At 59.7% G+C, this 114,091-nt stretch carries 101 protein-coding genes and 11 pseudogenes (1 of these 112 cut by a window edge); 57 read left to right on the forward strand and 55 right to left on the reverse strand.

Annotated elements, in window-relative coordinates; translation table 11 throughout:
* Positions 1-711 (forward strand): annotated as a pseudogene (gene tnpC / locus AWB79_RS12970) (IS66 family transposase); the annotation flags it as partial.
* A 100-nt stretch (positions 712-811) separates the two neighbouring features.
* Here the strand turns inward: tnpC (AWB79_RS12970) and AWB79_RS38190 are convergent.
* From AWB79_RS38190 to AWB79_RS12980, 3 genes are read right to left on the reverse strand one after another with little or no spacing between them, the layout of a single operon-like run.
* On the reverse strand, positions 812-1,819 hold the full coding sequence (locus tag AWB79_RS38190; RefSeq protein ID WP_074169365.1) for a site-specific integrase: 1,008 nt from the start codon (positions 1,817-1,819) through the stop codon (positions 812-814).
* Positions 1,812-2,774, reverse strand: a complete 963-nt coding sequence (locus AWB79_RS12975) for a tyrosine-type recombinase/integrase (RefSeq protein WP_034473715.1) — start codon at positions 2,772-2,774, stop codon at positions 1,812-1,814. The genes AWB79_RS38190 and AWB79_RS12975 overlap by 8 nt, the downstream gene beginning before the upstream one ends.
* Positions 2,771-4,030, reverse strand: a complete 1,260-nt coding sequence (locus AWB79_RS12980) for a tyrosine-type recombinase/integrase (RefSeq protein ID WP_061167845.1) — start codon at positions 4,028-4,030, stop codon at positions 2,771-2,773. Before AWB79_RS12980 ends, AWB79_RS12975 begins: the two co-directional genes overlap by 4 nt.
* Positions 4,031-4,210: 180 nt before the next feature.
* Between AWB79_RS12980 and AWB79_RS38195 the strand changes: the two are divergent.
* Positions 4,211-4,435: pseudogene (locus tag AWB79_RS38195) on the forward strand (transposase domain-containing protein); the annotation flags it as partial.
* 64 nt (positions 4,436-4,499) lie between these two features.
* Here AWB79_RS38195 and AWB79_RS12985 read toward each other — a convergent pair.
* From AWB79_RS12985 to AWB79_RS40395, 4 genes are all read right to left on the reverse strand, one after another.
* Complete coding sequence (locus AWB79_RS12985; protein WP_061167846.1) at positions 4,500-5,135, reverse strand: hypothetical protein; 636 nt, start codon at positions 5,133-5,135, stop codon at positions 4,500-4,502.
* 205 nt (positions 5,136-5,340) lie between these two features.
* Complete coding sequence (locus AWB79_RS12990; protein WP_061167847.1) at positions 5,341-6,639, reverse strand: TAXI family TRAP transporter solute-binding subunit; 1,299 nt, start codon at positions 6,637-6,639, stop codon at positions 5,341-5,343.
* Positions 6,640-7,274: 635 nt separating this feature from the next.
* Positions 7,275-7,844 (reverse strand): BPSL1445 family SYLF domain-containing lipoprotein, encoded by a 570-nt coding sequence (locus tag AWB79_RS12995; protein WP_061168043.1) that lies wholly within the window; start codon positions 7,842-7,844, stop codon positions 7,275-7,277.
* A gap of 95 nt (positions 7,845-7,939) precedes the next feature.
* Entirely contained in the window at positions 7,940-8,287 is a 348-nt protein-coding gene (locus tag AWB79_RS40395) for a hypothetical protein (RefSeq protein ID WP_061167848.1), read from the reverse strand.
* A gap of 1,016 nt (positions 8,288-9,303) precedes the next feature.
* On the opposite strand from AWB79_RS40395, the gene AWB79_RS13005 reads away from it, so the two are divergent.
* From AWB79_RS13005 to AWB79_RS13015, 3 genes are read left to right on the forward strand one after another with little or no spacing between them, the layout of a single operon-like run.
* A complete protein-coding gene (locus AWB79_RS13005; protein ID WP_061167849.1) occupies positions 9,304-10,593 on the forward strand; it encodes an LssY C-terminal domain-containing protein in 1,290 nt (429 codons plus the stop codon).
* Positions 10,590-11,843, forward strand: coding sequence for an LssY C-terminal domain-containing protein (locus tag AWB79_RS13010; protein ID WP_061167850.1), 1,254 nt, complete (start codon positions 10,590-10,592; stop codon positions 11,841-11,843). The genes AWB79_RS13005 and AWB79_RS13010 overlap by 4 nt, the downstream gene beginning before the upstream one ends.
* Positions 11,844-11,880: 37 nt before the next feature.
* Positions 11,881-12,939 (forward strand): hypothetical protein, encoded by a 1,059-nt coding sequence (locus AWB79_RS13015; RefSeq protein WP_232470894.1) that lies wholly within the window; start codon positions 11,881-11,883, stop codon positions 12,937-12,939.
* 62 nt (positions 12,940-13,001) lie between these two features.
* Here the strand turns inward: AWB79_RS13015 and AWB79_RS13020 are convergent, their stop codons facing one another.
* The 3 genes from AWB79_RS13020 to AWB79_RS13030 form a co-directional block, all read right to left on the reverse strand.
* Positions 13,002-13,595 (reverse strand): hypothetical protein, encoded by a 594-nt coding sequence (locus AWB79_RS13020; RefSeq protein ID WP_061167852.1) that lies wholly within the window; start codon positions 13,593-13,595, stop codon positions 13,002-13,004.
* Positions 13,596-13,628: 33 nt separating this feature from the next.
* Positions 13,629-14,102, reverse strand: a complete 474-nt coding sequence (locus AWB79_RS13025) for a glycine zipper family protein (protein ID WP_061167853.1) — start codon at positions 14,100-14,102, stop codon at positions 13,629-13,631.
* A 349-nt stretch (positions 14,103-14,451) separates the two neighbouring features.
* Entirely contained in the window at positions 14,452-14,667 is a 216-nt protein-coding gene (locus AWB79_RS13030; protein WP_061167854.1) for a DUF2950 family protein, read from the reverse strand.
* Positions 14,668-15,228: 561 nt separating this feature from the next.
* Here AWB79_RS13030 and AWB79_RS40400 point away from each other — a divergent pair.
* The 4 genes and pseudogenes from AWB79_RS40400 to AWB79_RS13050 all read left to right on the forward strand — a co-directional run.
* Positions 15,229-15,345: pseudogene (locus tag AWB79_RS40400) on the forward strand (IS110 family transposase); the annotation flags it as partial.
* A gap of 452 nt (positions 15,346-15,797) precedes the next feature.
* Positions 15,798-16,361 carry a lipid-binding SYLF domain-containing protein gene (locus AWB79_RS13035; RefSeq protein WP_061167855.1) on the forward strand — a complete coding sequence of 188 codons (564 nt, stop codon included), beginning with the start codon at positions 15,798-15,800 and terminating at the stop codon, positions 16,359-16,361.
* Between the two features lie 545 nt (positions 16,362-16,906).
* Entirely contained in the window at positions 16,907-18,220 is a 1,314-nt protein-coding gene (locus tag AWB79_RS13045; RefSeq protein ID WP_061167857.1) for a DUF2254 domain-containing protein, read from the forward strand.
* A 17-nt stretch (positions 18,221-18,237) separates the two neighbouring features.
* Entirely contained in the window at positions 18,238-18,915 is a 678-nt protein-coding gene (locus AWB79_RS13050; RefSeq protein WP_061167858.1) for a carbonic anhydrase, read from the forward strand.
* A 313-nt stretch (positions 18,916-19,228) separates the two neighbouring features.
* On the opposite strand, the gene AWB79_RS13055 is transcribed toward AWB79_RS13050, so the two are convergent.
* Positions 19,229-20,407 carry a porin gene (locus tag AWB79_RS13055; RefSeq protein ID WP_061167859.1) on the reverse strand — a complete coding sequence of 393 codons (1,179 nt, stop codon included), beginning with the start codon at positions 20,405-20,407 and terminating at the stop codon, positions 19,229-19,231.
* Between the two features lie 510 nt (positions 20,408-20,917).
* Here AWB79_RS13055 and AWB79_RS13060 point away from each other — a divergent pair.
* Entirely contained in the window at positions 20,918-21,508 is a 591-nt protein-coding gene (locus tag AWB79_RS13060) for a BPSL1445 family SYLF domain-containing lipoprotein (protein WP_061167860.1), read from the forward strand.
* 330 nt (positions 21,509-21,838) lie between these two features.
* Complete coding sequence (locus tag AWB79_RS39470) at positions 21,839-22,063, forward strand: hypothetical protein (RefSeq protein ID WP_157695759.1); 225 nt, start codon at positions 21,839-21,841, stop codon at positions 22,061-22,063.
* A 782-nt stretch (positions 22,064-22,845) separates the two neighbouring features.
* Here AWB79_RS39470 and AWB79_RS13070 read toward each other — a convergent pair.
* From AWB79_RS13070 to AWB79_RS13085, 4 genes and pseudogenes are all read right to left on the reverse strand, one after another.
* Positions 22,846-23,313, reverse strand: coding sequence for an SgcJ/EcaC family oxidoreductase (locus AWB79_RS13070; RefSeq protein ID WP_061168044.1), 468 nt, complete (start codon positions 23,311-23,313; stop codon positions 22,846-22,848).
* Between the two features lie 1,452 nt (positions 23,314-24,765).
* Positions 24,766-25,354, reverse strand: a pseudogene (locus AWB79_RS38200) (mechanosensitive ion channel family protein); the annotation flags it as partial.
* 224 nt (positions 25,355-25,578) lie between these two features.
* Positions 25,579-26,613 (reverse strand): tyrosine-type recombinase/integrase, encoded by a 1,035-nt coding sequence (locus AWB79_RS13080; protein WP_082862353.1) that lies wholly within the window; start codon positions 26,611-26,613, stop codon positions 25,579-25,581.
* 47 nt (positions 26,614-26,660) lie between these two features.
* Positions 26,661-27,398, reverse strand: coding sequence for a nucleoside 2-deoxyribosyltransferase (locus AWB79_RS13085; RefSeq protein WP_061167863.1), 738 nt, complete (start codon positions 27,396-27,398; stop codon positions 26,661-26,663).
* Between the two features lie 267 nt (positions 27,399-27,665).
* On the opposite strand from AWB79_RS13085, the gene AWB79_RS13090 reads away from it, so the two are divergent.
* From AWB79_RS13090 to flgM, 3 genes are all read left to right on the forward strand, one after another.
* Positions 27,666-29,360 (forward strand): methyl-accepting chemotaxis protein, encoded by a 1,695-nt coding sequence (locus AWB79_RS13090; RefSeq protein ID WP_061167864.1) that lies wholly within the window; start codon positions 27,666-27,668, stop codon positions 29,358-29,360.
* A 151-nt stretch (positions 29,361-29,511) separates the two neighbouring features.
* Complete coding sequence (locus AWB79_RS13095) at positions 29,512-29,958, forward strand: response regulator (protein WP_063963490.1); 447 nt, start codon at positions 29,512-29,514, stop codon at positions 29,956-29,958.
* A gap of 298 nt (positions 29,959-30,256) precedes the next feature.
* Positions 30,257-30,433 (forward strand): flagellar biosynthesis anti-sigma factor FlgM, encoded by a 177-nt coding sequence (flgM, locus tag AWB79_RS40055; RefSeq protein ID WP_082862354.1) that lies wholly within the window; start codon positions 30,257-30,259, stop codon positions 30,431-30,433.
* Positions 30,434-30,501: 68 nt separating this feature from the next.
* Here flgM and AWB79_RS13100 read toward each other — a convergent pair whose 3' ends face one another.
* The 9 genes from AWB79_RS13100 to AWB79_RS13140 all read right to left on the reverse strand — a co-directional run bounded on the left by AWB79_RS13100 (position 30,502) and on the right by AWB79_RS13140 (position 34,584).
* Positions 30,502-30,804 carry a hypothetical protein gene (locus AWB79_RS13100; protein ID WP_157695760.1) on the reverse strand — a complete coding sequence of 101 codons (303 nt, stop codon included), beginning with the start codon at positions 30,802-30,804 and terminating at the stop codon, positions 30,502-30,504.
* A gap of 101 nt (positions 30,805-30,905) precedes the next feature.
* Positions 30,906-31,409: a hypothetical protein gene (locus AWB79_RS13105; RefSeq protein ID WP_061167866.1), complete on the reverse strand. Its 504-nt coding sequence runs from the start codon at positions 31,407-31,409 to the stop codon at positions 30,906-30,908.
* Positions 31,410-31,430: 21 nt separating this feature from the next.
* The gene (locus tag AWB79_RS13110; RefSeq protein ID WP_061167867.1) at positions 31,431-31,652 is read right to left on the reverse strand and encodes a DUF3717 domain-containing protein; all 222 of its coding nucleotides are present in this window, start codon (positions 31,650-31,652) and stop codon (positions 31,431-31,433) included.
* Positions 31,653-31,820: 168 nt separating this feature from the next.
* Positions 31,821-32,318, reverse strand: a complete 498-nt coding sequence (locus AWB79_RS13115; protein ID WP_061167868.1) for a hypothetical protein — start codon at positions 32,316-32,318, stop codon at positions 31,821-31,823.
* Between the two features lie 37 nt (positions 32,319-32,355).
* A complete protein-coding gene (locus tag AWB79_RS13120; RefSeq protein WP_061167869.1) occupies positions 32,356-32,748 on the reverse strand; it encodes a hypothetical protein in 393 nt (130 codons plus the stop codon).
* Between the two features lie 69 nt (positions 32,749-32,817).
* Positions 32,818-33,321 (reverse strand): hypothetical protein, encoded by a 504-nt coding sequence (locus AWB79_RS13125; RefSeq protein ID WP_061167870.1) that lies wholly within the window; start codon positions 33,319-33,321, stop codon positions 32,818-32,820.
* The gene (locus AWB79_RS13130; RefSeq protein ID WP_157695761.1) at positions 33,318-33,731 is read right to left on the reverse strand and encodes a hypothetical protein; all 414 of its coding nucleotides are present in this window, start codon (positions 33,729-33,731) and stop codon (positions 33,318-33,320) included. The genes AWB79_RS13125 and AWB79_RS13130 overlap by 4 nt, the downstream gene beginning before the upstream one ends.
* Positions 33,732-33,994: 263 nt before the next feature.
* A complete protein-coding gene (locus AWB79_RS13135; protein ID WP_061167872.1) occupies positions 33,995-34,318 on the reverse strand; it encodes a type II toxin-antitoxin system RelE/ParE family toxin in 324 nt (107 codons plus the stop codon).
* Positions 34,315-34,584, reverse strand: coding sequence for a CopG family ribbon-helix-helix protein (locus tag AWB79_RS13140; protein ID WP_061167873.1), 270 nt, complete (start codon positions 34,582-34,584; stop codon positions 34,315-34,317). Before AWB79_RS13140 ends, AWB79_RS13135 begins: the two co-directional genes overlap by 4 nt.
* Positions 34,585-34,763: 179 nt before the next feature.
* Between AWB79_RS13140 and AWB79_RS13145 the strand changes: the two genes are divergently transcribed.
* The 3 genes and pseudogenes from AWB79_RS13145 to tnpC (AWB79_RS13155) form a co-directional block, all read left to right on the forward strand.
* Positions 34,764-35,261, forward strand: coding sequence for a transposase (locus tag AWB79_RS13145; RefSeq protein WP_061168045.1), 498 nt, complete (start codon positions 34,764-34,766; stop codon positions 35,259-35,261).
* On the forward strand, positions 35,237-35,593 hold the full coding sequence (gene tnpB, locus AWB79_RS13150) for an IS66 family insertion sequence element accessory protein TnpB (protein ID WP_061167874.1): 357 nt from the start codon (positions 35,237-35,239) through the stop codon (positions 35,591-35,593). The genes AWB79_RS13145 and tnpB overlap by 25 nt, the downstream gene beginning before the upstream one ends.
* 30 nt (positions 35,594-35,623) lie before the next feature.
* A pseudogene (tnpC, locus tag AWB79_RS13155) lies at positions 35,624-36,985 on the forward strand (IS66 family transposase); the annotation flags it as partial.
* 106 nt (positions 36,986-37,091) lie between these two features.
* On the opposite strand, the gene AWB79_RS13160 reads toward tnpC (AWB79_RS13155), so the two are convergent.
* From AWB79_RS13160 to AWB79_RS13180, 5 genes are all read right to left on the reverse strand, one after another.
* Positions 37,092-38,087 carry a tyrosine-type recombinase/integrase gene (locus AWB79_RS13160; RefSeq protein WP_061167876.1) on the reverse strand — a complete coding sequence of 332 codons (996 nt, stop codon included), beginning with the start codon at positions 38,085-38,087 and terminating at the stop codon, positions 37,092-37,094.
* Positions 38,088-38,304: 217 nt separating this feature from the next.
* Positions 38,305-39,075: an IS21-like element helper ATPase IstB gene (istB, locus tag AWB79_RS13165; RefSeq protein ID WP_061167877.1), complete on the reverse strand. Its 771-nt coding sequence runs from the start codon at positions 39,073-39,075 to the stop codon at positions 38,305-38,307.
* On the reverse strand, positions 39,072-40,721 hold the full coding sequence (gene istA / locus AWB79_RS13170; protein ID WP_061167878.1) for an IS21 family transposase: 1,650 nt from the start codon (positions 40,719-40,721) through the stop codon (positions 39,072-39,074). The genes istB and istA overlap by 4 nt, the downstream gene beginning before the upstream one ends.
* A gap of 73 nt (positions 40,722-40,794) precedes the next feature.
* On the reverse strand, positions 40,795-41,676 hold the full coding sequence (locus tag AWB79_RS13175; RefSeq protein WP_232470895.1) for a tyrosine-type recombinase/integrase: 882 nt from the start codon (positions 41,674-41,676) through the stop codon (positions 40,795-40,797).
* Complete coding sequence (locus AWB79_RS13180) at positions 41,673-42,905, reverse strand: site-specific integrase (protein ID WP_061167879.1); 1,233 nt, start codon at positions 42,903-42,905, stop codon at positions 41,673-41,675. Before AWB79_RS13180 ends, AWB79_RS13175 begins: the two co-directional genes overlap by 4 nt.
* Positions 42,906-43,029: 124 nt before the next feature.
* Here AWB79_RS13180 and AWB79_RS38210 point away from each other — a divergent pair.
* A pseudogene (locus tag AWB79_RS38210) lies at positions 43,030-43,272 on the forward strand (transposase domain-containing protein); the annotation flags it as partial.
* A gap of 838 nt (positions 43,273-44,110) precedes the next feature.
* Here the strand turns inward: AWB79_RS38210 and AWB79_RS38215 are convergent.
* Positions 44,111-44,479 carry a BON domain-containing protein gene (locus AWB79_RS38215; RefSeq protein ID WP_074169366.1) on the reverse strand — a complete coding sequence of 123 codons (369 nt, stop codon included), beginning with the start codon at positions 44,477-44,479 and terminating at the stop codon, positions 44,111-44,113.
* 419 nt (positions 44,480-44,898) lie between these two features.
* Between AWB79_RS38215 and AWB79_RS40405 the strand changes: the two are divergent.
* A pseudogene (locus AWB79_RS40405) lies at positions 44,899-45,140 on the forward strand (transposase); the annotation flags it as partial.
* Positions 45,141-46,136: 996 nt separating this feature from the next.
* On the opposite strand, the gene AWB79_RS13185 reads toward AWB79_RS40405, so the two are convergent.
* The 8 genes and pseudogenes from AWB79_RS13185 to AWB79_RS13220 form a co-directional block, all read right to left on the reverse strand.
* Positions 46,137-47,426 carry a multidrug effflux MFS transporter gene (locus AWB79_RS13185; protein ID WP_082862356.1) on the reverse strand — a complete coding sequence of 430 codons (1,290 nt, stop codon included), beginning with the start codon at positions 47,424-47,426 and terminating at the stop codon, positions 46,137-46,139.
* Between the two features lie 51 nt (positions 47,427-47,477).
* Positions 47,478-47,655 (reverse strand): annotated as a pseudogene (locus tag AWB79_RS38225) (acetyl-CoA C-acyltransferase); the annotation flags it as partial.
* Between the two features lie 14 nt (positions 47,656-47,669).
* Entirely contained in the window at positions 47,670-49,331 is a 1,662-nt protein-coding gene (locus AWB79_RS13190; protein ID WP_061167881.1) for a 3-(methylthio)propionyl-CoA ligase, read from the reverse strand.
* A gap of 334 nt (positions 49,332-49,665) precedes the next feature.
* On the reverse strand, positions 49,666-50,142 hold the full coding sequence (locus tag AWB79_RS13195) for a 2,4'-dihydroxyacetophenone dioxygenase family protein (RefSeq protein ID WP_061167882.1): 477 nt from the start codon (positions 50,140-50,142) through the stop codon (positions 49,666-49,668).
* A 111-nt stretch (positions 50,143-50,253) separates the two neighbouring features.
* Positions 50,254-51,216, reverse strand: coding sequence for a TauD/TfdA dioxygenase family protein (locus tag AWB79_RS13200; protein ID WP_061167883.1), 963 nt, complete (start codon positions 51,214-51,216; stop codon positions 50,254-50,256).
* A 215-nt stretch (positions 51,217-51,431) separates the two neighbouring features.
* Entirely contained in the window at positions 51,432-52,394 is a 963-nt protein-coding gene (locus AWB79_RS13205) for a TauD/TfdA dioxygenase family protein (RefSeq protein ID WP_061167884.1), read from the reverse strand.
* A 323-nt stretch (positions 52,395-52,717) separates the two neighbouring features.
* Positions 52,718-53,752 (reverse strand): AraC family transcriptional regulator, encoded by a 1,035-nt coding sequence (locus AWB79_RS13210; RefSeq protein WP_061167885.1) that lies wholly within the window; start codon positions 53,750-53,752, stop codon positions 52,718-52,720.
* A 369-nt stretch (positions 53,753-54,121) separates the two neighbouring features.
* Entirely contained in the window at positions 54,122-55,156 is a 1,035-nt protein-coding gene (locus AWB79_RS13220; protein WP_061168046.1) for an AraC family transcriptional regulator, read from the reverse strand.
* A gap of 109 nt (positions 55,157-55,265) precedes the next feature.
* Between AWB79_RS13220 and AWB79_RS13225 the strand changes: the two genes are divergently transcribed.
* The 9 genes from AWB79_RS13225 (at position 55,266) to AWB79_RS41040 (ending at position 64,192) form a co-directional block, all read left to right on the forward strand.
* Complete coding sequence (locus tag AWB79_RS13225) at positions 55,266-56,306, forward strand: alpha/beta fold hydrolase (protein ID WP_232470896.1); 1,041 nt, start codon at positions 55,266-55,268, stop codon at positions 56,304-56,306.
* Positions 56,307-56,523: 217 nt separating this feature from the next.
* Positions 56,524-57,813 (forward strand): MFS transporter, encoded by a 1,290-nt coding sequence (locus AWB79_RS13230; protein ID WP_061168048.1) that lies wholly within the window; start codon positions 56,524-56,526, stop codon positions 57,811-57,813.
* Positions 57,797-58,288 (forward strand): acyl-CoA synthetase family protein, encoded by a 492-nt coding sequence (locus AWB79_RS13235; protein WP_061167887.1) that lies wholly within the window; start codon positions 57,797-57,799, stop codon positions 58,286-58,288. Before AWB79_RS13230 ends, AWB79_RS13235 begins: the two co-directional genes overlap by 17 nt.
* A 103-nt stretch (positions 58,289-58,391) precedes the next feature.
* Entirely contained in the window at positions 58,392-59,537 is a 1,146-nt protein-coding gene (locus AWB79_RS13240) for a porin (protein ID WP_061168049.1), read from the forward strand.
* A 355-nt stretch (positions 59,538-59,892) separates the two neighbouring features.
* Positions 59,893-60,270: a BON domain-containing protein gene (locus AWB79_RS13245; protein ID WP_061167888.1), complete on the forward strand. Its 378-nt coding sequence runs from the start codon at positions 59,893-59,895 to the stop codon at positions 60,268-60,270.
* A gap of 299 nt (positions 60,271-60,569) precedes the next feature.
* On the forward strand, positions 60,570-61,034 hold the full coding sequence (locus tag AWB79_RS13250; RefSeq protein ID WP_061168050.1) for a MaoC family dehydratase: 465 nt from the start codon (positions 60,570-60,572) through the stop codon (positions 61,032-61,034).
* A gap of 59 nt (positions 61,035-61,093) precedes the next feature.
* On the forward strand, positions 61,094-62,773 hold the full coding sequence (locus AWB79_RS13255; protein WP_061168051.1) for an alpha/beta fold hydrolase: 1,680 nt from the start codon (positions 61,094-61,096) through the stop codon (positions 62,771-62,773).
* Positions 62,774-62,856: 83 nt separating this feature from the next.
* Complete coding sequence (gene phaZ / locus AWB79_RS13260; RefSeq protein WP_061167889.1) at positions 62,857-63,687, forward strand: poly(3-hydroxyalkanoate) depolymerase; 831 nt, start codon at positions 62,857-62,859, stop codon at positions 63,685-63,687.
* Between the two features lie 190 nt (positions 63,688-63,877).
* Positions 63,878-64,192 carry a DsbA family oxidoreductase gene (locus tag AWB79_RS41040; protein ID WP_074169368.1) on the forward strand — a complete coding sequence of 105 codons (315 nt, stop codon included), beginning with the start codon at positions 63,878-63,880 and terminating at the stop codon, positions 64,190-64,192.
* A 198-nt stretch (positions 64,193-64,390) separates the two neighbouring features.
* Here the strand turns inward: AWB79_RS41040 and AWB79_RS13265 are convergent, their stop codons facing one another.
* The 3 genes from AWB79_RS13265 to AWB79_RS13275 all read right to left on the reverse strand — a co-directional run bounded on the left by AWB79_RS13265 (position 64,391) and on the right by AWB79_RS13275 (position 68,772).
* On the reverse strand, positions 64,391-65,644 hold the full coding sequence (locus tag AWB79_RS13265; protein WP_061168052.1) for an LssY C-terminal domain-containing protein: 1,254 nt from the start codon (positions 65,642-65,644) through the stop codon (positions 64,391-64,393).
* Positions 65,641-66,933, reverse strand: a complete 1,293-nt coding sequence (locus AWB79_RS13270; protein ID WP_061167890.1) for an LssY C-terminal domain-containing protein — start codon at positions 66,931-66,933, stop codon at positions 65,641-65,643. The genes AWB79_RS13265 and AWB79_RS13270 overlap by 4 nt, the downstream gene beginning before the upstream one ends.
* Positions 66,934-67,368: 435 nt before the next feature.
* Complete coding sequence (locus AWB79_RS13275) at positions 67,369-68,772, reverse strand: ISNCY family transposase (RefSeq protein WP_061167891.1); 1,404 nt, start codon at positions 68,770-68,772, stop codon at positions 67,369-67,371.
* An 877-nt stretch (positions 68,773-69,649) separates the two neighbouring features.
* Here AWB79_RS13275 and AWB79_RS13280 point away from each other — a divergent pair.
* The 9 genes from AWB79_RS13280 to AWB79_RS40420 all read left to right on the forward strand — a co-directional run bounded on the left by AWB79_RS13280 (position 69,650) and on the right by AWB79_RS40420 (position 79,299).
* Positions 69,650-70,684 carry a DUF4917 family protein gene (locus tag AWB79_RS13280; protein ID WP_061167892.1) on the forward strand — a complete coding sequence of 345 codons (1,035 nt, stop codon included), beginning with the start codon at positions 69,650-69,652 and terminating at the stop codon, positions 70,682-70,684.
* A 441-nt stretch (positions 70,685-71,125) separates the two neighbouring features.
* Complete coding sequence (locus AWB79_RS13285) at positions 71,126-72,358, forward strand: AAA family ATPase (RefSeq protein WP_232470897.1); 1,233 nt, start codon at positions 71,126-71,128, stop codon at positions 72,356-72,358.
* A complete protein-coding gene (locus AWB79_RS13290) occupies positions 72,355-74,574 on the forward strand; it encodes a S8 family peptidase (protein WP_061167893.1) in 2,220 nt (739 codons plus the stop codon). Before AWB79_RS13285 ends, AWB79_RS13290 begins: the two co-directional genes overlap by 4 nt.
* Before the next feature lie 41 nt (positions 74,575-74,615).
* Positions 74,616-75,407, forward strand: coding sequence for an RNA polymerase sigma factor (locus AWB79_RS13295; protein ID WP_061167894.1), 792 nt, complete (start codon positions 74,616-74,618; stop codon positions 75,405-75,407).
* Positions 75,404-75,997 (forward strand): hypothetical protein, encoded by a 594-nt coding sequence (locus tag AWB79_RS13300; RefSeq protein WP_061167895.1) that lies wholly within the window; start codon positions 75,404-75,406, stop codon positions 75,995-75,997. The genes AWB79_RS13295 and AWB79_RS13300 overlap by 4 nt, the downstream gene beginning before the upstream one ends.
* Positions 75,998-76,300: 303 nt before the next feature.
* Complete coding sequence (locus AWB79_RS40415; protein WP_232470898.1) at positions 76,301-76,519, forward strand: hypothetical protein; 219 nt, start codon at positions 76,301-76,303, stop codon at positions 76,517-76,519.
* A 103-nt stretch (positions 76,520-76,622) separates the two neighbouring features.
* The gene (locus AWB79_RS13305; protein ID WP_061167896.1) at positions 76,623-77,552 is read left to right on the forward strand and encodes a multiubiquitin domain-containing protein; all 930 of its coding nucleotides are present in this window, start codon (positions 76,623-76,625) and stop codon (positions 77,550-77,552) included.
* Positions 77,552-78,958 carry a ThiF family adenylyltransferase gene (locus AWB79_RS13310; protein ID WP_061167897.1) on the forward strand — a complete coding sequence of 469 codons (1,407 nt, stop codon included), beginning with the start codon at positions 77,552-77,554 and terminating at the stop codon, positions 78,956-78,958. Before AWB79_RS13305 ends, AWB79_RS13310 begins: the two co-directional genes overlap by 1 nt.
* Complete coding sequence (locus AWB79_RS40420; RefSeq protein WP_074169370.1) at positions 78,955-79,299, forward strand: ubiquitination-like system serine protease family protein; 345 nt, start codon at positions 78,955-78,957, stop codon at positions 79,297-79,299. Before AWB79_RS13310 ends, AWB79_RS40420 begins: the two co-directional genes overlap by 4 nt.
* Positions 79,300-79,381: 82 nt before the next feature.
* Here AWB79_RS40420 and AWB79_RS38255 read toward each other — a convergent pair.
* Positions 79,382-79,640: pseudogene (locus AWB79_RS38255) on the reverse strand (IS3 family transposase); the annotation flags it as partial.
* A gap of 291 nt (positions 79,641-79,931) precedes the next feature.
* Between AWB79_RS38255 and AWB79_RS13320 the strand changes: the two are divergent.
* Positions 79,932-80,216 carry an alpha/beta fold hydrolase gene (locus AWB79_RS13320; protein ID WP_061167899.1) on the forward strand — a complete coding sequence of 95 codons (285 nt, stop codon included), beginning with the start codon at positions 79,932-79,934 and terminating at the stop codon, positions 80,214-80,216.
* A 94-nt stretch (positions 80,217-80,310) separates the two neighbouring features.
* Here AWB79_RS13320 and AWB79_RS13325 read toward each other — a convergent pair whose 3' ends face one another.
* From AWB79_RS13325 to AWB79_RS13340, 4 genes are read right to left on the reverse strand one after another with little or no spacing between them, the layout of a single operon-like run.
* Positions 80,311-81,360, reverse strand: a complete 1,050-nt coding sequence (locus AWB79_RS13325) for a Gfo/Idh/MocA family protein (protein WP_061167900.1) — start codon at positions 81,358-81,360, stop codon at positions 80,311-80,313.
* Complete coding sequence (locus AWB79_RS13330) at positions 81,361-82,251, reverse strand: alpha/beta fold hydrolase (protein WP_061167901.1); 891 nt, start codon at positions 82,249-82,251, stop codon at positions 81,361-81,363.
* 12 nt (positions 82,252-82,263) lie between these two features.
* Complete coding sequence (locus tag AWB79_RS13335) at positions 82,264-83,178, reverse strand: shikimate dehydrogenase family protein (protein ID WP_232470899.1); 915 nt, start codon at positions 83,176-83,178, stop codon at positions 82,264-82,266.
* On the reverse strand, positions 83,175-84,605 hold the full coding sequence (locus AWB79_RS13340) for an MFS transporter (protein ID WP_061167902.1): 1,431 nt from the start codon (positions 84,603-84,605) through the stop codon (positions 83,175-83,177). The genes AWB79_RS13335 and AWB79_RS13340 overlap by 4 nt, the downstream gene beginning before the upstream one ends.
* 216 nt (positions 84,606-84,821) lie before the next feature.
* Between AWB79_RS13340 and AWB79_RS13345 the strand changes: the two genes are divergently transcribed.
* The 4 genes from AWB79_RS13345 to AWB79_RS13360 are packed head-to-tail and all read left to right on the forward strand — an operon-like array spanning position 84,822 to position 88,169.
* Positions 84,822-85,421, forward strand: a complete 600-nt coding sequence (locus AWB79_RS13345) for a nuclear transport factor 2 family protein (RefSeq protein ID WP_061167903.1) — start codon at positions 84,822-84,824, stop codon at positions 85,419-85,421.
* Complete coding sequence (locus AWB79_RS13350; protein ID WP_232470900.1) at positions 85,397-86,512, forward strand: maleylacetate reductase; 1,116 nt, start codon at positions 85,397-85,399, stop codon at positions 86,510-86,512. The genes AWB79_RS13345 and AWB79_RS13350 overlap by 25 nt, the downstream gene beginning before the upstream one ends.
* A gap of 3 nt (positions 86,513-86,515) precedes the next feature.
* Positions 86,516-87,364, forward strand: a complete 849-nt coding sequence (locus AWB79_RS13355; protein WP_061167905.1) for an intradiol ring-cleavage dioxygenase — start codon at positions 86,516-86,518, stop codon at positions 87,362-87,364.
* A gap of 4 nt (positions 87,365-87,368) precedes the next feature.
* Entirely contained in the window at positions 87,369-88,169 is an 801-nt protein-coding gene (locus AWB79_RS13360) for a sugar phosphate isomerase/epimerase family protein (protein ID WP_061167906.1), read from the forward strand.
* A 7-nt stretch (positions 88,170-88,176) separates the two neighbouring features.
* Here AWB79_RS13360 and AWB79_RS13365 read toward each other — a convergent pair whose 3' ends face one another.
* Both AWB79_RS13365 and AWB79_RS41045 read right to left on the reverse strand, forming a co-directional pair.
* Positions 88,177-88,956, reverse strand: coding sequence for an IclR family transcriptional regulator (locus AWB79_RS13365; RefSeq protein ID WP_061167907.1), 780 nt, complete (start codon positions 88,954-88,956; stop codon positions 88,177-88,179).
* Between the two features lie 331 nt (positions 88,957-89,287).
* Positions 89,288-89,719 (reverse strand): alpha/beta fold hydrolase, encoded by a 432-nt coding sequence (locus AWB79_RS41045; protein ID WP_061167909.1) that lies wholly within the window; start codon positions 89,717-89,719, stop codon positions 89,288-89,290.
* 138 nt (positions 89,720-89,857) lie between these two features.
* Between AWB79_RS41045 and AWB79_RS39475 the strand changes: the two genes are divergently transcribed.
* Entirely contained in the window at positions 89,858-90,151 is a 294-nt protein-coding gene (locus tag AWB79_RS39475; RefSeq protein ID WP_157695763.1) for a hypothetical protein, read from the forward strand.
* A gap of 1,084 nt (positions 90,152-91,235) precedes the next feature.
* On the opposite strand, the pseudogene AWB79_RS13385 reads toward AWB79_RS39475, so the two are convergent.
* Both AWB79_RS13385 and AWB79_RS13395 read right to left on the reverse strand, forming a co-directional pair.
* Positions 91,236-92,132 (reverse strand): annotated as a pseudogene (locus AWB79_RS13385) (hypothetical protein).
* Between the two features lie 552 nt (positions 92,133-92,684).
* Positions 92,685-93,335, reverse strand: a pseudogene (locus AWB79_RS13395) (TetR family transcriptional regulator).
* 228 nt (positions 93,336-93,563) lie between these two features.
* On the opposite strand from AWB79_RS13395, the gene AWB79_RS13400 reads away from it, so the two are divergent.
* The 3 genes from AWB79_RS13400 to AWB79_RS13410 all read left to right on the forward strand — a co-directional run bounded on the left by AWB79_RS13400 (position 93,564) and on the right by AWB79_RS13410 (position 96,286).
* Positions 93,564-95,381, forward strand: coding sequence for a site-specific integrase (locus AWB79_RS13400; RefSeq protein WP_061167912.1), 1,818 nt, complete (start codon positions 93,564-93,566; stop codon positions 95,379-95,381).
* 351 nt (positions 95,382-95,732) lie between these two features.
* On the forward strand, positions 95,733-95,990 hold the full coding sequence (locus AWB79_RS13405; protein WP_061167913.1) for a type II toxin-antitoxin system ParD family antitoxin: 258 nt from the start codon (positions 95,733-95,735) through the stop codon (positions 95,988-95,990).
* Positions 95,987-96,286: a type II toxin-antitoxin system RelE/ParE family toxin gene (locus AWB79_RS13410; protein ID WP_061167914.1), complete on the forward strand. Its 300-nt coding sequence runs from the start codon at positions 95,987-95,989 to the stop codon at positions 96,284-96,286. Before AWB79_RS13405 ends, AWB79_RS13410 begins: the two co-directional genes overlap by 4 nt.
* 154 nt (positions 96,287-96,440) lie before the next feature.
* On the opposite strand, the gene AWB79_RS13415 is transcribed toward AWB79_RS13410, so the two are convergent.
* The 5 genes from AWB79_RS13415 to AWB79_RS13440 form a co-directional block, all read right to left on the reverse strand.
* Complete coding sequence (locus tag AWB79_RS13415) at positions 96,441-96,740, reverse strand: DUF4148 domain-containing protein (protein ID WP_061167915.1); 300 nt, start codon at positions 96,738-96,740, stop codon at positions 96,441-96,443.
* 585 nt (positions 96,741-97,325) lie between these two features.
* A complete protein-coding gene (locus tag AWB79_RS39480; protein ID WP_157695764.1) occupies positions 97,326-98,213 on the reverse strand; it encodes a hypothetical protein in 888 nt (295 codons plus the stop codon).
* A gap of 212 nt (positions 98,214-98,425) precedes the next feature.
* Positions 98,426-99,415: a ParB/RepB/Spo0J family partition protein gene (locus AWB79_RS13430; RefSeq protein WP_061167918.1), complete on the reverse strand. Its 990-nt coding sequence runs from the start codon at positions 99,413-99,415 to the stop codon at positions 98,426-98,428.
* Entirely contained in the window at positions 99,408-100,100 is a 693-nt protein-coding gene (gene parA, locus AWB79_RS13435) for a ParA family partition ATPase (RefSeq protein ID WP_061167919.1), read from the reverse strand. The genes AWB79_RS13430 and parA overlap by 8 nt, the downstream gene beginning before the upstream one ends.
* 1,223 nt (positions 100,101-101,323) lie before the next feature.
* Entirely contained in the window at positions 101,324-102,853 is a 1,530-nt protein-coding gene (locus AWB79_RS13440; RefSeq protein WP_157695765.1) for a replication initiation protein, read from the reverse strand.
* Between the two features lie 1,719 nt (positions 102,854-104,572).
* Here AWB79_RS13440 and AWB79_RS13445 point away from each other — a divergent pair.
* The 11 genes in view from AWB79_RS13445 to AWB79_RS13495 are tightly spaced (at most 34 nt apart) and all read left to right on the forward strand, a layout consistent with a single transcriptional unit that may run on beyond the window.
* Positions 104,573-105,277, forward strand: a complete 705-nt coding sequence (locus AWB79_RS13445) for a VirB8 family type IV secretion system protein (protein WP_061167921.1) — start codon at positions 104,573-104,575, stop codon at positions 105,275-105,277.
* A 2-nt stretch (positions 105,278-105,279) separates the two neighbouring features.
* On the forward strand, positions 105,280-106,152 hold the full coding sequence (locus AWB79_RS13450; protein ID WP_061167922.1) for a TrbG/VirB9 family P-type conjugative transfer protein: 873 nt from the start codon (positions 105,280-105,282) through the stop codon (positions 106,150-106,152).
* Positions 106,153-106,154: 2 nt separating this feature from the next.
* A complete protein-coding gene (locus AWB79_RS13455) occupies positions 106,155-107,405 on the forward strand; it encodes a TraB/TrbI/VirB10 family type IV secretion system protein (protein ID WP_061167923.1) in 1,251 nt (416 codons plus the stop codon).
* Positions 107,398-108,198, forward strand: a complete 801-nt coding sequence (locus AWB79_RS13460) for a transglycosylase SLT domain-containing protein (protein WP_061167924.1) — start codon at positions 107,398-107,400, stop codon at positions 108,196-108,198. Before AWB79_RS13455 ends, AWB79_RS13460 begins: the two co-directional genes overlap by 8 nt.
* On the forward strand, positions 108,195-109,457 hold the full coding sequence (locus AWB79_RS13465; protein ID WP_061167925.1) for a TrbG/VirB9 family P-type conjugative transfer protein: 1,263 nt from the start codon (positions 108,195-108,197) through the stop codon (positions 109,455-109,457). The genes AWB79_RS13460 and AWB79_RS13465 overlap by 4 nt, the downstream gene beginning before the upstream one ends.
* Positions 109,454-109,876 (forward strand): lytic transglycosylase domain-containing protein, encoded by a 423-nt coding sequence (locus AWB79_RS13470; protein WP_061167926.1) that lies wholly within the window; start codon positions 109,454-109,456, stop codon positions 109,874-109,876. Before AWB79_RS13465 ends, AWB79_RS13470 begins: the two co-directional genes overlap by 4 nt.
* Positions 109,877-109,881: 5 nt before the next feature.
* Positions 109,882-110,532, forward strand: coding sequence for a toxin co-regulated pilus biosynthesis Q family protein (locus AWB79_RS13475; protein ID WP_061167927.1), 651 nt, complete (start codon positions 109,882-109,884; stop codon positions 110,530-110,532).
* Positions 110,533-110,537: 5 nt separating this feature from the next.
* Positions 110,538-112,169: a hypothetical protein gene (locus tag AWB79_RS13480; RefSeq protein ID WP_061167928.1), complete on the forward strand. Its 1,632-nt coding sequence runs from the start codon at positions 110,538-110,540 to the stop codon at positions 112,167-112,169.
* Positions 112,170-112,188: 19 nt separating this feature from the next.
* The gene (locus tag AWB79_RS13485; protein WP_061167929.1) at positions 112,189-113,469 is read left to right on the forward strand and encodes a type IV pilus inner membrane component PilO; all 1,281 of its coding nucleotides are present in this window, start codon (positions 112,189-112,191) and stop codon (positions 113,467-113,469) included.
* A gap of 34 nt (positions 113,470-113,503) precedes the next feature.
* Positions 113,504-114,067, forward strand: a complete 564-nt coding sequence (locus AWB79_RS13490; RefSeq protein WP_061167930.1) for a hypothetical protein — start codon at positions 113,504-113,506, stop codon at positions 114,065-114,067.
* 3 nt (positions 114,068-114,070) lie between these two features.
* Positions 114,071-114,091: the 5' end (the start) of a GspE/PulE family protein gene (locus tag AWB79_RS13495; protein WP_232470902.1), read on the forward strand. Its footprint extends 2,463 nt past the window's final position; only the first 21 of its 2,484 coding nucleotides appear in the window; it begins with the start codon at positions 114,071-114,073; its stop codon lies beyond the right edge, outside the window.

Raw genomic sequence — 114,091 nt, forward strand, 5'->3', positions numbered from 1 at the left:
GCCAGCATGGGCCGCTGGGTCGGCCAGATCGTTGAACTCTGCATGGTGCTGGTCGAGGCGATCCAGCGCTACGTGCTCGCTGCCGGCAAGCTCCATGGCGACGACACGACGGTTCCCGTCCTCACACCGGGCAATCAGAAGACGACAACCGGCCGATTCTGGGTCTATGTGCGCGACGACCGACGCTCGGGCTCGACGGAGCCTGCGGCAGTTTGGTTCACGTACTCGTCGGACCGCAAGGGTGTTCATCCACAAACACACCTCGCCAACTTCAAGGGAATCCTGCAGGCAGATGCCTACGCCGGCTTCGACCAGCTGTACGCAAGCGGCGACGTCTTCGAAGCGGCATGCTGGGATCACGCGAGGAGGTACATATTCGACGTTCACGAGCGTACGCCGACTCCGGATACCCAGAAACTGCTCGAGATGATCGGCGAGCTCTACAGCATCGAAGCTGACATTCGCGGCAAACCTCCCGATGAGCGGTTGCGTGTGCGGCAGGAGAAGAGCAAGCCTCTGCTCAACACGTTCGAATCGACGATCAGGGCCAAGCTTGGGACGCTGTCGAAGAAGTCTACGCTTACGGGCGCGATCAACTACTCGCTGAACCACTGGACGGCGCTCACGTTCTACTGTGAGGACGGACGCGCCGAGATCAGCAATGTGCTTGCAGAAAATGCCCTGCGTTGTGTAGCGTTGGGCAGGAATAATGCGCAGCTGCAAATTATGCGGAGTTACTCATTGTCGAAGAGTGCCATGCGAGTCGCTGACGCGATCCGCAGGGATTCGCGGTTCGGCGAGCTACGCATAATTACAGCGACTCAAGGAACTGGAGGATGCGGTCCGGTGGTCGATAGCGACGGTTCTTCACTTCCGGTGGCTGAATCCTGCTCAGCGCTCGCTGCTTCATCGTGAGATCGGCCTCCATATAGCAGTGTGTTGTCGATGGGCTTTCGTGTCCCAGCCACAAGGCGATGACCGAGAGGTCGACGCCTGATTGAAGTAGATGCATGGCAGTCGCGTGACGAACCAGATGCGGAGAAACACGCCGTTTGGCGAGTTGCGGACATTGGTCCTTCGCGCGCGTTACGGCAATTCTCATTCGATCGGCGACATTGGAGCGTGTCATCGCGTTTCCCGATCGATTTGGAAAGAGCCTCTGACTTGATGCATCCTGGATCTGCGGCAACCACCCCTTGATGAGCCTGGCCGTGGATCGCCATAAAGGCACCGTTCGTTCCTTGCGTCCTTTGCCAAGAATATGAACGAAGGGTGATGTACCCAGCACCACATCACTGACGCGTAGTGCCAACATCTCCGAGACGCGCGCCCCCGTGTTATACATCGTTGCCAGCAGAACCCTGTCGCGTTGACCCGACCAGGTGTCTGGGTCAGGCGCCGTCAACAGTTGCTGAATCTCTTCACGTGACAGGAATCCGACCATAGGTTTATCGCACCGCTTCATCGGCACGGAGAGTGCGCGCTGTATAACGGCCAACGACGCGACGTCACGGTGTGCCGCGTACTTCAAGAACGAGCGCAACGCTGCGAGTCGAACGTTGCGGGTCCGCGTGCTGTTGCGCCGCTCAACCTCGAGATGTCGCAGAAACGCCAAGATTAGCGGCGCATCCATGTCCGACAGCTTCAGATCAGTTGGGCACCTGCCAAGGCGATCCGATGCGAACTGAAGAAACAGACGAAACGAATCGCGGTAGCTCGATATCGTCTCCGGGCTCACCGCGCGTTGCTGCATCAACCGTTCGACGAAGAAGTCCTGCAGGAGCGTCGCGAAGGAAGGAACTAGGCAGGCTTTAGTCATGACGTACCCCTTCGGCAAAGCACGCAAATTTCCGGCTCACGATTTCCATGAGATCGGGAACCGCAGTCAGATACCAGTAGGTATCGCTCGGCTTCACGTGCCCCAGATATGTCGACAGCGCAATCATCCGGTTGTCGACGTTCACGCCGTCCCGATACCACTTGAGGATGCACCGGCACACGAACGTGTGGCGAAGATCATGGATTCGAGGCAACGCGTGGTCACCCCGAGAAGTCCACCCGAGTTGCTCGCGAAGGCGACCGAACACCCAGTGCACCGTTCGGGCCTGCAACTTCCTACCATCAAGATTCACAAAGAACGAATCGCACGGCTCTGCGGCGACGACCAGCGCACGGCGAGCAGCGTAACGCTTCATGGCCAGAGTTACGGTAGGATGCATCGGAATAAGGCGCGACTTGTGAAACTTCGTCTCGCGCACCGTGAGCGTGCCCTCAGCAAGATTCACGTCGTCTCGAGAGAGATTGATGGCTTCCGAGATACGCAAGCCGGTTGCCGCAATCAAACCAAACAGCGCTTCATATGTAAGCGGTCTGATCGAACCGACGGGTAACATCGCCGCCGACGCCGTGAGGAGTTCGCCGAGCTCCCGCTCCGTGTAGATGTGCGGCGCCAGACGACGATGGGCCCGCCCGCACAAGTCGCGTCGCGGAACAACCGTATCGGGGTAGAACTGCCTGAGGTACTTCGCGAAGGGGCGCACTACCTCGATCCGACGCGCCCAGGTGATGGACCTTTGACTCGGTGTCGAGTGTGCCCAGGCAAGGGCCATACTTTCGGTGATCGGACCGCGATCGTGCGCCGTATCCGCGAAGCGGGCGAAGTTCATCAGCACCTGCCCCGAGATCGCAAGGTCGAAGCCGAGACAGCGTCGCTCTGCGAGATACGTTTCCACCAGCGATACCATTGTGTGTGCCGATTTGACGGGACGTTTCATGATTTTCTCCCCGGCCAGGGAAGCGCCACGGCCTCCAGGCTTCGCAGGTCGATCTTCGTGTAGATCGCGGTGGTGTCAATGCTTTGATGGCGCAATACGTCAGCCACTTCCTTCAACGACGAGCCGGAACGAAGCAGCCGTCGGGCCACGCTGTGCCTCAGAAGATGGGTTCCAGATTGTTTAGTCCAGCCGCAGCGAACATATGCGGCATGCACGGCCTGATGGACGCGCCCGGTTCCCAACGGAACGTCGGCGGGTGCGTAATGCCGGACAAAGAGAGCACGGGAGGTCGTCGTCTTCCTTCGGGCTAACCGGATATAGTCGGCGATCGCACGACCTGTTGGCTCGGGCAACGGAATGACGTAGCCCCGTCGCGATTTGGTGCGACGGATTTGCAGCGTGCCTTCGCGCCAGTTTAAATCGTCGAGTTGGATTTGCACGACTTCCGCAGCCCGCAACCCAAGATCAGCCAGGCAGCGCGCCATTGCGTAATCACGTAAGCCGGACGCCGTCGCGAGATCGAAGGAGTTCAGGAACTGCTCAATCGCTGCATCCGAAAGCGTTTCAGGCAGCGCCGCCAACCTCCATCCAGCCACGTTCGGTACTGCCGCGATCAGCTCTTCGACCTGGTCGTTATATTGCATGGTCCTGAATCGCAGATAACTGCGCAACGTCACGCCCGCTACGTGAGCGGCTCCAGCATTGCACCCGTCAGGGTAGCGCGTAACGAAACGACGGATATCCCGAATCGTTAGCTGCTCCATGTCGATGTGTTTGCGACCAAAGCGCTGACGCAAGAAATCGCGAATGATTCGACCACGCTGATATCGCGTGCATTCGGCTAGACCGCAAACGTCCTTGAGGTGGTCAGTAAAGCCACACACCTCCTGTTGCACCGAATCCGGTTCTGCCTGCAGAAACCGAGGGACATTGCACGCGCCCAACACGACCAGCAAATGCCGAAGTGCAGCACTCACGTCTGTCCGACACCTCGGAATCGGATCTGGGCAGGTACATCGCCGCAAATGGTCGTTCACGAACCTGCAGACAAGTCGATCGTCGACACTTGCTACGGCTATACGGTGCGTTGTAAGCCAATACGCAAAGTGCGCGGCGCACCTCACGTAGCGGTTGACGGTGCCGGCCGCGTAGCCGGTATCAACGAGATATTCGCAGTAGCGCTCTGCGAAAGGAGAAAGGACGCTGCGCCACAACCACGCCTGAGGCTGCGGTCGAAGAGGAACCAAGCCGATCATGATGATTCTCCTGAATGTGTAACAACCCAAACAGGAAAGCATCTTTTTTATGTGCAGTTTGCTGCACGCCACAGATCCCTGCAAGGCGCGTCGCACTGGCGCGCGTGACGAGCCGTACGATGCAAACTCCGCATAATTTGCAGCTGCGCATTATTCCGACAATGCAATTATGTGCATTGTCGGAAAAACTATTTGTTCGTTGGCTCCGACAGCGGCGGTGAGCGCGCGGCGGCAATGTACAGTCTCATCGGCACGTGCAAACTCAACGAAATCAACCCACGTGCCTATCTCGAATACGTGCTCACACATATTGCTGACCACAAGGTCAACCGCATCAACGAACTGCTTCCCTGGAACGTGGCCGACAAACTGAAGCCGGCAGCTGCGCCCACGCCCACCGTTTGACTGGGTAGATCCAGACAGATCGTGTCCACGATCTCACGCGATCTACCAGGACCTCCCCATGCTCTCACATCATGCCCCACGCGCGCGCGGATCGGGGACCGGCCCTGACGAGCCGCTTACGGCTTGTCTCCGCCTGCTCATATTGCTGCGGGCTGGGCGTGTCGAGCGTGGTCCCGGTGTGCGCCGCGCGAAGCGCCGCCAGCAGCATGCGGAAGTATCCGTCGAAATCCGCATCGGACATCGCGTTCAGCGAGACTCGGTCACTTACCGCGTCCATCTTGTATAGGCCGAAGCAGTCGGGCGGAAGGAGAGTGTCGAATACCGTGGCGATCAGCGCGACGTACTGCAGACGCAGTGCGGGCGCCATGCGTCCGAGTCCGTCGGCCAACGCCTTGGCGAGCGCGCCCGGATTCAGCATGAGATTGCTCATGCGCTGGACGTTGCCGGCGACCGCCGGATCGCTGTTAATGTGCGCGATCCAAGCGAGAATCAGCTGCCCTTTTTCGGAAGCTGGATCGACGCCTTTCTCAACCAGCATTTGGTCATAGACAGACGGCCTAGGATCTGACGCGGATGCCCCGGACTGAGCCATCGACGGCGCGACATAGCCCCAGAATTCGTCGTACCGGAATGCGGCATTCGCCGCCGTTGTGGCGAATGCAATAAGGCAGGCGGCCAGACCGGCGACCTTCGCTTTCATGTCCCCCCGGTCTCGTTAAACGCGTCTGCGCGCATGTCTTTGTCAAGCTCTCACTATCACGATAGGTCAGCGCGCGCCATTGGCACAGCATTGTCGAAGGCGGCGGGCTCCGAACAGTCCCTTCTAGTTTCCGCCTGCTCCTAAGGACGCTGCTCAACAGCGCCATATCGATGGCGTCGAGCGATCGTGCGTGAGCGACGTGCTGCTAACCCTTCGCACTCTGCGCCACATGCGCTATCCGGTTTCGCACGACCCCGATCGCCTGTTTCAGAGCATAGACGTCCTGAAAATATCGATAGGGAATTCGTATCCGGCTCACGTTCGCGTCGATGCTCTCGATTTCGTCGCTCCATTGCGCAATTTGCGAGCGGGTCGGCGCGGTGCTGTTCCACACTTCATCTTCTAGTGCTTTGATCTCGCGATACCAGACCACGAGCCGCTTTCTCATCCGAGTCTCGACCATGCGCGGCAATGCCTGAAGCAGACCGATGAGGAGCGCCGCGAACGGCACGAGGATCAACAGCCGTCGTTCGATCAGACTCGCGAGCCAGAACGGCAGATTGCGGTACAGGAACGGCTGGCCGGATTTGAAGTAGCGAACGCTATCATCGGAGATCGGGAATTCTTCGGTGTTCGTGTTCGGAAACGTGCCAAGCGGCGTGAAGTAATGTTCATGACCATGGACGATGCGCGCCGCGTCGAGCAGCATATAGATGAGCGCCGGATGCATTGTGTCTTTCGATACGAGCAGCGCTGTTGCCCCGAGCAGCGTGACGTCGGTGCGCGGTAGGTCTTCGGCGACACTCGTTGATGCGCGCGGTAAGATGATTTTTGCAAGCGACGGGATTTTCTGAACCAGCGCATCGGCCTGCGAGAAACTCATCAATTTGAGACTGCTGTTCAGCAGCGTCTTCTGCATCTCGGCGTCCGGCCGCCCAATGAAGAAAGCAGCGTCGATCTGCCCGGTTTCGAGCCGCTGATAAGCCGCGGGCGCATCCATTTGCAGTAGTGTGGAATTCTGGCTCGTGACGCCGCTATAGCCGAGCAGCAACTGCGCGACGTTGAGCAGGCCACTGCCGGGAACGCCCAAGGAAATTCGTTTGCCGCGCAATTGCGAGAGCTGATCGACTGAAGTCTCGCCACGATAGAACACCCAGATCGGTTCATACGACACAGCGGCAATCGTCTGCAGTTTGTCGGTCTCTTTCGGACTCACGGTGCCCGACTGGATGAACCCGACATCGTAGATGCTCTTCGGCTCTCTCAATCGCTCGTAATTCTCCACCGAGCCGGAAGAACCGCGTATATCCAACTTGATGCCCGCACGCTTTAAGATGGGCGCGTAGCGATCCGCAAAGCCGCGATAAATGCCGTTGTCCGCGCCGCTGGTCATCACGATGGTGCGCTGGAAAGCGGGTTCGACCACGATCATCATCATCCAGCCGGAGGCTGCCGACAGAACGATCAGGCCGATGGTCAGCAGGCGCCGCCTCGCTGGTGTCATGGGGGTTTTCTGGCTGCGTTGCAGCGCTGGATTGTGCCTGGGCATCATTTGCCATCTTTTACGGTCATGTCTCACCGTGCGAGGCATGCATGAAAAACCCGCGCCCGCTCAGCCTCCGCTATCACCCGCTTCTTGATTACGGACCGGCCAGTCGACGCATACCCCGAAGCGACATTCACCAACTTCCTGCGGATGTAACCGTTCCCAGAGTGCAGCTGTCGTTCATCTCGTCGAGTCCCGTTAAATGCGGCGCGATGAAATCGTCCGCTTGGGCCCGGTCAGTTCCAAAAGGACCAAATGACGACGTGTTCAATCCATCCACGCCGCCCCCGGCAGGCGATGCTTTGATGCATCGGTAGCCCGTCGGCAACAAGTTCATTTTGGCGTCGGCAGCAACATACAACGTTCATCGACGCGCACCGTCGCGTTGCTACCCGCCTCATCCAATTTAGGCTTGAGCCCCGCGTTGAAGGCGCCACGCTCCATTGTCGTTAAAGCGCATGCAATCTGCCGCCGTAGAAGTGCACCACGAGAAATACATGCCGAGGGAGGGTGCGGTATGGCGCTTTCCTGCGTTCACCCCATCGCACCCGATCGTCACCGATGATTCGACGCACCGTATAGCCGTTCGGTTATCAGATATCGAGCTTGCTAACTTTTGTTCCTTCGAAGCTGAGATTGGCCATCAGGCCGGAGTTCGTCAGCACGAACCCAACAATCGGCGCATTCGTCGTTGCCGTGTCGAGCGCACCGTTCGCGCCGGTCTTGGCCACCGCTACCGAGCCATCCACGCCCGCTGTCCAACCCTTATCGCTCGTGCGGAATTTTTCGAGCGCGTCCTGGGTCATGAACATCATGATCACCGCCTTGGACTGGGCGCCAATCTGCAGGCCAAAGGAAGCGGTACTGGTCTTGTAGTAGCCGACGGACGTGCCTGCCTGACGGAGCGCGCCTTCGCCGTACTCGCCGCCGACCACCAGGCCTGCGGCAAGCACCGACGGAAAGACCAGGATACCCTTGGCCTTGGCGGCTTGCGCCTGCGCGCCCGGTGTCGAACTGTAGAGCTTGTTGAGGGCGCCATCGACGCCGGCATCGATTTCCTTGCGCTTGCTGGCTGCTTCGGTCGGCGTCGAGGTCGAGCCACAAGCGGCCAGCGAGCTGGCGAGGGCGATAGCAGTGAGCGAAAAGAAGGTGCGACGATTCATGAGACTCTCCTCGATCGAACTGTGCAAGATTGAGATTTGAAGCGTCTGGAGTTGCTGCTCATAGAGAAACGAAGACGCGTCGGCTGACGCACTGGCTAGAGGCAGCTGCCAACAGCGCCGCCGGCGTCGCCGCTACCTCCGGCACCCGGGCGAAAGCCCACCCACGTTTTGCTGTTGCCTGTCCAGGACGGCCGCACGAGCGCGGCTGCGCCATCCGGCGGCCGCTGGCCCGGAACATAGACGTCCATCGCCTGATTGTTCGCCACGATCACTTGCGATATCACTTGTTGCTGTGACTGATTCGCCCATCTCTGAGCGATGCATTGCGAGACTGCCGCGACCGACTGTTGACTTTCCCCGACCGATTGCGCGCTCGGAGGCATGGGTTGAGTTGCACAGGCTGACACTGCAATGGTTACGACGAGAAGCGGTAGCAATTTCATTTTTATCACCCTCCTGTTGAATTTCCATTTCCATCGCCTTATCGTAGGCTCTGGTTGACATGCGCAAAAGTTCGGAACGACGGCTGTTCGCACGCTTCTGGACAATGTGTTCGCATGATCGCCTGATGCGCGTTCACTGCGTTTTCCAGGAATGCGATCGGCCGTGAAGAAGCCGCTACCTGCTCCGTGGACATAGTGCTTTCTCGTTATTGCGCAACGTTGCACTTGAATAGCGCCCCCCTTTCTCGGCTAAGGCGACAACAAATCCGCGCAGATGTACGCGCGTTGCCTCATGGTCGCCCATCAGCATAAACGGGGCGATTCGAATTGAAGAACCAGCAGCACATATGGCTTGCCAATGAAAGCCGGCCGCTGATTTCGCGTTCGTAGCGCTCGTTTCGTTGTGTTGCAGCAGCGACCGCAGAAAGCAATTCCGTTCGCCGCCAGCGTCTACACGACAAAGCTCATAATCGGAACACCTGGTCCGAGTTCTCGCTCTCTTCGTTTTAATCAAGCCGGCGCGGGCTTTGAGCGAAACCGGAAGAAGCCGGTCGCACTCGGGCGGAGCCGTCTGTTTTACCAATGCAGTAGACCGTCACGCGATATGTCGACCAACCGAAAGCGTGGCTGCCGTCATCAACGTCCTTGAACAATCTGACTGTTGTAAGAGGTCAGACAGTCCCGCGGTGCACAGAGCTCGTGGCTTTTAGACGACTGCTGAATTCTTCCAGGTTGATGGTATGAAAACGGGGGCGGGCAGGCGCTGATCTTTTCATGCAATATAGGCGGTATGCGTTTGGTTTTCCACCAAAGGCGTGCGAATTGTGCCCTTGACAAGTCCACCCGGAGGTCGGTGACTCCGTTCATACGAAGCGCTGCTCCTGGCGCTCGTTAATAGTGACGCGGCCGGCCCGGACACTATAATCCATACGCATCACGAAGAACCTTGGCAGAGCGAATATCAATTCACACTAGCCCGCTGAGAGCCCCCCGACTCGCGGAAAAGAGGTGACGCGATGAACCGCATCGTGAATCGACTGCTGAGTGCCGTTGTTATCGCCTTGTTCCTGTGCAGTTGCGCCACTACACCGCAGAACGACAGCGCTCTGAACTATAAGAGCCGCGCCATGACCCGCGCGGAAGGCAATCTCAGGGTTTACGCTTCGGTGCTTTCGGCCGAAGACAGCGTTGGGGTCTATGGCGTGCCACTATCGCAAAAAGGGATTCAGCCCGTTTGGATCGAGGTGCAGAACGACGATCCGGTCAGCTATTTCCTGATGTCACCGGGCCTCGATCCAAACTTCTTCCCGGCCTCCGAAGCGGCCGAAGCATTTGCTGACAGCAAGGCACTCGTTACCAAGGACGAACTTGACCAGCGCTTTCGCCGTCTCGCCTTTCACAACCCGGTCCTGCCTGGGCGAACCGTATCCGGATTCGTGCTCACGAACCTCCGTGAAGGTGCGAAGCTCGTTCAGCTCGATCTCGTTGCGAGCGGTGGCGCAAAGACATTCTCGATCCTGATGGTCGTGCCCGGCTTCCATGCCGATTATCATGTCAGCGCCGTGTTTCGCCGCGAGATCTATCCGCCTGAAAGAATCGTCGATTACACGGACGATGACGCCTTCCGCTCGGCGCTCGAAGCACTACCCTGTTGCGCGACCAACGAGGACGGTTCGAAAAATGGCGATCCGCTCAATCTCGTCATCGTGGGTGGCCTCGATGATGCGTTTCCCGCACTCGTGCGGCGCGGCTGGACGCCGACCGAAGAGAAATGGTCGGGCGCAATCACGAAGACAGTAACGTCCGCGCTCTCCGGCGAGCGTTACATCAATGCGCCGGTCAGCGATCTGTATCTCTTCGGCCGAGCGCAGGATCTTGCGCTGCAAAAAGCACGCGACACGATTCACCAGCGCAATCACTTACGGCTCTGGCTAACCCCAATGCGCTACCGGGGGAAGCCTGTGTGGGTCGGACAGATCAGCCGGGACATCGGGGTGCGGCTTACGTGGCACTCGCCGACATTCACGACGCACAAGATCGACCCGGATGTCGACGAGGCGCGCACAGCGCTCACCGAGGACATGGCCTATTCGCAAAATCTGCAGAAGATCGGATTCGTCCGGGGCGTCGGTGCCGCCCCGCAAGGCACGACGCGTCAGAATCTTACGACGGATCCGTATTACACTGACGGCTATCGAGCGGTGCTCGTGTTCGACCGGCAGCCGACGTCGCTCTCCGAGATCGAATTCTTTCAGTGGGAAGCTGCCGCCCGGCTCAACGCCCTGCCCTCGGGAGCAAAGCGATGAGCGCGTCGGCGTGGCTGCGACAGGCGTTCAAGCGTGCCGCCGGCTGCGTTTTCCTCGCGTCGGCGCTCGCGGGCTGCGCGACATGGACGGCGGCAACCAGCATCGACGACGCGCCTCTGCGCGAGCGTGCCGTAAGCGCAACGAAGCAGGATGCGCATGTCAGCGTGGCCGTGCTGGGCGCCGACGACAGCAAGCGCATGTTCGGCGCCGATATCACCAAGGCCAATATCCAGCCGGTCTGGGTCGAAGTTGAGAACCGGACTTCGCAGAACTTGTGGTTGCTCCACTCCGGAACCGATCCGGATTACTTCTCGCCGCTCGAAGTAGCGTGGTCCATGCACGCGCTGCTCGGAAGTGCGACGAATGCAAGTATCGACGATCACCTGAACAAGCTGGGATTCAGAAATCCCATCCCCGCTGGCGAAACGCGTTCCGGGTTCCTGTTCACCAACCCGGACCGGCAAATCAAGTTGGTCAATATCGATCTGTTCGGCAGCAAAACGCTGATCCCTTTCTCCTTGTTCCTGCCGGTACCGAACGACGCCGGAGACGCGCGTTTTGCGCTGATACCGTTCCGGTACTCGGAGTCTGAAATCATCGATTATCACGATCTTGCTTCATTACGCACGGCGCTCGAACGAATGCCGTGTTGCGCCACCGATGCAAAAGGCACGACCGAAGCGGACCCGCTGAACGTGATTATCATTGGTACGCTGGGCGATATAGGCACTGCAATGGTTCGGCGCGGCTATCGTCGCGAATTGCGTGACACGGACCTTGCCCAAGCGCTGTTTGGACGCAGACCCGACGTCGTCCTGCGCAAGGAAGCGCAAGGGGGCGCGCCTTCCACTACGTTGCGCGCATGGCTCGCGCCAATCCGGTACAACGGCAGCTGGGTGTATCTGGCGCAATGTGGACGACCCATCGGCGGCCGCTTCGCGCATCACGATGCGGCAAGCCCCGCGTTGCATGGCGACGTCGACGAGGCGCGCAACTTTCTGATCCAGGACATGATGTATTCGGGTGGTCTGGAGCAGCTCGGCTTCGTGTACGGCGTAGGCGCGGCGCCGCCCGCAAACCCGCGAACAACGTTGAACGGCGCGTCGTATTACACCAATGGGCTGCGCGCCGTCATGTTCTTCGCCACCCGCCCGCTCAACTTCACCAACGTGCAGATTCTAGACTGGGTGCCTTACCTTGAGCAGCGCGAAACCGGTGCACGCGAGGAGCAGGGCGATGCCGGCGAATAGCTCCGTCATCAGGCCACGCAGAGGCGTTGCCCGTCTTATGGCCGCTCTTGCCTGCCTTGCGCTCGTGGCGTGCGCAACGAAGCCGCTCGTCCCCTACACGACGAATACGCCTCCGCTCGCGCTCGTTCCCGCATCTCAAGCGGGTGTGCTGGACAAGCGGTCACGCTTTCGCGAGACATTCTGCGCGGTGCTCGAAGCACACGGCAAGGCGCTTCCCGACTACCGTCCCTGTGAAGACGCACTGACACGCGTCGGTACCGAGCCCGCTGGCACTGGTGCGCCTGTGGATCTGGGTGAATCGAAGCGTCACCTCATCGCGGCAGTGGTTCCCGGCATCGGTTATGACTGTTTCAAGCCGTGGTTGAATTCGCAGAACGCCGTCGCGAAACATGTGCAGCAATTTGGATACGACGCCATCATGCTCAACGTCGACGGCCTGTCGAGTTCGAAGAACAACGCACGTCAGATCCGCGACGCCATTCTGGCGATGCAACTGTCCAGCGAGCCAGGTGTACTCGTGCTGGTCGGTTACTCAAAGGGCGCCGCCGACATCCTGGAGGCTGTCGTCGAGTATCCGGAGATCCGAAGCCGAGTGGCGGCCGTCGTGAGCGCGGCGGGCGCGGTTGGCGGATCGGCGCTCGCCAACGATGCAGAGCAGTATCAGGCCGACCTGCTGCGGTACTTTCCCAGCGCTACCTGTACCTCAGGCGACGGCGGCGCCGTAGAAAGCCTGCGTCCGGCGACACGCCAGGCCTGGATGGCGCAGCATCCCCTACCAAAAGAGCTACGCTATTTCTCGCTCGTCACGTTTCCCCAGCCGGAACGCATATCGTCGATACTCAAATCAAGCTACGACAAACTTTCGCAAATCGATGCGCGCAACGATAGCCAAGTTATCTTCTACGATCAAATCGTACCGGGAAGCGCGCTGCTCGCCTTTGTGAATGCCGACCATTGGGCACTGGCCGTGCCCATTGCCCGAACGCACAGCACAATCGCCGCGCTGTTCGTCACGCAGAATGCCTATCCTCGTGAGGCGCTGACTGAAGCAATTCTGCGCTTCATCGAGGAAGATCTCGCGACCTCCGGAAAGTGACGCTGCGCACCTGCGCAAAGCCGGGTCGACCCGGCGGTCTCAAAGCATCATGCTCACCGGTTCTACTTTGTCGTGGCCGGTTCGACGGATACGGCCAATGCTTCGGTGTAAACAGCTTTGATCTGATCGCCCTTCTTTACGCGCTTGAGACGCTCGGGGTCTTCCACACGAAGATCGATCGTGTCGCCCTTGGGGCCCTTGAGCATCACCATCTGCGTCTTGGCATTCACCGCGACGACGTCCGCGATAACCGTCACTTCGCGCCCGACTGTTCCTCCCGGCTTGGCGCCCGGAACCGAGCGTTCCGCGGACTGGCTCTCAGTCCGCGATGCCTCGCTCTTCTTGTCGAGCAGGCTCAGGCTCAGCGATTCGTGATAGGCGACCTTCACGGTATCGCCCACAGCCAGTTGGTCGAAATTGCGTACCTCGTCCGTGACCTCCAGCTCGATCACCTTGCCGGAACGCGTCTTGAGCGTGACGGTGCGCGTGGCGGCGTCGATGCCGACGATGGTAGCGGTCACCTTCGAGGTGCCCTGCACGGATGCTCCATTCTCGCTCTTTGTCACGTTCACGTTGGTCTCAGGCTCGGCGGTCCATGCTGTTCCGGATAGCACTAGACACGCTGCGACAAAAAGGCTCATGCTCATGCGCTTCATTATTGCTGCTCCTGAGTTAATGAATGGGCAATTTCACTTGATCGTATAGCCACGGCCCTGCATGCAGGCCGCATAAGCGCGGTAGTAGGTGTCCATCGCGCCCTGTGATTGCGCTTGCGTATTCGCCTGCTGCGCGCGACGGTTCTGTCGTGCGCGTGAACCACCCACCATCGTGCCGGCTGTCGCGCCGACCGCCGCGCCCTTTCCCGCATCGCCCGCAATGGCCCCGACTACTGCGCCGCCCGCCGCGCCGCGCGCGGCTCCCTGGACACGTTCTCCGCCGCCCACCGCCGGACCGCTCTGTGGCGGGGGCGCCGCAGAAGCCGTCGCGGGGTCAATGCCCGTGTTGCTCTTCGCCCAGCTGTAGCACGCACCGTCGTCCTTCTGTTGTTGCTGAGCGCTTTGGCCTTTCGCCGGATACGGTATCGGCTTGCTTTGCGCAATGGCATCCAGCGCGAGCAGCATCATCAGCGCGACACACAGCTGGTGAGTTTTCTTCGCATTCATGCCGACTCCTTTGACTCGTTTTTGAGCGTTCGACATGCGACATGTAGGGTCCAATGGGCTCGTCCTCTCGGCCAGGCGACGCATCGGGATCGCCGCGTTCCGTCGGTGCTCGGGATTTCCCGCTATCCTTCTGATAAACGCCGCTGTTGCTGCTCAGATGAACGTCGTCACTTCGCTCGTGCCGTATTACGCCGTGTAGGCGACCATCGCGAAGCCCGCGAGCAGCGACCGTTGATCACACAGCTGAAAGCACCGCCCGGTGCATTCTTGCCTTGCAGCTTCGGATGCGAAAGTGTAGCCGTGGCATGCGTCGCGGGAAGTGCGATGCGTATCGAATGGGCGCTCGAGGCTATCGGCGCAGCGAGCGGGTATTGCGGCACGCCGTCGCCCATCCGTCGCGCGAAGTGTACTCACGTTTCGCATCGAAATAGGCGCTCAACACCTTGATCGCTTCGCGCTCCTTCGCGCCGACGCGGGGATCTAATATGTAAGACTCGACGTGCATCCGAATCTTCACGATCTCATCATTACTGCCACTGTGCGCCGCAGTGATCCGTTTGTTCATATCGCTCTGCGGCCGCGCCCATCGCGAATGAGATCACCGCAACTTCAATCGCTGGACTCACACGTTTCACGGCAGTCCCGGCATCTTGAGCTGACACGGACTTCCTCTTGTGCTTTTGTCTCGTCGGCAAAAATAAAAGTGTCGAGCATCACTCCCGTAATTTAAGAACATATCCCGAGCAATACAAGCGGTTTTTAGTGAACGGAACCAACACATTTTCGACGTGGCTCGCGATTCACCAATCAGCCCGCGTTCCAATATGGAGGTCGCCCGCGACCAGTTCTCCCAAGCCGCTTAAGAAATAATTCATTTAAACGTCACCTAATTCGCGCGGCGTCGCTGGTAAGGGAACATTTGTGACACACTTATCAATTGGACCATGAGGAGTCGCTGTGCCAGTCAATGTCGAGGACAATTCAGCGCATCAAACTAAAACGCAACCAGGTCATCGAATTCTTTACTAGGCGCGAGCCTTCGTAGTTTGTGGTAAAAGCGAACGGCAGCCGCACGCTTCAGGGCTGGACAACTGAAGAACCTCGACCACGACTGAGGCTCATTGCCCCCCGCTCGGTGCGCGCCTTCGTTTCGGGTGACAAGACTGACGCCGCCGCGCGGGCGATCTGGACAGCTGATCAGCAGCCCGATGCGCGGTTTGTTGCCGTTAAAACAGAAGCACAGTAGGCAATTCTCGCGCTACAGCGGGCAACTGATGAAGACCATCTGGCAAGGCGTGCAGCAAGTGATGGATTTCGTCGCCGGCCTCAAATAGGCCCGCGGACCGGGCGGCGGACTTATGTTTGATTAAAAAGCTTACCAGTCTCGCGATCGGCGACGGAATATAACGCACCGGCGAGAAACGCAGCCTATACTGAAAGTCGGCGCGAATTCAGAGCACTGAGGCGCGTCGACCGCTCACGGACGACTTTCGTCTTTGCAACCGTGACTCGCGGCTTTCCGGGCCCGCTTCCGCGGGCCTTTTTGTGCGGACTGACTTCACACGAAGGTCCTCGGCGTCGTGCAGTTCCGATATTCAGACCGATTGTGTGAACGGGGACCAGGAGTCAAAAGCGCCGATTTGGTGGGTGTAGGTCGGCAGTGCGCCAATACGATCAATCCATGGAGAACACATCATGCTCAAACGTCTGATACTGACGCTCACAATCCTTTTGATGTTGCCTACTTCCGTTGCTCTTGCAGACGAATATACGGCCACCCTCAACCTGTTCAAAAATGCGGGAGAAAGCAGCAATCTTCTGCACAGTGCCTATGGCTACGCTGTGTTTCCGAAGATTGGCAAGGCCGGGGTCGGCATCGGCGGCGCCCACGGCAAGGGCCGCGTCTATGAGAAAGGGAAATATATCGGCGATACATCCATGACTCAGCTCACTGTCGGCTTGCAACTAGGCGGCCAAGTATACAGTGAACTCATCTTGTTCCAGGACGAACGATCCCTCAAAGAATTCATCAATGGCAACTTTGAATTCGGTGCAGATGTCAACGCGATCGCGATCACTGCCGCAGCTGGCGCACAGGCAGGCACGGCGGGCACGTCTGCTAATGTAAGCGGCGGTAAGAAAGATGCCAAAACTACGGGCGCCTATCGAAAAGGGATGGCGGTATTCACGGTGGCCAAGGGTGGGCTGATGTATGAGGCAAGCGTTGGCGGCCAGAAATTCTCCTACAAGCCTCGTTGATTTTCGCTTGATAAAAGGTATGCGCCGACAAGGCGCGAAATTATATGAACGGCGCCGCCAGCCTGGAAGGTGCGCATGCGGTGGATCCTCACGTCAGAGTGCCGACATGGGAAGACCACGAGGTCTTCACTGGTAACCAGAGGATCCAAAGTGAACGATACGACAGTGGCCGTAATTATGGCCGAAACCGTGCACAGGTCGAGCAGGCGGTCGGCGTGTCTCGAGCATTTGCGCACCGTGTCTCTAATCGGGATGGAAGCTTGCGGGAGCCCAGCGCCTGACCAGCGCGCTGTCCAAGATGGGGCACAGAGTCAAATTGATGCCCGCAAAGTTCATTAAGGCCTTCGACATCGGTAACAAGAACGATCCTGCAGATGCGCGGACGATCTGGATGGTGACAGATGCCGAGCAAGCCGTTACCGTCAAAACGAGGGCTAGCGAGCGGTCCTTGCCATGCATCGTACGCGCCAACAGATGTGCATGCGGCTTGCCAAACCGCGAAGACGCTGGTCTCTGCTGCAAATGGATCTTAGGGGAGAGCAAACATGGGCTGGAATCGCTGGTACAGCTTAAAGAGCTACCTAAGATCCTCGCTGTGGGCTGTGCCGCTCATGGCAGTCGCGATCTATGCCGTGGTCAAACCTCTGACCGAAATGCTAGGAAGATGGATGATCAGGCAAGCGATCCTGGATCCGAAAACCGGCTTTCTTGGGCTTTCTATGACTGGGGCGCGGTCGTTGCTCGGTGACATCGTTTCCGCAGACCTGGGGTTTCTGGTGTTCACGTTCGGTTCGTTGCTCGTCGCAATCCAGGTCGCTGGCGGGCAGTACACTCCCCGGATAATCGCGACCACACTGCTGCGCGATAACGTGATCCGTAGCATCTCCGGACTGTTCGTTTTCACGATGCTGTTCGCCGATAGAACACTGGGCTGGATGGGTGAAAACGAGGTACACCAACTTCAAGTGTTCATTGCAGCGATATTCGGATTCGCTTCGGTCGTCGCGTTCCTCTTTCTGATTGACTACGCCGCGAAATCTCTGCGTCCTGTAAGCCTCGTAGCACGCGTTGGGAAGCACGGGATGGCGGTCATAGAAAGCGTCTACCCCGCTCCGACTAGCGGTGCATCTATCCCGCTGGAAAGTGATAAAGAGCGAAGCGTACCTAATCGCATTGTCCTTCACCGCGGCGAATCTGGCATCGTTCTGGCCGTGAACTTAGAAAGGCTGGTGGCCAAGGCGCGGCGCACTGACTCAGTTATCGAATTTGTACCGCAAGTCGGTGATTTCGTCGCTGTGGGCGAACCCATGTTTCATTTGTACGGGAATTCTGGCGCAATCGATGAGAAAAGGCTACGCACACTGGTCGCTTTCGGGACGGAACGAACGATGGAGCAGGATCCTATGTTCGCGTTTCGCATCCTGGTCGATATTGCGCTCAAAGCGCTGTCGGCGGCGATCAACGATCCGACCACGGCCGTGCTTGCTATCGACCAGGTGCACCGACTATTGCGTGTGGTGGGCCAACGGTCGCTGCACATCGAGGAGATTGTGGATAGGTCAGGGCAGGTTCGGGTTATCCTACGGACGCCCAATTGGGAAGACTTCGTACATCTGTGTTTTTGCGAAATAAGACAATACGGCGGAGGCAGCATTCAAATCGCGCGTCGTTTGCGTGCTGCGATTGAGAATCTCGTCCAGTGCCTACCGGAACATCGTCACGACGCATTGCGCGTCGAGTTGGCACTGCTCGATCGCACGATCGTCTCGATGTTCTCGTTTCCCGAGGATCTGGCGTTGGCCCGTATCCCCGACTCGCAGGGGCTGGGAGGCTCCGCCACCTCGACAGCACATGACTAGCCCATTCGGAAAAAACCATGGAAAAACTTATAATGGGCATCGTTGAATTCCGCGAGAAACTGCTGCCGCAATACGCGGACCAGTTTACCAAACTGGCGCTCGCGCAGACACCTGATGCGCTCTTCATCACTTGCTCGGACAGTCGGGTTGTCCCGGACCTGCTTGCCTCGACCCATCCGGGCGATCTGTTCACGATGCGCAACGTTGGCAACCTGATACCGCCGGCGACTGCGGAAGGAGTCTCTACCGGCGACCTTTCCGAGGCAAGCGCGATTGAGTACGCAGTGCTGGTGTTGAAAGTCTCGAATATTGTTGTGTGCGGGCATTCCGAGTGCGGTGCGATGAAAGCCGTGTATACACGCAACGCCAAGCTGAAAGCGCCGAACTTAGATAAATGGCTGTATCACGCCAACAACGCAGCGTTTCGCCTCGAAAACGAAGGTCCGCTCGATGAAAGGCTGAAACCGCACGATCAATTGTCGCAACTCAACGTCCTTGTGCAGCTTGAGCATCTGATGACATACCCGATAGTCCACCAGCAAGTCGCCGCGGGCGCACTCGTGTTGAGCGGCTGGTGGTTCGATATTGCGAGTGGCGACATGTACGCGTATGAGCGCAGGACCCGCTCATTCGAAGTCATCGACCGCGCAATGGCTGATCGGATAATTGCGCGCCTTGCTGCGCGCGCGCGGTGAAGTGCACGAAGATCTTCTCCATAATTCCCATCCTGGGTCGGCGGGCTAGCCGCGGCGAGAATGGTCGTGCAATGAGGGCTAATTGGAAACGCGACTGAGATCTTTTGCGAACGAAGGACCGCTGTCTGTGGGGAGCCGACACTTGATTCACGGTGAAAGGGGGCGGACTGACGCCCGGAGATCGCCGAGACGCGTCTAACCGGGAAAGAGGGGCCCGTTCCGTGAGAGGTCGTCCCGGCTCTGGTCACGGATTCGAACTGAAATCAGCGGTTGCCGACTCATAACACGACCCACCCGGATGGAAGCTTACAACTTAGAAACGGTGACGTACGCCCACGGTAGCCTCAACTTGGTTCGACGTTGATGCGGGTGAACCGACACCGTTGATCCAGGCGACTCCCAGAGGGTTACCAGCCCTCGCGCTCACGCTTTGATAGGTGCTTTGGATATAGACGTCCGTGCGTTTCGAGAAAGCGTAGTTCGCGAGCGCGCTCACTTGATTCCAGTGCGGAGCACCCCCGGCGGCGTTGCCTCCGGCGCGCGAGTAGGTGTAGGCGGCCGCCAGCATAACGGCCGGTGTTAAAGCGAACCGAACGTTGCCCTCATAGTTCTGGAAGTGGGTGTTGAAGCCAGTCAGGAACAGTTCGGTCAGATTCGTTTGAGTGTAGACGAAACCCGCGACCAACGGACCGAACGCATAGTTGACGCCTCCGCCCCACGTCTGTTGCCTGCGTGCGAGTGCGCCCAACGGTACCGCCGTTGGAGTGAGGGTGCCCGATAACGAGGTTCCAAGCGTATCGGTGACTGCCCCGCCCGTATTGAGTTGTGCCGGAGTGGCGGCGGAGTTGTTCAGATGGAGGTACCCCGCGCCAAAGTTCAACGGTCCCCAACTGTACGACGCGCCGACACTGTACGCACGATTGTTCGCGAAACCACCGGCCTGGTTCGAGAAGCCATAGAGTGCGCCGACTTTGAAGCCGGCGAAATCCGGACTCGAATACTTGACCGAATTGTTGATCTGGAATGAGTCGTTCAGGTTGTCGACGTCGAACGGGTGCGCGAAGTGCGTCCCGCCGTACTGCGTTCCGGTCAACGAGAGCGGCCCGAGGAAGTCAACCATCCCATCGGTTTGTCGTCCCAACGTGAGCGACCCAAAGTCACGGCTGGCCACTCCTACGTATGCTAAGCGGTTGAAGATGCGGTTTGCCGACGACAGCTGGCCATTGTTGATATTGAAGCCGTTTTCCAGATTGAAGATTGCTTGCAATCCGCCGCCCAGATCTTCCGCTCCGCGCAGCCCCCAGCGGCTGTACTGCACACCCCCGCTTGTCATCTGCCAGTTGCTGTGCCCACCTGCTCCGGTGCCGGTGATCTGGCTGTTTGTGTAGGTGATGCCTGCATCGATCAGCCCGTACAACGTCACGTTGCTTTGTGCTTGCGCCGCGCCGGCCAACGTAGCCAGCGCCGCGCTGGCTATCAGGGTTCTCTTCATTCGTTACTCCAGGGTTTGAACAGTGTTTTCATTAAACGCTTCACGCCCCCGTGCCCACGACTCTCGTCTCCTCGGACGAGTCATTGTCGCCATAAGACAATACCGGCACTTCGCTGTCCGAATCTATAGCGTTGCGCGGCCTTGTCGCTTGAGCGCAACATGCGCTGCTGTTCACGCTTTAAATTCGGTGCTGCTATCGGGGCAAGATATTGTTTTCATTCGTTATCCTTCTAATTCGAACGGCCGTTTGGATTGCCGCAATTTATTCTTCGACTTGTTTTTTGCAGGTTTCCCGCTAACCTAAGGCTGCTCGGCTGAAACTTTAGCTGGGTAATCAAACTCCACAGATTCACCCGCTTCGGCGGGTGTTTTTTCTTCCGGCGCGTTCGCCGGGGTTTCGCCACCACCGACCGTAGTTGTGTCGATCGTCCTCGAGATGCTGCGTTATAAACTCCGCAAGCATCTCGTTTGGGCCTAAGGGGTTTTTCAATTCCACGTTGGAGAACATCGATGCAAAGACGGAGTTTCATGCGCGCGTCCGCTGCCGCCCTCGCACTCGTAGGCCTCGCAGTAGTGGGCTGCACGACCAACAGGAACGCTGGCAGCGAACAGGCCGCGGGTGCGGCTGACCTGCACCGGTCTATTGACGCCGACGTTGACAGCACGCTTCAGCGTCTCTACACGACGGTGGGTGGCTCCCGCGAACTGGTCGCTAAAGCCAGTGGCGTGCTCGTGTTCCCATCCGTCATTCAGGCCGGCTTCGTTGTCGGCGCCCAGTATGGCAAAGGGTCGCTTCGGGTGGGCGGTCATACTGTCGGGTACTACAGCACGACTTCTGGCTCGTTCGGCCTACAGGCAGGGGCGCAGTCGAAAGCGCTCATTTTCCTGTTCATGACCCAGGACGCGCTCAACAAATTCCGAAGCTCGAACGGCTGGTCGGCCGGCGCCGATGCATCCGTGGCGCTCGTCAGGATGGGCGCCAACGGAACCATCGACACCACGACCGCGAGCAAGCCAGTACAGGCTTTCGTATTGACAAACGCCGGCCTTATGGCTGAGGCCTCGCTGGAGGGTACCAAGCTGTCGCGATTGACCGAGTGAGCGGCGGTAACGTGGAGATCTTGAGCGGTCTGGGCGCGGCAGGCATGAGAATTAAAACCAATGTGTCTCCTCCTCGTCCCGCCTCTTGGATGTGGAACTAGCCCGCACTTTCGAGTCAGATACGCGGGCTTTTTTTCTTGCAGTTACTGGATAAGCACCTAAGCTATTACTGCGTTCTCTTGGCTTTGGGCGCGCTGTGTAGATCTCCTTATTTCGCCCGCTATCGTCTCGCCGCGATGCGGGCTTTTCTTCGTTAGGCTGGCGCGGTCCCGCCGCTTACGCGCAGATAACCTGCGCGCCAGCTTAGACGGCAACCGAGGCGCAAGGCCGATGATGGATTCTCTGTATGCGCAGTTGCGCGCCCTGCCGGTCGCAGCCGCGCTCGTGTTGCCGCTTGCCGTCACCGCGCAGGGTGCCGAGCACGGGATTGCATTGGTGGTCGACCATTACCCGGAAAGGCGCTATGCGATAGGCGAACATCTCTCTCGACCGCGCCCCGGTGAAGCGGTGCGTTATCTGCGCATCCAGCGGCTTCCCGATGAGCAACGATCATAGCCCGGGCCAGTCGGGGCTGGATGGTAACGCATTGCCATCGAGGACGGGCTTGCGAAGCGCGGCGCGCATGCGCTCAAGCATCATCTCGCCCGTCAAAGTGTCATCGCTTTCCCATGCTAGCGGCACGAAATTTTCCGTGCGCGCGGATGGGACGCCCGTCCCGGTCGAAGACTTCACAGATCACGCACCAAGTCTCTCCGTCGGTGCGAATTTCCACGAGCCGGTAATCCCACCCATCAGGTTCGAGCGTCTCGGGCATTTCTCTTCGGACGATGCGTGCGAACAGACGCTCCATGCATCATGGAGACGCATCAATCGACAGGCTTGACCACGAACGTGGGGTTATAAACAGGGAGCTTTGTCCGCGTGCGGCAGTCGACGTGCCCGGGACTGCAATATTTGTTCCGTTGCCCGGCACTGACGGCGCGGCGGCAAGGCTCGACTGTCATCGAAACAACGCAGCGCGTTTGGATCAGTGTGAGAATGGTGACAAGAGCCCTGCCACTGGTGGTCTCGCGCTCCGACGGGTCCCGAGCGACCAGCCCTCCCGTTGGCCAAGTTTGCCAAGGCCCGACGATGCTCCGCGGTGGTATCACGTCTATTCGACCGAGTCGCACGCCAACACGGCGATGGCTTTTGGGCAGCGAAAGCAACCCACGAGCAGCCGAACGGACGATGGCGGTCCGCGAGGTCGGGTTCCGACCTGTAAAGCGGTAGGCTGCGCATTTCCTCGGCGCCGGCCCTTTGGCGGTAGGCTGCGCATTTCCTCGGCGCCGGCCCTTTCACTCGGGTTCCGGCATCTTTGAGGAATGGTGGCTCGTGATCAGCCATTTATGGCCGTTCCACACGTAGGTGAACGTGTAACGTGCCTTGACGACAGAGCCGTCGCCGAACTTGAAGGTGTAGAGCCCCGCGTCGATCGCGGCGTTGCATTCCAGCATGATCTCGCGGAAGTCTATGGTGCCCACCGGCTTGCCTTCCAGGAAGTGTTTGAAATAGTCCAGTTTCTCGTCGGCAGTCAAACGGGGTTTGTTTGAAACAGTCGGCAGCAGGATCGAGCGGGGTGCGTAGTTGTCGACCACCTTCTGCGGATCGCCAGTCTTCAGCGAATCGTTCCAGCGATCGAAAAGAGCAGCAATCTGCTTGTCAGATGCAGGGTGGCAGACCTCGGTTTTAGCAGAGGCGCTGCCGTGGGCAGCCAAAACGACGACTGCGAGGACGGGAAACAAGGTTGGCAGGCTGTATTGCATCAGGACCTCCCTGAACATCGAACCCGCGTACGGCCAAGCGACCGGAACTCTTGCGCTGTAATTTTTATAGGCCAAAAAGGTAGCGACTTCCAACACCATCTGAACCGCTGCATATCCCTTCACATCCGGCACTGAGGCCGAGTCTGCCTCCGTTTGCAAACCAGGCCGAGCCAAGACCGAGGCCTACTGACATCCTCCCCTCCCTCAGCCTGACGGCGCCATACTGCACGCCTCTCCGGTTGAACGTTGTGTTGCCGCCGCTATTATCCTTTGGCCAGCGGCAGCGTCGCGAGCCGCTCGAGAATGACCTTCTTCATGCCCTATGGTCGGCAAATCGTCCAGCAACGTGGGCCACGTGTCCTGGGCGGCCGCGACCGCTGACTTTTTAGTTTCAGCCGCGCGCAGCTAATCGACAGCCTACCGGCGCCATTACGCGAAGACCAGGACGCGGTCGCAGGCGGCGTATCTAGGGGTACCTGACGCGCAAGGGGTGGCCTATGGTTCGCGCAGGTACGATGCGCGCCGCTGCATCATGTTGTTCAGGCAGCGAGTATCTGCCCACGCTTGCGTTCGCTGACGGCATCAGGAAAACTACGGTTGTACTTGCCACCTCAGTATCGGATGGGTGGCGTTTGGCGGTATCACCCAGGTCCCGCCAGTGCCGAAATCCCACGTCGGGCCGAAGCTGGCCGCCATGCTCATCTGCGCGGTCGTGAGGCCATTAGCGGCGCCTACGGGTGTCCCAGATCCGACTCCGAACGCTTGTCCCGTCTTATCGCGGTCCCAGAAAACGTCGGAGGCAATCTTGCCGCCGTTATAGTCTGCGATGCCGCCCCTGTCCGCGCCCCGCGAAGTGACCGACCGCGCGCTTTGCAAGCGCAAACGACCCGGATCAGTCGGTCGCTGCGTCCACGTACCTCGAGCGCAGCGCCGTCTCACAGCCCGGCCTGGGTATTGAAATTAGTCGCAGGCCCACTATCCTTAATTGGGGCATGCGCTTGGCGGCTTGCAACTGGTGAAGGCGCGGCCGCCCGACAGTTTTTGGCACGTCGAAACTTCTGACAGCATCAGCGCGTTGATGAGCGACGCGTTGAACGGCCGAAACGCGGCAGCCACTGTCAGTTGCCCAGTTTGGCCCGGGTTGATGGAAGTATCAAAAAGCCGCGTTTGCAGAAGTCATCCTTACGACGACTGTTAGAACCAACGGGTGCCGACCCTCGCTGCCACGACCCCGGACAGGAGCGAACGCCATGGAATTCGTTGTGTTGCTCGCGATTTTTCTCACCTCGAGTACCTATCTTTGGAAAGCTTCCGTGCCAGCAACGCCCCCGGCCGCAGCTGCGTCAGGACAGCCCGTGGCGGGCGTTTATGCAACCGGCTCCGCCACCGGAACCGAGAAGACAGGTCCTTAGCGATGCGCCGGTAAGCCATTGTGCGTAAGCCGTCGAGAGTTCACGGCGAATCCCTGAGCACGTGAACTGCGGACTGCGTTCGTGCCTCGTTGGGCGACGCATAAAGCTGCATCTGAGGCAGCAACATCTCGATGCCTGCGTCATCCATTTTGAGCTTGAGCCTCTCGTTGAACGCGCGAGCCACGCTCCATTGCTTGTAACGGCCGCGTCTTGATCTGCCCTTTCACGACGATGCAGTTCCCTTCGAAACGTTCGAGGCCCCACACCTCAACCGGCGCGAGGATCTCGTTGCGATATCGGAAATCATCGCTCAGATCGGCTCCGACCTCCGAGATCATGCGCCTCGCCTCATCAAGATTCGCGGTGAACGGCACGCGGACTTCGAATACCGCATTCGCGAAATCGCGCGAAAGGTTCTTCACGATCTTGATCTGCGAGAACGGAATGGTGTGGACCGCGCCTTGTCCATCACGCAGGCGCACAGTGCGAATCGTCAGGTCCATCACGGTCCCGGCGTGTCCGTCAACATCGATCCAGTCGCCAACTGAAATCGTGTCCTCGACAATGATGAAGAGCCCGGTGATTAGGTCAGTGACCAGCGAAAGCCTAACGTCCGTGATGGCGGTCCCCCTGCATGCGCCTGGATCCCCTGGTCTGCCGACCCGCGCGAGGCAAAGGATGCTTCCATCCAGAAGGTGGCTTTTGTTCCCGATGCCCAGTACAGAGCGCAGGCAAACGCTCAGCCCCGCCGAGTTCATTCAAGATATGCGCATGCGCTACCACGGACTCTTCTTTCGAAGGCCGGCGACTAGACGCCTAACTCAGTGCCACGCTTGTTATTGCTGGCGCCGACTTAACGGCTGCAGACGGATGTACATCGGTCGCTTGAATGACGAGTCATCGAGGGTACCGAGCGGCCGCAACTGGCCGAAGCCGGCCGCACGGCCGGCATTAAACAAACTTGTGCGTCCGACATCTCCTTTTCATCAACCGTTTGACGCAGACGCGTAGCGGTGCGGTGGCTCGACAAGCCCATCAGGTTGCTTACCTGCTCGTTGGTCTGGCCTTCAATGATCTCGCGACGCCCGAACGTATTGCGCAGCAAGCGGGGACTCTCGTCGGCAGCGGACAAGCCCGCGCGTCGTAGAGATGCTCGAACGCATTTCACCAACGTATCGGGCTGCATCGGTTTTCCCCCTGCGGTTGCAATGAACAGCCATTGCGTCGCGCACTGGATGCGCCGGCGCGCGTCCTGATAGCTGCGCAGAACATCGGCCGCGAAGGCGTCAATCGGCACGCGGCGGGCAATGCGCGGTCCATGTTTTTCGACGAAAACGGTAGGGCGCTCGCCGTTCATGTCGAGGTCGTCGACTCGCAGTTGCCTGAGTTCGGCCGCCGTGACTCCCGACGCGAGAAACAGCGCAACGATTGCCGTATTTCTCAGTTCCTTGAACGCCGCATCTTCCGTCGAGACGCATACCGCCTGTAATCGCGCATCGTCTTCCGACGACAGGTAGATTGGCCTCGGTTCGTCCTCTGGCCAGCTCTCGTTCACGAGCATCAGCGCGGCCGGATTGTCCGCACGTAGCTCGACGTTGACAAGGTGGCGCGTGAACCGGTCGATCAGCTTGAGGTAGCGCAGGCGGGTCGTTGTGCCCGGCGCGCAGTCCTGCGCGAGGTCGGTGAAGAAGCCGTCGAGGTGGTCCGCTCCGTAGTTCGCCACGGTCACACGGTGCGCGGTCAGATAGTCGTTGAACCGCGAAAACATCGATCGATGCTGAACGATCGACTGGTCGGCGAACGCGCGGCGATCGGCACCGGTAGCTTCCTCCCGTTGCCATTGCGCATAAGCGTCTTCCGGTGCGGTAAGCCAAAGATCGTCAGGCATAGAAATCGATATACTGAAGTTCGCTCAACCCAAACCCTACAGCGAAGCTAACGCTTCGCCAACCCCGAGCCACCAAAGCCGGGGGTGCCGTCGTCGACCAGGCTCCTAATGGCATCGAGGCAAGCAGCCGGCCCGCCTACGACAATCTGCGCGGAGCAAGCGAGCATCAGATTGACGCTCAGGCCGAAGTCCTCAATGAGATAGCCGCCGGCACAGAAAGCGCCTTCGTTTTCAGTCGCTGCTGCCTCAACGCGCTGAGCGAGCGTCGCTTCGGTTGACCGATACGCCCACACCGGTTTGCCGAGCGCGACAGCGAAGCCAACTTCGAACGCAGTGCCGCAGTCCGGCTCGCCCGCGCCCCGGAAGTCATCGAGATTCGCCATCACGATATCGGCCGAACGGATCAATTCGATGTTCGCGGCATATATCCATCGTGCAGCGTCTTGCCTTTGAAGCAAGGAGGGCACTTGCCCGTCGAGCGGATAGAGCCCGACGAAACCGCGATCGCGGCAGAGCTGCTTGAGGTGCTCGCCGTAATCCTTGGCGTTCCGGCGAAAGACGTCAAAGCCCGCGAGGTAGATGCGTGGCTCGCTCGCGGCGCGTTCGATCGGCAGAGGAGAGGGGTCGATCCTTCCTTCTCGGACTCGGCGTTTGATTCGGTTTAGTTGCTTCTTCACAGCCAAGACGCTCTTGCCGAGACTGTTCGCGATCTGCTCGACCGGTAAGCCCTGATCGAGCAACTCCATTACGGCGCGCTGCGACTTCGTCGGATTTCTTTTGGACATCGGTTCGTGGCGTCGCTCTGCGGCTATTGATTCCTATGAGCTTACCAACAACCCCGTCGAGTCAAGTCAGCCGCACGTTGCGACAAGCTCAGCGAAAAGGCAGGAGCGCATGCAGTCATAATTACCGACCCGTCATTAAATATCTTTTTTACTGCAGCTTGTGACGGTCGATGCCGATAGACATTGACCCTCTTCTAATCGAGAAGCGGCAGGCACCCGCCACTGCGCGATCGTGTTGCCTTACTTTGAGCGCTAGAACTAAGAACTATGAAGAACCTCACGATTCGGGCGCGGCTTGCGCTCACCATGGCTTTCCTCGGCTTTCTGCTGGCGCTCTCAGTCGGCTTTGGGTTGTACGGCATCACTGCTACCTATTCATCGGCCAAAGACATCGCTGATAATTCGCTGCCAGCGGTCAACGCTCTCGGCATATCGAACAACTACATCGCACGTGCGCGGCTCGCGCTCGACCGCTATGCGTTGAATCCGGCGGACAAAGACGCCGGCGGACTGGTTGCACGCGCCAATGGCTTTATGCGCAAATCAGACGAGTGGTACAGCAAGTACGAGTCTGCCCCACGCGGAGCCGACGAGAACGCATTGGCAAAGAGCGTTGCGGAAGCTCGCGCCGACATGCGACAGGTCGTCAACAAATTCAGCGCTGCGATCGAAGCGGGCGACAAAGAGGCGATAGACCGCATCGCGTTCCAGGATATGCCGACGTCCTACAACCGGTGTATCGAAGCCTTCGACAAGCTGCAGGATTTCCAACTCGCCGATGCGAAGCGTCAGACGGCCGAAAGCGACGCCCGCGTGTCGAAACTGCGTACCCTTGGAGTGTTGGCATTGCTCGTGGGTCTTGCTACCGCAGCGCTTGGCTGGTTCGTCCTGCGCCGGGCCATCATGACGCCACTTGCAGAGGCACTGAAGCACTTCGAGCACATTTCGAACGGCGACCTCACGCACGAGGTGTCGATTAAGACGCGCGACGAGATGGGGCAATTGCTTGCCGGCGTCGCGACCATGAAAGATAAGTTGGTCGCCACGGTCGGGACTGTTCGGCTGAGCAGTGAGGCGATTGCCAGCGCCAGCAAACAGATCGCTGCTGGCAATACGGACCTGTCATCGCGTACGGAGGAGCAAGCGGCTTCTCTTCAGGAAACCGCCGCGAGCATGGAAGAGCTTACCTCCACGGTCAAGCAGAATTCCGAGAACGCCATGCAGGCGAGCGGCCTGGCGGACAACGCCAACGTCGTAGCCAACGAGGGCAGTGCCATCGTCGGTCAGGTCGTCGACACGATGGCGGGCATCGAGGAGAGCTCCGCAAAGATCGCTGAGATCATCGCCATGATCGAAGGCATCGCCTTCCAAACGAACATCTTGGCGCTCAACGCGGCGGTCGAAGCGGCGCGCGCAGGCGAGCAAGGCCGTGGCTTTGCGGTAGTCGCGAGCGAGGTCCGAAGCCTCGCACAGCGTTCATCAGCCGCTGCGAAGGAGATCAAAAGTTTGATCGAAACCTCCGGCGACCGAGTGCAAGCGGGTACGGAACTCGTCGCGCGAGCAGGGGAGACCATGCAGCGCGTCGGCACCGCTATCCAGCGCGTCACCGACATCATGGGTGAGATCGCTTCGGCTTCGAACGAGCAAAGCCGCGGCATCGAGCAGGTGAATCAAGCCATCTCGCAGATGGACGAGGTCACGCAGCAAAACGCGGCGCTCGTTGAGGAAGCAGCAGCAGCGGCAGGTTCGATGGAGGACCAAGCGAAGCAATTGACCGCAGCCGTCGCCGTTTTCCGCACTGGCCAAACGCTCTCCGTCTCGTCAACGAGCAACTATGCGCCGCAGCCGACGCGGACAGCAACGCCCAAGAAATCGCCACCGGTGACGCGAGCGGCGAAGCCATCGCTTGCGGCCGCGCACCCAGTGCATACGGCGGCCGATGGCGATTGGGCGACGTTCTAAGCGTGGAAGACGACCTTGCCGCCGCTAATGCAGCAGCCGGGTCCGTCGGATGGGCGCGACCGCCGATCGCCTGCGCACATAGCCTGATAGCGCTGTGCGCCGGCAGGGTCCGCCGTCGTTCATAAAAGTGATGAAAGAGAAGGACTAACCGATGGCGAATGCCGATACACGCTTGTTGGTGGTCGATGACTTGGCCACCATGCGCAGTTTGATTCGAAAAATGCTCAAGTCGATCGGTTATACGATCGTCGACGAAGCAGATGATGGCGTTGCAGCGCTTGAAAAGCTCAAAGCACAGCGGTTCGATCTCGTTATCACCGATTGGAACATGCCCAATATGGACGGGCTGTCCCTGCTGCAGGAGATTCGTAGGTCGGAGGATCACGCCGACCTCCCGGTACTGATGGTGACCGCTGAGAAGAGGCGCGAAAATGTCATCGCCGCAATCGGCGCCGGTGCTAATGGCTACATCGTAGAGCCGTTCTCAGAGGCCGCACTGGCCGACAAGCTGGCTCAGATTGCACCGCCCGCAACAACCGCCGCCCCAATAGATCGCGGCTCGTCCGTGTTCGGCGCCATCTTCAACGCCGCGACGTAGTCCGCCCGCTCACACTTTGTTTCAATTTGTTTCAAATGGGCGGAGACCCCGCCCAGCAAGGCTCCCCGGCTAGCGATGAGGTGGTTGGGCACCCGCACGCCCCCTCGCATGGTAAAGATTTCAAAGCAGGCTCCGTTAGAAAACTAAAGCCAGCGAGAAACGAAACCATGAAGATCCAAACAAGCAGCGGCGCGGACACCTCACGCCAAATCGATATCCGGCGCGCGACGAACACTTTACAGACTACGCGACCGTCACCGCACAACAGTCGAACGCCGTCACGGCAGGCAGTTCGGCCGTGAAGTTGTCGTCGTCTTGCACGTTGCACGGATCGAGCGCGACTGATATCGATACAGACAAGGTGGCAGCCATCAAAGCCGCACTGCGTGACGGTACGTACAGCACCGATTCGGCCAGCATCGCGGACGGAATGCTGGGCTTGGCGCGTGACCTAGTGCAAACCACGCCGCGCTGACCGAAAACGTCGGCGAGAGCGCCCCCAGGGTGCGTTCGTCCCGTGGGGTGAGAGCTGTGCTCGACCGGTCACATGCGGGCCAACAGGACTTGTTCCGCCTCAGCAAGTAACGCTCGTGCGTACTCTGATGCGAAGACTTCGTCGTTGTGATCGGCGCGACCGAAAACCGTCGGATTCACATTTCGGGCCTCTTTGACAAACGCCGAGCGGACCGCGAGCGAAACGAATTCTACGTCAGCAACAATCCTTTCCGCGATATCGCTGATTTCGCCGATTCGAGTGCCGTCTTCCGACAAGATCGTCGCTCTCGCGTTGATACCGCGACGGGTCTTTGTGAAAGCTATAGACGAGGCGTCGATACAAAAAGGCATCCCCTTTCTCCGTCTGGTAACGGCCGAGTGACATACTCGGCTCATTTCCAAGATTAGTGACGCGAAGGAGTTGTCAAGGCGGGGCGAGTGGTCCCGAACGCCTAATGGGAGGTGATTTTGCCGTCTGCGATCGCCTTCGCAAGTTCGTCGGCAAGAGCAGCTTGCACCGACGCATGCTTTTCTCGCACGGCCTCGGCGTCCTTCGTCAGTTCGGGAAGATCATGGACCAGAGATGCGATCTCTGCATCCCGTTCGGCGGCCAACTCCGCCAGATTCTCAGGCCGCAATGCGCGTTGGAGGAGTCCTGCGTCAATGCCGAAATGCTTGCTGATAGCGTCGCAAGCATGTACGAGCGCGAACGACACTTGCTTTTCCTCGTCCAAGCCTTTGCTCTTGGGGCAGAAATAGCCGGCGAACAAAACGTCGCCGACTATCTCCGTTGCCACCCAGTCTATGAGGTCCTCTTCGAAAGCTCGCGTGTCGGTGCTGGCTGATGCAAACATGCGCAGCGCGTCCGCCTTCGATACCTCTCGCGAATAGATCTCGACGCGGCCACCGCCGGCCACAGCGTCGACCCAAACCAGGGCGCTACCGGCGTTCGACACGTTTGCCCCCTCTCGTCGGGATCAAAAAAGTTCCTTCTGGGCGAGCGCAAGACCTATCGCTTCATTTTGTTCCGCCGTCAAGTATCTGGCTTCGACCCGCTCTCGCTGATGATAGATCATCGTTCCGTACACGTCCGCCAGCATCCTTGCTCGCGGGCAGACAGCAAAGTCATCCGTCGCCGCCTGCCGCGATCGCCAGTAGTTGATGGCGTTCTCAATATCAGTGATCGAGTACTCGTTCATGCTGCTAGCTGCCGTTGCTCTGTCAGGTGACGGATGATATTACTCTTCGTCGCGTTTTGTCTGCTATGCGTCGACGAGCGCCATTTTTCTGACGAGTGGCGGCAACGGCTCGACGCCGGCAGCGTCGCCCAATGCTCACTAGGCCGTGAGCGTTGGGTGGGCAACGTGCTAGTGCTTTACTTCGCCTTCCAATTCGTGGGCCAGTTCCTCAGCCAACGCTGCCTGCACGGCGCGGTGCCGTTCACCAGCTGCTTCGGCGCTAGCCATGATCTCCGGATGGTCCTTGCAGAACGCGGCGAGTTCGGCCTCTTTCAGAGAGGTAAGCGCGGCTATGTTCGCGGGTTCCAACGCGCGCTCCAGCGTTTCGACTTCGATGCCAAAATGCTCGCTGATAGCAGCGACTGCATGCGAGATTGGAAATGCCACATCCTCGTGCGCGTCTTTATCGCCGTCAACGAAAAAATAGCCAGAGCAAAGCAGGTCGCCTTTGACCTCGGCTGCGAGACGCGAGGCAAGATCGTCCTCGATTGCTCGCCGGTCGTTGCTCGCGGAGTCGAACATCCGCAGCGCCTCTTCCTTCGTCGCTTCGCGCGAGTAAATTTCAATGCGGCCACCTCCGGCGCGTTCTAGCTCGACATAGACAGTTGCACCATCAAGTTTGGACATATGTTTTCCCTTTCGACGTTGGTGATTGAGTACCCGTTCATGCTGCTTGTCGGGTCTTGAGTAGATGTTTCAGTTGTTCACGGGTAAGGGTTGGATTCATTGCCTTCTCCAACACGATCCCGGTCAGTTCATCGTCCGAGTACGGCGCCAGAACCGCCAGTTCGCCTGCATTGAAAAGCGCCTCCACCTTGGCCCTATGCCGGGAGTCGACGAAGCGCTCATAGACTCGCACGTATTGCGCGGCCCTCGCCTTCGACACGCGCAGGTTCATTTCGGCATATCGGTAAAAGAAAGTTGCACCTTTCCGCTCAGCTACCGTCAAGCTCGAACCCTCAGACCTTGCTTTTTCGATGCAGGCATTGACGACTATCTGCTTAAGATCCACTAAGGCTTTGCCGGCGACAAAAACATCGACTGGCGGCTTCAACATGATTTCGCTTTCTCCTTTTTAATCGGCTTCTGTTCGCGAGAACAGGGAAGGTGGCTGGCAACGGGCCTTCTAGTGCAGAGGGCCGCGGATCAGCGCCATTTCCCGCTTGAATTCGTCCGGGGGGTTCTCTCTTATGTCGTCCATGGCTTCCACGAAGGCATCGTAGAACTCTGCAAGCTCGGGATAGTCATCTTGCAGCCGCGCCATGCCGCGTTCGCGCTCGTCGATCAATGCTGCGACATTGCCGGGATGAAGCGCTGCGCGGACTTCATCGGGCGAGAAGCCGAAATACTTCTCCGCCGCATCGATTGCATGCTCCCGGGCGAAAGCGACCGTCCCGTGAGGGCCCCGAAGCCCCGTGGTCGAGTAGCCCAACAGCAAGACATCGCCTTGAGTCTCGGTCGCAAGCAACGTTGCGACGTCCTCTTTGATCAATCGGGGGTCGCTGCTCGCCTTTGCGAACATTTGGAGCGCGTCAGCCTCCGTGACTTCCTTGCTCAGAAGCTCGACGCATCCGCCGTACACATCAATCTGTAGTTGGACGTAGATGGTCGTACCGTCGTCAATCGTCATTTGTTTTTCCGGATTTCTCTCGATCTAGGCGGCTGGTTTCGCAAGCGCGTCGTAATCGCTGCGCCTGTGAGATTCATATCGGCTCGCTTCATTTGAATGGCAGCCTTGACCGCTTCATCGGTCTCGGTGGCCAACAGCTGCAAGTCGGCGATACCGAACAGGCTCTCAAGCTCGGCGCGCATCTCGAACTCCCCGAACCGCTCATACATCTTGACGAGCTGCCTTGCATCGCCCGCGCGGACGTTAATAGATGCCGCTAATTTGCCAAGGATCGTCGCCGCTTTCCGCTGCACGGCGACGTGGGTCATCTGGGTGCCCCCTCTTGACTTGATGATCTCTTCGACGGCCCGCCTTTTCATGCTCGTGAGCACGCGCGCTCGTTCCATGTATGCGGCGGTTGTGTCCTGCATGTGTTGCGTCATTTGAATCTAGTCGGAAAAGCTTTAATCACAACGTTGCCGGTGGGCGGGGCCCGATGCCGACCCTACTGGTGCATAACGGCATTCCCGGGCTGGTTTTTAGTCCTTCTTGCACCATCGCCCTGACGCCAAAGCCTATCCAATGCCGCCCGAAGTTAAGCTCCCGTGCGAGATCGACGCGCAGGCCGTCTCAGAGCGGCACATTCGACGAGTCTTTGAATTGTGGTTGCGTCACTAGTTGGTCGAGCACGGTCTTACCGGTCTTGCCGGGTGTCCCAGACACGAAGGATCGCTATTGCAATCGGTTCGTCCGCGTAGGCCGGCAGGACTTCGTAGTGAAATTCGTAGCGTCCAGCGAGGCACACCCACCGATGCACTTCGCGCGCCGGGGGTCCATCGTAGCCGTCTAGTTCTTCCCCGATACGATGAAAACGGTCCTGCCCCAGGCGCTCTGCATCGTCGAGCAGCGCATTGACGACCTTGCGCGCGATGGCGGCGTCGTTGTATTTCTTCACATGCGCCGCGATCGCGCTCAAATCGGACATCGCTTTGCTGGTTAGGAGGACCTTGACGCTCACGCCTTCGGTACCGGCAGCTCATTGTCCGCGCCCAGGCTATCCGCCCAGGCCCGAGCTTCGTCCATCGAGATCAGACGGCCCTCGGTGACGTCATCCAGACCTTCCTGAATCAGGCGTCGCTTCTCGGCCTCGCGAGTAAGGAACTGGACCAGCGCCTTCTTGATGATCCACTGGCGGGGCCGCTCAAGACGCTCCGACAACGCATCTACTTCCTGAGCAAGTTCGACGGGCACCTGTGCCGTCAACGTCCTGGTCTCTGCCACCATGTTTCGTCTCCGTCGATTGTCCAATAGGAATTATTGTAGATCAATAAACGGCATGTGTTACGCATGCGGTTTTGGCGGGCGCCAAGCTCGTCGTATGCGGTCCAGAAACAACGTCCTTCCAATGAGCGGCTGAAGGTCTGAACCTATGTGTCCGCGTGGACACATGCACTCAGACCGCAATGAACGAGAATCGAGACCTTCGCAGCAGGCTCGTCGTTGGCCAGAAACGGGACGGCCGGCGCGAATTTGACGAGGATGCTGTACGGGAACTGGTCGCACTGTGCCTGAAGCCGGGTGTGTCGATCGCGCGTGCCGCCATGGATCACGACGTCAACCCGAACCAGTTGCGCCGATGGATCGCGCGGTATCAGCCGCAGATCCTGCACGATTCCCGAGAACCGGACCCTGTGGTAATCGATGGCGTTTCGATCGACATTGCTGCGCGGACCGTCAGAAGCCCCTGTAGTGCAAGCACCTTACCAGCGTTTGTTCCCGTCATCTCTGCCCCGGTGCCGCCGTCGACACCGTCCACTCCAGTTCCATCGATGACGCTCGCGTTGCATGTTCGGTTACCTAACGGTGTCGAACTCAACTTCGGCGAGGCTGGCGTCGAAGAGATCACGACGATCGTCCAGGTGCTTGGGAGGCTGCCGTGTTCCGGTTTGACGAAGGTCTGAACGTCTATCTGCACCGCGATCCCGTCGATTTCCGGTTCGGAATGAACAGCCTGTCGATTCTCGTGGAGCAGGCGATGGGACTGAACCCGATGGACGCGTCGCTCTATGTGTTCACGAACCGGCGATGTGATCGTATCAAGATCCTCGGTTGGGATCACAACGGGTTCTGGCTATTGTTCAAGCGACTCGAAGAAAAGGACCGCTTCGTCTGGCCCGACAGTAGTACAGAGGTCGTCACGCTGGACGTCGAGCGATTGCAGTGGCTACTCAAGGGTGCTGACATTGCCGCGCTTCGGCGCCATCCGAAACGACATTATGCTCGTGTGAGTTGAACACGACATTGGCGTGCCGGTCTAAGCGACATGCCGATCAACGTCACCCTCTCTGCCGACGAGCTCAAGGCACTCCTGGCGATGCGCGAGGAGCACGCTGCGCTTCAGCGAGAACATGATGAGCTGCGCAGCACGCTGCGACTCGTGACAGCGGAGCGTGACCTCGCGGAGGAGCGCTTACGGGCTTACCGACGCGAGCTGTTTGGCGCAAAGAGTGAAGCGCGAGATTCTGATCAATACGGCTTGTTCAACGAAGCTGAGGCGCTCGGCGCAAACTCCACGCCCGCGCAGGAAGACACACCGGAAACGAAGGTTGACGCGCACACTCGCAAGAAGCGTGGTCACCGCAAGCCGCTCGATCCCAGTCTTCCGCGCGATGTCGTGCGACACGAACTGCCCGAAGCCGATCGCTTCTGCGCCAACGACGGTCATGCGCTTGTGGAGATCGGAGTAGAAACCAGCGAACAGCTGGACGTGATCCCGGAGCAGCTTCGGGTCATCCAACACCAGCGCGTCAAGTATGCCTGCCCGTGCTGCGATCTTGGCATCAAGGTCACGCCAGCGCCGCCGCGCATCATCCCGCGCGGACTCTTGAGCGAATCGGCGCTCGCGTGGATCGCTGCCGGCAAGTATCAGTTCGGGATGCCCCTCTACCGTCAGGCCGGCCTACTGCGACGCTTCGGCGGCGACATCTCATCGAACACCATCGCCGCGAGCATCGTCCGTGTCGGGCTTGCGACGCAACCTGTGATCAACCTGATGCGCGATGCGTTGCTCGATGCCGATCTGATCTACTGCGACGAGACGACATTCCAGGTCCTGAAGGAGAAGGGGCGCAAGCCACAAACAAAGAGCTATCTCTGGTCGCAGATGACCGGCTCGGGCACGCCGATCTGCTGCTTCACCTACACGCCAGGACGAGGTGCAAAGCTGGCTGACAAGCTGTTCGTCGGCGTGCGTGAAGGTGCGGCCCTGATGACCGACGGATACGAGCCTTACAATGGCATTGCCCAGCGTTACCAGCTCGTGCACCTCGGATGCTGGGTTCATTGCCGGCGCTACTTCGTCAAGGCAGAGGACAATGTGCCCAAGGCAGCGCGCTCGCCCGATCTGCTCGCGACGCGCTTCATCAAGCTGATCGGAAAGTTGTTCGTTGCCGAGGCGCGTAGCGCGAAACGGAAAGCCGACAGGCGGCAGCGATTGCGACGACGGTATAGTGCACGTGTGCTCGACGCCATCCACAATCTGATGCTCGAGCAATCGCCCGGTGTCCTGCCCAATAGCTTGCTCGGCAAGGCGCTAACCTACGTGCGCGAACAGTGGCCGAAGCTGATCCGATACGTCGAGAACGGCGATTGGCCCATATCGAACAACCCTTGTCATGCCGCTATCGGCATGACAAGGGTTATGCCGACTCCCCGATTATGCCGCGTCATGAATCAACTTCCATAACGATTGGGCGGATCCCTGTTCCGCACTGGTCGGATTGTCGGCATTATCAGAGAGCCTCTAGGAAGGCGAGCAACGGGTCTGGGGGTTTGTAGCGTGTTGGCGCGATGCCACTCGCTGTTGCGTGCGAGAGCGCGCTTTCCTTGAGTTGCATGTCAGCGTGCAAATAGACCTGAGTCGTCTCGGACGATTCGTGACCGAGCCAGAGCGCGATTACGGACAGGTCTACGCCGTGATGCAACAAGCTCATCGCCGCTGCATGTCGAAGCGTATGGGGTGTAACGGATTTTTTCTTCAGCGAGGGACACGAGAGACGCGCGATTTCGACGTTGCGTGACACGAGTCGCTGAAGGGCATCGGCACTGAGATGACCACCGCGCGAACTAGGGAAGACTGGATCACCTGGTTCTCCCTGCTGATACAACAACCACCCTTTCAGGACGGCAACCACATCCGGTCGCAGCGGCGTGCATCTCATCTTTCTGCCTTTGCCAAGACAACGAACGTGAGCGCCTGTGCCAAGCATCACATCCTGACGCCGGAGCGCGGTCAATTCGCTGTTGCGCAGACCCGTTTGAACCGCTACAAGAAGCAGTGTTCGGTCGCGGTTGCCGATCCATGTTCGTACATCAGGCGCCTCCACCAGAGCGGTGGCCTCGCTCTCAGTAAGAAACTCAACAGGGCCGTGTTCGCAGCGTTTAGATGGAATAGCAAGAATGCGCTGGCATTGCAGAAACAACGCTGGCTCGCTGACTGCGACGAACCGGAAGAATGCATGCACCGCGGCAAGCCGCGTATTGCGTGTCCGCACCGAATTGCTTCTGCCGAGTTCGAGATGCTGTAGGAATTTATTGATCAACGACATGTCGAAGTCTTCGATTTGCAGCTTCGACGGCGCGCGCCCGATTTGCTTCGTGGCAAACGCTAGCAGGAGCCGGAACGTGTCACGGTAACTTGCCACCGTATGCGAACTCAGACCTTGCTGCTCGAGAAGGCGTTGGGTAAAAAACCTTTGAACGAGGGAGGGAAGACTGGCGGCGTTCACGGCCGTTCTCCCGGACAACTCTTGCTGAGATAGCCTGCAGCAAGTTCAAGCAACTCAGGAACCGCTTCGATGTACCAGTACGTAAGACCGACGTTGACGTGCCCGAGGTAGGTAGCAAGTTTCGGCAATTCCCGACTGACCCTTGGCGGGCAGTTCAAATTCCTCCACTTACGGGCACGTAAATTCCCCCACCCCGTGAAGCAGGACGAGATGGTTTTTAGCTCTCTTTCGTCTTTCGCGCAAGGGCCTCGGCAGCCTCCTTGAGCCGATAGCTGCGCCCGGCGAACTCCAGCAGGTGGCAATGATGCATGAGCCGGTCGAGGATCGTGGTGCTCATCGTGTTGTCGCCGAGATAGGTGCCCCAGTCCTGCACGACCCGGTTGGACGTCACGACCACACTGCGGCGCAGCTTGTAGCGTTGATGGACGAGCGTTTGCAGCAACGCGCCCGCCTCGTCGGGGATCGTGCGCGAGAGGAACAGATCGTCGAGCACAAGCAGATCGCTCTCGAGGATGGCCCGTAGCCTCGCCTCGCGCTGGGCCGGCGGGCTCAGCGCGTAGCGGTTAAAGAAGTCATCCGTCTCGATGTATTGCACCTTGTGGCCATGCTGGACGGCCTGATACGCGACGGCCTTCGCAACGTGGCTCTTGCCGGTTCCGGTCTTGCCGATGATCAGCGCGTTCTCGCCGGAGGCCATGAACTTCAGGGCATGCAGCTGGAAACAGGCCTGACGCGGCAGCTTCGGGTTGAAGGACCAGTCGATTTCGGCGAGCGTGACCTTCTCCTCGAGTCCGGACTGCTGGTAGCGCCGCTCGATGAGCCGCGACTGGCGCCGGTCGAGTTCGTCCTGCAGGATCAGCGCGAAGGTCTCGAGAAACGGCTGCTGGCTGCCCTGTGCCTGCAGCACGCGGGTCTCGAGCGTGTCGCGCACGCCCGACAGGCGTAGCAGCCTGAGTGCGCGTTCGATGTCGGGTAGTGTGTTGGTCATTCAGTTTCTCCTGTTGTGGAGGGTTGAGTTCCGGCGTTGTGCTGTGCGCCGGCGTTGAAGAGCTCGCCGTATTCGGCGGCGGGCCGGATCAGGGCATGCTCCTGGGTAAGCGGCAAGGCGAGCTGCGGCGCGCGATCCAGGCGCTCAAGCGCCTGCTCGAACAGCCTCTCGACGACGGCGCGCACCTGCCGGTAGCGATAGAGGTGGTGACGCAGGGCGTGGTCGCAGGCCTGTTCGACGAGCCAGGCGGGATACTTCTTCGCCAGCGCGACGATGCCCCACATGCCGCGATGGCCGACGCGACCTTCCGCGTCGAACAGGTGCTGGCAGAGAGCCTTCGCCCGCGGTCCGATGTCGCCGGCGCTCGCCAGCGCCAGGCTTGTCTGGCGCGACGGGTTGAACGGGCGCTCGCTCTCGGGAAGCTCGAGCGAGCCGGGCTCGGTGTGGCGCGGATGCGTGCGCAGCAGCTCCTGGGTTCGGCGGTCGCGGATCTCCAGGGTGGTGTCGTAGATGCGCACGCACACGAGGGAGCCGATGGGCGCGGGACGGGCGGCATAGTGGCTGCGGTCAATGCTGACGGTGGTGTCGTCCCAGACGGTGCGCACGACCTCGGTGAAGTAGCGGAACCCGGTGAGCGGCAGCGCCTGCAGATGCGGCTTCTCCTCCTGGAACATCGCCTGGACCTGCCGCCGCGCGCTGCCGTGGATGCGTCTGGCGGCCCAGTTCTCCTCCCAGTGCATCAGGAATTCGTTCTGGGCTTCGATGGACTCGAAGCGGCGACCCTTGAGGGCTGTGCTCTGTGTATGCTTGATAGCGCTTTCCACGGTACCCTTGCGATTCGGATCTCTTACGCGTGCTGGGTCGGCGACGACCCCGTAATGCTCGAGCATCGCGGCGTAGAGCCGGTTGATTTCCGGTTCGTACAGGTCCGGCGTGATGACGCCCTCACGCAGATTATCAAGGACTACGTATTGAGTTGAACCTCCAAAGTACCGGAAGGCCTCTTCGTGAAGCTGTGCCCAGACGTGCTTGCTGGACTTCCACACTACGCGCCGGAAGCTGCGTCGCGAGTAACGCAGGGTCATGACGAACAGGCGCGGTTTCCGGTACCGCCCCGTCTTCGGATCGCGCGTCGGGGCGCCTTCGCCGTAATCGACCTGTGATTCCTCGCCGCAAGCGAACGCAAGGCGGTCGAACTGCTCGGGGTCGACGTGACGCAGGGCGCGCACGAAGCGCTTGACGCTGTCGTAGCTCGCGGTGAAGCCGAACTGGTCAACCAGATCCTGATAGATGGCCTGGGCATTGCGCTGCAGGCGTACCTGCTGCTCGATCCACTCGCGGTGGGGCTCACTTGCCGAGCGGGCGAAATTGAAGGGTTTGACCGGTGCGGCCATGCCGGAAGCCGGTGGGCGCGGAGATGGGGGAGTTTGCGGTGGAGGAGTTTGCGCGCCCATCGACCCGTCCGAGCCGGTGGGCGCGTTGGTGGGGGAATTTGCGCCCGCCGCCCGCTGGGATTCGTACATCGCCTGGTAGCGACGGATCGTCTTGCGATCGACGCCGGTGAGCTCATGGATCTTATGCTGGCTCGCCCCGCGCTCGAGCAACGTGAATATCGTGCTTTGCAGATGCTGCTTCAAAACGTTCACTCCCTGTTCTCCTTCTTGTTCGAAGGAGAAGAAAATAGACGTCCTGCAGCATCGTTGCCGACGGCTCAGCAGCTCAGCCGGCGGTCATCGGGTGGGGGAATTTGAAGTGCCCATCCCTGGGGGAATTTGGGTGCCCGCCAGGGCGACTGACGTCCAAACCGGCTCGATACCACTCGACCAGTCTTCCAGTCGCGAAGCTATGCCGGAAGTCCTGGAGGCGCGGACCGTAACCATCGCGCCCATCCTCCGTCGCCGGTCGCAGGCCAACGGCGCGCGACATTCTGACGAACATGCTTCGCGCACTGCAGGCCTTCAGTCGATTGCCGCGCTCACTGACCAGAAACGCCTCGCTCAATCGTAAAGGACAGAGCTGATCGCGTTTCTGGGCATAATGTCCGAGCGCCGCCCGGGTCGACTCTGCTACAGGAACAAAGCGCGACTTGCCGAACTTCGATTCCCGGATAGAGAGTATCCCGCTAACGAGGTCAACGTCAGACCGGTCGAGTCGAAGCGCTTCGCCGGGCCTAAGGCCGGTTGCTACAAGCAGACCTATGAGCGTCGAATACGTCAGTGCTCGCATGCCGGTGCGGGAGCGCAATTGAGCGGCTTGAGTCATCAGTAAAACAATTTCATGCTCAGTGTAGATATGCGGGGCATTGCGCCGTCTGCGTGCGCTCAGGAGTCCTGCCGGTGGAATTTGGTTTCGACTATCAATGACGTTCATCCATCTAGCGAATCCTCTTACCTGCGAAAGGCGCCGCCCCCAAGTGGCACGTTCGACATTTACGGACGCGGTCGACCAGCGCAGAGCTAGATCGGTGGTAATGAACTCGGCGCCTTCGCGTTCCAGAAGATCAACGAAATGGCCGAGCGCCAAGGCGGGTTCATAGAACGACGCTCCGAGAGTACGGCGGGCCGCCACGTACCGCGCAAGAGAGTCTCGAATCGCAGTCATATCGCACCTCCAACCGTGGGCCACGAGCGTGCGATCTCGCGCAAGTCCTCGAAGGCGACCTTCGCATAGATCGCGGTACTGTCCGGTGAGCGGTGTCGCAAGACCTCGGCTATTTCTGCCATCGAGGCCCCGTGGCAAATCATTGTCGTCGCGAGACCGTGACGGAATAGATGTGCGGCACCCCGGCACGCAGGGCGGAAGCCGGCCCGTGCGAAGGCCTGACATACAATCTTGCCAATCGCCGCCGGCCCCGCCAATCCAACCCGAGGTGCCAATCTGCGAAGGAAGACGCGCCGCGATGCACTCGGTCCACGACCATCGCGAAGATAAGCTGCGATTGCTTCGCCGACTTCCCATGGCAGCGGCACGTGCTCGACCATCTTCCCCTTACCATGAACGACGAGTTCCCCCGAACGCCAGTGAATGTCGTCGAGCTCGATTGCGACGATCTCTCCGGCACGTAAGCCGAGTCGCGCCAACAACAGCAGGATTGCATAGTCACGACGCCCCGTCGGAGTCGACCGGTTTGCAGATGCAATGAGCGCCTCTTGCTGCTCGGGCGTAAGGAATGTCGGTACCGTCGATTGCCGCCACTTACGAACCGAGGGCACTGCCTCATACAGGTCGCGGGCCGTATCGCCGCGCAGAAAGAGGAAATGGCAGAACGAGCGAAGCGCAACTGCCATCAGTCGCGTGTACTCCGCTGATCGACCTTTGCTGCGGGCAAGAAGATGATTCCGGATCGTTACCGCGTCAAACGCATCGGGCAATTTACTTCCGTCGCCAGCCGCGTGGCTGTCGAGAAAGTCGCGAATGAAAGGCCCGTAGACAAGCAGCGAATTCTTCGCTAGTCCGCGATCCTGCCTTAGATAATCCAGGTATCCCCGATAGATGTTCTCAATCTCCGACTGGCCGTCTAACGTCGGCGGGCACACAATGGCTTCCGCGCGCAGGTAGGCGAGAAACTGCCGTAAGGTGGGACGCGCACGCTGGACACGGTCTTGTGATGCGTCGATCATGCGCTTTATAAAGCGCGCCGTGACAGACTCATCGAGATTAATCAGGTCGATGTCCCCGTTCCTCATCCACGTAGAGAACGTATATAGGACACTTCGTTTCTTGCGAAGCGTCACCTCGGAATAGTGTGCCGCGCGTAGACGGTCAAGAAATGCATCAATGTGACGGGCCGGCAGCCCGCCAGATTTGCTGGCTCTGCGTGTCACCTTCATGTGATCTCTCCTGGCCAGCAAGAAAGCCAGCCTGAGAAATCATACGGTTATGCCGACACGGCAATCACGAACGACCCTATCCACCGTCGCGCGCATTCATGACGCGGCATAATCGGGGAGTCGGCATAATCCCTGCGAAAACTCAATCCGTCCCTTCTGCGTCGGGCGCCGCGGGTGGCTGTTCTCGGACACCGTCGACGGTGCGAACGCAAGCGCCAATCTCTACGCATTGGTCGAAACTTGCAAGGCCAACGGCATCGACCCGTATCGTTACCTCACCTGGCTGTTCCAGCGGCTACCTCTGGCAAAGACCGTCGACGACTACGACGCACTGCTTCCCTGGAAAATCCCTGCGGACCTTCGCTAACCCAACGCCGCGTTTACACATGCTGCACGCCGCACATCCCCCTCTGAGGGGCGTCGGTGATGGATCGCATACAGCTCGTCCAAGGGCGTCCAGCCGAATCCTCAGATAGCGCGCCGGCGCGCACTCCGGAGTTCGGTGGCCGCCAACGCCGACTTTTCGCGATGCTCCATGCCTGATAATTCGTATTATTACCCTTTAGATTAGTTTTGTTGCGCGAACGTGGAGATTGGTCGCAGATTCTTTTTCGCGGCCATAGCTTCTGCGCAACGACGCGGGTGGGGCGGTAGCGAATCTTAAAGATCTACCACGTGGTAGCGCAATGTCAGCGACTGGGCAACGAACTAACAGTGCGATCGTGCTCGCCCACAGCGACAAGCACTCTTTTTCTTTCCTGCATGATCAATTTCCACCGGCGGCCCATAAGGGCCACATGACGGCGTTACATTACTGCCGCAGTGATCGATGCGTCTGCAAGCTTGAGCGGGGACGCGTCAACCCGCGCGCGGTAATGAAGCACATACCGAACGACGTTAGACATGGGAAGATTTTGGACCGAACCAGCGTTTGGCGGGCACGACACCGGGGAAGAAACCGGCCTACGACGCGAGAATTCACGAAGAGGTGCGAACGGCACTCGAAGAAGAAGGTGAAAACATTCCGACGAAGAAGCGGTGGCCTGAACGTGCGTGCGCAATGCGAGCGGCGCAATGACGAAGATTGTTCAAGGCACGCGCGTGCGGTGCGCAGGCCCGACAAGATCCACGACTGAAGAAAGAACGGCAGCTTGAGTGCCTGCCGCGTGCCAGCCGGGGCAACCCGGCCGACTGACGAAAAACCGTTACTGGCCCATCTCTTTAAGAGATAGTGCATTTTTCACCGACGTAACGCCCGGTACACTCTTCGCTACCTTGCTGGCTTTATCGATTTGCGTGGAGTCGGGGACGTGTCCGGCAAGCACAATCGCACCACCTTTAGCGGTTACGTTGATTCCGGATGTGTTGACACCTCCATTCGACAGTGCATGAAGCACCTTCTTGCTCAGACCGCGATTCGCCTGTTTGGTCGCTTTCGCACTTGGCTCACTTGCTGGTGCGATGCTGGACTGAGCAGGCGCGGCAGCGGGTTCGCTAGTCTGCGACCATGCAGCAACGGATGCCGCAGCCATCAATGCCCCGCCAACCAACCTGAGTGTTCTGATAACCTTCATTGCTCGCTCCCGTTGTCAAAAGTCATGTTAGATCCCGACAGGGATCCTGGTCCGCTACGACGGTACGACCGTTCGCGCTTGGCGATGGTCGTTTGCTACCCTCCTTGCTCATAACGAATCGACATCGAATACGATTGACCTAGCTTCATAAGCACCGGCGGGAGTGTGTACTGTCTTCAAACAACCGCCCTGATTTTTCTGGTCTGCGGTCCAAGAGATCTGCACAGCGATTCTATAGGACATTCAGAAAGTGGCAACACTTTCACGGTGCCGACGATCGGCAGTTGTCGTGAAACAGCGACCCGATGACACAAGGCTGCGGAAATTCGTTTGGACGACGTTCTCCGCGCAGGGACGCACGCCAATCAACAATACGGCGGCGGATGCGACGCTGGCGGGTGGCAACAGTTGCAAGCCGATCGCGCCTCGCGCTCGAACTGTTCTGGACGGAGTTCAACAACCGGCGCCAGGTGGGAGCCTGTACGGGGCTGGTGGCCTAGCCCTACAACAGCGGCGAGAGCCAGGTCGACCAGGGCATCAGCAGACGGGGCAACCGACGAGTGGGCGCGTTACTCACCGGATGGCATGGTGCTGGCTGCGCTACCAGCCTGACAGCGCACTGACACGCTGGTTCAACGGCGTCATCCCCAGTCGGTCTGCCAATACCCCGGTCACAACGGAACCTAGCGCTCGCCCAAGCAGGTTGAAGGCCAAGGGGGCCTTCCCCTGGCGAAGACCTTTGACGACTACGGCGCGCTGCGTCCCTGGACGATACCCACGATCCTCACGTGCTCTGACGCATTAGGGGCCTGGGGAGCAATGGAACAGGGAAGTCAGTTAAGCCCGGCGAGCTCGCCCAAGGTATTTCATAGTTCGTTCCCTCTGGTCAAAGGGCGCAGCTCTGCGCGCGCGACGGACTCCGGCACCGAGAACGAATAGCGCCCGTTCGTCGCCAACCGCTCTGATCGACCGTGGCATGGAATTGCCCCTTCGCCGTGTTTTCTAGTCTCCCTCGCGTCCCCTCGAAGACGTCGATTGCCGGCACCTGCGTCGAGCGCCGCAAGCCGCTGCGTGACTCATTCGCCTCTGCATGGTGGCGAGGGGCGGACTCCTGCGCGCGGCCTGCAAAGTTGGTTACGATCTTTATGATGGCCTCCGCAAATTTGATTCGCTTACTGAACGGTGATCGTCCCTGGCTTTGATCTTCCTTGTCGGGGGGCTGCATGCCGGGTCCGTTGCCGCGCCTGAATGAGCCGAACCGCTACGGAGGGCTTTCCAGCCGCCCCATTTCCAGCGAGCATCCGTGGAACAGCGTCAAATCGGATGCCGTTGAAAACTCCGCCAAGACATGCGATCAAAATTCGCTGGGGCGTCGCGCAACTGGTTGCGATGCTGATACTTTTGGCCTGCGTGTCTATAGTCTAAAGCACGTGACCTACCCGTTTTTGACGATGCCACTGTAGGCTGCCCAGGTAGCGGCATGGGCGCGGAGCTTTCTCAGCCATCGGAACAGGGCCCCTTTCCAGTCGTCGTCATCCTTCATCGTTGGGATGGCGTGGGACGCACTACCGCTAGTGGACCCGTTGAACGCCGTCAACAGCGAGGGAGCAGGCGGGCCGTGTCTTCAAGTGAAGAAGCGCAGAAGCCGGCCGCCGATTCAGGCCACGGGTAATCGATTTGCCTGACGAGTGGCTCGGCCTTGCCAAAGCAACAACATTGCGCCAACCAGCGTAAGCGCCGCACAGCCCACGGCCATGAGCCAGAAGGAGTTCCAAAGCAGCGGGGCCAGCACGCCGGCTATCAGGGCCATGCCTGTGTATTGCAAAAGCATCTGGGAGGATGCGGCTAAGCCCGCGTTCTCAGGAAATGGTTGCAGCGCATGCCCTATGAGCAGCGGCATGGACAGGGCCACCATAAAGGCATAAGCACCCAACGGCACCAGGTGAATTAGCCCGGGTGCCACCAGCAGGGCCAATGCCACATTAATAAGATTGACAACCAGAAAGCCGAGGTAGGCCACGCGCACAGTGCGCTGCGTGCCCCATCGCTGAAGCAGGAGTGGCAGACATACCAGGCCCGCAATCAGCCCCAGCACCATTGGCACATATGCCACGTAGACCTCGGTCGCAGGGCGCCCCAAAAGATGGATTACATACTGTGGAGCGGCTGCGACATATAGGAACATCGCCATCCAGTTACAGGCATGGGCCACGGTCAGGCGCATAAACCAGGCCGACCCTAGCACAATGCGGTAGGCGCGCCACAGAGTGTCGGCGCGCATAGGCTGACGGCGGATACGCGGCAGGGTTTCCGGCAACAGCCGACTGTAGACCATCAACATCAGCACCGCCATCACCGAAAGGAAGGCAAATACTGCGCGCCACCCCCATACGAACGTCAGCCATCCGCCTAGCATGGGTACCAAGGTGGGCCCCAGGCACTGGACCATGCTCGTACGCGCAATCATTTTTTGTGCGTCGGCGCCTGAATACATGTCGCGAATGATGGCACGGCACAGAATCGTTCCTATGCCGGCTGCCAGGCCTTGCACGGTTCGCAGCACCCAGAGTTCCTCAATGCGCGTCACTTTTAAACACAACAAGGAAGACAGCAGCAGCACCACTAATACGAAACGCAGAGGCCTTCGCCTTCCGTAGGCGTCTGAAATGACGCCATGCCACAAGCACATAAAGGCATTGGCTACAAAAAAGAGCGACACCGTTTGCTGCACGGAGGTAGCCGATATGTGCAGGTCCTGCTGAATCGCCGTGAGGGTAGGCAACAGAATGTCAGACCACAGGGATACCAGAATGCCCAGAACCCCTAGCAAAGGCAGTGCTTGCGCGGGGCTCAGTGGTGGCCTTCTGTCGGATGGGGATTGCATGAGTGATGGGGTAATGGGTGAGTGACGACGTCCTTCAGATGCGCATAACGCGCAGCCAGACATCGTTCATTGGACCCCGTGCCGATGGTGGCTGCCAAGCCTGTACTCAACCAATCAGGTGCGCTCGAAGACGGCCGCGATTCCCTGTCCGCCTCCAATGAACATCGTGACCAGCGCATACCGACGCTGGACGCGATGCAACTCGTGCACGGCCTTGACGGTAAATAGCGCGCCCGTGGCCCCCGATCGGATGACTCATCGAGGTGCCGGAGCCATCGGGTGTGGCGAGGGCCATGGCGCGCCGGGTCAGGCGACGCGTCGGCGTTCCGCTGGCTGCATCAGGAAATCGCCGTAGCGCTCTCGCAACTGATTTTTCAGAATTTTCCCTGTTGCACCCAGCGGGATCTCGTCGATGAAGACCACATCGTCCGGCGTCCACCATTTCGCGATCTTGCCTTCATAAAAGGCGAGCAGTTCTTCCCGCGTCAAATCCGCTTGCCGTTTCGTGACGACGATCAGCAATGGACGCTCGTCCCACTTCGCGTGTTTCGCGGCAATGCACGCTGCCTGAGAGACTGCCGGGTGCGCCATCGCGATATTCTCCAGGTCGATGGAGCCGATCCATTCGCCACCCGACTTGATGACGTCCTTGCTGCGATCGGTGATTTGCATGAAACCATCGGCATCAATGGTCGCAACATCGCCGGTCGGAAACCATGCTTGTCCTTCGCCGTCGAACTGCAGCGGACTTTCCCCTTCGTTCCTGAAGTAGTCGCACACCACCGATGGCCCACGCACCAGCAGGTCACCAGAAGTCGCGCCGTCCCAGGGCAACTCCATGCCGTCCTGGCCAACGATTTTTATGTCGACACCAAACACCACACGGCCCTGCTTAGACTGCACGGCATGACGCTCTTCCAGGGACATCTTAAGGTGCCTGGCCTTCATGGTGCAGATGGTTCCCATAGGGCTCAGTTCAGTCATCCCCCAGGCGTGCAATACCGCTACACCGTAGGTTTCCTGGAACTTGCATAACATGGCCGGGGTGCAGGCCGCGCCACCAATGATGGTGCGTCTCATGCTCGAGAATGACTGGCCTGTTTCCTCAACATGACTTAGCAGGCTTTGCCAGACGGTCGGAACGCCAGCGGAGAGCGTAACCTGCTCGGCATCGAGCAGTTCATACAGTGATCTTCCGTCCAGAGCCGGCCCCGGAAATACAAGTTTGGCCCCGACCATGCACGCGATGTACGGAAGTCCCCACGCATTGACATGAAACATCGGCACGACGGGCAGGATCACGTCGCGCGCCGAACAGTTCAGCGCATCAGGCAGCGCCGCCGCATAGGTGTGCAGCATCGATGAGCGATGGCTGTACAGGACGCCTTTCGGGTTGCCCGTCGTGCCAGAGGTGTAGCAGAGCGTACTGGCGGCGTCCTCGTCGAGAACCGGCCAGGAGTAGTCGGACGAACTCTGCTGGATCAGCTCTTCATAGCACAGCAGGTTGTCAATGCCGGCGTCTTTTGGCATGTGGACGTAATCGGTCATGGCGATGAACGCCTTGACGGTCTTGCAGCGCTCGGCGACGGCCTTGATCAACGGCAGGAAGGTCAGGTCGAAGAAGATGTACTGGTCTTCGGCGTGATTCGCGATATAAGCGACCTGGTCTTCATGCAGACGAGGGTTGATGGTATGCAGAATGGCACCCATGCCGGAGACGCCGTAGTACAACTCCAGGTGACGGTAGCCATTCCATGCCAGCGTGCCGATCCGGTCGGAGGGTTTGACACCCAGGCTCGTCAGCGCGTTGGCCATCTGGCGAGCGCGACGGTGGCAGTCACGGAAAGTGTAGCGATGGATATCGCCCTCCACCCGCCGGGACACGATCTCTGTATCGCCATGATGGCGATCGGCATGCACAATGAGTGAGGAGATCAACAACTTCTTTTGCATCATCAAGCCATTCATGGCGTCGTTCCGTTCGTAATGTCTGTGATCGGGGAGCGGGCAGATGGCCGTACTCCTCTGTCCGGTTCCGCTTCAAGGACGCGAACCGAGACCCCGTGTTTCCCTCTCCTGGGTTTTTTGCGCTAAGACAACGGCTCTGGCAGCGGGAGAGATCGCGATGCGACACGGGCTGCGTGTTCGGTGCACGCAGCCGTCTTTTCGCCGCCTATGATCTGCGATGACCGGCCTGGTGCCGGAGTGCTGATATGGCCGGACCGTCTATTGCGTCTTGCGGCCGAAGCACTGAGTGTCACGAGGACCCCGGGGGATATCGGGAGTCTCCATGGATTTCAGATCAGTTGAATGCCGTGAGATCTTTCGGCTTGATGTCATGGTGCTCGCAGTAGGCAAGATAGCGGTTCAGCGAGGTCTTCCAGTTTTCGAGCGCGACGATGTTGTCGTTCCCGTCGAGGAACAGGAGATCGCCGTTCACCTGAACCAGCGTGAGCACATCTCCGTTTTTGCCTGCCTCGACGACTTCAAACGTGTGGGTCGATGCAGCGGTTTCGTACACGACGCTGCCAGGACCGGCGACCCAGTCGTGCTCCTCGTATTTCCACTTGCCTTCGATCGTGTAGACCATGACCGTACCGGTGTGGTGGTGCTTGGGCAGTTGCACGCCCGGTGGTGCCTTCATCATTACGATCCATTCACCCCGGATCGGGTCAAGCTTGAAGTATTTCACCAGGATCTGTTCTGAATAGGGCGTCAACGGTACCCACGGCAGCGATTCGCCATCGATGACTGCGGTGTCGATTTGTTCGTAAAGCATATCTGTCTCCATTGGTGTGGATGTGGTCGAAAATCGGAAAAACGTGTCAGGGGTGGCCCGCCCATCAGACACAGGCGGGCAACCCTGGAATTGCGGAGGGAGCCGGTCGGCTCAGGCCAGCGGGGCGCCCGAGAGGGTGGCGCGCAGCATCTTTCTTGGCGCATTGCCGTAGTCCGCCACGGCGTAGTGCTGAACCAGCAGGTTGTCCCACATGGCAACCGTGTTGGTTCTCCACTTCAGGCGTACCTGGTATTCCGGAATTGCGGCCTGGGAGGTCAGATAGTTCAACAGGTGATGCGCCTCCGGCATGAAGTCCTGACCGTACCGGATGTCCTCGAAGTTGTAGAAGTTCGAGAAATGGGTCGTGAAGACGGTGTTGACGAACAAGACCTTCTCGCCCGTCTCAGGATGGATGAGCACCACCGGGTGCTCGGCGGCGGGGTTCTTCGCGGCCATCGCGTGACGTTCTGCGATCGGCATCTGGGCGCCAAAGGCGTGCTCGGCATCGTGCTTGGCGTACAGGCCATCGATCCGTTGCTTGACGGCCGCGGGCAGGTTTTCATAAGCCATCACCATGTTGGACCAGATGGTGTCGCCGCCGGTCTCCGGGCTCAGTTCGCAGCGCAACACCGCTCCGCGGGGCGGAGCCTTCCGGAAAGTGACATCGGCATGCCAGATGTTTTCACGGCTGGATTTTTCGACGAAGCCCTGGGGCTTGCCCGGGTCGAGATTGCGGTAGAACACCAGCAGCTTGTCCGCCTCCGGATGGCTCGCGGCAAAGGGATGGGCTTCCAGTTCGGCGAATTGCGCGGCGAAGTTCTGTTGCTCCATCGGCGTAATGACCTGATCGCGGAAGAACAGCACCTTATGCTTCAGCCACAGCGCCCGGATTTCGGCAATGGCATCCGGATCGAGGGCGGCATCAGCGAGGCTGATATTGCTGAGTTCGGCGCCGATGGCGGGCGTGCAAAGCTCGACCTTGATCGAATGCTGGCGCACCGATGGCCGGACAATGGCCGGTGCCATGGGCGTGGCTTGTGAAATGGTGTCTTGGGTTACAGCGCTTGATGTCATTGAAGTCTCCAGTCTGTGTTTATGCGGCGGTGAGCCATGTGTGCGTCCGGCAGATGTAGCTGGCCTCTGTCATCACGGCAGGGCATCGCTTCATCGGTGCCACGGAAGTCATATTAGGCAGTGCGGCCGCGATGCTATTGATTTGGCGGGACAATTTCTTTGCACATTGGGACAGCAGGCCGGTTGCCGTGGCTAGTCCGAGGAAACTGTTTGCCTTAGACCAGCGCGGTGCCCGTGAGGGTGGCGCGCAGCATCTTTCTTGGCGCATTGCCGTAGTCCGCCACGGCGTAGTGCTGAACCTGCAGGTTGTCCCACATGGCGACCGTGTTGGTGCTCCATTTCAGGCGTACCTGGTATTCCGGAATCGCGGCCTGAGAGGTCAGATAGTTCAGCAGGTGATGCGCCTCCGGCATGAAGTCCTGGCCGTACCGGATGTCTTCGAAGTTGTAGAAATTCGAGAAATGAGTCGTGAACGTTGAGTTGACGAACAACACCTTTTCGCCCGTCTCGGGATGGGTGAGCACCACCGGGTGCTCGGCGGCGGGGTTCTTCGCGGCCATCGCGTGACGTTCTGTGACCGGCAACTGGGCGCCAAAGATGTGCTCGGCATTGTGCTGTGCGTACAGGCCGTCGATCCGTTGTTTGATGGTGTTGGGCAGCTTTTCGTAGGCCATCACCATGTTGGACCAGATGGTGTCGCCGCCGGTCTCCGGACCCAGTTCGCAACGCAACACCGCTCCGCGGGGCGGCGCCTTCTTGAAGGTGACATCGGCATGCCAGAGGTTTTCGCGGCTGACCTTCTCGACGTAGCTCTTTGGCTTGCCCGGGTCGAGATTGCGGTACAGCATCAGCAGCTTGTCCGCCTCCGGATGGCTCGGGGCAAGGGGATGGGCTTCCAGTCTGGCGAATTGCGCGGCGAAATTCTGTTGCTCCATCGGCGTAATGTGCTGATCGCGGAAGAACAGGACTTTATGCTTCAGCCACAGGGCCCTTATCTCGGCGATCGCGTCAGGGTCCAGCGCGGCATCAGCAAGGTTAATGTTGCTGAGTTCGGCGCCGATGGCGGGCGTGCAGATCTCCACCTTGATCGAATGCTGGCGCACCGATGGCCGGACAATGGCCGGTGCCACGGGCGCGGCTTGTGAAGAAGTGTTTTGGGGTTCGGCGGTTGCTGTCATTGATGTCTCAAATCTTCGCTTGTGCGGCGGCGAGCCATGTGTGCGTCCGGCAGATGTAGCTGGCCTCTGTCATCACGGCAGGGGCATCGTTTCGCCGGTGCCACGAGAGTCATACTAGGCAGTGCGGCCGCGATGGTATTGATTTGGCTGGACAATTTCTTTGCACATTGGGACGCGAGGCCAGGGCTAAGGCCTGGAAGGCCGATAGCGATAGCGCTTCCGTGCAGTCCAGTCGGTAAAGCCGGCAATCGCGGTAGCAGGCGGAATCTATAACGTCAGCAACGCGTAGAAGGTGCGTCTGGTTCGGGCAGTGTGGTGCCTTCCTACGGATGCAAGATGGGTCTGGCTGCTGCCCGGCTCTCCCGATATTGGGCGGCCCAATCCGAAGGTGTCTCGCCAAACTGGCCGCGGAACCAACGCGAGAAGTCGCCGGCAGAAGAAAAGCCGAGAAATTCGGCGACTTCATACAACTTGGGTTTGCCGTTCGTTAGATACTCCTCGGCGAGTTCAGCACGTACCGCATTGATGATCGTGGTGACACTCTCACCCTCCGCCGCGAGGTGCCGGTTAAGAGTGCGTCGATGCATGCCAAGATGCTGAGCAACCTGCTCGACCGAACACAGTCCGCCTGGCAGCAGCATCCTGACGATCTGGCGCGCCCGCTGCGTTGGCTCGTCGCGCAGGCTAGCCAACTGCATGTCCAGCAATCGTTTCATCTCGCGATTCAGCGCCGGGTCTGCCGCAGGGATGGGCAGGTCCAGGTCGCGGCCTCGGCAAACGATGGCATTGCATTCCTGTGAAAACTCGATAGCCGTGCCTAGCACGCGGTGGTGCACTACAAGACTGGCAGGGCGCTCGGGAGTGAAGGTGACCCCGACCGGCCGGAAGGTATCGCGGGTGAGAATTCTGAACGTCCGCAGTACGATGCCGGTCGACATTTCGATAGCTTGACGCGAGACGCCGTCTCCCCGCATATCCATGCCCACATGCAGCAGGACTATCTCGTCTGCATCGTCAAGCCACAATCGCACGCCGGCGTTGTGCAGTTGCACATAGCGGATGGAAGATTGCATTGCTGAACGCAGCGTGGGCTCTTCCTGGTACAACAGCGCCAGCATGCCGAGATTGGCCAGGCTTCTCTTTTCCGCGAGCAACAATCCGAAGGCTTCCTGACCGGACAGGCGTGCTGACTCCTCCAGCAGCCATCCCACCGAATCGGCACTGATCATCAGAGTCGGATCGTCGAGGACCGTGACCGGCAGCTTGGCCTTCTGCAGCATACGAAGCGGGTCGAGCCCCACCGATCGGGCGACGTGTTCATAGTCGGTAAGGCTGGCACTTCGCGTCAGGGTATGCATGGGACTGTCTCAATTCAAAGCAGATCTAGGGCGCCAACAGCCAGGCTGACGTTGCTGGGTTCGGGGCCGATGGCGGGCGTGCAAATCCCCACCTTGATCTTCATCGGTGCCGCGGGAGTCATGATAGGCAGTGCGGCCGCGATGCTATTGATTTGGAATGACAATTTCTTTGCATATTGGGACGCAAGGCCAGGACCCATGGCTGGAAAGCCGATAGCGATTACGCTCCGCTACAGTCCGGGCGGTAAAGCCGCAATCGCGGAAGCAGGCGGGGATCTATAACGTCAGGAATGTGCAGGGTGCGGCCAGTTCAGGCCGTGTGGCTACTTGGGATGACGAAGGGACGCGTCAAACGTCCTCGACGCTTTCCTACTTACGCGAGATGGGTCCGGCGGTCGCCTTGCTCTCTCGGTAATGGGCGGCCCAATCCGAGGGTGTCTTACCAAACTGCCCGCGGAACCAGCGAGAAAGTTCACAGGCAGAGGAAAAGCCGAGAAGTTCGGCGACTTCATACAACTTGCGTTCGCGGTTGGCTAGATACTCCTCGGCGAGTTCAGCCCGTACCGCATTGATGATCGTGGTGACACTCTCGCCCTCCGCCGCGAGGTGCCGGTTAAGGGTGCGTCGATGCATGCCAAGATGCTGGGCAACCCGATCGACCGAAAACAGTCCGCTTGGCAGCAGCATCCTGACGATCTGGCGCGTCCGCTGCACCGGCTCGTCGCGCAGGCTAGCCAACTGCATGTCCAGCAATCGTTTCATCTCGCGATTCAACGCCGGGTCTGCCGCAGGGATGGGCCTGTCCAGGTCGCGGCTGCGGCAAACGATGGCATTGCATTCCTGTGAAAACTCGATCGCTGTTCCCAGCACGCGGCGGTGCACGTCAAGGCTGGCGGGCCGCTCGTGGGTGAAACTGATCTTTGCCGGCCGGAAGGCGTCGTGGGCCAGCACTCTCAACGTCCGCAAGACGATCCCGGTTGTCATTTCGACAGCCTGGCGCCAGACGCCATGACCCTGCGTATTCACGCCTATATGCAGCAGCGCGACGTCGCCCGCATCGTCAAGCCGCAATTGCACGCCGGCGTTGTGCAGGCGCATATAGCGGGCGAAAAATTGCACTGCTGCGCGCAGCGTGGGCTCTTCCCGGATCGCCAGCGCCAGCATGCCCAGATTGCCCAGGCTTCTCGTTTCCGCGAGCAACAGGCCGAAGGCCTCTTTGCCGGACAGGCGGGCCGACTCCTCCAGCAGCCACCCCACCGAATCGGCACTGATCATCAGATTCGGATCGATGAGGACCTTGGGCGGCAGCTTGGCCATCCGCAGCATCGCAAACGGATCGAGCCCCACTGAATGGGCAACGTGCTCATAGTCGGTAAGGCTGGCACTTCGCGTCAGGGTATGCACCGACGTCTCCTGTCCCAAATGCTCAAGCTTATGTCCTAGGAAGTATAGGACGGAACTCATGTCAGAGATACCTTAGAGGCCAGGAAATACAACAGCTTGGAGACAGACAATGGATACAAGTGCTGCACTGCGCATCGATCAGCCGCTCGCCACATTGGGGCAAGTGGATGCCGACGACCCCGCCGCATTCAACCACTGCTTTGCCGAAGTCAACGGCATTCGCATGCATTACATCGACGAGGGGCAGGGCCCGCTCGTTATTCTGCTGCATGGTTTTCCCTACCTCTGGTACATGTGGCGGCGCCAGATCGGAGCCTTGGCCGCGGCCGGCTTTCGGGTCGTCGTCCCCGATCAACGGGGATTTGGGCAAACCGATCGGCCGGATGCCATTGAAGCCTACGACATGAGCCAGGCAGTCGGCGACATAGTTGGCTTGATGGCGGCCCTGGGTGAAACGTCCGCGGTGATCGTCGGACACGACCTGGGCGCATGGGTCGCTCAGGCGGCCGCCATGCTGAGGCCCGATCTGTTCCGCGGCCTCGTGATGCTCAATACTCCGGTGCCACCGCGCGGAAAGATCAGACCGACCGTGGGCTTGCAAGAAATGGCGAAGGGCCGGGTGTTCCACCACCTGTACTTCCAGCAGATCGGCAAGCCGGATCGCGAGTTGGCCAGCGATCCGCGCAAGACATTGCGTAGCATTTTCTACTCTGTCTCCGGCAGCGCCGTCGGCGCCGAGCGTTGGCGCCTGTTCATCGAAGCCGGTGAGCCCATTCTTAACTCCTTCACTGAGCCGAAGGAGTTCCCGTCGTGGTTGAGCGCACGGGCGATCGACTACTACGTCGACGAATACACGCGCACGGGATTTACCGGCGCCATTAACTACTACCGCTGTCGCGACCGGAACTGGGAAATCACCTCGTTTCTGGATGGCGCGGTCGTTCGCCAGCCGAGCATGTTCATCGGTGGCGCTGCCGACCCTTCATTCGAACCGGTTGAGATTCGCAGTATCTACCACCGGCTCGACATCTATCAACCCGGACTGCAGAAAAAGGTGCTGCTACCCGGCGTGGGCCATGCTGCGGCGGAAGAAAGCGTTGATAAGGTTAACGAACTGCTCCTGGAATTTCTCGAGCAGTTCAAGCGCTAGCGTCCAGGTTGTCCGGCTGCGATGCCCAGATCGGGGGCGTCCAGCGACAGCTTGCGCACAGGGCAGGTTTCACTTTCCCTCAGAGCCGCCAGGATGAAAGAGCGGCCGTGGGAAAGCCTGGCACACGCCGCCGCAGACGCCAGAGCTGAAAAGAGAGAGCTGCGCACAGACGGCATTTGCAGCAGCAATAACAGGAGACAGAATTGTGGCAGTGATTATGCAAGAAATAGCGTCCTATGACGATGAGCGCCCGCAGCGCATTCGCGGCTATGCATGGGTCATTTTTGCGCTGACATTCGGACTGCTCTTGTCCGACTATATGTCGCGGCAGGTGCTCAGCGCGGTCTTTCCGCAAATAAAGGCGGACTGGGGACTGTCCGACGCTCAGCTCGGAGCGCTCAGTGGCATTGTCTCGCTGGCTGTTGGCATTCTGGCATTCCCCATCTCGCTTGCGGCCGACCGATGGGGTCGTGTACGCAGCGTGACGATCATGGCGGCGATCTGGAGCGTCGCGACCTTGCTTTGCGGCCTATCGCACAACTACTTTACGTTGCTGTCGGCGCGCTTTCTGGTCGGTGTCGGCGAAGCCGCTTACGCCAGCGTTGGCATGGCCATTCTCATCAGCATGTTTCCCGCACGGCATACCTCCACGGTAGCAGGCGCATTTTTCGCGGGCGGCATGATCGGGTCAGTAATGGGGATCGGGTTTGGCGGTTCGCTGGCGAGCCACTTTGGTTGGCGCAGTGCGTTCGTTGGCATGGCAGTCTTTGGCATCGCGCTCACCGTGCTTTATATGATGGTCGCCAGTCCGGCGCGGATCGAAGGGAAGAAAGGCCAATCAACCGGCATCAGGCAAGCTGAATCGCTGGCGCCCGTCCGCGTCAGGCAAGTGCTGAAAGATCTGTTCTCCTCGCCGGCATTGATCTGCGTCTACATCGGCAGCGGGCTGCAGCTCTTCATCAGCGGTGGCCTGCTTGCATGGCTGCCGAGCTTTCTGAATCGGGTCTATGACATGCCACTGAGCAAGGCGGGCGGCGTCGCAGCAATCTTCGTCCTTTGCGGTGCATGTGGAATGCCCCTGTGCGGCGCACTGTCAGATCGCCTGGGACGTGATTCGCCGCGACGGAAAGTGCTCCTGGCGGTCACCTTTAACCTGACCTGCGGAGCATTGCTGTTCGCGGCATTTCAGTTTCCCGCCGGTTCAGCCCAGCTCACTCTCATCGCATTGGCGATGTTCTTTAGCGCGGGCGTGATGGGCCCGGCCGGTACGATGGTCGCGAATCTGACGCCCAAGGCGATTCACAGTACAGCCATGGCCACGCTCGCCCTAGCCTTGAACATTCTTGGGCTGGCGCCGGGTTCCTTTGTGACGGGCGCATTGGCAGACCGACTGGGCCTGGCGCCCGCCTTGCAACTATTGCCGCTCGCCAGTGTCGCGTCCGCCATCGTCCTGTTGATTGGCGTGCGTTATCTGCGCGGCGCGCGAGGCTATGGTGCAAATAGCTGATGCGGCCAAGATGTTTCGTGTAATTAAGGATGTCTTAATACAACCGAATGGACACGACAGCGTTTCAGATGGATGGCGCACTGGTGTCCTTAAGCGCGAGAGCGCAGACAAGCAGAACATCGGTTTTCATTTCGCGCCCCCCCGGTGCGAGGCGGCATACCTATCCAGCGTGATCGTCTCCGACAGTGCTGGCTCAGTTCGGCCGACATCGAGAACGTCGCGTGCCAGCATCCCGACCGCGAGTGCGGTGTGCATTGCCGCGCGGCATCACGAACCGCCGCAGCAGCTGGTCGCGAGAAGGCCGGGCAGCGCGTTCACCGTGGACGAACTGCTCGTCTTCTTTCACGGCCAGGCGGCGAAGGGGTGTAAGCCCGACGCGGTGGCGTTCGTCGAGTCGGTCCCGCTCGGCGCGACCGGCAAGGTGTCCAAGCACAGGTTGCGGGAGCGGTACGCGGATTACGACCACTCGGCCTGACACGCCGACGAAGCGGCAACGCATTTTCATACAAGCAACGACCAATAAGCCGCCGGATTCACCCGGAGGCCCCACGACCGGAGGAGAAAAAATGAAATCAACGTTGAAGTTAAAATTGAGTAGTGCCGCGGCGCTGGCGATGTTCGCCACCGCCGCCCACGCCCAATCATCGGTTACGCTCTACGGCGTAGTCGACACCGGCCTGCTGTATCAAAGCACATCGGCGGCGACGTTCCAGGCAACCGCCCGCAACCTGGGACACGTCTATCAACTCAAGGACGGCGGCATCTATTCGAGCTACTGGGGACTGAAGGGAAGCGAAGACATCGGCGGCGGCTACAAGATCAACTTCAAGCTGCAGGGCGTATTCAACACCACGAACGGCAAGTTTGGACTGTCCGATACGCCGGGTACGGCCGCGATCTTCAGCCAGTTCGCGACGATTGGGGCATCCGGCCCGTTCGGCACGATCGACGCCGGCCGCCAGATCATTCCAATGATCTACGCGATGTCGGAAACCGACGTCCGCGGCGCACAGTATTTCGGCAGTATTCTGACTGCGTGGTTGGGCGTGAATCAGGCGGCCGGCTGGCCGGGCACCAGCACGAACGCCCCGATCGGCGCCCTGTATGACAGCAATGCGCTGGTCTACAATTCGCCGAAATTCTATGGCGCCTCGCTCGCGCTCGAGTACGCGCCGGGCGGTGTTGCTGGCCAGTTCCAGGGCGGCACGCGCGAGTCGGCGGTGCTCAAGTATTCGAACTACGGTCTGAATCTCGCCGCCGTGTACTACAACGGGCATGACACCAATCCGTTTCCGCTGACCTATCCGGCAGCGCCGGCTGTGCCTGCGACGGGTCTGGCCAACAATCGCTTTTACTATTTCGGTGCGATGTACACGATCAGCGGGTTCTCGATATCCGCCTCGTACGGCATCGGCAAGAACCCGGCGAATACCAACACCGCGGACTTCGAAATGGCATCGGGCGGCCTGGGCTACCAGTTCAGTCCGCGCTTCAAGGTCACGTCCGGCTTCTACTACCTTAAGGACCGGAACCATTCGGCGAATCATTCGAGCGAAGTCGCAGTGGGCGCCGAATACAACCTGTCGCAGCGGACCAAGGCGTACGCGCAAGTCGGCTATGTCAACAACGATGGGACCATGAACCAGACGGTCGTCTATGGGGCTCCCGTCGCACCGGGCAAGTCCACCACCGCGGCGATGGCCGGCATCCGCCATACCTTCTGATTCGGCCAACCTTCAACCCACGACTAATGACGTGCACAGGCAGGGCCTTGGCATCAAATAACCGGAACGATAAGTCATGAGTACAGCGAAAAACTCGTTGCGCGAGATTGTCGAGCACTGGCTGGCCCCGGATCCGGCGAACGGGCTTCGGGTGACTGAGTTCCGCAATAGACGATCCAAACGGGAATGCTATGTGTGCGTCGAAACATTAACGGCGGCCGGTTCGGTTGCGATGTTCTTTTTTCGACACCAAGACAGCACGTGGCGCATATTCCCACCGAGTCGGGAACGGCCAGCAATGCGTGCCACCTAAAACGAACTTTTAACTCAACACACTAGCGTCGGGGAGTATTCAATGAAGAGTATCAAGACATTCAGGCTGGCTGTCGGAGCCGTAATCGTTGCAACATCCATGACCGCATGGTCCCAGACCAGCGACACGGCCAGTGCACCGGGTGCATCCGCAATGGCGGCGTCGGGTTCAGCGGCACCGGCCACAGGAAGAAAGGCGAATCGTACCCTGCGTCGGCAGGTCTATAGCGCCATCGCGCAGCACAAGGAGATCAGTGCCGGCAATATCAGCGTCATCGCAAAAGACGGCGCTGTAACGCTCAATGGCTCAGTCACGGACGCGTCCCAAGTGGGCACGGTCGCGGAGATCGCGAAGGGCGTTCCCGGAGTCACTTCGGTCACCAACAAGCTGACCGTGCAAAAACCATTTGGCGGCATGTAAGCAACGAGGTCTCGACACAGAACATCGTGTGGGTGACACCCGAGGGCGGCGGTGATTCGCATTATCCAAATATGTAAGTCGATAAGCGAGACACCAAGAACTGAAGCATGTTAACAGCCGCTTCGCGCTGGATTCGCGCAGGCGATCTCGGAGAACGACATCAGAAATCACGTGCTCGCGTTCAGTCAGACGAGACAGATATCGAAGTACGCGTGCCGCAGGTCGACGAGCGTGGGCAAATTGAACAAGAAGCGGCTACGCGAACGGTTCGCGTGATCGCACAAACGGAAAGCATCACCATGGGCATTATTGGATACAGCATGGCGACGATCGACGAGTTCGTCGGTCAGGAACTGGGTGTGTCGGACTGGGTCGTCGTCGACCAGGCACGCATCGACGCCTTCGCGCAATGCACGGGCGACACGCAGTGGATTCACTTGAACGAAGAACGCGCGAAACGCGAAAGCCCTTTCGGCGGAACCATCGCGCACGGCTATCTGACACTTTCGTTGCTGGCGACGCTCGCGATCGAAGTAGGCCTCATTCCGTCCGATGCGTCAGCCGGCTTGAACTACGGGCTCGACAAAGTGCGCTTCATGACGCCGGTCAAAGCCGGCGCCCGGGTGCGAAGCCGCGTGGTGCTGGCTTCGGTCGAAAGGAAGGGCGGTGGCCGGATCGTCGTCAAGACGGACAACGAACTGCAGATCGAAGGCGAAGACAAGCCCGCACTGATTGCGCAGACACTTGTGATGCTCGTCGCGTGACGGTCGCGCAGTCAGAGAAGGCAAAAAACGAAGGAATGGAGATCGAAGTGGCAGCAAACATGAACAGAGAGAACAACGACATTACGGCTGGCGCGACCGACGGCATGCTCGGGCCCAACCCGTTCGTCGGGCTGCGCGCCATTGATATTTTCGCCGCCGTCCAGCAGATCGGCGCGCAGGCGATGCTACATCCCGCGCTCCTGCTCGATCAGACCGCGGCGCTCGCCCGCGATCTGACGTCGGTTGTGACCGGCAACGAAACATCCGTGCCGCAGCAAGGCGACAAACGCTTCGCCGATCCGGCATGGCGCGATCAGCCGCTGTACCGCACCACGCTGCGGGGCTATCAGGCGTGGCGTAATGCACTCGCCGGCTTCGTCGAGCGCTCGGCACTCGATGACGCGAGCAAGGAACGCGCGCAGTTCGTGATGTCGCTCATGACCGACGCCCTCGCGCCGACCAACACGCTGGCCGGAAATCCCGCGGCGCTCAGGAAGTTCGTGGATTCGGGCGGAACGAGTCTCGCTGCGGGCCTGAGGAACATGCTGGCCGATACGCTGAACAACAAGGGCATGCCCACCCAGGTCGACAAAACCGCGTTCGACGTGGGCAGGAATCTCGGCACGTCTCCCGGTGCAGTCGTGTTTCGTAACGAGGTCCTTGAACTCATTCAGTACGCGCCTGCGACTCCGAACCTCTACGCTCGCGCGCAACTGATCGTGCCGCCGCAGATCAACAAGTTCTACATCTTCGATCTGGCAGCGAACAAGAGCATCGTCGAGTATCTGGTGAAGAACGAGTTCCAGGTGTTCGCCGTGAGCTGGCGCAATCCCACCGAGGAGCACCGCGACTGGGACATGGACACGTATGTCGCCGCGCTCATTGAAGCGATCCAGGCGGTGCGCGACATCACCGGCAACGCGGATGTCAACCTGCATGGCGCATGCTCCGGTGCGATGACGATCTCCGCGCTGCTCGGCCATCTGGCAAGCCGCGGTCAGAAGACCGTCAATGCGGCCACGTTGATGGTGGCGGTGCTGGACAATACCGCCCGGTCTCAACTCGGGCTCTTTACCACGCCCGAGGCCGTTGAGATGGCCAAACAAAACAGCATCGCCAAGGGCGTGCTGGAAGGCGAGGAGATGGGTCGCGTGTTCGCCTGGATGAGACCCAACGATCTCGTCTGGAACTTCTGGGTCAACAACTATCTGCTCGGCAAGGCGCCGCCGGCCTTCGACATTCTCTACTGGAACAACGACACGACACGCCTTCCGGCGAAGCTGCACGGCCAGTTGCTCGACATCTTCAAGGACAACCTCTTCACCAAGCCCCGGGCACTGAACGTCCTTGGCACGCCGGTCGATTTGTCCGAGGTAACGTGCGACACGTACGTGATGGCTGGCATGACCGACCACATCACGCCCTGGCGAGGCGTCTACAACACGGCGCGCGCATTCGGCGGCAACACGCGTTACGTGCTGAGTTCGAGCGGGCATATCCAGAGCCTGATCAATCCGCCGGGCAATCCCAAAGCAAAGTTCTTCTGTAATGCAGACCTGCCCGAAGACGCCGACGCATGGCTCGCCGGGGCTCAACCTCATGCCGATTCGTGGTGGGACGACTGGCGCCAGTGGCTCGCCGAACGCTCGGGCGAACTGCGCGCCGCACCCAAGACGCTTGGCAACAGGCGGCACAAGCGACTGGCCGATGCGCCGGGAGCCTATGTCCTCGAGGCTTGATCCGAACGCGTGACCCGGCCTCGCGATGGGCAATGCTGGCGCGCTCGCGCGGCGAACCGTTGAATTTCATAAGGAAAAGAATGATGGAAAGTGTGCGCACCATGGAGATCCAGAGCGTCGTTCTGGAAGGTCAATTGCTGCGGGTCGGCATCTGGCGAGGCAGCGATGCTTCGCCGCCGCTCGTGATCTTTAATGGCATCGGCGCCAATCTCGAACTGGTCCAGCCGTTCGTCGATGCGCTCGGTGATGTGGAAGTCGTGATGTTCGATATTCCGGGCGTGGGTGGGTCGCCGGCGCCGCTTGCGCCGTATCGCTTCTCCACGCTGTCCGCTCTCACCGACAAGCTGCTCGTGAAGCTCGGCTACAGCGGGCCGGTGGATGTGCTCGGCGTGTCCTGGGGGGGAGCGCTTGCGCAGCAGTTCGCGTATCAGTATCCGTCGCGTTGCCGGCGGCTGGTGCTTGCTTCCACCTCGCCGGGCGTCATTATGGTGCCCGGACGGATTTCCGTGCTTTCCAAGCTGATCGGGTCCCGCCGCTATAAGGACCCGGAGTTTCTGCAGGAGGTCGGCGCGGAGATCTATGGCGGTGCATACCGGAGCGATCCCGAGTTGCTGAAGGAACACGGACGTCATATTCAGGCGCCGGGCGGGCGTGGCTACGTGTACCAACTGCTTGCCGTATGGGGCTGGAGCAGCCTGCTATGGCTCGGGCGTCTGCGGCAGCCGACGCTCGTCATGCACGGTGACGACGACCCCCTCGTGCCGCTCGTCAACGCGAAGATTCTCGCTTCCCGTATCCGTCAGGCGACGCTTCATGTCGTCGAGGACGGTCACCTCTTTCTCGTCACGCGGACGAGCGAAGTGGCTCCCCTCGTGCGCGACTTCCTGTTTGCAGGAATAGCCCACACAGTCTGACCGGCAGTGGCGATGACCTGCCGCATCGAATACGGGGATCAACAGGCATTCAACATATCGAGCCTCGCCTCGCATGGCGCTTGCTGGCGGGGCCGGCGAGCAGCCGCTGACCAATGAGGACTGTCCATGACGGCTGTCAACGCAATCCAGGCGTCCGCGGTGCGCTGCTCTGGTTGCGCCCGCGCCCATTTTGCGGATCGACGTATTCTTCGATTTCATTTGCCCGTGGTGCCTGATTTGCAGTCGCCATCTGAGCGCCGCCCTGGCCCGATTCGCCGAATTGCACGCGGACGAGAATCTCAGCGTGACGTGGCGCTTGCAGCAACTTCTACCCGATAGACCTCCTCGGCGGCCTGGCGTACCAGGCGTTCTTCTATCTCGCACGCCTGCAGCGCGGAAAGCGTTGCCGCGCGGCGACAGCAGGTACGGGATACGGGCCGAGCTGCGGGCATCGACTTCCGGTTCGGCTTGCGACGGTCCGATGGAGAACATATTGGCTCGGTGACCGGACGCTCGCAAACGGCCAAAATTCTGACGTTATTCGAGGTGCAACACGGACGGTTGAGTGTTGACTTTGCTTCAATAAGTGGCCCGTCGATTTGAGGCGGCGTATCTTTCGTCGGACATGAGATTGGCGGCCCGAAATCGGTTGCACTGCAGGACTTGTCACCGTGCTTCGTGATCGCGTTCGTAGGAACCCTGGCTACTTGCCGGTATTGCCGTTCTGCTTATCCGCGGCGGACTCACGCTGCTGCAGGTAAGGCACCCAGTCGAGAATTTGCACGTTCGTGAAACTGAGCGGGCGCGTCGCGAAGAACATCACGGCGCGCAGCCCGTCTGTGTAATAAGTCATCCCATTCAACGTCGCCCGCGGGTGTGCCTGCGGTGCCGGACCGACTCCATTTACGAATCCGAGCTTATCCAGGCCGCCGGAATACATCATGTCTTGGACCAGAAAGTTTCGCGCCTCGTCCACATCCCCATGTAGCGCGTCACCTGCCATATCGTGTTGCTGGAAGCGGCGACCGACGGGCCGTCCGACCTGCGCCAGATACACGCGGCTACCGTTGAAGCGGATTGGCGCGAGCCATGCACGCAATGCAGTGGACGGCGCGCCCGCTTGTGCTTCCTTGCGCAGGACGACGTCGGGTCTGCGTCCAAATACCCACTGTGTGCGGTCGCTTTCGCGCAAGTCGCGACGATAGCCACGCCGCACCATTGCGGCACCGATGTCCTCAAGCATACCGATAACAATTAGGTTCAACGGATCGGTTTTCGATGTCGCGTGCTCATCCGTGGCACAACACGGTAACCGCTCGAGCGCTGCGCGCAATGACCCAAGGTCCTGGTAGTCAGTGAATGCAGTCTCGGGATACACGAACGGTGTCAGCGCGAAACGCGAGTCAGCGCCATCGTCCGGTACGGGCAGGAACAGCGAGAAGGGGATTAACGTCCTGCTTCCGAACATATCAATATTGACGAGTTTGATTTGCTGGTCGGGATTGGTGAAAAGAAACCCCGCGCGCGTGTCTCCGGGGGGCACGGGATTCTTGAATCCGAGCTTGATCAGGTGACTGTCGATGCTCGCATTCGTCCCTCCGCCGAGCAGCACGTGCATGGACCAGGCCACTTCGAGCGGCGAGAAGTAATCCGGATCGGTGCCCGAATGCAGCAGCCATAAAGGTTGTGAAGTCCGGTTCCGAACTTCGACCCATACCGGCTGTACGTTGGTCTTGTTGATGTCGGCCCCGAAGATGCGTTTGCTGTCGTCGGATCCGAGCACGGCCGCGCTCACCTGGACGTCCTGCCTCGCCGCAGTGACAGCACGCTCGCGCAGCGGCGCATCGTCGACGTTCGTTGGGGCTGTCCATGTCGCGCAGCCGGCGAAAACCAGAAGGAGGACGATGCTGCCGACCGCATATCTGAGTGCACGAGGGCACAATGGCAGCGCACTCATTGTCTCGCCCCTGGCGGCGGATTGCTGCCGGGCCTGGCGCTCACCTTCCACGAAAAGAACTCGATCTCCGACAGCGAGGTGGGATGGCGGTCGAATACGAGGACCGCGCGGTACCCGTCGGTGTAGTACGGATCGGTGGTAAGGTTCTCGCTCGGTGCGGTTTGCGTGGCAGCGCCTACTCCCTTCACCAGGCCGATCCTCGTGAGGTTCTGCGAATAGGCCATGTCCTCGGCGAGCGCTAGGCGGGCCTCGTCTACGTCTGGGTCGATCTTGTGCGTGGTGAACGTCGGTGAGTGAAACGTCATACGCGTGCCTATATCCCGGCTGATCTGGCCCATCCATACGGGCTTACCCCGATAGCGCATGGGGCTCAGCCAAAGCCGCAGATGATTACGCTGGTGAATATTGTCACGCGCTTTCTGCAACGCTAGGTCCTGCGCTCGCCCAAACAGATAAAGATCACTGACCGGCGCATTGACATACCGGTCGCCGGAGAGCGCGGAAGTCACCATCCTCATGATCGCGCCCGACCACTTTTGCTCGGTCGGGCTCCAGCCGCGGCGCACCAGCGCGGGAAAGGCGTCGTCGAGGCCTCCCACGACGACCAGATTGAGCGGATCGCCGTTCTTCGTGCCGTCCTTGTTCGTTGCGCAGCAAGGAAGGGCTTCGAGAGCGACGCGAAACGCCTCGTCATCCGTATAGTTCACGATTTTTTCGGGCGGATAGATCTCGCGCCGAAAGACTTCGCTCACATGGTAATCGGCATAGAAGCCCGGCACGACCGTGAGGATCGAGAACGTCCTGGCGTGCGCGCTTGCGACAAGGTCCAACTGGACGAGCTTCGCGCCCTCGTTAAGATTGGTCAGCACGAATCCCGACCTGGTCTGCCCCGGCACGATCGGATTCTGGAACGCGAGGTCGCGGAAGCGCCGGTCGAGTTCGTCCTTTCCGGCCGACGGATCGCTGTTAATGAACGCCTCGGCGGCTTCCGAAGCCGGGAAGAAATTTGGATCAAGACCGGGCGACATCAGGAAATAGCTGAGGGTCTCGTTGTTCGAGACTTCTATCCAGACTGGTTGCATTCCCTTCTTTGCGAGCGGGACGCCATAGACGGCCGCACTTTCTTCTGCAGAAAGCACCACTGCGGATACCCGCAGTCCGCCTTCAGTGCGCGTTACGGCGCGGCTCCTGTAGGTGAGCTCGCTGGTGGTAGAGGGCGCCATGGCGCAACCCGACAGGAACAAGGCTACGACGGCTGCGCCCAGAAGTCGATTCACTATTCCGTTCATCGCGTAACCCCGGTGCCGTTAGGGCAAGTACCAGCGATTCTTGTGATCAGTTCTTCACCGCTATCCGGCAAATTATAGTGGGTGAGTTTGGGGCATCGAACAACCGTATTGATGGAATAGTTGGAGACTGCCGCGAATTCGAGGATGGCAGTTTCTACTTCGATAGCTGTCGTTCGCGCGGGAAACCTGTAGCAGCCGCTTCGGGTCGATGAGGCGCCGTCAGGCTCCGCACCCCCGGCCGAGAACATCGCAGCAATTGCCTGGCATGTGACGTAAATAACAACAGATCTCGCTCGAAGCGGTGTAGTTTGGCCGCCGGTCGTACGTACAAACGTCAATTAGGATACCAAATCATGTCGAGGCTATTTTGAAATGTCGGGGTTTGAGCTTTTTAGAAATGTCGGGTTTTTAGGTTGTAAATCTCACTGTAAAAGCTCATTTCTCCACCGCGGCTGCCCGTTCTCGCGCGGTACTCAAGACCGCCGCATTGAACTGCTCGCGCGTCAACTCGCGCTGCGTGCGGGTACCGACCTTGCGTTCTTTTGGCCGCGGCGCCTGACCTTGATTCGTGCGCGAGGGTGAGCCCGACGCGCGCCGGTTATCCCGCTCGGCCTGCAGCACCTGCGCGACCTGCAACGCGTGACCCAGGCGCTTATTGTCGAGCACTGCACCTTGATCGATTTCGGAAAGCCGGTCGTATTGGCGATAGGCGAGGGCCGCGCCGTTCACACGAATCTCGATGCGCCCATCCGGATACTCGAATACGTCCAGATACTGGTGAATCAGCGCACGGTTCTCCGGCGTATCGTCCAACATATAAATCACTCGGTCGTACTGCACCGTCAACACCTTGGTCACGCGGCGCGCCACCCGCGAACTCAGGACCAGGTCGAGATCTTCGTCATCACGCAATGGCCGATGCGCATTAAATGTCCCCTTCGGCACCTTGCCAAAGCGGCCATTGAAGTCGGCGATGAAGTGGGGCGCATAGGCATTGGCCGCTTCCTTGGTATCGATGCCGCGCAGTCGCAACTCTTTCACCAACCTATCCTGCAAGGTCAGATTGGCCCGCTCAACGCGTCCCTTTGCCTGGCTGCTATTGGCACACCAGGTATCGATGTTGAGCTCGTACAAGGCCCGCCCGAACTGCGTAACACCTTTGCCAGCGGCCTCGGCATGGCCGTTGCAATGGAACACGGCCGCTTTGTCGCTATAGAGCGCCGCCGGCTTGCCGTGCTGCTCAAGATACTTGCGGGTGGCCTCGAAGTAGCTGAAGGTCGACTCGGTCGCAGTAAAGTGCAAGGTCATCAGGCGGCTGGTGGCATCGTCGATGAACACCAAGAGCGTGCAGGCCGGCGCGCGTTCCTCGAACCAGCGATGATCGCAGCCATCGATCTGGATCAGCTCGCCCAGACACGAGCGCCGGTTTCTCGGCTGATGCAGTTTCGGTGGCCGCTGCTTGCGCGGGATCCACAGACCCGCATCGCGCATCCAGCGCCGTACGGTTTCCTTCGCCAACGCAACGCCGTGACATTCGCGCAGCTTCTCGCAGGCGAGCGTCGGACCAAAATCGGCGTACCGCTCGCGCACCAGCGCCATCGAGCGGGCTCGCAGGGCGACCGGCAACTCACGGTTGCTAGGCTGACCGCGCTTGCCCGAGATCAGTCCGGCCGGACCGCTCGATGCGTAACGCCGCGCGAGGCGGCTGATCTGACGCTCGCACAGTCCAAGCCGCTCAGCGGCAAGTACCATCGTCAACCGATGTTCACACACCGCCTCGATGATCTTGATGCGCTCGAGTTCATGCATAGTCGCCGTGATGAAACCACGCTCGTTCATGGCAAGCCCCTTGAAGACGCTTGCCACCAGCGTGCGCCTCAGGAGCAAAACCGGACATTTCTAATGAGCCCAAACCGGACATTACTAAAAAGCCCTGACAAATCAAAAAGCGATAATTGTCTTTATGTCAAATTAGCCGGTCGTCTGACTGCTTTGAGATGTCCGTATCGGCACCTGTCGACGCGGTCTACTCGTGATCAAGCGCCGCCGTTTCTCATAGTCTTGGCCGCAGTGGGAGACGCCCACGATCGAGGCTATCTCGGTCTCGCGCGTATAGGCGACGATCGCGTGCTCGCGGGATTGACTGGTGCTAAGCCCGTACAGCAAGTCGTCATTTTCGGATTCCACCAGCGGTAACTGCTGTCGTTATGCTTACAGGCTTCCAGGAACCCTCACGCCGGGCGTTCGCGCATGAAATTGAGCGGCGTGCCGAACGCGCTCCCGTGCGACTGATCGTCTTTGGAAACACCCGTCCCGTGTGATTTCCACAAGATAGTTCGCCAGCAGGTTTGCACTGGCCGTCAGCGTTCGGTCCTTCATCTTGACAAGCGCCCATTCTCCAAAGCGGTTGCTGTTCATCCGCACGTTGAGCGGCAGAATGGCATCACGCGCATTGCCAAAAAAATCGCCAAATAGCGATTGTCGCCGCGCACATGGCCTTTCCGGCTTAGTCGGCTCGGGGTATCAAGAAGTGTCACGCTCTGCGCGGCAGGGATAGCTTGGAGGGCCCTTCTTCGGAGGCAAGCGAAGCGCGCGGCGCCACAGGCCAATAGTATGGGGCACGAGCGACCTGTCATCAGCATGAACGGATTGCCTATGCCCACGAAAATTCCCTCAAAGCATCATCGTATAAGAAAACCACAAGGAGGAGTCCGAGATGCCTCACACCATCGCGCAGTGGACGCAGATTGCCCCCCACTACCATCGAGGCACGATTCTTCTGGGCAATGGAGCCAGCATGGCTGTCTCGCCCAGCTTCGGCTACGGCTCGCTGCTGGAGCACGCCCAGCGAAATGGCTTGCTCGCAGACGATGTAAATCGCCTCTTTCACTCTTTCGGAACATCCGATTTTGAGCTGATCCTTCGACTAGTCTGGCAGGCATCCAACGTCAACAAGTCACTGGAGATACCCGACCGTCGCACGCACCAGGCCTACCTGAATGTCCGAGAGTGTTTGATCCAAGCCGTGCGCGATGTGCATCCTGAGTACGACCAGGTGAACGGTCAGTTGCCCAGCATGTACGAGTTCCTTCGGGGATTCGATACTGTCATTTCGCTAAACTATGATTTGCTGGTCTACTGGACGATGACCTACGGGCTGAACATCCAAGATGGTCATCTATTCAAGGATTGCTTCCTCGGGAACGGCGTACACGGCGCATTCAATGACGCGTGGCAAAGATTCCGTGCACCCTACAGGGAGCAGACCAACACGTTGGTGTTCTATCCCCACGGAAACTTGGCGCTGTGCCGCAATGCTGTGGAACAGGAGCTCAAGATCCACAACGCTGGAGCAGGCTTACTTGAGGCAATCCTTCAAGCGTGGCGCAGCGAGCAATTCGTGCCGCTGTTCGTCAGCGAAGGAACGATGCAGCAGAAGGTGACCTCAATCCAGAATAGCTACTACTTAGCTACTGTGTACAGAGAGGTGCTCACATCGCAGCGATTCGCGTTGACCCTGTTCGGTTGGGGACTGGGGGAGCATGACCGGCATCTGCTGAAACGGATGCGTGGAACCGGAATTCAACGGGTAGCGGTCGCTGTTTTTCGTGGGGATCAGGTCTACTGCAACTATGTGCACCAAGTCATTCAGGACGATCTCGGGCCTGTTCAGGTCGATTTTTTCGATAGCGAAAGCCCCGGTTGTTGGATTCACGCGGCGCCTCCAGGCCTTGGTCAATGCGGGCTCTAGCGCGAGCTCGAATGCCCGCCAGCTTGGCACAGCCAATTGGGGATTGTGCGGGTCGCTAAGCTCTGCGAGGCGGGGATAGTCCTAAGGGCGTTCCCCCGAGGGCAAGCAAGCGCGCAGCACCGCAGCCGCGAAGGCGTGAGGGATTGAGACCGGATGGCCGTGACGGCAAAGGCGGCACAGGGCGCAGCCCGAATGCCCCGCGAGGCAAAGCCACCGGCACGCTATGCCTTCCCGCAGTCACGGACTCAACAACTCAACACATATCGAAGCAGCTTCGCACAGTTCACGCCCCAGCGACGTTGCCGCCATTCGCACTGCGCCCCGCGGTAGGAGGGACGCCGCGGCCGTCAGGCTGCTGGCGCTCCCCGCCACTTTACCTCTACCGCAGCAGTGGGCTCCGAGCAGCCTTCGAGAAGCTCTTCTTTTCCGCTACACGAAAACATGAGAAAATGGGTCTATTCCATTTCAAATAAAAATAAATCCATTGAAAAACAGATGTTTAACAGAATGTTGGACGAAATGAACGACGTTCAATTAGATTTAGCCCAGCTGATCCGGCTTGCGCTCGCGGAGCAAACGGAGGATGTGCGCCTGTTCGTGGCCCGCCTGGTGCGCAAATATCGCAATACCGATCCGGAGCTGGCTGAACAGATGGACCTATATCTGCGCGCGAAGGCACCTCGCGCGAGCGCCCCCCTGCGCAAGGTCGCGCCACCGCCCCTATCGGCGCAGCCGCTGCCTGTCGATGACGAATCGAGGCTATCGCTCTTAAAAGTTTTCAGGGACGAGCCCAATCGGGAACCACCGTTGCTGGCGACGGACTTGGAAGAAACCTTGAGTCAGCTAATCCAGGAACGCCACCAGACGAAGCGCCTTGCATCGATGGGCCTGAATCCCACCCGATCCGCCATCTTTGTCGGCCCCCCCGGCGTCGGTAAGACGCTTACCGCACGCTGGTTGGCGTCTCAGCTGGGCATGCCTCTGTACGTGCTAGACCTGACCGCCGTCATGAGCAGTCTGCTCGGGCGAAGCGGAAGCAATCTGCGGGCTGCACTTGACTTCGCCAAACGCAGCTCCTGCGTGCTGCTGCTCGACGAAATCGACGCTATCGCGAAGCGGCGAAGCGACGATACCGACATCGGCGAGTTGAAGCGCTTGGTCACTGTCATCCTTCAGGAGGTCGACGAATGGCCCGCCACAGGGCTGCTGCTGGCAGCAACCAATCACGCGGAATTGATCGACCCCGCGCTCTGGCGGCGTTTCGACCTGGTGGTCAACTTTAAGGCGCCGGGAATACCAGCTGTCAAGCAAGCTATCAAGCGCTTTCTGGGACCGGACTTTGCCCTGTTCGGTCGCTGGATCGACATTTTGACCTTCGCCTTCCACGGCGAGTCGTTCAGTGACATCGAGCGGGATCTCCAGCGCTTCCGACGAGCCGTCGCGTTAGGCACGGCCTCGGACGCCGACTTGATCGAAGAGTTCGTCAAATCGCGCGCGCTTGTCCTAGATCGTCAAGGCCGCATCGATCTCGCAGTGCTGCTGGCCAAGCAGACCCGATTGTCGCAACACGCAATCTCTGAGATCACCGGTGTGAGCCGCGACACCATCCGCAAGTACACCAGCGAGCAACCGGCTGCTGCCAAGAAGACCCAAAAAGGAAAGCCTGACGCATGAGCCAAACCAATTTTCTGATCGGGCGCGGCGAATTGCTGACCCACGACATCAAAGGGCCGAAGCGCATGCCAGGCAAGGTCGAGGTGTACACTCTCGCGCAAGCCACGCAGCGGTTGACCCCGCAGTTTTCGGCAACTGCTACCGTACTGGATGCGTTGCCGACGCACGCCTGCCCCGGCGACTTCGGCGTGGCCCGGCTCACGATGAATCCCAGCTATATCGCCAGGTCGTTCTTCCCAGTGGCGATGCTTCGCACGGTCGGCCTTGAGTCGGTCGGCAGCCGTACCGTGAAGGTGACGCCTGGAGGCTGGACCAAGAAGGGGGCCCCACAAGAATCCTCGACGACAGAATTGTTCGTTGCCGGCAAGCGCCAAGCATTTCGGCACCTGAACGAATGGACTCGGCAAATCGAGGAAGGGTCCGATGAAGCGCTGGACCTCGCGCATATTGAGCAGTTCTCCGCATTCACGCCCCAGGAACGCATTGCCGACTACGGCAGCGTCAAGGATCGTTTCTTCGAAGTAGGTATTCACCTGCTGCCAGAGGAAAGCCGGCTGTTCGTACAGCAGGCCTTCGTGAAGTACGCCAAGGAGGTAAGCATCAAGGTTCATAGCGACCTTGGCTTCACGGCAGGCAACCTCTGGTTCGTGCCAGTCGAAGGCAAGCACAACCACATCGAACGGCTTGCCGAATTCGTGTTCGTGCGCGTCATCCGTCCGGTGCCCAAGCTGCGCGGCATGCGACCCGTGCACCGCACGGGCGAGGTGTCGGTCGGCTGCAGCCTGCCGACCGAGCAGCCATTGTCGTCGGAGCCCAAGGTCGCGATCCTCGATGGCGGCTTGCCCAAGCAACACGCACTCGGTCCGTGGCTACGCTCCTACCGTGTCCTGGACGAAGACGCGCAAGACGATCCGGCGGGCCTGGAGCACGGCCTGGCCGTCAGCTCCGCATTCTTATTCGGCCCCATCCAGCCGACTGGGACGGCGGCCCGCCCCTTTGCCTACGTCGATCACTTGCGCGTTCTGGATAAGGATGCTAAGACGGAAGACCCGCTGGAGTTGTACCGGACCTTGGGATTCGTCGAGCAGGTACTGCTCTCCCGGCAGTACCAGTTCATCAACCTCAGTCTCGGCCCGGACCTGCCGATCGAGGATACCGACGTACACGCCTGGACGTCGGTCATCGACGACCTGCTGAGTGACGGCGACACTTTGATGACCGTGGCCATCGGCAATAACGGCCAATTGGACCGCCCATCCGGAAACGCCCGCGTGCAGGTACCTTCGGACTGCGTCAATGCGCTGGCCGTCGGCGCCGCCAACAACACCGAAGCAAACTGGGCGCGCGCACCGTATAGTGCGTTCGGCCCCGGCCGCAGCCCGGGTGTCGTCAAACCGGACTTGATGGCGTTCGGTGGCAATGCAGGCAATTATTTCCATGTACTTTCGCCAGGCAAGAAGGCTGCGCTCTCACCGCAACTGGGCACTAGCTTCGCCTCACCTTACTTGCTGCGCAGCGCAGTCGGCATTCGCGCCATCCTTGGGGCGGAGTTGTCACCGCTTGCGATCAAGGCACTGCTGGTCCACGCTGCCGACGCAGCGATGCACGACAAGCTCGAGGTGGGTTGGGGCAAGGTACCCGAGGATTTGATGAGCATCATCACCTGCCCGGAAGGCGTAGCGCGCGTCGTCTATCAGGGCGAGTTGAAGCCAGGCAAATATCTGCGCGCCTCGCTGCCGTTGCCTGTCGGTGGCCTGAAGGGCAGCATCCGTCTCAAGGCCACCTTCTGCTACGCTTCCTCGACCGATCCACAAGACGCCGCCGCGTACACGCGTGCGGGACTGGAGGTCGTCTTCCGGCCCAGCGACGAGAAGATCAAGGACGGCAAGGCCAACGCCGATACCAAGAGCTTCTTCGACATGAAGAAATACGCGACCGAGGAAGAGCGACGCTCCGATATGGGCAAATGGGAAACGGTGTTGCACAGCGCGAAGAATATGCGTGGCAGCACCCTCAAGAATCCGGTCTTCGATATCCACTACAACGCGCGTGAAGCCGGCCACAGCACAACCGGCGCAGAGAAGATCCGCTACGCGCTGATCATCACCGTCGAAGCACCCAAGCACGCCGATCTCTACAACGAGATCCTGCGGGCCTATGCGAACACACTGGTACCGATCCAGCCGCAGGTGTCGCTGCCGATCCGGATTCGGTGAAATATGCGCCGACCTGCCGAACGAGATACTGGAGACGACGGATGCCGGTAGCACTTAAACGCAAAAAGAAAGACGGTGCGCTCTATCAGCGGCCGCCTAAAATTGAAGCCTCGATCGAAGTGCTTGAGCCAATTGAGGCCAATGCTCGACTTTCGCGATTTGACGGCGTCGCAAAGAAGCACTCGGAGTACGTGCCAACAGAAGTGCTGGTTCACTTTCTGAGGGGCGCTTGGGCCAAGGGTGAACGCGGGGAGTTCGAGAAGATTTTTCGTATCCTTCTGAAGCGAGTTGACCAGTCACTGCGTTCGGCGATCTGGAACTCTCGTATCGGCAGTGCGACCGATATCCGCGACGAGATTGTTAGCCGCTTTGTTGTGTTGATCACGAAAGATTGCGCTTCACAAGCTGGCCTGCTGGACTTCTACGAAATCCACTTCGATCAAGCAATGGTTGCGCTGCGAACGTCCGTGTTGCGCAAGTTCAAGGCGATCGCCGGCGACATGATTACCGTCCCCCTGGGATCCCAGGAGCACGACGGTCGCGAGGTCTCGCCCGAAGTCGAAGTCGCCTTGGAGGCGTTCTTGGGTGGTGATCCACAAAAAATTGACGATCCCACTTTCCGGTTGGTGCTTTTCTCTGCGATTGACCGTCTACCAGAGGATCAAAAACGGGTTATAGGCCTCTTGTTGCAGGGAGTTCCAATTGATGCCAAAGATCAAGATGTCATGACAATCGCACGCATTCTGCAGTGCGACGAACGGACGGTTCGCAACCGTCGTGATCGCGCCTACAAAGCTCTCAAGGCCGTTCTTGAAAAGGAAGCTGAACTATGAGCGCCGAACATTCCAGACTCGATGAAGAAGAAGTTCTCCTTGCGTTCTCCGTTGAGCACAAGCATGACCAAGCAACGCTGGAGCGCTACCTGAGCCAGTACCCGGAACATGCGCACGCCCTCGTGGACTGCTCGATTGAACTGATGATGGATTTCTCCCTTGCCGGCGAAAATGCGCAGGTTTCGTCTGATGAGTCCGTGGAGAAGGCTTGGCAACAGTTTCAAGCAGCGATGGAGTCGATACAGGGCACTGCTGGTGCCAACCCTTTTGCGCAATTGACCCCTACAGCGTTCAAGACGGTGGCCAAGAGGCTGGATATCAGCAACCTGTTCTTAATCCGCGTGCGCGAACGAGCGATTGACGCCGCCACCATTCCATGGCGCTTTGTTCAGCGGCTCGCCACCGAACTTGGTGCGGCCGCTGATGCGGTGTCGGCCTATCTGCGCAGCCCGCCCGCAATGGTGTCCAACCAGAGCTTTAGATCGAACGTGAAACCCGAGGTGGCCGCTCAGATATCGTTCGAACAGGCAATCGACACCTCCCAACTAACGCCAGCCCAGAGGGAGGCTTTGCGGGCATTGCGAGACTAGCCATGCACGCGACTGAAGCTGCACGGCGAGAGGCGGAACGCATCCGCCAAGCCGCGGTCGCGGAAGGGGCGCGCCCTTGCAAGTTGTCCAGCAGCAGCTTCTGGATGCACTGCTCTTGCCGGCCGAGCCTCCCGTCCTCGCGGAGCCTACCGCAGCAGTTACCGTATTGACCCCCGACCCTACCCAAATTGCAGCGGCCAACCATCGCGGCACGGCATTCCAGTTGCAGGCAGGTCCCGGCACGGGTAAGACCGAACACTGGGGCAGCGCATCGAGAGCCTTCTGGCCCAAGGCGCGGACCCGATGTCCATTCTTGTTCTCCCCTTCTCCAACAAGGCAGCAAACGAGTTAAGCGAGCGGCTTGCCGCACGGAAAGCGCGAGCTATCGCGGCGATGGGGTGCAGGAGTTCATTAGGCGCGTCCGCGCGGGTGACTTTCCTGTGTAGGAAGAGGCGCGCACTTGCCCGAGGTGTCCCAGCTTCTTCATCTGTGGCGAGCTTCCGGCCAGCGCGATCACCATAAAAAAAGAATGAACGAGCTTTCCGGTACGGAAATCGGCTGCGATTGATCTAGTGAAGGCCAAGAAAACTGCAATCCCGCAGACGGCCGACAGAAGGTCAATCATATGCAAACGCAAAATCTTGGCGATGACCGCCGTATTCCGCTCGAAGAAGTTGGTGCCGCTATCCGCGAAGGCCGCAGTCTCCGCGCGGCACACCTCTACCGTATCGTGGTGGCCGATGAAAAGCTCAATCAGCGCAATCTGGACCTGAGCGATCCGGTTCCTACCGGCCGCCAGATCCTGCAGGCTGCCGAAGTGCGTCCAGTGGCGGACTACAGCATTTACGCGATCCTGCCATCCGGTGAATTCGAAGATCTGCGGCTCGATGAGACCTATGATCTGCGTGGACGCGGCGCAGAGCGCTTCATCATCTTCCAGACGGATCGCGCTTACAAGTTCACGATCGACGATCGCCAAATGGAATGGGGCAAGCCGTCCATCAGTGGCAAGATCCTGAAGGCGTTGGCTGGCGTCCCTACCGACACCTATGACGTCTATCTCGAAGTGCGTGGCGGCGGTCACGACGTGCTCATCCGTGATACCGACTTGATCGATCTTGGCAAACCGGGCATCGAGCGCTTCATCACGCTGATCCGCGACACGACGGAAGGTCTGGCGGCCCTGCCGGAAGCAGATCAGCGCTATCTCGACAGCCATGGGTTCGACGTGGAAGTTCTCGGTGACGGCACCCACACGGGTATCGTGCTGAAACAGCTGCAACTGCCACCGGGCAAGTTCAATTACCCCGCCGCTGACGTGCTGGTGATCCTGCCGCCGGGGTATCCCGACGTGGCGCCGGACATGTTTTTCTGCGATCCCTGGTTGACGTTGATGTCCGCTGGCCGTTTCCCCACTTGCGCGGATCAGGCGCACGCCTTTGTGGGCCGCAACTGGCAACGCTGGTCTCGCCACAACAACAGCTGGCGCCCGGGCGTCGATGGCCTGCACACGATGATCAAGCGCATCGAGCACGCCTTGACGGAGGCCAAGTGATGGCGGCCGCAGCGCTGGACATCATCTTGCTGGAATCTCATGAGGCGACGCTGCGCTCGCTGCTTCACAGGGAGAACGGCGCGGAGGCCGCGGCCTATGTGCTGTTCGGCAAGGCCGAAATTGCGGCCGATCCTTGGTCCAATCAGCCGCGCGTCCGCTTAATCTCTCATGACGTGGTGCCGATTACGTCTGACGAGATGGTCTCGTCCTCCTCAGTGCACGTAACATGGTCAACGCAGGGATTCATGCGGCTGCTGGGCCAAGCGCAGCACCGCAAACTTGTTCCAGGGCTGGTTCACACACATCCTGGCGCGAACGCGTTCTTCTCCGATCAGGACGATCGCAATGAAGCTGAGCTGGCACGGACCACCTTTAATAAGGGAACTCAGGGACTTGCCAGCATGGTCTTCGGTCAGCACGATGCCATCGTGGGACGCTTGTGGACCTCGGCCACAGCGGCCACGCAAGCTTCTTCCATCTCCATTGTCGGAAGCAAGATCAAGATCTGGCGCGCGGAAGCTGAACGCGAAGATACGGAGTTTCTGGCTCGGCAGGCTGCGCTATTCGGTAAGAGTTTCAATCCTATCGTGCGGGCGCTCCGCGTTGGAGTTATAGGTTGCGGTGGTACAGGCAGTGCAGTGGTTTCGCTACTGACCCGGCTGGGTGTCGGTCACCTCGCATTGATGGACAACGACACAATCGACACGACCAATCTCAACCGTGTCCACGGATCGCGAGCCACGGACGTGTCGGCGAAGGTGGCCAAGGTGGACATCCTCGCGCGCGAAATCGAGGCTTGCGGCTTGGGTAACCAGGTGGTTACTCGGCGTGCGTGGGCGGGTGATCCAGCGCTGCGTGACGTTTTGCGGTCCTGCGATGTGCTTTTCGGCTGTACCGACGACAACCAGGGTCGACTCACCCTGAATCGGCTTGCCCATTACTACGGCATTCCGCTGATCGACGTCGGGTTGCGCATGCGGTCGGCGAAAAGCGAGGTGGACTACGACATGACGGGCCGCGTCACGACGATCAGGCCGGGCAACCCTTGCCTGATGTGCCTTGGTGTCGTCAATGCCCAGCGTGCTGCGGCCGAAGGATTGCAGCGCAACGACCCCGTGGAGTTCGAACGTCGCAAGGCTGAAGCGTATGTGGAGGGCGGTGGCGACCCGGCCCCGGCAGTGGTCACGTTCACTACCAGCATTGCTTGTGCTGCAGTGGATGAGCTGATCCAGGGATTGACAGGTTTCCGCGGCCAGGGCGGCATGAGGCACAACCGCATTCGCCGATTCGACCGTGTGGAGGATCGTTCGATGACGTGCCGACCGGTTCCGACATGCCCTGTTTGTGGAACCGAGACCACCTGGGGCCGCGGCGACGTGAATCCTTTTCTTGGCGTGATTGAATGAGTAGGAAACGATCCTTCGCGTTGATACTGCGCCGCGTTGGTATCCTGGACTTCGACTTGCTCGTGACACGAGTTGATCGACACCCGGGCAGAACCGAAATTCCTGCCGGCGAGCTGTGGCTGGTGGTGGATGGCCGCGTGAAGAAATGGGCATGCCTAAGCTGTCCAGGTGGGTGCGGTGTGCCGATATCGCTATCGCTAAATCCAGAGCGTCGTCCGCGCTGGGAGATTGAACATGATTTTTGGACGCGCCCAACGGTTTCGCCTTCGATCCATCAGCGGGAATCGTGCCGATGTCATTTTTGGATCCGGAAGGGGTTGATCGAGTGGTGCAAGACTTGACGGCTGGCTCGTTCGATGACGCGCGTGGCCGATGTTTAGGTCGCTTGAGCCGCGGTATGGTAATTGGCTGCACCGCGAGCATCAACCATTCGGTTTCGGACGGCGTACGCAACGCATTGCCGAAGCGGCTTTCCACCGCAGCCATCATCACGTCACGCACAATATCGCCGCTTTGGCATGCCGTCGTGGGCGCCCAGCTCATTGCCTCGCGGTCGCAACAGTCCAGCGCAAACGTCACGCGCAGCGGTTCGCCGTTGTCGTAGCGAAATTCGAATCCGTCAGAGCACCGAGCACCATCGCTGATTGCTCCGCGCCACGGCGACCTTGTCATCTTGCAGACGAGAAGCGGTAGTCGATCGCATTCGTACTTGTTTAGGAAAACTGCATGTCGAGGCTAGATACAAATGTCCGGGTTGAAACTTTTTAGAAATGTCCGGGTTTAGGGTTGAGAAATCTCTATGTTTAAGGGCTTTTAAGCACCGAGCCAACCCGCATTCGCGCCGTCGCCAGAATCGCTTCATTCAACTCTTCGCGGGTCAGTTCGCGCTGCTTGCGGGTGCCCACTTTGCGCTCCTTCGACCGGGGCGCTCCACTATGTCATCGGAGGCCAGCCGGTCGGCACGGCGCCGCTCATGCTGCTCATCCACGGCTTTCCGCAGAACTGGTGGGAGTGGAACCGCGTGCTTCGTCCGCTCGGCGAGAACTTCACGCTGATCGTGCCGGACTTGCGGGGCGTAGTCTTTTCCGACAAGGTCCAGAGCATCGGCGAAGACCCGGTGCATGTCGTAGGCCACGATATCGGCGCGATGGTCGCTTACGCGTACGCGTGGCAGTTTCCTACCCGCTCGCTGACCGTCCCTCGACGCGTCCATTCCCGGCGTCGGCGATTGGGACGAGATTGCCTCCAGTTTGAATAAGACCGAATCTGGCTATACGAAGAAGCAAGTCGCAGCCGATCTGTTCCCTCTGGCAGCCGGAACTGCTCGTCACCGCGCTACGCGAGTTCTGCGATCATTGAACGAATAAAGGCGTCGCAGGCCGCGCCGTCCGCGCCGCCTCGACCACGGCGAGCGTCGCCGCAAGCGTCCGGGCGGCGTCGTGCCCATCGATCACGGGCCGTGCGTCACCTCTCACCACATCGAGGAAATGTCGCAACTGCGCTGCGTACACGTTCTCTTCGACCATGGGGAGGCGCGTTTCCTGAATCGGCTGATCGCGGCCTTTCTTTGCGCGGTACGACCACAGCGCCAGATCCGGCAGCGTGAGCGCGCCGTCCGTCCCCGCAAAAAAATGCGTAGGTACAGGGCGATAATCGAACAGCGCGCGATCTTCGCCGGCTGTCGTCTCCCAGCTCCACGGTGCCGACGTGGTATCGGACAGACTGATATTGGCCAGCGCGCCGTTGGCGAGTGTCAGCGTGCATGCCGCCGAATCTTCGACTTCGTGTCCACGCGTCCCGTTCGATGCCACCGCCTGCACAGCGACGATTTCGCCGCACAGGTGCCGAAGCAAGTCGATCTCGTGGATCAGGTTGATGAGCACCGGCCCGCCGCCCGGCTGCCGCCGCCAGGGCACCTCGAAGTAAGCATCGGGCTTGTACATCAGACACATGATGTTCGCCATCACCAGCTTGCCGATGCGGCCGCCTTCGATCGCTTCCTTCACCGCGCGCACCGACGGATTGTGCCGGCGATGATGTCCGACCAGCAACGCGACGCCTACGGCCGTGGCTGCGTCAGCGAGCTTGCGGGCGGAATCGATATCGTCGGCGATGGGCTTTTCCATCAGCAAGGGCAACTGGTGCCCGATGCACGCAAGCCCCACTTCGAGGTGCGTGTGATTGGGCGTGCAGACAATGGCCGCATCGACATCGCCGCGCGCGAGCGCCTCGCGATAATCACAGTAGTACGGCACGTTCAGCGTATCCGCGTACGCGGCGGCCTCGGGAGTCGGATCGGCAATCGCGGCCAGTCTGCACGCGTCGTTATGAGCGATCTCGTGTACATGACGCTTGCCGATCACGCCCGCGCCGATCACGGCAATATTGATTCTTCCGGTCATTCAACCCTCCTTTGTTCGTGCATGCCGCGCGAGAAACGGAACCAGTTCGCGCAGCACGTCTTCGTGTGATTCCTCCGGCAACAGATGACTGCCGGCGATGCCGCATCCGCTGACATCGTCGGCCCAGCGGCGCCAGATATCGACTGGCGTTGTGTTCTGCCCTTCGCGCTCGCGCCGGCTCCACAGCACGAGGACGGGGCACGTCAGCCGCGCGCCGCGTGCGCGGTCGAAGGCGTCGTATTCCGCGTCTTCTTCGACTGCCGCCCGATAGTCCTCGCACATGGTATGCCGCACGTCAGGATCGCGGAAGGCGCGGCGGTAAGCGTCCAGTGCGACAGGATCGATACGATCGAGCCCGCCCGCGGTCTTGGCGAGCGACCGCTCGATGAACGCATCGGGGTCCGCCGCAAGCATGCGCTCGGGCAGGTCGGCGGGTTGCGAGAGAAAGAACCAGTGCCACGCATTCATGGCGAAGCGATGGTCCACGGCATCGAGCGCGTCGATAATCGGCACAACCGTGAGCGACGCGTAGGCCGCCACGCACGCGGGATGATCGAGCGCCAGGCGATACCCGGCACGCGCGCCACGATCATGCCCGACGATGGCAAAGCGCTCGTGTCCCAGCTTGCGCATCAGTTCGACTAGCGCGTGCGCGACGCGGCGTTTGGTCCATCGCGGTGTCGCGGACAGCGTGCGGCTGTCGCCATAACCCGGCAAGTCCGGCACAATCACGCGATAGGAACGCGCGAGCACCGGTGCAATGTGCCGCCAGACGATATGCGTTTGTGGAAAGCCGTGTAGCAGCAGAAGCGGCGCACCGTCACCGCCCGTCACGCCTTTGAAGCGCACCTCGCCGGCTTCGATATCGAAGCGGGTGAAATCATCGAACATCGTGTGTCCTCGTCAGCCTTGCACCGACGCGCCGTTCCAGTCGAAGGCATCGTCCAGTCCGAAAAATGAAGCGGCTACCGGCATGGCGTGGTTCATCATGTTTCTGCCGTGATGAACCTTCAGGCCGTGCGCGCTCGCTGCGTGCAGAAGCGCCGTCGTGCGCGGGTCCATGATCACGTCCGCCACCACCGCATGCGGCGGCAGGCGATCGACGGAGAACGGCAGCGCATCGCCGGCATTCAGGCCGAGCGGCGAGGCATTGATCGCCAGATCCGTTTCGCGCATGTCAGGCCCGCCCGCCTTCGTCGCCACTTCGATACGCACCTTGCTGTCTTGCCGGATCGCCTCTGCCAACGCGTGGGCGCGCGTCGCGTCGAGATCGAACAGCGTGAGACGGGCGATGTCCTCCATCGCCAGCGACCAGCCGATGCTGCGTCCCACGCCGCCGCAGCCATGCAGATACACATGCGCGCCTTGCAGCCGGATGCCATCGGCCCGCACGCCAACGACGAAGCCCGCGCCGTCGACGTTATCGCCTTCCCAGCTTCCACCGGCGCGACGACGCAACAGGTTGATCGAGCCGATGCGTCGCGCCCGTGCGCTCAGCACGTCGGCATGTTTCATCGCCGCGAACTTGTGCGGCATCGTGAAGATGACGCCGTCTACATTTGCCATTCCTTTGACGCCGGCGAGTGCGGTATCGAAACGCTCGGCATCGACATCGGCGGGGAGCATCAGCGCGTTGGCGCTGTAGCGCTTCATCAGCGTACTCCAGACGACCGGCGCGCGCACATGCGCAATCGGCGAGCCGAAGATAAAGAACAGGCGCGTGAGTGCATCGGCCGGTGCATCGAGCCGCAGCCGCTCCATGTGGGTGTCGCCTGATACGGACATCGATATGTTCTCCCGATAAGTCGTGTTGGTCATGCGCGGCTGCGCTGTTCGTCGAGTTCCGCTTGCGCCGCCGAGCGATCGCGCTTGTCTGCATTGCGGAGGCATTCGTATTCTTCGCGGCCGAGCGGCACCGCATCGCGCCTGCCGAGTTCGCTCATCGGAAGGCGAAAGGTCTCGCGCGCGGAGTAAGCGGCAATCGAGGCGAGGACCGAAATGCCGAACGTGATTGCGCCGACCGTGAGCCAGATATGTGTCGAGCCGGGCGGCGCGACAGCGGTGAACAGCGCGGGGAGCAAGGCAGAGATTGCCGTGCCGACGTTCTGCGCAACCGCCATCGACGTCACGCGCATGCGAGTCGGAAACAGTTCCGGAAAAAAGCTCGGATAAACCGCGTTCTGTCCTTGATACACCACTCCCCACATCAGGATGGACAGCAGGATCGCCAGTACAACGTTGTGGATGCTGATCGCATACAGATAGCCGAAAGACAGCAGCCCCGACCCGAAGGTTCCGACGATGATCGGCCAGCGCCGCCCCACGCGATCCGAAAGCGCGCCGCAGAACGGAATCACGATCATCGCCGCGATATTGCCAAGCACGGGAATCCACAGGTACATATCCTTGCTGAAGCCGATGCCGTACGCCTTTTGCACCGCATACGCGCCGCCGAAGATCGTGGCGACGACGGGGACCACGTTCATGATCGCCATGCAGGTCACGCGCAGCATGTCGTCCCAGCAATACCGGATTGCGAGGCGAAGCGGCGAGCGCGGCACCTCGCCCCGCTCGTCTTCGCGTGCGAATGCCGGTGTTTCGCGCACCTCGCGGCGAATGAAATAGCCGGCGACGAGCACGACTGCGCTCATCAGGAACGGCACGCGCCAGCCCCAGGAAAAGAACGCATCTTCCCGCATATAGTGACTCAGCGGCAGAAACACCGCCGCCGCGAGGAGCTGGCCCGCGGTCACGCCCTGCATGCCGAAGCTGCCGTAATAACCACGCCGTCCGAACGGTGCGTGTTCGAGAATCATCGACGAAGCCCCGGAGATTTCGCCCGCCACAGCAAAGCCCTGCAGCAGCCGCAACGCCACGAGCATCGCGGGCGCCCAGAAGCCGGCCTGCTCGTACGTGGGCAGAAAGGCGACGGCCATCGTCGAGACGCCCATCAGGAACATGCAGGCCAGCAGTACTGATTTGCGGCCGTGCGTATCGCCCCAATGACCGAGCACGATGGCGCCAATCGGGCGCGCGACATAGCCGATGCCGTAGGTCGCTAGCGATGCGGCGATCGCCACTTTCGCATCGCCCTTCGGAAAGAATATCTGCGGAAAGATCAGCGCCGCTGCCTGCGCGTAGATGAAGAAGTCATAGTACTCGAGCGCGGAGCCGATCCATCCGCTCGCCGCCGCCATTTTCGACTGTCGCCGTCCGTGCCGTTCGTGCTCTGTCATGTTCGCCATGCGTGTCTCCGGTGAATCGCTCATCTGTTTCTGTACGGAGCGTAGTTCTATAATAGAAACTGTTGAGTAAGACCGTCAACGCGTTTCGAAGCACCATTTCCATATGGGAACAAAGTAGGGATTGTCCCGAGAAAGGGTGTTTTATGCTTGACTTAGCGCTCGCTCATCAATCACGATAGGAACTCATTTCCATATGCGAACAGTGAGGATCCCTCGATGAACGACGACATGCAGGAACGCATCGCCATCCGCGAAGCAATTGAAAACTGGGCGGTATGGCGCGATGCGGGCGACTGGGAACGCTTCGCCACGCTGTGGCATTCGGATGGCGTGATGATGGCGACCTGGTTCCAGGGCACCGGACCGGAGTTCATCCGCGTGACACAGGAAGGCTGGGGACGCGGCGTCAGCATCCTGCATTTTCTGGGCGGCACGGCAATCGATCTGGCGGGTTCGCGCGCCATCGCGCAGACGAAGATGACCATCTCGCAGCGCGGCGACGTGCACGGTCATCGTTGCGACGTCGTCTGTACCGGTCGCTTCTACGACTTCTACGAGAAAATCGACGGCCACTGGCTGCTCCGCCTGCGTCAGCCGATCTATGAAAAGGATCGGCTTGATCCCGTCGAAACCGGCGTCAAACTCGATCTCGACGCCGAAATCCTCGGCCGATTTCCCGAGGGCTATCGTCACCTCGCCTATATTCAGACGAAGATCGGCTATGCGGTCAAACGCGATATGCCGGGCCTGACCGGGCCTGTCGTCGAAGCGCTGTATGCGCGTGGACGTGCATGGCTCGAATCGGGGACCTTGTGATGGATCGCCATGCGCAGGCGTTCGTCTATGAACCTTTGCCGGCGCGCGTGCTGTTCGGCGCAGGCCGGCGCGCGGATGTAGCCGCCGAAGTCGCGCGGCTCGGCTGCTCCCGTCCGCTCATCGTGACGACGCCGGAGCAGCGCGCGTGGTCCGACGAGATTGCCGCTGCATTTGATCCCGCGTCGACGGGCCGTTTTACCGATGCCGCCATGCATACGCCCTGGCACGTCACCGTTCGCGCGCTGGACGCCGTCGAACGTGCCCGAGCCGACTGCGTGATCGCGATAGGCGGCGGTTCGGCCATCGGTCTGTCAAAAGCCATCGTGCTGCAAACCGATCTACCGCAGATCGTCCTGCCGACAACGTACGCGGGTTCGGAAGTGACGCCGATCATCGGCGAGACGCGCGATGGCGAAAAGCGCACACAACGCACGCGCAAGGTGCTGCCCCAAGTCGTAATCTACGATGTCGAACTCACCATGACGCTGCCGCCCGCGATGAGCGCGGCAAGCAGTTTCAACGCGATCGCGCATGCGGTCGAGGCGCTCTATGCGGCCGACGGCAACCCGATCACATCGCTGATGGCGGAGGAAGGCATTGCGTCGCTCGCGGGCGCGCTGCCCGAGGTGATGCGAGCGCCTTCGTCGATCGATGCGCGGCGCATCGCGCAATACGGCGCATGGCTATGCGGCACCTGTCTGGGCGCGGTGAGCATGGGTCTGCATCACAAGATCTGTCATGTGCTGGGTGGCAGCTTCGACTTGCCGCACGCACACACCCACGCGGTGATGATCTCCCATATTGCCGCCTATAACGCCGATGCCGCGCCGGTTGCCATGCAGCGTATCGCACGTGCGTTGAATGCGCCGGATGCATGGACCGGTCTGTACGAACTGGCGCGCGGACTGAACGTGCCGCTCTCGCTCGAAGCGCTCGGCATGCCGGAAGACGGTGTCGATCGTGCGATCGAACTGATCACGCAAAACGCCTATTTGAATCCGAGACAGCCCGACCCACGCGCGCTGCGCGTGATGCTGGCGCGAGCGTGGCGCGGTGAGCGGCCGGTGCGGATTGAATCAGTCAAGACGTAAATTATGCGAAATTTCAACGAAGACAACATCACGCAAGCCGTTCTGAGCAGACTGAGCGGGTGCAAGGACGATCGCACGCGCGCCATCAGCGAGGCGCTGGTGCGGCATCTGCACGCGTTCGTGAAGGAGATCGAGCCGAGCGAAGCGGAATGGGCGCGCGCCATCGACTTTCTCACCCGGACGGGGCAGATGTGTTCCGACACGCGTCAGGAATTCATTCTGCTGTCCGATACGCTGGGCGTGTCCATGCTGGTCGATGCGATCAATCATCGATTCGCGGGCCGCTCGACGGAGACGACCGTGCTTGGTCCGTTCTATGTCGAGGAGGCGCAGGACCTCCCGCTGGGCGCCGATATTTCGCACGATGCCGACGGACCGCCGCTGCTCGTGCGCGGCACGGTGCGCGATCAGCGCGGCGAACCTATTGCGGGTGCGCTGATCGAAACCTGGCACGCGGACGATGAAGGCCTTTACGATGTCCAGTGCAGCACCGGCCGCGCTGCGCTGGATATGCGCGCGCGTTTTCGCACCGATGACAACGGGCGCTTCTGGTTCCGCTCCATCGTTCCCGCCGCTTATCCGATTCCGAACGACGGGCCTGTGGGAAAGATGCTCGACGCACAAGGGCGTCATCCGTATCGGCCGGCGCACGTGCACTTCAAGCTGAGTGCGCCGGGGTTCGAGACCATCGTGACGCACGTCTTTCTCGATGGCGACCGGTATCTCGACTCGGACGTGGTGTTCGGCGTGAAGGACGCGCTGATCGAACGGCTCGGATCGGTCGACGACGAACCGGACACCGCCCTGCTCGCCTACGACTTCGTTTTGCCCGATCAGCATCGACAAGGATGATCCTATGCACAAGCTTTCCCTGCACCACCTCACGATGCTCGATGCGCATCCGCTGCAACTCGTCGATGCCGCGCATGCGGGCGGCTTCGACTACTATGGCTTACGCGTGGTCGCGCCGACGGCGGCTGACCGCATCGTCGATGTCGCGCACGATGCCGCGCTGGTTCGGGAACTCGAAGCGCGCATGCATGCAACCGGCGTGAAGCTGCTTGATATCGAAGCAATCTGGCTACAGCCCGATACGAAGATCGACGATCTGTTGCCGGCCCTAGAAGCGGGGCATCGGCTGGGCGCGTCGCATGCGCTGGCCGTGGGCTTCGACGACGATCGCGCCCGCCTGATGGACAACTTCTGCGCGCTCTGCGAAGCCGCCGCGCACTTCGGCATGACCGTGGGTCTCGAACTGATCACCTACTGCGCGATCGGCACCCTGCCGGATGCACTCGCGACTGTGCAAGACAGTGGCCAGCCGAACGCGCGGCTTCTGATTGATGCGTTGCAGCTATTCCGTTCGGGGGCGAAGGCGGAAGATGTCGGGCGGATCGATCCGGCGCTGATCGAATATATTCAGTTGTGCGACGCGCCGCTTGCATCGCCTGTTTCGGTAGCCCAACGACGCACCGAGGCACGCACCGCGCGCCTGCTTCCCGGCGACGGCGAACTGCCGCTGCACGCGCTGCTCGCGCAGCTTCGCGCGGATCTAACGCTTGCAGTCGAAGCGCCGACGCTGGCACTGCGCGGCCTTCCCTTCGATGAACAGGCGCACCGCGTCATGCAGGCGACGCGAAACTTTCTCGCAAACTAATCCCGCATTATTCCGCCAGATATTGACGTTGAATGCGCGCGGCCGCGGCCTTGAGGATCGCGACCGAGCGCTCACCCACTTCGCTGGAGAAGCGCACGGCGGGGATGGCGAGATTCAGCGAGCCGAGCGGAAAGCCCGTCGATGAAAGAATCGGCACGCCGACGCCGACAATGCCCGGCGTGTACTCTTCCATCGACTGTGCAAAGCCATGCGTGCGCACCATTTGAAGCTCGTTGAGCAGCGCCTTTTTGGTGGAGATGGTGTTGCGGGTGAATCGCTCGAACGATAGCGAGCGCAGGTATTCGTCGCGCATCACGTCGGGAAGAAAGGCAAGAATGACCTTGCCGCCCGATACCGCGTACAGCGGCGCGAGATCGCCCAGCCGCATATGCGATTGCAGCCGCTGCTGACTGACGACCGTGGCCACCACCTCGACCTCTTCGCCCTTCAGTTGATTGAGCGCGCACGACTCCGCCGTCTGTTGCGTGATATCGCTCAGCACCGGCTCCGCGCATGCAATCAGGCTGCGCAACTGATTGGATTGCTGCGCCAGTTTGAGAATGGCATCGCCCAGACGATAACCCTTGGTTTCCGGCACGAAGCGCAGATAACCGCGATCCGTAAGATTGCGCATGAGCTTGGTGAGGCTGCTCTTGGGAATGTCCAGGGATTGCGCAATTTCCGTATGCGACATCTCTCGCCCCCAGCGCGCCAGCAGTTCGAACAGATCGAGCACGCGATCCGCCGACTTCACCGTGCTATTCGACTCGGTTTCCTCATGCCGCATGGCTGCGCCTCCGTTCATATGAAGGAACAGTGTATCGCGTCGGTTAAGACTGTCAAGGAAGCATCAGAGCCGATCATTCACAAGGGGGAACTGATTATTGCGAGGACGTCGAACGCAGAGAAGCCGCACGGTCGCGATCGAATCGATCCGGTTCTTCGATGCACGACGCATGCCCCGATTCCGCATAGACCGTGCTGCAGATGCGCGGATTGATCTCACGCGCTCGCGTTATCGCGGCATGGGCATCAATGAGTGCATCATGCGCGCCATACAGCTGTAACACCGGTACGTGTGCGTTTCCGAGTCCTTCGATCACAGGGATGCTCATCGACTAGGCCGACGACTGCATCTGCCACGAAGCGATGGCAGCGTTCGCCCGCAAGCGCTCGAATGTGATCCGGTCCGGTTGCGTGAAAGCACAGTGCGAGGAAGGTTCGTTCACCATCGAGATGCGTTTCAGGTCGTGCGAGACCATGTCGCGATAGACATCCGGATGCGAGACGATCTGATCCGGCTTCAGTTCGATGACGCCATCCACATAGACCGCGCCCGCAATGCCATTGTCGCCGGACGCCGCGAGATATTTCGAGATGACCGCGCCGCCCAGCGACCAATCGACAAGCACGGGCCTAACCGCGTGCGCGGATTCGATCACTGCGGCGAGATCGTCGGCCCAGCGCGGTCCTTCGGCGTAGGCGGCTGAATCCGCCTCCGAGGAAGGACGGCATTCGCCTTCGAGGGTCGATGGATAATGCCGCAACATGTTGCCCCCGGGAGCTTCAATTTTGATGACGGTAGCCCCGACGTCGTCTAGCAGCGCAGCCGTACGGATCTGAAGGAAGCTGAATGCATCAAGACTTTGCCCGTGCTTCAAAGGATGGGCGTGATCCGAATACAGGTTGTGAATCGAATTCGCTCGATGGTCGCGTGCGATTTCGACTGGCTGCCCGATGGACCGCTGTGCATGGAGTTACTGCAGGACGGTTTGCCCGAGTTTCTCGACGGCGCCCTTCGCCGCGAGGACGAGTCGCTTGTGTTCGCGTATGCCATGCTCACGGAGACGGATGCGCAACAGCTCGCCGGCAAACTACATAAGCTTCGTGCGCGGCTACCCGAGAAGGTCGGCTCGATACGCGGGAGCACGCGCGCAAGCATGATGGCAACGCCGACCATCGCGACTGCCGCGAATGCGTAGACAGAGCGCCATCCAAAATGTGCGGCGATCGTGCCCGATACCGTGCGAGAGACGAGGATGCCGCAAAGCAGAGTGATAGTTGTATCCAGAATGGGGCGGAGTTCGCGAGAATGAGCAGACCCGAGGCACGGCGCTTACTATCTGACAATGACCAGTTAAGAGCGGCCCTGATATCGTCAATGTGGTGTTCGTATTGTCGCTTCCATTGCGTCGTGGGTAGCGAGGTCCAATCCTGTTGGGCTTGAGAAGTCAATTGCTCAACGAATCGAGCATGCCTTTCCGTCACGGCCGCCGTGCGGTTCGCAAGCTGCTCCAGGGCGTATGCCCGCAGCATGCTTAGATAGCGATAGCGAATTGGCTGGGTTCCGGCCTGCAACGTGATCAGCGACTTTTCAACGAGGCTGCAAAGCACATCAACCAGTCGGCCGGGCCTTTCCAGCTTGGTGGATACGATACGTTCTGCGGCAGCGACGGTGAAATCGGCAGGGAAGACGGCCAGCTCCTGGAACACCGCTTGTTCCACGGAGTCGAGTAATTGGTAACTCCACTGCATCGCGTCACCAAGCGTCCGATGGCGAGCCGAGGTCTGGCGTTTCTGAGCGGCTAGCAATCCGGACGAAAGGGCTAAATCCTCGGTGACCGCTGTGAGACCCAGCGATGGCACGCGAGCTGCAGCGATTTCCAATGCCAGTGGGACACCATCGAGCGCCCTGCATAACGCCGTCACCTGCTCTACGTTCGCCTCCGTAAGCTCGAAGTGATAGTCCGCGGAAGTTACACGGCGGACAAAAAGTTCAACCGCACTATAGCTTCTTGCGTTTGCTGCGTTGATGGTGCGCGGGGGTAACGTGAGAGGACGGAGCCGGTAACCATCTTCGACTACAAGTTCCGAGAAGGCCAGCTCAATTTCAGAGAGGAAGCTCCTCTCCGACGGCGCCATAGAGAGAAGATCAAATCCGACCTTCTCAGTGCGTTTAGACGAGTTGACGGCACTCGAGCTACTACACAAAGCAGTAATGCTCTGACTGGGTCGCGCGTCGGCTTCAATGCAGCCGCCCAGTTCGTCGCGTTCGCAGTGCGGAGGTCAGGCCCGTTTTGTTGCGAGCACCTTCGCGATAATCGAGGAAGGCGCTCCGACGAGTTGTCGCACACGAGCCTGCACGTCCGGCGCCGGAACGCCCGCTGCCGCCGCGGCCTTGACCGTCGCGTCGTAAGCGTCGAGCACATCGATAGGCGCTATCTCGTAACGGTAGCCGGCATCCATCCATCGCAAAGCGCACAGTCCGCAGGCCATTGCGAATGACGGCTGCTTCACTGCAAATTCGCGCGCCGCGCGCGTGAGCGTTTTGGGGTCTGTCGGGTGATTCTTCGCAAGCGAAAGCGCAATATCCAGCAGACCCGCGTCTTTCGCTGCGGCGAACCATTTGCCTAGCGAGCCAGGCTCCGATTCAATGAGGTCGGCAAGAATGCTTTGCGGCGCACGATCGGGATACTTTTTTGCGATTGCCCGAAAGGTCGCAAGGTAGGTCGCTGCCCGATTGGCAGCGAGCGCGTAAGCGGCAATAATTGGTCTGCCCATCGAGAAGCGATCTCGGGCGTGACACATAATGTGCCCCAGTGTTCGCCCAGACTCTCGATGTACGGCATCTGATCCTCTTGTAACGCTTCGAACAGTCGTTCTAACCAGCGGTCCCGCACCGCTTGCGGCACGTCGGCCGCGGCGATCACCGGCACCAGCACATCGATTGCGCGATTGACGGCGCTGCCCAGAGCGCCCGACGAACTGTCAACCTGCTCGAGTGCAGGCGACAATTTTTCGAGCAGCAGGACTGCGCCCTCTGCGCCCAGCCCTGGGTCGGACGCGTGCGGCGGAACGGATTTCAGATATCGCTTCTTTGATACGCTGGATCGGCAGCGCCGATCTCCACCCGAACGCCGAGCGTCTGAAGCGAGGCGCGAAAGTCCATTTATGTGCTGGCATGCGACTTCACCACAGGCCTAGTTGTCGGTGTGCCGGTGTGCGTCGACGGATACGCGCGGCAGGCGAAAGCTTGGCATAATCGTAGCGACACATGCCACCGCTCGCTTATGCCCTCATCGACTTGCCGTCGCACGAAGCGAAAACCGTCACGCGGCACGCTGGCGCGTTACCGCGATCGCATCGTCGAGATTTTAGGTGAGGCGCGCGGTCAGCGCGTCATGATCCGCTCGATTCATCCCGACGGGCGCGAGCGACTGACGGCCGTCAAGCTGGCCAATCTACTTCCGCTTGAGAGCCAGTTGTTTTGATCCGGCCGCGTGCATTCGCCCACGCCTGAAGTCTCGAGACGTCAAGACACGTCGACCGCGCCTTGAAGGCCTTACCGGTGGAGAACTTGACCGTCATCGCGGCGGCGATCTCGGCAGCCTCGCCGGTCAAGGCCCGCGAAGCGATCGCGAAGCAGCGAGCGAACTCGTCGGCAGGATCGGACCGGTCGGTCGTCCGTCGATCACGCGTCGGCAGCGGCAGTAACTTCCGGGGAAGACGCGAAGCTCAAGGCGATGCGCCTGGCGACGCCGGCTGCAGATATGCAATCAGCATCTCTTGACTTGCAACTCAGTCTCCGCCTCGATGACCGACGGTTCGCTGTAGTCCCGTCCGACAAACGCTTTCAGGGTGAACCGATTGGAAACCGGGTAGTAACCCATTGCGGCCAGCGTGACGTGGAAATCCAGCGCGTCCACATCGGCCCGGAAATCCCCAATGGCTGCCCCGCGCGCCAAAGTCGCGCGCACCAAGTCGATCACGGGCGAAATCGCCTCGGTCAGTTTGGGCGACCGCTTGAGGTACCGCCCTTCATGCAGATTTCCGTTGTTGATGAGATTCAACCACCTCGGATTCGCCCGGAAGTAATCCCAGATGAAAGCAAGCGTTCGTATCGCGGCGGCAGGCTGCAGTCCCGCGAGGTCAAGGCTCACCTCATGACGCGCGAATTCCGCATACATCGTCTCGAGGACCGCGACGTACAGGCCTCCCTTGCTTTGGAAGTAGTAATAGAGCATCCGCTCGTTGCTATCCGCGGCCGTGGCAATGGCGTCGACGCGGGCCCCCGACAGTCTGCAAGTTGAAAACTGTTGTGTCGCCGCCCTCCAGGCTGCACCGACGCGTGCCCCCGGGATCTCTTCTGGTTCTCGGCTCGTTCATGGTCGTCGCCTCCGGCGATGCTGGATACACGTGGATTATGCGCGCGGCGCTCAAGGGTGGCCGTGGAGGCGTCCGGAGTCAGTTCCACGGTGCCCGAGACTTATATTACAAAACTTTCAAGCGTGATAATTGTTATTATCACGCTTGCGTTTAATGGGTAAAATCAGGTGGTAGAGCATCTACGTTCGGCCCAGACGGGCCTCCAGGCAACGAAGAAGCCCGCTCAACATGGCCAACAAGCCTCAGACCGTCACCAAGAGCCGCGCCATGTACACGCGCAATCACTTCGCCGCGCTCCGGGCGTACGTGCAGCGCATCCCCGCGTCGACGATCGCGCGGCTGTATTTTTCTGAGGACGAAGACGGCAACGAAGCGACGCCGGGCTGGGTCGAGTCGTTTCTGCGGCGCATGCAGACGGAACTGGTCGAATTGGCGCTTCAGCACGGGTCGTCGGTCCTTGCCGATCACCTGAAGTCGTCGGCGAAGGCGCACGGCAGCGCGCGTCTGACGGCGGTCACGCTGAAGATGGTCGAGCAGGCGGCGCTGTTGGCCGTCGCCAGGCCCGAGCCGACGCACGGGGTCGGCATGTGGTTCCGGCCGCTGGTCGCCCGACGGCTCAAAGACGCGGGCATTCACACGCTGGCTGAATTGGTGGACTTCTGCAACCGCCGGGGCGGGAGTTGGTGGCGAGCGGTTCCGCGCATTGGGCCCGGGCGCGCACAGCGGGTCGTGTCGTGGCTACGTCAGAACGAGGACGCGATCGGCGCGCACGTCGGCGCAGACGTGTCGGTCGACGATCCGCTGTCGGCACCAGAAAGCGAACTCGTAACGATCGATACGGATTCGGGCGTTTTGGCACCACTGGAGCGCGTGCGGCTGCCAAGCGAACTCTCCGGCGCCGGCGGCCTCAACCGCCACGCCAGCTTCCCCTACATCGCGGCGCATAACGACCTTGAGGCGGTCCGCGCTTACCTGCACCGCTACCGCGAGCAGCCCAAGACCCTGCGCGCTTACACGAAGGAGCTGGAGCGGTTCCTCTTGTGGACCGTGACCGTCAGGCGCAAACCGCTCAGTTCTCTGCTGGCCGACGATTGCGAGGCCTACCGCGACTTCCTCAAAGCGCCCTCGCCGCCCTTCGTCGGCACACGCCAGTCACGAGCAAGCGGTCGCTGGCGACCGTTCGCGGCCAACGAGCTGAGTCCTGAAAGTCAGCGCTACGCGGTCCGTGCGCTCCGGGCGGCGTTTGCGTGGCTGGTCGACGTCCGCTATTTGGCAGGCAATCCTTGGACGGCCGTATCGGACCCCGTGGTGGTTGAACGAGAGAACGTTCTGAAAGTCGAACGCGCCCTGCCCGCCGAGCTTTGGGCGCGCATGCGTGGCTATATCGACAGCCAATGCAAGCCCGACACGGCGACCCATTGGCGATCGGTGCGCGTCGCGCTGCTCCTAGCTGCCGACTCGGGCCTTCGCCGCGAAGAACTGGCGGGCGCGCGCAGGGAACGAATGTCGCCGACCACTTACGGGGACGGCGACGATGTCGTGTGGCAATTGTCGATCATCGGTAAGCGAAACAAGGAGCGGACCGTGCCCGTCAGTCCCGCCACCATCGAAGCGCTGGCGGCACACTGGCGCGATCGCGGCGAGGATTTCGAGAGCGCAACGGCCGGACCCCTACTCGCGCCGATTTTCATCCCTCCAACAGAGCAAGCGCAACGGAAGCACGCCGACGGGAAGCCGCTGGGGTATCACGTGAACACCGTCAATCTATTAATGGAATGGGCTAGAAAGCGAATCATCAAAGGGATGCCGGATCTGTCAACAGACGACATGAAGTTGCTGGCCGGCACGTCGACGCACTCTTTCCGCCACACCTTCGGGACCCACGCCGCTGCGGAGGACGTGCCGCTGGACGTCGTGCAAAAGATCCTCGGACATGCGTCGTTGCAGACGACGTCGATTTATGTCCAGGCTGAGAGGCAGCGGATGCTTCGAGAAGCGGCGTCGTTCTACCGCCGCCCTAGAGTCGACACTCCCGGTGAGAGTTGAAAAGTGGCGACCGGGTCTCAGGGAAAGGAGAATGCTGTTCAATGCGTTACCGCTTTTAAGTGCTCTATCACCTGCACCATTGCTGCGGCGACGAGCGCCGTGCGGATTACTTCAGGTCTCGTTCCCAGTCAGGACGGGGCTGCCCCTGGCCCTCATTCCCGCCAGTCCCCTTCTAAATGACTGCTGAGCGGTAAGCGCGTCGAAGATGCCGCGAACACGGTACTTCCAAAAAATCAACCGTTGGATCTCAGCGTTGCACCCTGGTGGGAAGTTGAGAAGCCTCGTTGCTGCATTTGATAATAGTTGATAATGGTTATAATACTACGGTGACTTGCCCCGGAGGGTACAACCATGATCAGTGCAGACCTTGGACAACAGCTTGAGGGCTACATTACCAAGCTGGTCGAGACGGGACGCTACGGCTCAAAAAGCGAAGTGCTCCGCGAAGGCGTGCGACTCATTCAGGATCGCGAGACACAGCTTGCGGCGCTAGATGCCGTGATCGAGCGAGGCATCGCCGATTCAGACGCGGGTCGAGGAAAACCAGCCGAAGAAGTGTTCGACCGGCTGGAAGCCAAGTATCAGGCGATGGTGAATGGCAAGGCATGATTGTTCGCATCCTGCCCGGAGCCGAGGCCGAGCTTGAGGCCATCGGCGACTACATCGCCCGCGACAATCCACGCCGTGCCTTGAGCTTCGTTCGCGAGCTGCGTGACAGGTGCATGAGCCTCGCAGACATGCCCCTCGCCTACCCGCTCGTGCCTCGCTACGAAGATTGCGGCGTGCGACATCGCGTTCACGGCAGCTACCAGATTTTCTATCGCGTCACCGGGCGGCCCGAGCGCGTCGACGTCATTCACGTGCTGCATAACGCCAGGGACATCGCCGCTATTCTTTTTCCATAGCCCCACAACCAAAAAAAGCCCAGGACGAGTTAAGTGCTGGGAAAGCCATCGGCTACGCCCGGTGGCGGAGGTGCTAATAAGCAAACTGGCCGTCTGCGGTATCCCGGCAGCGGCCAGTTCTCTCTAGCGCGAGCCTGTTGGCTCGATCGGTCGATTAGTGACCGAAATAGACCGGAGCGATGCTATTGCCGGTGTGAGCCGGGCCGCCCGATGCCGATGCAGTGTCGGCGACGCCACCGTAGCTGTTCTGGCCGCTTTGTGCCGCGACCTTGGTTTCGGCAGCTTGGATCTGCGCCGGGTACGTCGTGCGATCCATGCTCGGGTTGTAACCAGCCCGTGCAAGCTGAACCAGTTCCGCCTTCACTTGCGCGCGGGTCACCGATTGGCTCTGAGCGAACGCAGAAGCTGCCGGGATAGCGAGTGCAGCGGCGACGATGAGAGTTGCGAGTTTCATGATGATTACCTCCAGATTTTGTTCTTCGCAAACAGCCCTGTTTGCGTTTCGGTAATCTCAGTATAGTTAGGCGTTTGCTTAAGATTAACAAACGATCGAACAATAAATCGTTGCTTTATTCGGGATAACCCTAGCAGCCCACCCTGGCCTTTTCGATGGATCGCATGATGACCGGACGCGCTAAATTGCCGGCGGAAGCGCTCGCGGCTACTTCGTTCCGCAGTTTCACCGGTGAAACTCCCACTCGGTTGCCACTGCTCTCCGCTAGCGTGTCCGTTCGTTGCTTAGTGTAAGAGGCGGAGTTTCTCTAGCGCGACGAGCTGACCGTGCCCCTCCTCCCGCCAACAACTCCGCGGAAGCGCTGTACTTCTAACACCGGCCGTGGACGTCCGCGTCGCGCCTGTGTAGCGGCTCCAAAGCAGCCTGAGTTCGTGGTAGCTGACGGGCAGGAAGCTCGGAAGAGACATAGCGAGAGGGCTGACGTACTGTATATATATACAGTAGTTTAACCGCAATTGTTTCCGAGGTCATTCGCCCGCCCGGGTTTGCGGGCGGCAGCGTCAAATTCAGTATATCGACTTTCTGTCAACGCTTTTTGCGGACCGAGACTGAACCGACATGCCGTTTGAATCTCATGTTCATCACAGACACCTGCACTAGTGCCGCCAACTCGTCAGTGCCAACCATCAGTTCTTCCGTTTCCGCCAGCCCCACCCTGAATTCAAAGACCATAGCCGTTGGCTCACGCCGAACAACGAGTTCAACACCCTGTTCGGGGCGCACCTGCAACAGCGTCGCCACGATCTCGTCTGTCGTGCGGCGTCGCGGAGTCAGCAACATTTTCTCCGCGCGCGTCGCCAGTTCGCGCGTGCCGATTGCTTTCTGGATCCTGACTAAGATATTTCCAAGATCGAACGTAATCGGCGTCAGTTCGAAGAGTTCGAGTACCTGAGGGGGCAAGTCCGAGATCGCGACAGCTTTTAGCACACGGGCTCTACCCCAGCCGGTGATTGCTTCAGCCGACCTTGTCGAGGTCCAACGCCCTTCGGCAAGTCCTCGCTTGTATTCAGAAGCGAGCACTAGAGGCGGAAAAGCTTTCGGCGCACGTACAGGCGAAGAAGGCTCCTTACCGTCCAGCATATCGACGATTTGACGCCAAGTTTTACCTCGGGGATCGATATGTAGCGCCTGTTCCGAAAGGCCATCCTCGCCGTGCTTGCGGGCAAGCCGACAAAGCTCCCTTGCCGTTTGATTAAGAATCCCAGCAACATTGAAGAGCGAAAGTACCGGTTCAGGAAGCTTCGAGACACCTACTGCTCTGACGAGGATTTCGGCTGTTACCTTGGGCCGAACCGGCGCCAGCGCTGCGACCGCATCTTTTTGTGTGTTCCAGGCGCCACCGAGCCCCGAGTGGTAGAGCGCAGCAAGAGCGAGGGGATCTCGCGATATTGGGGCATCTGGTTTGTCTGTCATTTCTTCCCTACTGATACTTTGATCGAATCGACTGGGCGACAGGCTCCCGAAGTTATGAAAGAAGGCAGTTTTGCACCGCTTTTCTTTATTCGCGTCGAGCTTCTCTTTGTAGGCTCCGCAACGCGGCTCGATGGCCGGCCGGCGTCCCAGCCCTCCGAAATCTGACGTAGATCACGGAAACATGCTGAACGAATAGTCGCTCGCAGGTCGGCTCAGCCCTCTAACTCTTGGCTCCAGACTTCGATGAGTTCTTTCATTCGCTCGGCAAGCCGCTGCTGGGCCTCCCCTTGGACGCCGACGAGACTGAGTTCCGTGCGACCATCTCCAAAAAGCTTCATCTCGCCTAAGGCGACTCCGTCGCCTCGTTTGAACTGAACACGGGATTGGTAGTGGGTGCGTCGTGGGCCCCCGCGCTTCGTTGGCGCATCGGCAGCCGCGACTTGCTCAAGTCGTCTCACACTTGCTCTCCCTTCAAGGATCTCGTGCAGCCAATGCTCCGCTACCGGCTGTCCTGCTCGCTCGAGGATGAGTTTGAGGTTGTAAGCATGTGCCAAGCCGACAGACTTCGGGAAACGCGCCATCTGCGTCAAGAATGAGGTTGGCAGACTGTTCAGTAGGATGACTTTATTTACATGCGACGGAGCCTCTCCAACTGCGGCGGCCAATTCCGAATATTCGCGATATATGCCTTCCTCTAGCAGACGCTTCCACGCAACCGCGTCGTCGAAAACTGTTTGCTCGTCGCGTTCTTTATTAGCTCGATATGCGCGAAGATAGAGCGTCTGCTTCTCTAAGGTTTCCTCGCAAATCTCTGCATCAATGAATTCGTCCCCCCGTGACTTTCCCGCCCTGAGTCGCCGTTCACCGTCGATGATCACAAATTTCCCCGGAAATTCCGGTAGTCGCGTGACCTTGATCGGTTCTAGTTGACCCTCTTGCTCGAAGCTCCGTGCCAAACCTTCGATTGTCTCGGCGTTATAAAAAGAGCGCGGGTTGTATGGGTTCGATACTGCCTCAGAGATTTTGATTTTGAACCGGCCTGATGGTCGGACGATCGGTTCGGACGCTTTTCCGATCACGTTGACAGCCTCCCGCCGTGCAGTTTCGGCGACGTCATTCTTCGCAAGCCGCGCCTCAGCGGATTCTCTCTCTACCGCCATTCCGGCACGCACACGACTCGTTAGGTTCAGCTGTTTAGCCATTAGCCATTACCTCAGCGTTATCTTCCGCGTTCAGCAATTCAACGATCTCTTCGTAGAGCGAGTTGATTTCCTCTCGCGCCGGTTTCACGCCGCGCACCCCGCGAACATCAAACACGGTACGCCCGAGAGCCGCGGCCTGAGGATAGACTTCGCGGTGACGGACGTTAGTCTTCAACAGAGACACGTTGCTCTCTTTCAGTACATCGCTCATCTGGCGATGTAGCAATGTTTTCGAATTTGACTTACTTACGAGTATTGCGAACTTACCTTGAGTATTGTGTACACGGGTTCGTTCAATTAGCGCCATCATGCCTTCGCTGCTCCACAAGTCCAAGGGAGAGGCGTTTGTTGGCACGATGGTCGCGTCAGCGACCGCAAGGACACGCCCCGTTGTCAAATCATCAATGTTGGGTGGGCAATCAACGATAACGATTTCGTAATCGTCCGCAAGCCGCCCGATCTCGTTCCCAATATTTTTCTCAAGCTTCCGTACGGCACCAACTCTGAAGGGCAACGGAGTACTCGGATCTGCAGTGGCCGCCCAACTCATGCATGACTGCTGCCCGTCGGCGTCAGCAACGAATACCTTGTAGCCCGCCGAACTAAAGGCGCCCGCGAGGTTCATGGTGGTCGTAGTCTTACCCACCCCGCCCTTTTGATTTGCGATTGCGATCACTAAACCCATCTGGTCCTCCTATACAGCAGCATTTATCAGAGTGCCGAACCACGTATATAACGGTACTGAGCCATTCTAGTTGGCGACCGATGAGAAATCTAGAAGTTACTTTAACTTGCGAGTACGCAATAGCCAGAGACGATCGACGTCGCAATTTGATCAGTTGAATCGGCCGCCCGGCTGGAGGGCCGAGGTTGGCAACGTTAGTTCGGCCTTAAGTGCAGCCGACAATCTCGACGTTGGTGCGGTGAAGGTGCCAGGCAGGACGGCAAGTCAGAGCGCCGCGTGTCAGGAGCGTTTCGTCTTAAAAGAGTCGCTCTCGCGCGTCTTGGATTCGTCACATCTGCCCGGTGGTGCCGTCGGCAATGCCGGCTACCACGTGGTAGCGCGGATCATCCCCATCTCGCCGCTGCAGTGCGCGCCGACCTGCCGATCTAATGTGCGGCACGCTAATGTCGCCTACCACTGGTAGGCGGAGTAGCTTCATCCTTCGTTACCACAGCATCCGCGCCGATCCGCCGTTCTCACCTACCACGTGGTAGGCGCCTCGTCCCATCTACCACGTGGTAGTGCAGCCTTGAAGGCTACTGTCGAATCCAACGATGATTCTGCTAGCAGCACCTAATTTAACTGCTTTGATGCCCGATTCCGCGATTGGGCGGAATGGCTTCATCCTTAATTACAACAGTATCCCGCCGATCCGCCGTTCTCATCTACCACGTGGTAGGCGCCTCGCCCATCTACCACGTGGTAGTGCAGACGTAAGGGCTACTGTCGATGCCAACGATGATTCTGCTACCACGTGGCAGCACCTAATTAAACGTACTGCTTTGATGCCCGATTACGCGATTTGGGCGGAGTGGTTTCATCCTTCATTACGACGGCATCGCGCCGATTAGCCGTATCGACCACGTGGTAGTGCAGCCTTGCAGGCTACTGTCGACGCCAGCGATGAATCTGCTACCACGTGGTAGCACCTAATACGAACGTACTGTTTTGATGCTTGATTACGCGTTTTGGTAGGAAAGGGCTGCGCACGACGGACCAGCGGCGAACCGATTATCTTCCCGAAGAATTCACGAGATCGCGTAAGCGCTCACCCGAACCCCGTTTCACAACCCGATAGAAATTCGTCGTGTTGATGCGGAATCAAATTGCATTGATCCCGCACTGCTCAGTAGATCGCGAATAACATTGAGAATACGACGTACTGGTGAAATTATGTTTATATGTCATACGCGATCAGTTCGTTTCAGAAAGTCCACAAAGCTCGCACGAGCGAGCGGGTGAGTAACATCCGGCGCGCTGCCAGGTGTAATCTTCCTTGCCTGTCGGAAATGCTTGCCTTCCGGGGATCCTAAGAACAGATCCCATAGCGCTTGTTTTTCTTTTTGCTGGAGCGAGGTCCAATACTCGTCCATCTGATTTGTTTGACTCTTTCGTACCTCGCTTCGCTTCCGCTCGATTGCTTCCTCGCGACGCTGAGCATCCTCCAGTTGAGCCGCCTGCTGGCGACGCTCCCGGAAGACTGCTAGCTCCGCCTTCTCGCTGTTCGTCAGTAGGTAACGGTCTTCTGTGTCCCGGAGAGCACTCTTAAACAGCGATTGCCAGTTCTTGACCGGAGCTTTCTTCTTATTTAGTACATAGCGAAAGAGCAGTACATCGGCAATGGCTTCAATGCGTTCAATCGGAAAAGACTCCGCGATCTCTTTAACTTGCTTCTGATTCAGCCCAAACTCTTCCCGAAGTTCCTTGTATCTTCCCGGGTCAAGATACGCGCCTTCGAGCGCCAACTGACTCTTTGGATTTTGTACTATGACGAAATTCAACGACGTGACGAAGCGCTTTTCGCGGCCATATCTCACTGATGCGAAGATGTCTCCCAATAATTCGAGCTCTGCCAGCGCAGGTTGGATGACTCGCATGCTAAGCCGCTTGAATTCGAGGTACTCATCATCAGCAACGCCCATACGTTCGCGAAACTCGCTGAGAGTCATATATCCGGTTTCCCCCCGCCAGAGATTTTCACGGAGGATCTCGTACAGGCTTAAGGAGTACTTGCTCTTGAACTTCGCATTCATCCGCATCGAAACGTGGTGGTACCGATCGGGAGCAGCATATAGCTTCAGGAGAAATGCTGGAATCTTGTAGTGCAGTGTTGTCCCTTCGATCAAAACGTCCTGGACCATTTGAGTGGAAAACCAGCGGTCACCGTCTGGTATTTGCATGAGCGACTGCTGCATTTCAGTCAGTGACTCTTTCAGGTAGGAGTAGTCGTTCACGTTGTGATCGACCAGCCAGGACAGGTAATCCAATGACACCGAAAAAACCTGCTGTGTCGTCATCGTCGGGCGGGCGACGAAAATCAAAGCGTTGTGCAGCTTGCTCTGAAGTAACTTCAATGGATTAACGAAGCGGACCCGTTGGCTGACCTTTTTTAATAGGAGTTCCTCCTTGATCTGGACAATCGGAGTTCCTTCCCGGAACAGGTCGAGGCTCTGTTGGAAATTGCGGCGACCTTCTGACTCGTTACTAAGATAAAAGCGCGTCATATCTCCCGACGATAGACGCTCTAAAAGCTTAGCCTCATCCTCAGCGGTGAGCACATCGGCGACATCGCCGCCGATGTGCGCAAGGGAAGCCCCGTCCCCTTCGTTCCAGTCAATTGCTTCGACAATTTCGTGCGACGAGGCAGCCACGTCAGGCTGCTCCACGCCTTCAATCACTCGCGCACGACTGCTTCTTTTGCTCTTTTCGTTCATACGCACTCCGACGCCCATATGGGCGGTAATATGCGTCGCTTTAAGCCCCATGTCAAAAAATTATCCGTAGTCTTTGAAGAGACACAGGAGAGCGGCCCTATTTTTTTCCCCTATAAACGTAGTCCCCTGGCGCGCCTTCGACCGATTGGCCTCGTGCAACCTCGGTCGTAGCTTGCACGCTTTCCCCGGTTCGCGATCGCCGCCACCCCAGAAACGTAGTCCTGGAATTGTTGCCGGAATTGTTGGACGGAGGCAACGTCCGCCCAGTACAGGATCATGCGAAACGTCCGCGACTATAGGGAGGGCAGAGCGGACAAGGACTACGGTTCTAGGGCGTGTTTTCAGTTCTTCCGGGTGACGCCTAAGTACCGTCAACTCGGCCTCTGCAGGAAGCACGGCTGATCGGGCCGATTTGTGATTGAGAGGGCATGAAGCCTACGTTTATCTGGGACCCCACGCGTCAAGACTACCTTTATAGGGCGGTTGGCAACAAAGATCCCCATAAACGTAGTCCTTTCCACAGCTCAAGCGTGCACGCTCCCTACGAATGTGGGCCTCAGGCAGTCGTACAGGCGTTGTGGTGGAGACATTCTCAGCAAACTGCTGAAAGCACACGCCCCGAGAAGACTGAGAGGTATCTGATGTGGAAAACTTTCAGACGATTCGAATCTTTAAGTAGAAGAATCTAATCTAATCGTTTACGCCGCCTAAATACTTGATTTCGCAGTGAAATCAAGATGGTAGGACTACGTTTATACGTTACAACCGCACGACAGATGTAGTTCAGGAGTTCAGGACTACGGTTTTAGGGCTTCTCAGGTCCACGTCTGTCGGGGTGTAGGACTACGTTTGTTCGTTAGGTCTACACCCATAGGTGTAGACCTTCGCCTTGCACCGTTGAAGGCTGGTCGCGGCAGCCAGGACCGGCAGGCGGCGAAATGAACAGTTCGGCATTGAAAAAAACGGCCCGAAAGCAAGCTGATGCTACAAAGCCCGGGCAGCCGACGGCGGATGCCACTCTGCCTTTTGGCATTAAGACTACAAATATTTGATATCTTTGTGCCGCCGAAAGCTCCGACTTGTGCGTGCGCCGTCCAAGGGCGTGGAAGAGGTATATCCAGGCCCGGCTTCGACGAATTCGGCGGCAACCCGGGATGAGTTTGCATTACTGACCGCTCTGCACGGCCTGCGGCTAGCTACTCTTCAACGGCGCCCAGCGCTCAACACCGCGGTCAGATTCGGTACACGTTAGGACGATACTGCAGTCGTTGCGTCAATCACTACGTGAAAGACAGTAGTGATACGCCCTGGTGCTGTCGAAGGTCGAGGTGATGACTGCTTGGTGACGGAAGAGCGCTATCCGGATAGCGTTGTTGTTTGATTGCTGATGGAGTTAGGTGACTGAATTCAAAAGGGAAAGTCGTTGTTACAAAACCTGCCGTTTAGTCACCACCCTCTTAAACGGCAGGTTTGCTTTCGTGTAGATTACGTGTCGGCTTTGTCATCGCACGTTTCACGACACCTGAATTGAGGAAAAGCTATACATTTTTACGCGTCATTCCCCGAAACGGCTGCTATCCGGATAGCGTTGCCGCAAGGGGTGGCCATGGGGTCGTGCCTACAGAAGCCCGCAGTGCAATGGCGCACAAAACTCATCGTCTTTCGGGCTAAAAAAGGACGCTCGCGCTGTTTCAATGGTGACCATTCCAAAGGGTTGCCATGCGTCTTTTTAAGAACAAGCGTCGGGCCGCGCTGTCCACGGCCCCCGGCTCATACGCCGAAGAAGATCCAAGCAGGGTGATTTTCGAGACGAGCACAAGGCTCAAGCTCGAAGCTAATCGCTGGATGCTGATTTCGTTCGGCCTCGCTGTCATCGCGGCCGGCGCCGTGTGGACGCGGCAACCACCGCCTTCGGTCACTCGCGTCGTGGGCGTGTCTGCCGACACCGGCGGCCATCCCATCGTGACCGAGCTTGTCGCCTATAAGCCCGACTCGCAAGCGGTGAGAACGACGGTCAAAGACATGGCCGTTCGTTGGTTCACGATTGAGCCGGTGTTGTCGGACCGCCTCGAGACTTCGCGCATGACCGCGAACATCAACTCGGTGAAAGCGCAAATGATAGGCGCGGCAGCCGGTCAGTTCCGCGACTGGCTCAAGGCCGACACACCGTTCCAGCAGATCACGGCCAACCCCAAACTGATCCGCGAAGTCGACGTGCGCAACATCGCGTTGCTAGAAGACTCGACTGTACTCGTCGAATTCACGACGACCACCTCGCAGGCTGGCGCCACGGGCAAGCCGGACGTGAAGTCGTACGCGCTCACGCTGCGCTATCAAATCGTCGCACCCACTGCTGAGCAGGCGCTGACGACGAACCCCTTCGGCATCTTCATTCCGTTTTTCCGCCTTGAGCGGACCGCATAAGCATGACCGCAACCATTTTCAATAAACGGCCGGTCATCGGCATGTGCCTCCTCGCTGCGTGCGCGGCGCTCTTTGCTCAACCGGCTGCGGCCAAGAAAGCCGCCAGCGATCCGGCGTTCAATGCCGCGATGGTCGCGGGCGACCCCATGAGCCCGATCAATCCGTTTAACGGCGGGGCGGCCCCCCTGACGATGCCGGGCGACGCGCGCATCGGCGTGTTTCCGTACAGTCGCGACCAGATCTACCGCGTTCTGACCGCGCCGCTCAAGCTAACGACGATCGAGCTGGAGAAGGGCGAGAAGCTTATCGCCGACCCGGCGATGGGCGACAGCGTCCAGTGGGAGGTCGACGACGACAAGATGAACCACGTGTTCATCAAGCCGCACAAGGCTGACCTCGTCAACACACTGCATCTGACGACGAATCTGCGCGAGTATGACTTCACGCTCATCGCCTCGCCGGCGGGCGGCATGTTCTATCAAACCGTGCGCTTTCAGTACCCGCGCGCGCCGATGGCACGCGTCAGCGCACGCGATGACGCGACGGCCAACGGCAGCCGCGGTGGTGCCGATTCGGGAAGCATCAGCGTTGCGCCGGACAAGCTGAACTGGGATTACAGCGTCGAAGGTCGCGCCGAGTTCACGCCGGAGACTGTCTTCGACGACGGCCATGCGGTCTGGATGCGCATGCCTGCCAAAGCGCAGGAGTGGCCCGTGCCGTTTATTCTCGACCACGGCGATCGCGTCGTCGCGAACTTCATTCGCCGTGGAGACTTCCTCGTCCTCCAGCGTCTCGCCGACGAGATCGTTCTGCGTTCCGGCAAGGACGAGGTCACGGTGACGCGCGGCCGCCACCGCTTGTTCGGGGTATTCTGATCGTGGCGAAGAAACCGGACTCGGCTACGCCCAGCGCGGAGCAAGAAGCACTCGTCAAAGGCAAGACGCCGCGCAACGCGACCATGAGCATCGGCATTCTTGCTGCTGTCGTGATCGGAGGTCTGGGCTTCTACTACCAGCTACAGGCGACAAACAAGGCCGACGAAGACGCGCGCATCAAGAAGGCGAGCGCGCTCAAGTCGAGCACGGAAGCGCCCACTGCCGCGAACAACAACGACATCGACCAGATGATCCGTCAGCAGCGCGACGCTGCGGCGTCGGAGGCTGCCGCGCGTGCCGCATTTGAAGCAGCGGCTCCGAAGCCCGCCGTCAACCCGATGCTGACCGGCGCCGACTTCCAGGAAGAAGTCAACGGCTCGGGCACGGACACGCGCGAGCTTTCCCGCCGAGCGGCGCAAGACGCGATCTATACGTCGTCTATCTTCAAGCAGGCCGGCGCGTCGCGTTCGGCGAACCAGGCGACCGGCGCACTGCCCGCTGGCGTTCCTTCGTTAGATGAGGTGCGAGCTGCTCGGAACGCTGCGGGCGCTAACACGCCCGACGCGATGGCGCTCGCCTTGGCCAAGCAGGGACAAGCGCCCGAAGATCGCGACCGCGCGTTCCTCCGAGATGCGGCTTCCCAAGGCGGCATCGAACGCACGACCTTCAATGGCCGGTCGACGGGTTGCACGTTGACGCCGCCCCATGTGATCCATGTGAAGACGGTCGAGGGGCTGAACTCGGACAAGCCGGGTCGGGTGTCCTTGATGGTTGACGAGGATGTGTATGACAGCCTCCGCGGCGACTGCTTGATGATCCCAAAGGGCGCGTTCATCAATGGTATGTACAGCGCGGACGTCAAAGTTGGCCAAGAGCGCCTGCTGGTTGCTTCCACGAGTCTGCGTCTGCCCAACGGGAAGAGCGTGCCGCTCAACGGCATGCAGGGTGCCGACCAGAACGGCTACGCCGGGTTCTCGGGCGATGTGAACAACCACTTCCTGAAGATCTTCGGCGCGGGCTTCATTACGGCGATTTTGCTGAAGGCGTTCGACAGCAGCTCGCAGACGGCGACAACGGCGACGCCGAACGGAGTCACTACCTATGGTGACACGGCGGGGCAGGTCGCGGCAGCGACGGCCCAGACCGTCATGCAGCGCAACCAGAATATCCCGCCGACGATCACCGTTGAACCGGGCCAGAAGTTTCTGGTGCAAGTGACGCAGGATATCGTCATGGAGCCGTACCATGACTAAGGCGTTGGCCGCTGCCTGTCTGTCCGTGATCGCGTTGGGCGCACACGCGGCGACCATCGATTCAATCATCAGCCCAACTCGCATCGTCGTTGATGACGGTGTGAAGCGCGCCATCGTCGAGTTGCCCGGCGAGCCGGTCTACGCATGTGGACTGAAACCGTTTCTGGCGTGGGCTAATCGATTTGAGGGCCAAACGGTCGAGGCCGCGGCTGGCGGTGTTGCGCTCAGCATCGACGGATCGCCTGTCACCCTCGAAAGCCTGTTTGTGAAGGCGGGATGGCTGCGACCCGGGGCCCTTAGCGATGACGCTCAAGCGAGCATCACCGAGCGCCGCGGCGGTTGGGCATGTGCCTCCGCTCAGGCGCCGTTCGACGCCATGCACACCTCGGTCGATCCGAAGATTCTGGCTGGCATCGCGCTCAACGAGTCTGCATACAACGGTCGCGCATGGCCGTGGACGCTGAACGTCGCTGGTCGCGGTTTCTTCTTTCGCACCCGCGAAGACGCGTATCGAGCGGTCCGCTACCTGATCAGCAACGGCCGATCGGACTTTGACGTCGGCATCATGCAGATCAACTGGGGATACCACAGTAAGCGCTTCACGAATCCTTGGGATGCGCTCGCGCCAGCAACGAATATCCGCGTGGCCGAAGACATTCTCAATGAGAACTACCGCCTCACGCATTCCGCTGTGAAGGCCGTCGCGTACTACCACAGCGCCAATCCCGCCCCGGGCCGCGAGTACCTCGCGCGCTTCGTGAAGCACCTCTCTCAAATCGAACGCGGTCTATGAAGCACACGCTCTCTATTCTTACTCTGGCGCTTGCCGCAGTCACGCTTAATGCGGCGGCGGCCGGCACCGACCCGCTCGACTTTGACTACGAGATCGCGGGAAACGTGCTGGAGCGGCCCGCGCTCGTTTTCAACGATGGCAGCGACACCTATTTTCAGCCGCGTGCCGGTCAGTCGTTGCGCGTGGACGGTGGACATAGCCAAGGACCGTACATCGTTGTGCCGGGCACGCCCGAAGTGATCCGTTACTCCGCGGGCGGCTCGAGCGCCACCGCTTACTGGAAGAAAGCCAATCGCTTCATCGGCGACAAGGCGCGCGGCGACACGCCCTCTGGTTTTACTGGCTTCTCCGGCCGCCTCGCGCTGATTGGTCCGCGCAGCAGCCTCGAAAGTACCCGGCCTTTGAACGCGACGCTGCCGCTGGCCCAACTGGTCAAAGCGCTCGTGCCGCAGGGATGGACGGGCTCGGCACAGAAGGACATCGATCTGACGACCTCGGCGAGCTTCGGCACGCGTGATGGTGAGAACTGGATGCAGTCGCTCGATCGGCTCGTGGCCGCTTCCGACTTGTATGCAGACGTCGACTTCAGCGCACATCACGTCACGCTGCGCCGCTCGGCTCCGCAGTCAGTGGCCGTCAACTATGTTGCGCCTGTGTCGCAGGTCGCGGCAAGTCCTGCTGCTGCGTCGTCGGGGGTCACTCCGGTTGCGGACCCGATTGCCGATATCGCGAAGAAAGCCGACACAGACGCACCCGCCGCATCAGAGTCCATCCTTGCCGCGAAGCTTGGCGCGTTGGCGATCCGTGATGGTGACGACAGCCACATACAAATCAAGTTTTCCGCCAAGCCTGCTGCGGAGTTGAAGGTGACCGGGCAAGACGGCAAGTCGCTGCGCCCGAAGTGGGATGACGCGACCGGGGTCGTGACGTTTAACCGCGCAGAGCGTTTCACGATCTCCAACGGCGCCGACAAGGTCGAAGTCGCCCGTGTCGCCGGAACCGTCTATGAGTTCGACACCGCGAACAAGGCCGCTCTGCAAAGCGTGTTTGAAGAAAACGGCTCGACGTTCTTCAAGTTCGCCGACACCGTCGGCAAGGTGACGGTCGCCGACGTGGCGCACATCGGTTCGGGCGAGCAGAAGGGCCGCTATTACAAGTTCAACGGCACCGCCGACCAGTTCATCGTCAATGCCGACGGCAACGTCGTCAACGTGCTGCGCAAACACGACGTGCGGTTCTTCGATCGGCCCGCGTCATGAACCGAATGATCTACTTCTCAACGCTGCTTTGCGCGGCCGTATCGCTGCGTGCGCGTGCCGATTGTCTTGACGATGCCGCCCGCTATCACCGCGTGAGCATTCAGGTAGTACGCGCTATTGCGCAGCAAGAGTCCGGGATGCGGCCGTACGTAACGAGCCGCAACACGGATGGGAGCGAGGACATTGGGTTGATGCAAATCAACTCGTCATGGCTTCCGAAACTGGCGCGCTTTGGAATCAGCCGCCAACACCTGTTCGACGCCTGCGTGAACGCGTACGTGGGCACGTGGATCCTGGCTTCAAACATCAAGCAGTTTGGTCCGACATGGAAAGCGGTCGGTGCCTACAACGCCGTTTCCTCGAACAAGCAGCTCATCTACGCCAATAGCATTTACCGCCGCCTGCAACGTACGAACTGACCAACATGACGCCTATCTTTTCTCTTCAAACGCATCGCACCGCGCGCATGGTGGCTCACTTGTTCGCATGTCTGGCACTCACGACCGTATCGGGTCTTGCTGCAGCGGACCCCGACCAGTCTCGCCTAGCACCGCCGCCCGGTGACGGCTGGCAATTGCTCTCCGCGCCTGCCGCGAAGGCGCCTGTCGCTCAGCTGGCGATGGCGTCGCCGGTTGCTCCCGTCGTTCGTGCTGCTCCCGCTACGCCTGCTGCTCCGGCCGCGCGCAAAGCCGCTATCGGTGGCCCCGCGCCAGTCGCACTTCCCGGTGTCGCCGCGCAGGTGCCAGTTGGCGCGATCGACGTCGCGCCGGTAATCGTGCCGTCGCAGGGTGGCGCAACGGCGCCCGGTGGCGTTCTGTCTTTCTCGATCACGCCGCAGGACATCAACTTGCGCAACGCGCTTGATCGCTGGCTGCAGCAGCAGGGCTGGCAGCTCGCCTGGAAGATCGACGATGACTTGCCGCTGGAGTTCAACGCGACGTTCTCCGGCGACTTTAAGTCGGTACTCACGCAAGTGATGCAGGCGACCAATCACATGCGCACGCCCACGCGCGTCTGCAAGCACACCAATAACGTTATCCGCGTCGTTGCACGCGCAGCCAACTGCCAAGAGTAATCGCCATGCGCCTCACGAAAATCAAATCTGCCGTTGCCATTCTCGTGGCCGCATCGCTGACTGGCTGCGCCGTGTCGCAATCCGATGTGAACCATGCCTATGACGCGACCAACGCCGAAGCCGCACGCGCGATGGGCAATGGCCCGGAGTCGATGTCGCTCGTTGAAGAAGTGCCGACCGCGTTCCTCGGCGACCGGTTGGTGCCGGTCGCCTATGAAGCGACGTTGCCGGCGATCTTCCGCGAAAAGTCGGTTGTCTTCCCGGGCAACCTGCCGCTATCCAAAATCGCCACGCTCGTTTCGACGGCGACCGGTTATCCGGTGCATTTGAGCCCGGACGTATTCATCCCGCGCGACGCTCTGATTCCGAGGACGAACGGCGGCGCTGGCGGGCAGAGCGCACCGACGCAGCCGCAGTCCGTCGCGAGGTCCAACGTTGAGCCTATCTACGCCCAAGCCTGCAACTGCAAGGTGGGCGAGTACCTTCGCGGGGTGAGCGAGAACCTGGGCCTCGACTGGTCCTTCGACGGCACGACGATCTCGATTAGCCGGTTTGTGACCAAAACCTTCACGATTGCCGCGATTCCCGGGAAGGTTTCCATCAAATCGACGATGTCGAAGGGCACGGATACCTCGACAGGAAATCAAGCGTCCGGCGGCACAACCGGTGGCCAAGGGGGCAACACCGGCTCGTTCTCCGCTGTCACGTCTACCGGCCGCGACGGCACATTCGATCAAATTGCGATCATTCAGTCCGAACTGGAAAAGCTGAAGTCGCCGCTCGGTGAAGTGGTGGTCAATCCGCAAAGCCGCCTTGTGATGGTGCGTGACACCAAGGAAGCGGTCGATCGCATGGGTGCGTTGCTCGCCCGTGAGAACGCCATTTCAACGAGGCAAGTTGCGCTGCGCGTACGCACATTGCAGGTGGATCTGAGCAACAGCTCTCAGGCCGGTGTCAGTGCAGACATTGTGTTTAACCGCATCTCCGATGGCCTCAAACGCTATTCCGTGACGGTGGCGTCGCCTACGTCTCTGGCGACGGCGATCGGCGGCACTGTCGGACTGTCCGTCCTCAAGCCCGGCTCACCGATGGAAGGCACGAACGCCATTGTTAGTGGCCTCAATGCGTTCGGTAAAACGGTCCAGGACAACACGCAAACGAAGCTGACGTTGAACGGCCTGCCGGTGTCGATCGGCTCCTTTGAAACGAAGGGCTACCTCGCCGCAACGACCCCGAGCCTCGGTTCGATTTCGGGCGGCACAGCAGGCGTTCCGGGCTTGCAGCCGGGATCGGTCACGGTCGGCGACTTCGTGAACATCCTGCCGTCCGTGAACGATCACAACCAGATCATTCTGTCGTACTGGAGCGATAGCTCGAAGCTGAACGGCCCGTTCACAACGATCAGCACTGGCTCGGGCGACACGCTTCAGCAGATCCAGTTGCCCGACATCCTCGGCAACAAGGATGACCAGACCATCGCCCTGTCCGATGGACAGACCGTGGTGCTGTATGGCGCGGTGAGCAATCGGTATGACGGCAGCAACAACAACGGCATCGGTGGTCTGTCGGGCGCATGGAACAAGGGACGCACGTTCCAGGTGATCATGCTGACGGCAACCGTCGTCCCGTCGATGTGAGCGCGAGGTAAGCATCCCTATGCACTTCGAATCCATACCGGGAGAAAAGGGCGCGAAGCTCGTATTCGGGCTGGATTGGCGCGCCTACTTCGCCAAGGGTGCCCGCGCCGAGCGCCGGCGTTACGTCGACGAGTCCGGCGCGACTCACTACACCGAGTTCAAGTCGAAGGGCGAGACCATCGTCGGCTTCTGCGAGCTTGATCCAACGCAGCGCAAGGGCGGCAAGCTGTATTCCGCCGCGGCGCGCATCGCGTCGCTTGAGCGAGTCTCGCGTCGGCCCGCAGTGCTTGTGCTCATCCAGAACGATGAACTTGTGCATCTGGTGCTGGTGCAACGCGGCGCCGTCGCGCTTGACGAGGAGGTCGCGCTTAACGCGCTCGCCGACAAGCGCGAAGCAATCGAGGACACCTGTGCGAAGGCCGGGCTCGAACTTGCGACGCTCGGCCACGGCGCGCAACTCCATGCGGTCGATGAGATATTCGATCTGCGCGAGCTGATCGTTGCGCGCAAGGTCGGCCTCATCAAAAAGATCCCGGTCGCCGTGCCTACAACGGTGCCGTTGCTCGTCATCCTCGCGGCGGTGTTCTATGGTGGCAAGCAATTGATTGACGTACTCAATCCGCCGCCTCCGCCGCCGGCGCCGCCGCCGACATTCATGCAGGAGTATCAGTCGGCAGTAATGCGCACACTCGCTGCGCCCGCTCCGCTCGCGAGCCAGCTTGCCCCGAAGCTACTCGCGAGTTTCGGCGCGCAGGAAACGAACGTCGCCGGATGGCAGTTTCAGAAAGCGTCCTGCACGATCGCCGGTCCCTGCATCGCAACCTACAAGCGACAGGGCGGCACGTTCAAGGAGTTTGACGCACGCGCGCCCGAATCGCTGCGTCCGGTCGTCTTCAACCCTGACGGTTGGCATCTGACCGCGCGTGGTCCCGAAGTGACGATCGCCGAACGCGTGGCGCTTGGTGAGCAGAAGACGTGGCCAACCCAGCAGGCGCTCATTAAGAGTCTGCAGACCGACCCGCAAAAGCTTTCCACCAAGCCGGACACGCTCGATAGCCACGGTTACGTCGTAGATATCAAGCCGGCTGAGCGCCTTATCCAGCGCCAGCCGATGGCCGGTAAAGCGCAAGGGCCGCTGGTCCAGCGAGGTACCTGGCAGATCGATGGATACAAATGGCAAAGCGCGCTGCTCGCGCGCCTGCCGGACAACATGGCACTGGACACCCTCGACGTCGAGTTGAAAGAGGACGGTACCGGGGTGCATTTCACTGCGAAGGGTAAATACTATGTTCTCAACTAAGTGGCCAGCACGAGCCGCATGCTTCGGTGCGCTCATGTTCGTGGCGAGTGCGGCAATCTCGCAGGAAAGTCATCTGACGCTGGACGACATCGACAAGCTCGCGCGGGCGAAGCTCGTGGACTCGATGCGCGGTGGCCAAGGTGGGCAAAGTGGACAGGCGGCACCGTCCAGTGGCGTCGGCCTCTCGTCGCCGCTCGGCGCTGCACCTGCACCGGTAGCGGGCCCCGCACCGGCCGCGCCGAAGGTCGAGCGCAGGCCCCTAACGCTTGTCAGGCGCGTCATTCCCGCGACTTTCGTTGGAGCTTATTCCGACATGTCCGGCTCCTACGTGCTCTATGACTACCAAGGCACGACATACACGGCACGCCAAGGCAGTCGGCTGCTGAACGGCTGGACAGTCGCGTCCATCGACGGCTTCACGGTCAATCTGGTCGACGGCAAGCGCAAGTGGACGGAGACGATCGCAGCGCCTGCCGACGTGCCCGCCGTCGCGGTCCCGGATTCGCCGGCCGTCAGGGCGATCACGGATTTGTCCTCGCCGCTTCCTCCGGGCGGTGTCTCATCGACGGCTTCTACCTTCGTACCGTTTGGGAAATAAGCAATGGGTCTGTTTGCACAAGAA

It is taken from the genome of Caballeronia hypogeia, assembly GCF_001544875.2.
GTDB classification, from domain to species: Bacteria; Pseudomonadota; Gammaproteobacteria; order Burkholderiales; family Burkholderiaceae; genus Caballeronia; species Caballeronia hypogeia.

Bases quoted from the DNA above. Each gene is read 5' to 3' on its own strand.
- AWB79_RS38190 (WP_074169365.1), bottom strand. From the start codon at position 1,819: ATGACTAAAGCCTGCCTAGTTCCTTCCTTCGCGACGCTCCTGCAGGAC.
- AWB79_RS12975 (WP_034473715.1), bottom strand. From the start codon at position 2,774: ATGAAACGTCCCGTCAAATCGGCACACACAATGGTATCGCTGGTGGAA.
- AWB79_RS12980 (WP_061167845.1), bottom strand. From the start codon at position 4,030: ATGATCGGCTTGGTTCCTCTTCGACCGCAGCCTCAGGCGTGGTTGTGG.
- AWB79_RS12985 (WP_061167846.1), bottom strand. From the start codon at position 5,135: ATGAAAGCGAAGGTCGCCGGTCTGGCCGCCTGCCTTATTGCATTCGCC.
- AWB79_RS12990 (WP_061167847.1), bottom strand. From the start codon at position 6,639: ATGACACCAGCGAGGCGGCGCCTGCTGACCATCGGCCTGATCGTTCTG.
- AWB79_RS12995 (WP_061168043.1), bottom strand. From the start codon at position 7,844: ATGAATCGTCGCACCTTCTTTTCGCTCACTGCTATCGCCCTCGCCAGC.
- AWB79_RS40395 (WP_061167848.1), bottom strand. From the start codon at position 8,287: ATGAAATTGCTACCGCTTCTCGTCGTAACCATTGCAGTGTCAGCCTGT.
- AWB79_RS13005 (WP_061167849.1), top strand. From the start codon at position 9,304: ATGAACCGCATCGTGAATCGACTGCTGAGTGCCGTTGTTATCGCCTTG.
- AWB79_RS13010 (WP_061167850.1), top strand. From the start codon at position 10,590: ATGAGCGCGTCGGCGTGGCTGCGACAGGCGTTCAAGCGTGCCGCCGGC.
- AWB79_RS13015 (WP_232470894.1), top strand. From the start codon at position 11,881: ATGGCCGCTCTTGCCTGCCTTGCGCTCGTGGCGTGCGCAACGAAGCCG.
- AWB79_RS13020 (WP_061167852.1), bottom strand. From the start codon at position 13,595: ATGAAGCGCATGAGCATGAGCCTTTTTGTCGCAGCGTGTCTAGTGCTA.
- AWB79_RS13025 (WP_061167853.1), bottom strand. From the start codon at position 14,102: ATGAATGCGAAGAAAACTCACCAGCTGTGTGTCGCGCTGATGATGCTG.
- AWB79_RS13030 (WP_061167854.1), bottom strand. From the start codon at position 14,667: ATGAACAAACGGATCACTGCGGCGCACAGTGGCAGTAATGATGAGATC.
- AWB79_RS13035 (WP_061167855.1), top strand. From the start codon at position 15,798: ATGCTCAAACGTCTGATACTGACGCTCACAATCCTTTTGATGTTGCCT.
- AWB79_RS13045 (WP_061167857.1), top strand. From the start codon at position 16,907: ATGGGCTGGAATCGCTGGTACAGCTTAAAGAGCTACCTAAGATCCTCG.
- AWB79_RS13050 (WP_061167858.1), top strand. From the start codon at position 18,238: ATGGAAAAACTTATAATGGGCATCGTTGAATTCCGCGAGAAACTGCTG.
- AWB79_RS13055 (WP_061167859.1), bottom strand. From the start codon at position 20,407: ATGAAGAGAACCCTGATAGCCAGCGCGGCGCTGGCTACGTTGGCCGGC.
- AWB79_RS13060 (WP_061167860.1), top strand. From the start codon at position 20,918: ATGCAAAGACGGAGTTTCATGCGCGCGTCCGCTGCCGCCCTCGCACTC.
- AWB79_RS39470 (WP_157695759.1), top strand. From the start codon at position 21,839: ATGATGGATTCTCTGTATGCGCAGTTGCGCGCCCTGCCGGTCGCAGCC.
- AWB79_RS13070 (WP_061168044.1), bottom strand. From the start codon at position 23,313: ATGCAATACAGCCTGCCAACCTTGTTTCCCGTCCTCGCAGTCGTCGTT.
- AWB79_RS13080 (WP_082862353.1), bottom strand. From the start codon at position 26,613: ATGCCTGACGATCTTTGGCTTACCGCACCGGAAGACGCTTATGCGCAA.
- AWB79_RS13085 (WP_061167863.1), bottom strand. From the start codon at position 27,398: ATGTCCAAAAGAAATCCGACGAAGTCGCAGCGCGCCGTAATGGAGTTG.
- AWB79_RS13090 (WP_061167864.1), top strand. From the start codon at position 27,666: ATGAAGAACCTCACGATTCGGGCGCGGCTTGCGCTCACCATGGCTTTC.
- AWB79_RS13095 (WP_063963490.1), top strand. From the start codon at position 29,512: ATGGCGAATGCCGATACACGCTTGTTGGTGGTCGATGACTTGGCCACC.
- AWB79_RS13100 (WP_157695760.1), bottom strand. From the start codon at position 30,804: ATGCCTTTTTGTATCGACGCCTCGTCTATAGCTTTCACAAAGACCCGT.
- AWB79_RS13110 (WP_061167867.1), bottom strand. From the start codon at position 31,652: ATGAACGAGTACTCGATCACTGATATTGAGAACGCCATCAACTACTGG.
- AWB79_RS13115 (WP_061167868.1), bottom strand. From the start codon at position 32,318: ATGTCCAAACTTGATGGTGCAACTGTCTATGTCGAGCTAGAACGCGCC.
- AWB79_RS13120 (WP_061167869.1), bottom strand. From the start codon at position 32,748: ATGTTGAAGCCGCCAGTCGATGTTTTTGTCGCCGGCAAAGCCTTAGTG.
- AWB79_RS13125 (WP_061167870.1), bottom strand. From the start codon at position 33,321: ATGACGATTGACGACGGTACGACCATCTACGTCCAACTACAGATTGAT.
- AWB79_RS13130 (WP_157695761.1), bottom strand. From the start codon at position 33,731: ATGCAGGACACAACCGCCGCATACATGGAACGAGCGCGCGTGCTCACG.
- AWB79_RS13140 (WP_061167873.1), bottom strand. From the start codon at position 34,584: ATGGTGGCAGAGACCAGGACGTTGACGGCACAGGTGCCCGTCGAACTT.
- AWB79_RS13145 (WP_061168045.1), top strand. From the start codon at position 34,764: ATGAACGAGAATCGAGACCTTCGCAGCAGGCTCGTCGTTGGCCAGAAA.
- istB (WP_061167877.1), bottom strand. From the start codon at position 39,075: ATGACCAACACACTACCCGACATCGAACGCGCACTCAGGCTGCTACGC.
- AWB79_RS13175 (WP_232470895.1), bottom strand. From the start codon at position 41,676: ATGACTGCGATTCGAGACTCTCTTGCGCGGTACGTGGCGGCCCGCCGT.
- AWB79_RS13180 (WP_061167879.1), bottom strand. From the start codon at position 42,905: ATGAAGGTGACACGCAGAGCCAGCAAATCTGGCGGGCTGCCGGCCCGT.
- AWB79_RS38215 (WP_074169366.1), bottom strand. From the start codon at position 44,479: ATGAAGGTTATCAGAACACTCAGGTTGGTTGGCGGGGCATTGATGGCT.
- AWB79_RS13185 (WP_082862356.1), bottom strand. From the start codon at position 47,426: ATGTCTGGCTGCGCGTTATGCGCATCTGAAGGACGTCGTCACTCACCC.
- AWB79_RS13190 (WP_061167881.1), bottom strand. From the start codon at position 49,331: ATGAATGGCTTGATGATGCAAAAGAAGTTGTTGATCTCCTCACTCATT.
- AWB79_RS13195 (WP_061167882.1), bottom strand. From the start codon at position 50,142: ATGCTTTACGAACAAATCGACACCGCAGTCATCGATGGCGAATCGCTG.
- AWB79_RS13200 (WP_061167883.1), bottom strand. From the start codon at position 51,216: ATGACATCAAGCGCTGTAACCCAAGACACCATTTCACAAGCCACGCCC.
- AWB79_RS13205 (WP_061167884.1), bottom strand. From the start codon at position 52,394: ATGACAGCAACCGCCGAACCCCAAAACACTTCTTCACAAGCCGCGCCC.
- AWB79_RS13210 (WP_061167885.1), bottom strand. From the start codon at position 53,752: ATGCATACCCTGACGCGAAGTGCCAGCCTTACCGACTATGAACACGTC.
- AWB79_RS13225 (WP_232470896.1), top strand. From the start codon at position 55,266: ATGGATACAAGTGCTGCACTGCGCATCGATCAGCCGCTCGCCACATTG.
- AWB79_RS13230 (WP_061168048.1), top strand. From the start codon at position 56,524: ATGCAAGAAATAGCGTCCTATGACGATGAGCGCCCGCAGCGCATTCGC.
- AWB79_RS13235 (WP_061167887.1), top strand. From the start codon at position 57,797: ATGGTGCAAATAGCTGATGCGGCCAAGATGTTTCGTGTAATTAAGGAT.
- AWB79_RS13245 (WP_061167888.1), top strand. From the start codon at position 59,893: ATGAAGAGTATCAAGACATTCAGGCTGGCTGTCGGAGCCGTAATCGTT.
- AWB79_RS13250 (WP_061168050.1), top strand. From the start codon at position 60,570: ATGGGCATTATTGGATACAGCATGGCGACGATCGACGAGTTCGTCGGT.
- AWB79_RS13255 (WP_061168051.1), top strand. From the start codon at position 61,094: ATGAACAGAGAGAACAACGACATTACGGCTGGCGCGACCGACGGCATG.
- phaZ (WP_061167889.1), top strand. From the start codon at position 62,857: ATGGAAAGTGTGCGCACCATGGAGATCCAGAGCGTCGTTCTGGAAGGT.
- AWB79_RS13265 (WP_061168052.1), bottom strand. From the start codon at position 65,644: ATGAGTGCGCTGCCATTGTGCCCTCGTGCACTCAGATATGCGGTCGGC.
- AWB79_RS13270 (WP_061167890.1), bottom strand. From the start codon at position 66,933: ATGAACGGAATAGTGAATCGACTTCTGGGCGCAGCCGTCGTAGCCTTG.
- AWB79_RS13275 (WP_061167891.1), bottom strand. From the start codon at position 68,772: ATGAACGAGCGTGGTTTCATCACGGCGACTATGCATGAACTCGAGCGC.
- AWB79_RS13280 (WP_061167892.1), top strand. From the start codon at position 69,650: ATGCCTCACACCATCGCGCAGTGGACGCAGATTGCCCCCCACTACCAT.
- AWB79_RS13285 (WP_232470897.1), top strand. From the start codon at position 71,126: ATGAGAAAATGGGTCTATTCCATTTCAAATAAAAATAAATCCATTGAA.
- AWB79_RS13290 (WP_061167893.1), top strand. From the start codon at position 72,355: ATGAGCCAAACCAATTTTCTGATCGGGCGCGGCGAATTGCTGACCCAC.
- AWB79_RS13295 (WP_061167894.1), top strand. From the start codon at position 74,616: ATGCCGGTAGCACTTAAACGCAAAAAGAAAGACGGTGCGCTCTATCAG.
- AWB79_RS13300 (WP_061167895.1), top strand. From the start codon at position 75,404: ATGAGCGCCGAACATTCCAGACTCGATGAAGAAGAAGTTCTCCTTGCG.
- AWB79_RS40415 (WP_232470898.1), top strand. From the start codon at position 76,301: ATGTCCATTCTTGTTCTCCCCTTCTCCAACAAGGCAGCAAACGAGTTA.
- AWB79_RS13305 (WP_061167896.1), top strand. From the start codon at position 76,623: ATGCAAACGCAAAATCTTGGCGATGACCGCCGTATTCCGCTCGAAGAA.
- AWB79_RS13310 (WP_061167897.1), top strand. From the start codon at position 77,552: ATGGCGGCCGCAGCGCTGGACATCATCTTGCTGGAATCTCATGAGGCG.
- AWB79_RS40420 (WP_074169370.1), top strand. From the start codon at position 78,955: ATGAGTAGGAAACGATCCTTCGCGTTGATACTGCGCCGCGTTGGTATC.
- AWB79_RS13320 (WP_061167899.1), top strand. From the start codon at position 79,932: ATGCTGCTCATCCACGGCTTTCCGCAGAACTGGTGGGAGTGGAACCGC.
- AWB79_RS13325 (WP_061167900.1), bottom strand. From the start codon at position 81,360: ATGACCGGAAGAATCAATATTGCCGTGATCGGCGCGGGCGTGATCGGC.
- AWB79_RS13330 (WP_061167901.1), bottom strand. From the start codon at position 82,251: ATGTTCGATGATTTCACCCGCTTCGATATCGAAGCCGGCGAGGTGCGC.
- AWB79_RS13335 (WP_232470899.1), bottom strand. From the start codon at position 83,178: ATGACCAACACGACTTATCGGGAGAACATATCGATGTCCGTATCAGGC.
- AWB79_RS13340 (WP_061167902.1), bottom strand. From the start codon at position 84,605: ATGGCGAACATGACAGAGCACGAACGGCACGGACGGCGACAGTCGAAA.
- AWB79_RS13345 (WP_061167903.1), top strand. From the start codon at position 84,822: ATGAACGACGACATGCAGGAACGCATCGCCATCCGCGAAGCAATTGAA.
- AWB79_RS13350 (WP_232470900.1), top strand. From the start codon at position 85,397: ATGGCTCGAATCGGGGACCTTGTGATGGATCGCCATGCGCAGGCGTTC.
- AWB79_RS13355 (WP_061167905.1), top strand. From the start codon at position 86,516: ATGCGAAATTTCAACGAAGACAACATCACGCAAGCCGTTCTGAGCAGA.
- AWB79_RS13360 (WP_061167906.1), top strand. From the start codon at position 87,369: ATGCACAAGCTTTCCCTGCACCACCTCACGATGCTCGATGCGCATCCG.
- AWB79_RS13365 (WP_061167907.1), bottom strand. From the start codon at position 88,956: ATGCGGCATGAGGAAACCGAGTCGAATAGCACGGTGAAGTCGGCGGAT.
- AWB79_RS41045 (WP_061167909.1), bottom strand. From the start codon at position 89,719: ATGTTGCGGCATTATCCATCGACCCTCGAAGGCGAATGCCGTCCTTCC.
- AWB79_RS13400 (WP_061167912.1), top strand. From the start codon at position 93,564: ATGGCCAACAAGCCTCAGACCGTCACCAAGAGCCGCGCCATGTACACG.
- AWB79_RS13405 (WP_061167913.1), top strand. From the start codon at position 95,733: ATGATCAGTGCAGACCTTGGACAACAGCTTGAGGGCTACATTACCAAG.
- AWB79_RS13410 (WP_061167914.1), top strand. From the start codon at position 95,987: ATGATTGTTCGCATCCTGCCCGGAGCCGAGGCCGAGCTTGAGGCCATC.
- AWB79_RS13415 (WP_061167915.1), bottom strand. From the start codon at position 96,740: ATGAAACTCGCAACTCTCATCGTCGCCGCTGCACTCGCTATCCCGGCA.
- AWB79_RS39480 (WP_157695764.1), bottom strand. From the start codon at position 98,213: ATGACAGACAAACCAGATGCCCCAATATCGCGAGATCCCCTCGCTCTT.
- AWB79_RS13430 (WP_061167918.1), bottom strand. From the start codon at position 99,415: ATGGCTAAACAGCTGAACCTAACGAGTCGTGTGCGTGCCGGAATGGCG.
- parA (WP_061167919.1), bottom strand. From the start codon at position 100,100: ATGGGTTTAGTGATCGCAATCGCAAATCAAAAGGGCGGGGTGGGTAAG.
- AWB79_RS13440 (WP_157695765.1), bottom strand. From the start codon at position 102,853: ATGAACGAAAAGAGCAAAAGAAGCAGTCGTGCGCGAGTGATTGAAGGC.
- AWB79_RS13445 (WP_061167921.1), top strand. From the start codon at position 104,573: ATGCGTCTTTTTAAGAACAAGCGTCGGGCCGCGCTGTCCACGGCCCCC.
- AWB79_RS13450 (WP_061167922.1), top strand. From the start codon at position 105,280: ATGACCGCAACCATTTTCAATAAACGGCCGGTCATCGGCATGTGCCTC.
- AWB79_RS13460 (WP_061167924.1), top strand. From the start codon at position 107,398: ATGACTAAGGCGTTGGCCGCTGCCTGTCTGTCCGTGATCGCGTTGGGC.
- AWB79_RS13465 (WP_061167925.1), top strand. From the start codon at position 108,195: ATGAAGCACACGCTCTCTATTCTTACTCTGGCGCTTGCCGCAGTCACG.
- AWB79_RS13470 (WP_061167926.1), top strand. From the start codon at position 109,454: ATGAACCGAATGATCTACTTCTCAACGCTGCTTTGCGCGGCCGTATCG.
- AWB79_RS13475 (WP_061167927.1), top strand. From the start codon at position 109,882: ATGACGCCTATCTTTTCTCTTCAAACGCATCGCACCGCGCGCATGGTG.
- AWB79_RS13480 (WP_061167928.1), top strand. From the start codon at position 110,538: ATGCGCCTCACGAAAATCAAATCTGCCGTTGCCATTCTCGTGGCCGCA.
- AWB79_RS13485 (WP_061167929.1), top strand. From the start codon at position 112,189: ATGCACTTCGAATCCATACCGGGAGAAAAGGGCGCGAAGCTCGTATTC.
- AWB79_RS13490 (WP_061167930.1), top strand. From the start codon at position 113,504: ATGTTCGTGGCGAGTGCGGCAATCTCGCAGGAAAGTCATCTGACGCTG.